This is a genomic window from Geomonas sp. Red32 (genome assembly GCF_023652955.1).
Lineage (GTDB): Bacteria > Desulfobacterota > Desulfuromonadia > Geobacterales > Geobacteraceae > Geomonas.
In genome coordinates, this window is the sequence record NZ_JAKLOY010000011.1 from 1 (window position 1) to 115,343 (window position 115,343).

A 115,343-nucleotide genomic window follows, 5' to 3' on the forward strand; every position below is an offset into this window, starting at 1 on the left:
TTTTGAATACATCGAGGTTGACTACAACCGTAACCGCCGTCATAGCGCCAATGGCAACATCAGCCCGGCAGCGTTTGAGGCCAGACAAGCCGCTTAATTTCGTGTCCGTTATTGCTGGGCAAGATCAGAAACTGTCTACACAAATTTGCTGTGGACTATACCCAGGTCTGACTCTTCTGCCATAGCGAAAAATCCCACGAGGCTGAACGCACCCCCCTTTAATATAGATCATATCGAAGTGAGGCGGAACGGCGACGTACTGGGGGCCAGCAGCAAGAGAAGCCGTTGCCATAAGGATAAAGAAGAAAAAGACAAGAAAAATTCGCATGGGGAACCACCTTCATACTACATGAATTTCTACGGGTTGAATGTTCATCGCTCCTTTCCCGTACAACATGTTATTGACCGGAAATTGTTGATATCTTCACGAGCGAGACGCTCGGGTAAAAGTGGGTGACGTCGACTGGTGACGTAACAGGCTGATATGCACACTCGTGAGATCGTGAAATGTTCCGTTTGGGGGGATGAGCGGAAAAACCGGTCATCCCTCCCATGGGGCATTTGCATGCAACTCCGGATTTTTCCGGGGACACATAGCGTCCCCCTCGCTTCCACCTCGCCCGCTCCTCAGGGACCGCTAACGTAGGTGGAAAGGACTATACAGATTATCATTATAGCTGTCAAAGTTTAAATTAATGAGATGGACCAAGGAAACGTGCAGGGGGGGGAGAAGGGATGTGAGAGGAAAATGCTGGGGACAGTTGGATTTGCCATAGTTAGCGATTTCGGCACGGTAGGAAATACCGCAGGTGAATTCAGTTCGTAAGTGCATGCACTTGTGACTTGAATTCACCTGGTCCATCAAGAAGAGGGAGTCCCCTTAACAGGGACTCCCACCGTTAAACCGGGAAGGTTGGCAAGCTCCATTCAGCGCAATGGAGCTTTTCTTCTTTCCAGGCGGGCACCCCTCCGGCGTTAGAACGGGTAGAGCAACACCGACTGCAGATCCTTCTGGGTCCCCATGGTTTCCCGGTTGACGATCCAGGCGAGGAGGGAATGGCCGCCCCCCGCGGCAAGGACGGGATTCACGAAACGCTCGGCATTTTCGGTAGGAGGACCGGAGATGGGGAAGATAAACCCGCCGGTGGCCAGGCTCACCGTTTGACCTTGGCCGCTGATCCGCGCACCGTAGATTCCCGCGGGCTGGGTATAGTCGCCGACCCTCCAGGCGACCAGGAAGTAGTCCCCCAAGGGAGCCACGGTGGGACTGTAGCAGGCGCTGTGGCTGGTATCGATGGGGATGCCACCCGGGTCCAGGACGGAGCCGTCGGCGCCTATCCTGGCGCCGTAGATAGCGGCCGTGCCGCTACGGTAGTCCTCCCAGACGACCAGGTACTCCCCGTCGTTGAATGAGATACGGGGGGAACCCTGAACGCCCGAGGCCGTAGCTATGGCGATACCTGCCGGGTCAAGGACGGTCCCGTCGCGCGCAACGCGGGTCCCGGTAATGTCGGTGTCGGCCGCCGGCCCGGAACCGGATCTGGTGTCACGCCAGGCCACCAAATAGTTGGTCCCGTCGAAGGCGACGGCGGGCTCGATCTGTTCGCCGGGTGCCGCGATGACCGGGAACTGTTTGAGCACCTGGCCCGCGGGCGACACCAGCGCCCCCCGGATATCGTACTGATCGGTGAACTGCTGCCATACGACGAGGAAATTGGTTCCGTCGAAAGCAACTACAGGGGCGAAGTTGGAAGTTGCCTGGGAGAACAAGGTGGGACGCCCATGCGTTCCATGCGTTTCTCGCCGCACGCGGTCCTCGTTCTCCTCTCGCGATCCTTTCATCCGGGAAACGCATGAATCGCATAGGCGTCCCCTCCGGTTTCTCCCTAAAAGCGGCCGAAACCGGTGAGGTGGGCACTTCCTCTAGCGAGGAAGCGCCCACCACGCCTTTCATCCTTGAAAAGCGTGGTGGGTGACGTTCATGAAATTATGCGTCGCTACCGTCTCGGGTGAGGAGAACCGCATAAAATCATAGGCGCCCCCTCTTGGGCAGGTTGAATAATTCGCGGAGATTGCAACATTGAAAGCCTGGCCCCAGCTTTTGCTCGGCTCTTCCGGCCATCGACCGGTCGTGCCGTTGGTTAGCGCTTCTCTGAGTTTAGTTGACATTGGAGCATTATTTTGCCAATGCGCCCCCGAACTCTGAAATCTACATGTAGAGTGCGCTTCATATGGATTTCATAGGGGTATGTTGTCCAATAGTCTGTTTTTTTGATTTCTATTTCATTCCATGAAACGAATAATGCGTGCCTCCGCAAACCGACTGGCAATAACCTCATCGGTTTCACATACATTCCTTCTTCTGTGAAAACATAGGTCAGGCAAGCAACAAAACGCGCGCCATCAATCAGAGCGCTTTGGAAACGCAAGGGCTTACCTGGGCTTTTGAGTTCTGTTCCGTAGGCAGACTGGAGGGGCACCCAAGGGTCAAATTCAGTCAAGATGTTCATTGTTTCTCATTTCTTTGAGAAGATCAGGGGGACGTAGGTAACTTATGTAACTTGTTAATCCTGCGACAACCATCTCGCCGCCCTCCGGCATTAATAAGTTACATAAGTTACCAGCGTCCCATCCGACTCTCCCCTATTTCTGTGTTACTCTGTTCTGGCTACTATTTATTTACAAATGATGTATCGAATTCTTTTGATATCTCAGAAATATCTGCAGAAGAAGCCCCTCTCTCAAATGCAGTTAATAACAACTCTCCCTTAATTTCGTTGAGCTTCTTGGCCTGCAGTTGATCGTCTCCAAGCTGAAGTTTGTTTATCAATGTGCCATAGCCTTTGAGTATCTTTTTTGCTGCTCCTTTGTGAGTTAAAGCAGTAACCTCCCAAAGTGAGATTTTTTCATAATGAGAATCTTTAACACAGTATGCCTTTGACTCTTCGAATGATACCTCAGCGTCTGCGCGCTGCCTGTAAACGGCCATATATCTCGTTAAGTAGAATTTTTTGGATTCAATTATAAACCTGCCATCAGTGGTTCGATCATTTGACAACCATTCTGGGTCGTTTGGTTTCGCCACTCTAGACAAAGATTCAATGCACTCGCTGACATAAAGCGTAAACATGGTGAAATTCCTTTGGGTGGGATGGGGAAATGGAGAATATACTTGTCCCTCTTATCTCTTTTCAGCTCAACGGTAGTAAGGCGCACCAGCTGCGCGGGGTTTTATCGGCGCCGACTGTATGCCGCCAGTTGTTGGGCTTGCCATTAATTATTTCGCCATTGCACCGTGAGGAATGGGGATGACTTTTTCGATATCGTCGATGTTTATCTGAAAAAAGTCATGTCCGTTCGGGGACTCAACGCCAAGTGCCCATAGAAATAGCTCAGCGCCAGTAAAATTCGGCTCCATATAGGCTCCGTCAGATTCTGCGTTTGGAAACCTCTGCTTTAAATGTGACGCTTCTCCATACGAATAAGTATTTATAAGCCCATGAGATGAGAGGCCGACTACACAGTGTGTCATTAACTTCCAGTAGTCTTTCAACTTCTCCGGCGGAAATAGATGAATTAGGAATTCATGTGGTAACAATAACCCAGCGTTGGGCAAGTCATTTCCGAGGCCCATGTTAAGTTGAGAGCTTTTATGGTGACGTAGCACTTCATAATAAAACGCAAAATGAAGCCGGATTTGATAAACTGACATTTGTTTCACTTTTGAAAGGTATGGCAAGCATTGATCATCCTTACCCGTCACCTCTCTCGAACCTGCCAGCATTCCCCCGTAATACTCTGCTGCTACCTCGTCCTCACAGAAACGAGCATCATCTAAGATGTGGCGTAACACTCTTGGGCTGACTGCACCAGGGTCATCCATACGCTTCCCCAACTTTCTCGCTGCCTTTGCAAAGACAGTGTCAAGATTGATATTGCACTTTTCAACTAGCCCTTTGGCTTCCGCTCCTAAATAGTCGGCAGTTGGGCCAAGTAACTTTGTCAATATATCCTTCGAACCAAGAAATGCTAAACCTGCACCTGCAATAGTTAAAGGTTCCGGCACAGTATTCTCCTTTTCTGTCCAACGGCGGTGGCTGACCGGCGGAGCGCCAAACTTTTATTAGCTTTTCCGGCTCTCTACTACCGCGAGTCCGGTCCAGCCCCTTGGTTGTCATCTGTCTACGCTTCCAACGCCTCGCCCCGCCTTCTTTCTGGCGTTTATCTCGGCCCGAACTTCACTTGGTCGGGGACAGCACTTATTCAATCGGTTTTCTTAATCCACCGCACTAGTCCAAACAACGCCCCTGCTAAAAAGCCAAAAGGACCTGTTAGGAAAATTCCAAGGAATGGACCCTGGTTAGCCGTTGGTCGGAAAATAATGGGGCCAAAGAAGCCCCCGACAAAGCCTACAGAACCAAATATCGCGCCCCACAGTGCCATATGAAGGAACACCCCGCGCTTTGCCATCGGTATGTCCTTTTCCCATTTCATCTCGTACAACGAACTTCCCATGGTCGGGGATGATTAAAGGCCAGAGTTGCTTGTAGCCTTTGGCTTCTGACACTTCCATGCCGGCCTACACTTCCATGCCGGCGCTGGCCGTTCTCCAAATCGCAGTTGGTGTTGCCTTGTTTGGTCTTGATTAGCTTTGGGGGTCCACTCTCATCGCTTACAATAAGTTATTGACCGGAAATTGTTGATATCCTCACGAGCGAGACGTTCGGGTAAAAGTGGGTGACGTCGACTGGTAACGTAACCGGCTGATATGCCACACTCGTGAGCTGGTGAAATGTTCCGTTTGGGGGGATGAGCGGAAAAACCGGTCATCCCTCCCATGGGAGAACAAGGTGGGACGCCCATGCGTTCCATGCGCCGCACGCGGTCCTCGTTCTCCTCTCGCGATCCTTTCATCCGGGAAACGCATGAATCGCATAGGCGTCCCCTCCGGTTTCCCGGTTTCCCTCCGGTTTCCCTACGCCCCCCCTGAGGGCTGCTGATTACCGTGCTTCCAGTGCTGAATCGGCAGCGATAATGAATTTTTCGTAGATACCACATCAGCGGGCATTTTGCATGTTTTTAATAAGATGTTCGGCTCTTTTGACTGAGTGAATAGGCGGGAAAGTCTATGGAGGGAACTATGCGCGAAGGGGAATGGAAGACTCAGAGAGAACTCTATTGGAGATGGGATCGGGGAAGTAAGTCTCTAAACAATGTCAAGCTGCTATCTTTGTCATAAAAAAAGCCTATAGTCACAGCCCAGGGCTGTTGCAAGCTTCTTCGCCGTTTCCTTTCCGATGGAACGCTTGCCGTTTTCCATCTCACTCAGGTGCCTTCGCGGAATCCCTGTCTTCTCTGCGAGCTGGACCTGGGTCAATTCTTCCTTCAAGCGTGACCCGCGCAAAATCATGGAGGGAAGGCCTTGGTCAGGCCGCACGTCGCCCAGCACCTCCCGCCAAGGGCGACTTTCGCCCTCTTCAAATCCTTCGAGCTTCTGCGCGTATTTCATGATCAGCTCCGCGTTAGACCGATGTACCTGAACGATGACAATACTTCAAGTCGCAACCTACACCGTCAAGGGGGGAAGACGCCAATAAAAAATCTCTTAGTTGAGGTTGATTCTAACGCTGGTGAGCCCGATGAGGTCTGATCCGGTGATATTGATCCTCGTCCCGTTGATGGTAACGAAACCCGAGCTATCCATGGTGATAGAGGACGCTCCACAAACAATCTCGACGCTGGCTCCAGCCTCAATCTTCAGGCTCTTGCCGACCACCACCGACGTGTCGTTGCCTACCGTCTCCACCTTGTCGTTTTTTACCAGTATGTTCCAGTCCCTTTCACTCTGTAGATAGAGCTCCTCACTTCCCTTCCTGTCGTCAAAGCGCAACTCATGGAAGTTGTCCAGGTCGCCATTGGGGTAGCTACGTGTTTTGATGGTGCTGACGGAGTACTTGTTCTGCGGATCGTAGAGAGGCAAGTTCTCGGCATTGTACAGGCTGCCGACGATGACCGGCCTGTCCGGATTGCCGTCGATGAAAGCTACCAGCACTTCGTCTCCCACCCTCGGAATGAACTGCATGCCCCATCCCGCGCCGCCCCACCCCTGAGCGTAGCGAAGCCAGCAGGAACTCCTCTCGTTCTTCTTTCCCTGCCGGTCCCAGTGAAACTGCACCTTCACTCTCCCGAGTTCGTCGTGATAGATCTCCTCACCGGCAGGACCGGTTACCATCGCCGTCTGCATCCCCGCGATGACCGGCTTCGGAGTTATCCGTGACGGCTTGAAATGGGCATCCTCAGGTATGGCAATGAAGCCGTTCCAGTATTGCGCACAGCCTCCGGTCGAGCCATCCAGCGCTTGAGGCTGGTCACCTACGTGCTCCATGGCCGCGACTACGTATCTTCCGACGAGCTCTCCGGAGAATGATTCGAGGTCGAATCGGTGCCCGGCGGAGAGACGGGGGCAGTTGCTCTCGCCCTTTGCTCGTTTCTCTAGCGCGGCATGCTCTCCCAGGCGTGCCTTAGCCAGCCTTTCCTCGCGCTTGTCGCTGACAAAGGAACCGGTGTACTCGTACATTTCTGCTCTCGGTTCCCGGCGAGAGCATTTTTCCGCTCCCGGACGATAGCTCGGATGCTCATAGCTGAAACTGCGGGTAGTTACGCAATCGGTCGCCAGCCGGCAAGAGAGGTTGAAGGCCGATACCGTCTCGGCGTCTTGGGCCATGCCATGGGAACCCTGGAGTTGAAGGGCGCAGTCCCCGTGGATGTCGGGGCAAAAGAAGCTGTCGTCGCAAATGGTCAGGACGTGTTTGTCCTCGTGGTGCTCGAAGAAATAGAGCAGTCCTTCTTCCTCCATCAGGCGCGATATGAAATTCAGGTCGGTTTCGTTGTACTGCACGCAGTAGCTGCAATTCAGTTCACTGTCTATCAGGGCGAAACTGAACATGTCGGACGTGATGCAGCTTTCCTCAAGTATGGTCTTGATTATCGACTGCACGGTGGTGTTCTGGAAGATGCGGCAATCCTGCTCCAGCGACAGCCGCCAGATGGCCGGTAGCAGCCGAACCCGATAAACGCAGCCATCGGGTGCCAGCTCCACCAATTTCAACTTCGAGATCATTCCGTGGAAATATCGATTGCCGCCATCGGCAGTGAGGTCTTTAGTGCGCACGGTCAGGACCGCCCCCATACCGGCGACTTTCTCGAAAGGGATGGCAGTCTCGCAAACGACGGTTACGTTAATCTGAAAAGGGGAGGAGATGGCTTCAATGGCTTCAAAGCTTGTTACGTGGAAGTCGAAGGGGGTGCCGTGAATTTTAAAGAAAAACATGGGCTTGTCCGCCGCGTCTGCAAACTCCATAAAGCCTCCTGTCGGTTAGGACAACTACGACCAGCGTTTGTGGTAGTGATACAGGTCAAGACCGGCTGGCTCCTCCTTCCAGGTGCGGTGGATGACACTGTCGCCCCCCTGGAAGAAGTCCTTGACGCGCTGCACGATGCCGTGTCCCTGGTTTTGCGGGCGGGCTTTGCTTTGCGAAATGCGGTGGGAGACCGCGTGCTGGTTTGGAGCGTTTCCGGGCTTGTGAGGCTTGCGGCCCGCATTCAGGGCGGTCTTCGTCCCTTTTGCCCTTTTTGCCGACACGGATTTTCTCTTCGCGTCGATCTCGCTTTGGTAGGCGGCAATCTGCTTTGCATGAACGGTGCGGGCTTGGGCCTCGGCCTTCAGTTCCTCCGCGGTTGGCGTCTCGTTGTCATAACGACCGAATTCCGCAGCTTCATGTTTGCGGCGGTTGTCGAGGCCGATGTCTCTTTTTGCATTCGAGCCGTACAGGATTTGATACTGGACTTCGGCTCGGTTTCCAACCCTTACGGCATTGACGAGGCCCGGACCGATTAGACCGGGCGCGTTGAAATCAAGGGACAGGAGGGCAACCATCTCTTTGGTATTTTGTAGATCTCTGTATAGCTTAACTCCCAGCTTCGTTCGTAGGTCCGCGTCGTACTGCGGTAACACTTTCCAGAAAAGTTGTTTTGCCTGCTCTTTATCTATGGTTAAATCAAAGGGATCTTTTAGGCTGCTGCCGTTTAAGGCGTTTTTTATGGTGCCGTCATTTAGCATTTTGCAGAGGTCAGATAGCCTTTCTTTATCCTTTGTGGACAGAGTCGCCCCAACCTCAGTCAAATCGGCTTCCAGACCCGAACGAATCCTATAGCTTTTGCCAACTCTTTCAAGCAGGGCGTACCCGACACCAATGGTCGGAACATTTTGGCTACAAACGTACACTCTATACCTTATATCCTCTTGGACTTTAATAAATTTAAAAAGTTCTTCCCTGAAAAGTCCTGTTTTTCTTGGATTCATTTTGCACCTACTCTACTTTAAAAAAATTTGTTGAAAGTATTAAATCACTTTCGGTTGTTCCATTATAATAGCTGGCATGTAGTGATTCCTTGTCAGACAACTCCAACTTTATCATAACCAAGTCATAACCACCCGAGTATACAGAACATTTTTTATTACTTGCAGAAGTAAAGACATATTGACCATCTTTGGCAGATGTCAATATAAACCTTGGCTTACAGGTTCCTACCAATAAAAAATTTGACATTACTGTCAAACTATACCTTCCACCTACATCTCGGCTTAAGTTCTCCCAGATTCCTTTAATCTCGGCAAGATTAGTAGCGGGATGAGGTTTTGACAAAGTACCGATACGTTCCTGATAAGTGGATGCCATACACCTCACGTCACTGCAGGCGTTTCTCTTTCCTCTCACCCATGCTCTCTGCTCATTTTTCAGGGCCTCCCGGTCAGGTGCGGCAACGAGGGCCTGGGCGTAGGCCATCGCCAGATCCTCGTCGAGCTTGGAAAGGGTGGCATTTGAGCAGATCATCTTCTCGGCCTTGCTTTTCGCGGCGTTGCAATCAAAACTCGCTGCGAGCGCTGGACAAGAAAAAATCTCCGCTACCATGATGAGGACGAGAAGACGGGCCATGCCGGTAGCCGCTAACTCGATGGTTCGGCGCGCGTATTTTTCATGCATGTTGCCAATCCTCCTGTCTCTTTTCCGTTTGCCGTTTGCAACAGATACCGAGCCGCTGTCACTTCACTTGCGTCTTTATAACAAAATTAATAGCTACCAATACTACTGCCTACAAAGGTGAAGTCAACAAGGGCATTCTACCTTGAGTGACAGAGAATCGGCGGGCAGTCCTGCCCCACCAGAAGGGGCCCACCAGAGGGGTCAGAAGGGGCTTGCAAGGGATCGCTGTGCGAAGGGGGATGGAGGCGGGCGAAAAAAAAGGGGGGGATCGAAATCCCCCCCGAGGGTGACCTTCTGTATGAAGGGCTGTTAGTTGTACGCGCTCTCGGAGTGCTGGGTCTGGTCGAGACCGATGATCTCGTCTTCCTTCTCGACCCGGAAGCCCATGGTCTTGGAGAGGACGAAGGAGATCACGAAGGTCACGATCACCGCGTAGGCTGCGGCGGCGCCGACGGCGATCAGCTGGGTGACGAACTGCTTCATGTTGCCGGAGCTGAGCCCGGTGGCGCCGACGGTGGCGAAGACACCGGTCAGGATGGCGCCGGTGGTGCCGCCCACGCCGTGGACGCCGAAGGCATCGAGGGAGTCGTCGTACTTGAGCTTGGCCTTCATCATGACGCCCATGTAGCAGACCAGGCCGCCGGCGATACCCATGATGATGGCGGCACCCGGCTGTACGAAACCGGCGGCGGGGGTGATGACGACGAGGCCTGCAACCACACCGGAGCCGAAGCCCAGGGCGGAAGGCTTGCCCGCGTGGATCCACTCGGCGATCATCCAGGTAAGGCCTGCTGCGGCCGGTGCGATGGTGGTGGTGGCCATGGCCAGACCGGCGAGCCCGCCGGCGGCGTCGGAGGTGTTGAGGCCGACGATGGCGGAGCCTGCGTTGAAGCCGAACCAGCCGAACCAGAGGATGCCAACACCGGCCAGGGTCAGCGGAAGGCTGTGGGGTGCCATACGCTCATGCGGGAAGCCGTGACGCTTGCCGAGGAAGTAGAGGACCACGAGTGCGGAGATACCGGAGGAGAGGTGGACGACGGTACCGCCTGCGAAGTCCAGGGCGCCCATCTTGCAGAGCCAGCCGTCGGCCATCCAGACCCAGTGGGCCAGCGGATCGTACACGAGGGTGGTCCAGAGGAGGACGAAGACGCAGTAGGTGGAGAACTTGATCCTCTCGGCCAGGGCACCGGAGATGAGGGCCACGGTGATCATGGCGAACATGCACTGGTACATGGCGAAGACGTACTCGGGGATGGAGCCCGGCTCGGTGGCGACGTTCTGGAAGAGCGCGAAGACCGGGGCGCCGTCCTTGAAGGTGATCAACCCGCTCAAGAGCGCCTTGCTGAAGTTACCGATCAGGCCATGCCCCATGTCCGGGCCGAAGGAGAGCGAGTAGCCGATGACGGCCCACTGCACGCCGACGATACCCATGGCGACGAAGGAGTGCATGAAGGTGGAGAGCACGTTCTTGGTGCGGACCATGCCGCCGTAGAAAAGGGCCAGGCCGGGGATCATGAAGAGGACCAGCGCCGACGAGACCAACATCCAGGCGGTGTCGCCGGTGTTGAGGACCGGGTCGACGTTTTTGGGAGCCGGTGCGGCGGCCGGAGCGGCCGGGGCAGCCGGGGCGGCAGCGGTGACGGTGGCAGCCGCCGGAGCAGCGGCGGCAGGTGCAGCCGGGGCTGCGGTGGCCGCGGCCGGGGCGGTAGCGGCTGCGGGGGTAGCCGGGGCGGTCTTCTCCTCGGCCTGGGCGGCCAGCGGAGCGGCGAGCAGGCCGGCAACCAGTGCCAGCTTGGAAAGGGTCATGAATGCTTTCTTGCAGGTTGAGATCCCTGCTGCTTCCTTAGCCGTCTTTAGGATACTTCCTCGTACCATGTCACTCTCCGTTGATCTTGATTTTGATAAAGCCGAAGCTGGGTCGTCGTTGATTCAAGCCACGTCGGATCTTTCTACCGGCCCTCTTAGATGGCCTCTTCCCCTTTCTCGCCGGTCCTGATACGGACCGCCTCGTCGAGGTTGATGATGAAGATCTTGCCGTCCCCGATCCTTCCGGTGCGGGCGGTTTCCTCGATGGCGGAGACCACTTTGGCCACCAGGTCGTCGGAGACCGCGATCTCGATCTTCACCTTGGGGATGAAATCGACTACGTACTCGGCGCCGCGGTACAGTTCGGTGTGCCCTTTCTGGCGGCCGAAACCTTTCACCTCGCTGACGGTGATACCCTCGATGCCCAGTTCGTTCAGGGCATCCTTTACCTCATCCAGTTTGAACGGTTTGATGATTGCCTCGATAAGCTTCATTGCTATCCCTCCTGATCTGTGGCTTGCGCTGCCGGTTGCCTATCAGTGTTGCAGCGGCCGTGCCAGCCGTGAAGAAATGCCTGTAATCGAGATGTTAGAAAAAAAAAGGGGTGCAAGAAGGGAGAAAGCTGCCCAAATAGGATGCAGCCCGCTTTCTAATTAGGCACGAACGGAGAGAGGCTCCCCCCCGGAACGGGGGGAGCATGGCTGGCGGATGGAGTCGACGGTTTCCGGGGGGGAGACGGTGGCGAAAGGCAGTTACACTAAAGGCAAATCCCCCCTGTCCCCCCTTCGCAAAGGGGGGGACCCTGTCACCGGCGGTGTGCCGGGTTTGCGTGTGCAGCGGCTACTGGCGCGGCTTTGAAGAGTAACCGCTGGAGAAGGGGAGCTGCCTCAGGTTGAATTCGGGATAGGCGGCCGCCGCCACTTCGTATTGATCCAGCCCCTCCCGTTCGATGTCGGAGGCGACCCGGATCCCCATGATGCGGTCCAAAATCTTGAAAAAGAGGTAGGCCGCACAAAAAACGAACAGAAGGTTGGTGACGCTCCCGGCCACCTGGGCCCCCAACTGGCCGCCGTCGCCGTAGAACAATCCTTTGACGCACCCTTTGACACCGTTGAAACCGTCCCCGTAGGTGCCGTCGGCAAAAAGCCCCAGCGAGATCACCCCCCACAGCCCGCAGACCCCGTGCACGGAAATGGCACCGACCGGGTCATCGACCTTCATCACGCGCTCGAAGAAGAAGACGCTCAGGCAGCACAACGCTCCGGCCAAGCCGCCGATGACTACCGCCGAGACGGAGGTGACGAAGGCGCAGGGGGCGGTGATGGCAACCAGACCGGCCAAGAGGCCATTGGCGCTCATGGTGAGGTCGGGCTTTCCGTACTTGAACCACATGAGGCTCATGGCGGCGAAGCCGCCTGCCGCGCTGGCAAGCATGGTGTTGACCGCCACCACGCCGATCCTGAGATCGGAGGCGGCCAAGGTCGATCCGGTGTTGAAGCCGAACCAGCCAAAGGCGAGCACGAGGGTGCCGACGATGGCCATCGGGATATGGTGGCCCGGGATCGGGTTGGGGGAGCCGTCCTTGTTGAACTTGCCGATGCGCGGCCCGAGCACCAGGGCCCCAGCAAGGGCGGCGACCCCGCCGGTCATGTGGACCACTGAGGAGCCGGCGAAATCGACGTGGCCGTGCCCCAGTCCGAAGTTGGTGCCCAGTTGGGAGAGCCACCCGCCGCCCCAGACCCAGTTGGCGTAGAGAGGATAGAGAAGGCCGCTCATCAAGAAGCCGTACACGACGAAGGCGGAGAACTTGAAGCGCTCGGCCATCGCCCCGGTAGGGATGGTGGCGGCGGTGTCCATGAAAACCATCTGGAAGAGAAAGATTGCGAAGACGACCGAGTCGTAGCAGTTACCGGAGAGAAAGAAGCCCCGGGTCCCGAAGAGGCCGAGATCCTTGCCGAAGAGGTGGAGGGTGAATTCGCCGTTGAGGACTCCCCCGCCGCCGAGAACCGCTACCGGCCCCACGCCCCCCATCTGGATGGCGAAGCCGCAGGCCCAGTAGGCCAAGAGGCCGATGCAGTAGATCATGATGTTCATCGCCATGGTGTGGCTGGCGTTCTTGGCGCGGCAGAAGCCGGTCTCCACCAGGGCGAAGCCGGTCTGCATGAACATGACGAGGAAGCCGCAGAGGAGGGTCCAGGCCATGTTGAGGGCCACCCGGTTATGCCCGGCGGCATCGGCGACCTTGGCGGCCAATGGCTCGGCGGCCGAGAGTTTCTTCAAGTCCTCGGCGGTGGGGGCGCCGCTGGAGGCACCGATCAAGTCGGCAGCTCCCCCGGTGCGCACCCCGGCCGGATCCCCTGAGGGAGCGGCGTGGGAAGCGGCGGCGGGCGTGCCCTCCGAAGCTTTAGCGGAGGCAGACGTGTCCGCCGGAGCTTTAGCGGAGGCGGAAGCCGGTTCGGGTTTGACCTCGGCCTGGCCCAGGCTGGCGGCGGCTCCCACCAGGAGCCCCGCAGCCATCAACAGACGAACCAGGCGTGCGTACTTTTTCATCATGATTGCCATCTCTGCCTCCTTACGATGCAGGCCGAAGCGCGCGGCGTCCTTGCCCTCCCCGCCTCCACAAGCCGGGTGACGCGCCTCTCTGATTGGTAAACTGCTAAATAAAAACGCCTCCTGCCCCAAAAGGGCGGGAGGCGTCGTTGCCTTTCCCGGTCGGACGGCCGCTTCGCCGTGACCATCCTGTATTTCTTGCTGCACGGGGCATGCCGAGTAACGGGGAATTCAGGGGATTGTCTCGCCATCCAGGAGAGGCAAATCCCCCCTGTCCCCCCTTCGCAAAGGGGGGGACGGGAGGCCCGGCTGCTCTTGCGGTTTTTAGAGGCTAAAATCCCCCCTGTCCCCCCTTCGCAAAGGGGGGGACGAGAGGCAGACATGGGGGGCGGGGCGGACGATGGCCGAGGTGGAGGCTTCCCCCACCCCCTCGCCCCCTCCCTCCAGGGGAGGGGAGAATGATCAGGTTCCTTTCTGCCCTCTCTCTTCGTATCTCATTTCACGAGCCCGGGGCCGAACTGGATGACGGCGCCGCCGGCGAGGATGATGAGGAGACCGAGCCAGGTGGAGGGGGGGATGGTTTCTTTGAAGACAAAACGGCCGGCGAGGATGCTGACCAGGGCAAAGACGGCGACATAGACGCCGAGGAGCTTGGAGAAGTCCCATTTGACGGTGTTGACGACGACGCCGTAACTTCCCAGCATGGCGAAACCGAAGGCGATGAAGAGGACGGAGCCGGAGACCAGGCCTCTTCTTACTACGGCGTCTCCTCCTACTTCCAGGGCGGCTGCGGCGATGAATATTATCCAGGCGAAGATGGTCATGCGATGGCTCCTTGCGATTTTTAAAGGCTAAAATCCCCCTGTCCCCCCTTCGCAAAGGGGGGGACGTGAGGCGGATGTTGGGGGACGGGGCGACGGTGTTCCGAAGGGGGGGCTTACCCCCTTGCCCCCTCTCCTTGAGGGAGGCTTACCCCACCCCCTGGCCCCCTCCCTCAAGGGGAGGGGGAAGGAGCAGGTTCCTTTGTTTCGGACATGGGGGCGGGGCGGACGGGGTCAGGTCGGGCCGCGCTTCATCATGAGGAGGATCAACAGGGCCAGTATAAGGAGAGCGGCGGCCACTCCCAAGGCGATCCAGAGGGCTTTGCCCTTCCCTCCCTGCTTCCAGGGGGAAGGCTTTTGCAGCCGGTCGCAACGGCCGGTGAGGGGGACGTCTTCGGGGGCATCGAGATCGACCTTCATCGCGGCGGCGGAGTGGTAGCGCTTGCGGGGATCGCGCTCCATGGCGTGCAGGACGATCTCCTCCACCTGCGGCGAGACCTTCGGATTCCTCTTCCTCGGCGCCTGCGGGTCGCCGGTCACCCGGGCGTTCATGATCACGAACATGTTCTCGTTCTCACTGGCGTACGGGGGCGCCCCGGCCACCATCTCGTAGAGGATGGCACCCAGGCTGTAGATGTCGGTCCGCTCGTCTCCCCGCTTCCCTTTCACCTGCTCGGGCGCCATGTAGTCGGGGGTCCCCACCGCCGGGGTGAAGCCTGCGAAGGTGAGCCTTCTCCCCTCGGCGGACTTGGCGATCCCGAAGTCGAGGATGCGTATCGTCCCGTCGGAGCAGATCATGATGTTCTGGGGCTTTAGGTCGCGGTGGATCACCCCGTGTTCGTGCATGTGGGCGAGCGCGGAGCAGATCCGGCTGGCGAGCTTGATGGCATCCTTCTCCGGCATGGGGCGGACGCTGTTCAAGAGATGGGCCAGCGTGTAGCCGCGCAGGTACTCGGTGACGATGTAGGGGCGGCTTTTGTGCTCGACCGGGTAGAACTTGAGGATGTAGGGGTGATCGAACATGAGCCCGATCTCCTCCTCGCGCTCGAAGCGGGAGTAGAAGCCGGGGTCGCTCTCGAACTCCATGAAGGGAACCTTCAGCGCCACCTCATTCTTCGTCTGCAGATCGGTCGCCTTGTAGATGGTGGCCATGCCGCTGCGGCTGATGGTCTCGGTGACGAAGAAGCGGTCGTCCAGGGTCTTGCCAGGCTGGATCTCGTAGCCGGCGTTCTCCTCCGCCACCGGTTCGTGGTAGACGGGAAGCCCGCGGTAATAGGATATCTTCTCCACCTCGGCGATATGCAGCACCTGGATGGAGAGGTTGTCGTCGGTGCCGCGGTTCTCAGCCAGGGCCACCAGCTGGCGGCAGGCCTGGGCGGGGGAGAAGCGGGAGACGATGTCGGCGATCTCGGAATCGGCGACGTGGGCGTAGAGGCCGTCCGAGCAGAGGACGATCCGGTCCCCCTTGAAGGCGTTCGTCTGCTCCACGTCGACCCGGATACCGGGCTCCTGCCCCACGCAGCGGGTCAACACCGAGCGGTGCTCGCTGGTCTTGGCGTCCAGCTCGCTGATCAGGCCGAACTTCTGCTGCATGCCGACGTAGGAGTGGTCGGTGGAGAGCTGCCTGATCTCCCCTTTCCTCACCAGGTAGACCCGCGAGTCCCCGACGTTCCCCACCACGATCTCGTCGTTTTTCAGGACAACCAGGCAGAGGGTGGTCCCCATCCGGTCACGGCCGTGGTTCCCCATCCCCCGCTCGAACACTGCCAGGTTGGCGGAGGAGAACATCTTGTTCAGCAACTGCTGCGAGGTGAAGTCCCCGCCGGTCTCCCGGAAAAGGGAAAGGGAGGTCTCCACGGCAAGCCTGCTGGCCACCTCGCCGTGGTTCATCCCCCCTACCCCGTCGGCCAGCGCGGCCACCGCCCCGCGGGAGCGTTTTTCCTCCACGGTCGCGGGCTGCCAGAAGCCGACGAAATCTTCGTTGTTCTCCCTCACCGGTCCCGGAGACGAGAGCTCTGCGTAAATAAGTTCCATGATGACAGCACCTTAGCACGGACACCGTGCGATGAAAAGCTTCGACACTGAAGAGGGGCGGTCAAACGCATTGACCGCCCCGGCGTTTCCATCCTGCCGCTATACCTTCCCCTCCGGCTCGGTCCTCCCCATCCTCACTCTCTCCCTCCCCTTGAAGGGGAGGGAGAGGTTGGTTGAGCCGAAGATTGCGGGGCGAGCGTTGTTAGGCGAGCGGTTTAAGCTCGGGCTTGGAGGTCAGGATTATCTCCTTGTTCTTCGACTTCGAGGCGGACATGAAGTAGATCAGTCCGTAGACACCCCAGGCGGCGCAGATGCCGAGGGCGATGAACGGCTCCTTCCAGCTCATGCCGGCCACGGTGAAGGGTCCGATCAGGTAGAAGAGCATGATGGCCAGGTTGGCGAGGAGACCCAGCACCGGGATGACTACGTGCTTGAAGCCGTTGAAGGTGTGGTGCTCCTTGAAGGCGACCATGGCGATCACGCAGGTGAACATGTAGAGGAGGAAGGTGCCGAAGTTGGAGACCAGGGTCATGATGAGCAGGGTATTCGGGAGCTTCGCGTAGGTCTCGGGGGCGAAGATGCCGAAGGAGTACCAGAAGTTGTGCTTGTCGAGCGCGGCCGGGGTGGTGCCCCCCTGGTAGATCACGCAGACCACCATGCCGATAATGGCGGAGATGACGGCCAGGGTCCAGATCGCCTTGTAGGGGGACATGGTCTTGCCGTGCAGAAGCCCGAAGTGGGAGCCGACCTCCTCGTCGCGCCCCATCGCGTAGGTGACGCGGGCGCCGGTGGAGAGGCAGGAAAGGGTGGTGCCGATCAGGGCGAGGAAGACGGTGAAGGCCTGGACCAGCATGAAGGCCTTGCCGGCGGCGGCGGAGCCGAAGAGCCAGGTGCCGGTGATGATCATCATGTCGCCCAAGGGAGCGCCGGAAGCGCCGGCCATCGGCATGGTGTAGCCGTTATTGAGCATGTAGTTGGCAGCGAAGTACTCGATCAGGTAGCAGACGGCACCCTGGATGACCAGCGAGAGGAGTACCGCGCGCGGCACGTCTTTTTTCGGGTTCTTGGCCTCGTCGGCCATGGCAGTGACCGTCTCGAAACCGACCAGGATCAGGATGGCGATGGCGGCCTGGATGAAGATGAAGTTGAAGCCGTGGGGAGAGACGACGGACTTGGCGGTGGCGTGATAGTTGAAGGTCTCCACACCCTTGTCGTCTTTCGTGACGGCACCGGCGGCCGAGTAGTCGATGGTGAAGGGAGCGGCCTGTTTGAGATCCTTGACCGGTTTGCCGTCCTTGTCGGCGCCGATCGGGTCGCCGGTTTTCTCGTCCTTCATGTCCTGCATCTGATAGACCGGCTTGCCGTCCTTGTCGAGGCTCGCCTTGCCGTCCACCATGACCGGTACCGGCTGCCCCTTGTCGTCCTTCACCACTTCCTGGGCGACCTGGTAGGTGACCGCCACGCCGTTGGAGAGGTGGTAGGCGGTGGCGCCCTGCGGATGCTGCACGCGGTAACCGATGGCGATCACCGAGAAGACCAAAAGGGCCGAGATCTGCACGATGTTGATCACCACGTTGACGGCGGTGGTGCCGGTAACCCCGCGGAAGGCGATGTAGGCGACGCCCAGCGAGAAGAGCGCGCAGAAGATCCACATGAAGATCTGGCTGTTGTAGGTCCCGGAGAAGGTGTCGGGGAAGAACTGGTTCAACAGGTAACCGGAAAGGATGGCGGTCACGCCGACCATGACGCCGGGATAGACCCAGTAGTAGAGGTGGCTCGCCCAGCCGGTGAAGAACTTGGCGATCCTGGCGAACTTGTAGGCCTTGGTCTTGGAGAGGAAGGCCTGCTCGGCGTAGAGGTAGGAGGAACCCGGGCCGGGGTAGAGTTTAGAGAGCTCGGCGTAGCTGTAGGCAGTGGCCAGGCAGAGCAAAAGCGCGAATAAGATGCCGAACCACATGGCGCAGCCGGCCATGGGGGCCCCGTACAGGGACTGCATCTGGAAGGTCAGCCAGAGAAAGGCTCCCGGTGCGATGAGGGCCATGGCGTTCATGGTAAGGCCGGTCAATCCCAGCGTCCCCCTGGTTACTGCTTGTTCATTGTTTCCCATTGTCACTCTCCTTTGTTAGGCTCGGTAAGGCTCCGATGCCCAAGTGCAATTTTCTTCCTCGTCGAATAAACCACCTGTGACAGAACAGCTGACTGCAAACTCCCCCTTTCCGGATGATTGAAATAAAAAAAAGGCGCCAATCCATCAGTCGATGGAAAGGCGCCTTTGCCTGTGAAACCGTCAGCGGTTTATGACACGTCATCGTGCCGTAGTTGTGACCGATCCTGAGCACGAGGTGTGCCAGCTCCTGCAGAGGGGCGATTTAATTGGTTAACGTGGGTATTGGAGCGAGGAAGAAAGGGGGCTGGCGCCATCTTGACGTTTCTTTTAGCAGCAGCCGTGATGAGAAATTAGGCATGAAGGAGGGACCGGAGGCGAGGCGAAGGAGCAGGAGATAGCCGGATGTGAGGCGGGAGAATAGCAGGGCCATGACCGGATGTAGGGCGGGAGAGGAAACGGATGGTGCCGCGGACGGGGAGCGGGAAAGACCGGGTCCCTCGCGATCAACGGCGGGGGAAGAAGCGGGGGACGTCCTCCGGGGGGACCGGGAGGCTGAAGAGGTACCCCTGGTAATGCTCGCAGCGGTGGCGGACCAGGAACTCGAGCTGCTCCGGGGTCTCCACCCCCTCGGCGATCACCTCGAGCTTCAGGGTGTGGGCCATCTCGATGGTGGCTAGCGTGATGGCGGCGTCGTCGGGGTCGGTGGTGATGTCCTTGATGAAGGTGCGGTCGATCTTCAGGACGTCGAGCGGGAAGCGCTTCAGGTAGGAAAGCGAGGAGAAGCCGGTGCCGAAGTCGTCGATGGCGAGCCGCACCCCCATCCTCTTGAGGGCGATCAGGGTCTTCACGGTCCGCTCGGTGTGGGCCATCAGCACCCCCTCGGTGAGCTCCAGCTCCAGGAGGCCGGGATCGATCCCCGTCTCGTCGAGGATGGCGGTGACGTGCTCGAGGAGCTCGTTCTTCATGAAGTGCTGGCCGGAGATGTTGACCGCCAGGGTGAAGGGGGGAATTCCCGCGTCCAGCCACGCCCTCAGCTGCCGGCAGGCCTGCCGCATCACCCACTGGTCGATCTGGATGATGAGCCCGATCTCCTCAGCCAGCGGAAGGAAGCGCCCCGGCTCCACCATCCCGAGCTCCTTGGAGTTCCAGCGGACCAGCGCCTCGATCCCCACCACGGTGCCGGTGTCGGAGGCGACCTGCGGCTGGTAGTAGACGATGAACTCCTCGTCCTTCAGGGCCTTGTGGAGCTGGCTTTCCAGGATGATCCGCTCCAGGGCCTTGGCGTTCATCGACTCGTCGTAGATCTGGTAGCCGTTGCGCCCCTGCTCCTTGGCCTGGTACATGGCGCCGTCGGCGTTCCTGATCAGGTCGCTCGCCGTGCAGGCATCGTAGGGGTAGAGCGAGATCCCGATGCTGGTGGAGACGAAGACCTCCTGCCCCTCCAGCGAGTACGGGTGGGAGACCGCCTCCAGGATCCTTCTCGCCACCTTGGCGACGTCCTGGAAGTGCTCGATGTCGCAGAGCATGATGGTGAATTCGTCCCCCCCCAGCCGCGAGACCAGGGAGACCGGCCCGTCCTGCTCGGCCCGGGACAGGCAGTCGTTCTTCCTGACGCACCCCAAAAGCCGGTCGGCCACGTCCTGCAGGAGCCGGTCCCCTACCCCGTGCCCCATGGTGTCGTTGACCAGCTTGAAGCGGTCGAGATCGAGGAAGAGGACCGCCAGCATCCGGTCGTTGCGGTTCGCGTAGACCAGCGCCTGCTCGAGCTGCTGCATGAAGAACCGGCGGTTGGGGAGCCCGGTCAGGGCGTCGTAGTAGGCCAGAAGCCGGATCTGCTCCTCGGCCCGTTTCCGTTCGGTGATGTCCTGGATGGTCCCGGTGAGGCAGACGGTGTCTCCCGCCTCGTCGAGCACGGTGGCCACCTCGGCGTGCAGGGTCCGTTCCACCGATTCCGACAGGAGGATCCGGTAGTCGAAGCTGACCGGGGAACGCTGGGCGATGGCCTGCTCGATGGAGTTCTCCACGAAGCCGCGGTCAAGATGGTGTACCGGGTCGAGGATCGGGTTGCCGAACTTCCCGCCGTCCAGGCAGCAAAGGTTGTAGACCTCCTCGGAACAGCGGATGTCGCCGGAGGAGAGGTCCCATTCCCAGCTCCCGATGTGGGCGAGGCTCTGGGCATGGGCGAGCCCCTCGCGGCTCTCCCTGAGCTGCTCGAGCATCCCGCTCGCCCTCAGCATGTAGCTCACCCGGTACGGGAGGATGTGCCAGTTGATCGGCTTGGTGATGAAATCGGTGGCACCGGCCTGGTAGGCGGAATCGATGGAGTCGAGATCGTCCAGCCCGGTCATCATGAGGACCGGGGTGTCGCGGCCGGTGATGGTCTTGCGGATGGCGCTGCAGACCGTGAAGCCGTCCAGCCCGGGCATCATGACGTCCAAAAGGACCAGGTCCGGGGAACGCTCCTCGAAGACCGTGAGGGCGTGCTCTCCCGACTCGGTGTCCCACACGGCGTATCCCGAGGTCTCCAGGGTCTCCCGGGCCAAAAGCCGCACCGCGTGGTCGTCGTCCACCACCATGACCAGCGGGGTGATTCTCTTGGTCTTCCTGGTCATCATATGCGGCCTCCCTGCAACGCTTCCCGGACTACCCGGTACTCCTCCTCGACCCGCACCAAGAGGGGAAGCGCCCCCTCGGTGGAACCCTGGCGCCCCAGGGCCTCCAGCTCCTTGCAGACGTCGGCGAGCCGCATGGCGCCAAGGTTGGCGCTCGAGGACTTGAAACTGTGGGCGGCGGCCTTGAGCTTCTCGGCATCCCCCCCCGACTCCGCTTCCTTCATGGTCTGCAACAGGGTGGGAGTGCTGGCCAGGTAGAGGTCGACCACCTTGCGGAGCACCTCTTTTCCCCGGTTACCCGGGAGGCTCCGGATCATCTCCAGCGCGCCGCTCATCTGGTCGTGGGCGATGGGTTGAGAGGCGTCCGCCGAAGGCGCGGACCCGGCGGTGGCGGCGGCCAGCGAGGCGGAGATCCGGGCCTGGGCGGCATCCACGGGAGAGCCGGGAGGAGAAGGGTGCCCGAGGGGGACCTGCCCCATGGCTGCCGGAGCCGGTTTTTGGGGGGCCGCTTCCGGGATGAGTTGGGAAGCCTGCTCTCCCGCCGCGGGACGCCCCGGGGAGCCCCCCTGCAGGGTACGGCCGATGACCCGGGAGAGCTCGTCGCGGGTGAAAGGCTTGGAGAGGTAGTCATCCGCCCCGGCATCCATGCAGGCCATCCGGTCCTGGGCCATGGCGCAGGCGGTCAGGGAGACGATCGGGATCCGTTTCCGGTCCCCCTCCAGGGTGGCTTCCCAATCCCGGATGGTCTTGATCGCCTCGAGTCCGTCCATGACCGGCATCTGGTAGTCCATCAGCACGAGATCGTAAGTGGAGCGCTGCACCGCCTCGACGGCCATGAGACCGTTGGCGACGATCTCCACGTTGCAGGCGAGGCTTTCCAGCATCCCGCGGCCGACCTCCTGGTTGACCGGGTTGTCCTCCACCAGCAGGACCTGCGGCGGGGTGCGCCGCGCCTCCACCCCCTCCGGCTCTCCGGCCGTCTGATCCATGCCGAGCGCCTTGACCAGCGCGGTGTAGAGCCGGTGGGGGCGAAGCTCGTTCTTGGGAAGCGCCACCAGCCCCCCCTCCTCCCCGTCCCGGATGAGCGAGGCCAGGTCCGGGTTGCCGATGAGCACGAGCCTCACCAGGCGCCCGGATGGGAGCGAGCGGAGAGTGGCGGCCAACCGGGTCCCGTCGGCGCCCGAGATCTGCTGGTCCAGGATGGCCAGGTCGAAGGGGGCGGAGACCACCCGGCATACCGCGCCCGGACCGTCGGCCGAGATCTCGTAATCCACCCCCCACCCCTTGAGCTGCGCTCCCAGAAACTCCGAGGTGCCCGGATCCGAACAGGCCACCAGCGCCCTCTTCCCGCGCAGGGCGGCCCGGCTGTGTTCCGGACGCACCCACCCTTTCTCCGGACCGGAATCGAGCCGGACGGTGAAGGAGAAGGTGGAGCCTTTCCCCGGTTCGCTGGCCACCCGGATCTCGCCCCCCATCAGCTCGGTGAGCTGCTTGGCGATGGCCAGACCCAGCCCGGTCCCGCCGTACTTGCGGGTCATGGATTGGTCCCCCTGGGAGAACTGGGTGAAGATCAGCTGCTGAGCCTCGGGGGCGATGCCGATCCCGGTGTCGGTGACGGAGATGCGGACGATGTCGGGGGCGCGCTCCATGAAGGCCAAGAGGGTAACCGACCCCTTGTGGGTGAACTTGAGGGCGTTGCCGAGCAGGTTCACGATGACCTGGCGCAGACGTCCGGGGTCCCCCTGGAAGTCGCGGGGGAGCTGCCCGGTGATCTCGCAGCGGAGGTCGAGCCCCTTCTTGGAGGCGTCCTCGGAGAAAAGCTCCACCGTCTCCATCACCAGCTCGTGGAGGTCGAAGGGGATGATCTCCAGCTCCATCCTCCCCGCCTCGATCTTGGAGAAGTCGAGGATGTTGTTGATGATGGACAAAAGCGCCTGGCCCGAGCGGCGGACCGTTTCCACGAAGCGGCTTTGCTCCTTGCTGAGATCGGTCCCCTGCAGGAGCTCGGTCATCCCCAGCACGCCGTACATGGGGGTCCGGATCTCGTGGCTCATCTGGGCCAGGAACTCCGATTTCGCCCTGCTGGCCGCCTGGGCGGTCTCCATGGCCCGCCGGACGTCGTCGAGGCTCGCGGCCAGTTGGCGGTTGACGTTGGAGAGCTCGCGGGTGCGCTCGGCGACCTCCAGTTGCAGCTCCTCGGAGTGCAGGGCCAGCCGCTCGTCCCGCACCTCGATCTCGGCCAGCATCTCGTTGAAGCAGGCGAAGAGGACGCCGAGCTCGTCATCCTTCAGCCCCTCCACGCGGACCTGGTAATCCTGCTGCTTGGAGACGATCTCCATCTTGCCGGTCAGCTCCCCTATGGGATCGGAGATCAGGGTCTTTACGCGGCGGGAAAGGGTGACCCCGAGTAAGGCGAGGGCCAGGAGGGCCAGGGCCAGCAGGACACCGGGGAAGGCCAAGTCGCGGAACAGGGGCTGGCGCCAGGTCAATACCAGGCGGCCGGCGGGGCGCCCGGCGCGCTCTACCGGCAGGGTGACCATCCTGATGGCGGAGAGCCGGGGCCGGGCGGTTTCCCTGCCTTGCGGGCGATGCTGGGCGAGCAGGCGGTCGTTGCGGCCGAAGAGTTCCGCCGAAATGAGGAAGGGATCGACGTCGGTCCAGGAGAGGATCTCGCGTACGGCATCGAGGTCACCCTCGGCGAGGGGCGAGGAGAGTTCACCGATCACCCGCTCCCCTAGGGTGGCCACCTCGCGGTAATGCTCCTGGCGGCCGCGGAAGGCCTGGTTGCCGACCGTGAGGACGGAAAAGGCGATGAGCAGCATGCTGTTGCCGGCTAAAAGCAGCCGCACCAGATTGCGCCTGATGGAGTTTTTCCCCGGCGTGCAAACGGTCACCGCGCCCCCCGTGCCGTCAAATGCGGCGAGAGTCGGTTGTCACCGCCCCCGATAAGGAGGCGGCTTTCTTGATCAGGGTGTCATTGGGATGAACATTAAAACTTTACAATGTTGTGTTTGGTTTTCAAGGGATGCGGGTCGCTAAGGCAAGTGAGATGAAGTTGGAGAGGATGGCGGTGGAGGAGGCGCGGAAAGCCTCTTCCTGGGACCGGAAGCCGGTCAGAAGGTCGCACGGCGGGGTGGAGATCCTCCCCCAGGAGGAGACGATGGCGTGGTCGACCTCGGGGTGGAACTGGACTCCGTAGGTGGTGGCGCCGAGCCGGAAGGCCTGGGCCGGGCAGACCGGGGAGGCTGCCAACAGCGCGGCGGCCGCGGGCGGGGTGAAACTGTCGTTATGAAGCTGGAAGGTGACGAATTCGCGGTCGACCCCGGAGAAGAGAGGATCGGCGGCACCGGCATCGTTCAGCAGCACCCGGCAGATCCCTTGTTCACCGTGGGGCGAAGGGGAGCTCACCACTCCTCCGGTGACCTTGGCGAGGAGTTGCCCGCCGAGGCAGATCCCGAGCAGCGGCGTGCCCGCCTCGTGGCTGCGGACCATGAAATCGCCGACGGTCTCGAGGTAGGGGAAGCGCACGGTATCGTGGGCCCCCATCTCGCCGCCAAGGACGATGACGCCGGTGAGCGAGGCGGGGTCGGGGAGGGGCTCCTGTGCGTAGGCGTGGGCGCAGCGGTAGGTCTGCCCGGCGGCCTCCAAAAGCGAGGTGATACTCCCCGGCGGACATTTGCGGTCGTTTTGGATGATCAGGAACATGACGACTCCTTGAGCGCTCTAGTTAACTCACCGGGGCCGCAGCTCGCCGGAATCCAGGAAATCCAGTTTGCCGTCAGGGAAATCTTCTGCGGTCAGCCTCTTCATCAGCCGCAGGGCCCGCTGCTTCGGGTCGAGATGGGGGCCGGTCTTTCGCCGCTGGAGAAAGGAGTGGATCTCTCCCCCCTTGAACGAGCCGTCCGCCGCCAGCTCTACGGAAAGCAGCGGAGCATACCCGTTCTCCCCGGCGACGTTGACGCCGCTAAAGGTGGCAAAGTTGCCCAAACTGTAAGCAATGAGTCTCCCCCGGTAGAGCTCCAGGGCGCGCGGGACGTGGGGTCCGTGCCCGACGACCAGGGCAACCCCGCGGTCGATGGCGTCGTGGGCGAAACGGATCAGGTCCCCGCGCGGCTCGTTCATGAAGTACTCCATCCCCCGGGACACATGCATGGCCGCCCGCCCCTCGGCACCGTTGTGAACGGAGAGGATCAGGACATCGTAGCGGCGGACCAGGGTTGCGATCTCGTCCAGCGCCTGCTGCCGGTAAATGATGGAACGCGGGGGGGAGCCGAACGAGAGGGAGACGATGCCTACCCGAAGGCCGCGGACGGTGAATTCCGCCACCTCCCCGCTCTTGCTGGAGAAGGCGACACCGGCCTCGCGGAGGGCCCTCTTGGTGGAGAGGCTCCCGGCCCTCCCGAAATCCTTGGCGTGGTTGTTGGCCAGGGAAACCATGGTAATACCGGCGGCCTTGAGGTTGGCGGCGAAGGAGGGGGGAGTCCGGAAGAGGTAGCTGCGTCCGGTGGAGGTGTCCTTGGCAGGCTCGTCCTCCGTTGTGAGCGGCCCCTCCAGGTTCCCCATGGAGATGTCGGCCTTTTTGAAGAAGGGGGCGGCCTCGGTGAAGAGCCATTTGCCGCCGTTACGGGGAAGGTCGGGTGACGGGTAATCGCTTCCCATCATGATGTCCCCCACCGCCGCCACGGTGATCCCTCCGTCGCCCATCGCCCCGGCGGGAAAAACGGCAACGGCCACCAGCAAGGATGCTGTGGCCGCCACCGTCTTCAGGATGTTCGTAAAGGGGAATCTCAAAGCGGGCGGAGTCCTTCCGCGACCACCTCGACCACGTCCCTCACCCGGACCTGTCCGGCCCCCTTGTCCTTCAAGCCGTCCTCCATCATGGTCATGCAGTAGGGGCAGGCAACACAGATGGTATCGGGGTTTTCGGCCAGCGCCTCTTCGACGCGGGCATGGTTGACGCGCTCGCCGGTGAACTCCTCCATCCACATCCGGCCGCCGCCGGCGCCGCAGCAGAAGGAGTTCTCCCGGTGGCGAGGGAGTTCCTGCACGGCGCTCCCGGTAGCCTTGGCGACCACCTCGCGGGGTGCGTCGTAGATCCCGTTGTGCCTGCCGAGGTAGCAGGGGTCGTGGTAGGAGATCTTGCCGAGCCCGAGCTCCTTGCGGGGGAGGTTCAGCTTGCCGTCGGCCAAAAGCTTCGCTACCAGCTCGCTCTGGTGAACCACTTCCAGTTCCAGGCCGAACTGGCGGTAGTCGTTTTTCAGGGTGGTCAGGCAGTGCGGACAGAGGGTGATCACCTTGGTGACCCCGCGCTCGCGGAAAAGCTCCACGTTTTCGCGGGCCATCTTGTCGAAGAGGTACTCGTTGCCGAGCCTGCGGAGGCTGTCCCCGCAGCACTTCTCGTCCTTGCCGAGGATCCCCCAGGAGACCCCGGCCGCGTTCAGTACGGTGGCCAGCGCCACGGTGACCTGCTTGGCGCGGGAGTCGAAGGAGCCAGCGCAGCCAACGTAGAGGAGGTATTCGGTCTCCCCCTTTTCGAAGGTCTTGACCTGCATGGTGGAGACCCACTTGCTCCGCTCGGCCGGGGCGATCCCCCAGGGGTTGGAGCGCTGCTCCATGTTCTCGAAGAGGTTCAGGAGCTCTTCGGGGAAGCGGGCCTCGTTCTCCACCAGGTGGCGGCGCATCTTGATGATCTTCGGCATCTGCTCGATCAGCACCGGGCAGGCCTGGAGGCAGGCGCCGCAGGTGGTGCAGGACCAGATGGCGTCCTCGGTATTGGTCCCCTCCCCTTCCGGGCCGATCAGCGGGACGGTAGGTGCCTTACCCTCCTTGATGGCGAGACCGTTTTCCAGGAGGTTGGTCTTGATGGCGTGTACGATCTGGCGCGGGTTCAAGGGCTTGCCGGTAGCGGTGGCCGGGCAGGCGGCCTGGCAGCGCCCGCACTCGGTGCAGCTGTAGGTGTCGAGGAGATCCTTCCAGCTGAAGCGGTCCACCCGCCCTACCCCGTAGACTTCCCCCTTGGCGAACTTCTCGCGCGGCTGGGTGTTCGGCCACTCCAGGCTCGCCAGGTAGCAGTTGGGGATGGCGGTCAGGATGTGCATGTGCTTCGAGTGCGGCAGGAAGCAGAGGAAGGCCAAAAGGACCAGCGCATGGAGCCACCAGAAGAAGCCAAAGATCGCGGAAAGGGTGGCGGGATCGCTCGGGAGCATCCCCGCCACGAAACTCGAGACCGGCATGGCGGCAGCGGCCGGATCGTTCCCCTGGGCGATCAGTCCGCCATGCATACCGAAGTAGGCGACCATCAGGAGCGCGATGAAGGAAAGGATGAGGAAGGCGTCCGCGCTTATCCCCTTGACGTAGGCGGTATCCAGGTAGGAAGGCCTGACAAAGAGCCTGCGGCCGACCGAGACGGCGATGGCCACCAGGGTCAGAAGGGAGACGATGTCGAAGGCGAGGAGAAGCGCGCGGTGAACCCCTTCCGGCAAAAGCCCAAAGTTCAGCGAAGGGATCACCCCGCTCACCATGAACTCGCCGTTGGCCAGCATCAGGATCAGGAACGACCAGAAAATGACCAGGTGGTTGAAGCCGAACGGCTTCTTGACGACCCGCATCTGGGCGAAGGCGTAGAGGAGCATCTCCTTCAGGCGGTCGAAGGGGCGGTCAAGCCGCTGTTCGGGCTGCCCCAGGGCCAAAAGCGAGAAGCGCCGGTAGACGCTCCAGCCGAAAAAGGCCAGCGAAGCGATGAGAAGCGGGGTAAAGAGTGTGTAATGCGGAATCATAAGGTTTCCTCGTGGATTATCCTGTATTCCTTCAAGGGAAGCTTTTTTATTTCCTTCTACTCCCCACCGCTGGAGGGGGAGGGCCAAGGTGGGAGGATGGCCGGCGTCCGGCACTTCCGTGGATGCTTCCCCCACCCCCTCACCCCATCCCTCCAGGGGAGGGGGAAAGGGAAAACTATTTACCGGGAGCGCGACGCCTTGAGCGCTTTGAGCTTTTCGGTCAGGGCCGGAATGATCTTGAAGATGTCACCCACGATGCCGTAGGTGGCCACCTGGAAGATCGGCGCCTCGGGGTCGCGGTTGATGGCGATGACGACGTCGGAATCCTGCATCCCGACCAGGTGCTGGATGGCACCGGAAATGCCGCAGGCGATGTAGACCTTGGGGCGCACCGTCTTGCCGGTCTGCCCCACCTGGCGGTCGGGGGGCATCCACCCGGCGTCCACCGCGCTTCGCGAGGCGCCCACCACGCCTCCCAAGACGCTGGCGAGATCCTGCAGCATGGAGAAGTTCTCCTTGGCCATCATGCCGCGGCCGCCGGAGACGATGAATTCGGCACCGGCGATATCGACGTCGCTGGAGCCTCCATCCATCATCACCTTGAGCACCTTGACCGGGATATCGTCCTCGGTCACCGCAGCCTGCTCCCGGACGATCTCGCCGGTGAGGGAGGCGTCGAAGTCGGGCATCGGCATCACGTGCGGGCGCACGGTCGCCATCTGCGGGCGGTACTTGTCGCAGATGATGGTGGCCATGATGTTCCCGCCGAAGGCCGGACGGGTCTGCATCAGGTTCCCCTTGGTGTCGATGGAGAGCCCGGTGCAGTCGGCGGTGAGGCCGGTGGAGAGCTCGGTCGCCACCACCCCCGCGAGATCGCGCCCGAGGCCGGTGGCCCCCATCAGGATCACCTCCGGCTTGTACTTCTCGACCAGCTTGCAGACACTGCGGGAGTACGCCTCGGTGCGGTAATCGCGAAGCACGGCCCCGTCCATCAGGTAGACCTTTTTGGCCCCGTAGCCGATCGCCTGGCGGCAGAGCTCTTCGACGTTCTCCCCCATCACCACGGCGGCCAGCTCGCAGTCGCGTGCCTCGGCCAGCTCCTTCCCTTTCCCCAAAAGCTCCCACGAGACCTTGGCGGCCTCGCCGCGGGTCTGCTCGACGAAGACCCAGACGCCGCGGTAGACGGAGAGTCTTTTCCTCAGGGCGGCCTCTTCGGGATCCTCCTCGGCCGCTTCCACGGCGGCCCCGGCCGAAGACTTGGCAAGCTCCTCCAGGATCCGCTTCTCCTCGGCGGTGAAGGCCATCTCGAGGGCCTGCACGGGGCAGACCTTCACGCACTTCACGCAGCCGATGCACTTGGAGGTGTCGACGATCGGCTCGCCGGCTTCATTCATGATTATGGCATCTACCGGGCAAACGCTCTGGCAGCGGGCGCCACAGGCGATGCATTTCCCCTCCAGCAGGGAGGCCTTGCCGCGCGGCTTCTTGGGCGGCTTGACGGCTTCAGTCATCCTTTCACCTATCCTTTCACCGGTACGGTGGTTACAGTGCCAACAGGTCTTTTTCCAGCATCTTGGAGATGAGGATCTCAGCCGCTGCTTCAGGGTCGCGGGCGCCGTCGCCCAGGATCTCGCCCTTGGCGCGCTCCGGAGAGAAGATCCGGCTCACCCAGGTCGGGGACCCCTTGAGACCGATCCCATTGGGATCGAGCTCGAGCACCTTGTTGTCCCAGACCTCGACGGCCGCCTCCTCGGAGGCAAGCCGCATGGGGACGCTCGGGTAGCGGGGGCGGTTGAGCTCGCGGACCACGGTGAGGAGCACCGGAAGCGGCGCCTCCACCTCCTCGTGCCTCCCTTCCAGCTTCCTCCTGACCCGGATCTTCCTGACGGAGGGGTCGAGATCCTCCACCCGGTCCACCAGGGTGAGCTGGGAGCAGTGAAGGCGGGTGGCGATGCCGGGCCCCACCTGGGCGGTGTCGCCGTCGATGGTCTGCTTGCCGCAGATCACCACCCCGACCTCCTCGTCCTTGGCCAGCCGCGCGATGGCGGCAGAGAGGACCTTGCTGGTGGCGAGGGTGTCGGCACCGCCGAAGGCGCGGTCGGAAAGGAGGATGGCGCGGTCGACGCCCAGGGAGAGCGCCTTTCTCAGGGTGGCCTCGGCGTTGGGGGGGCCCATGGAGAGGGCCACCACCTTGAAGCCGAAACGGTCCTTGAGCCTCAGCCCTTCCTCCACCGCGTGGGTGTCGTACGGGTTGACGATGAAGGGAACCCCTTCACGGATGAGAGTGTTGGTGACCGGGTCGATCTGGACCTGGGTGGTATCGGGAACCTGCTTGACGCACACGACTACCAGCATGGGAAAACCTCGGGTAATGTTGATGACTTCAGGCTACCTGAAGTACCGGCAAATATGTTGACGTAAGTCAAAGGACGGAAGATTGGGGGGGCAGCCGGGTGGCGGCCGTCCACAAAACTTCCTTATTTCGAAGACAAATCGAAGTTGCTTTTTGCAGGCCGGACCTCTAATATTATCCGGTATTTCACATCACGCACCCGTCGCCGGGTGGAGCTTCATGTCCAACAGATACATCGAAAAAACTTTTCTCTACCTGGTGGCCTTATCGGTCCTGCTCCATCTGGCCATCTTCCAGCTCGTCAGGATGATTCCCGAGGGTAAACCGAAGCCTCCCGAGCAGCCGACCATGGTGGACCTCACCGACCTCCCCCTTCCCAAGATGGATAAGCCCCACACCAAGGGGGACGAGATCTCCCCGCGGGAAACGGTCCGCGACCAGCGGCCGGCCACCCCGCCACCAGCCCCCCAGCGCCCGGCCCCACCGAAGCCCCGGGCAGTGCGCCCCGCGCCGCCGGTGGCGGCGCTCAAGCCGTCCCCCTCCCCCTTCCCGATCAGGCAGCAGCCGCAGCCGGCTCCCGCCGCCAAGAGCGAGACGGCCCAGATTCCGAGGAGCCCGGCCCCGCCCGCAGTCAGGGGGGAAGGGATCTTCAAGCCCAAAAGTTCCGACAGCTCCGGCCCCAAGGGGAGCCCGCTCTTCCCGAGCCCTACCCGGCTGGCCAAACTGGAGGAGGCCTACCGCCGGAAGTACGCCAACGAGATCGACGACGAGACCCGGTTCCTCAACAGCGACGACATCCGCTTCGGCTCCTTCCTGAGAAGGCTGGAGACGGCGGTGTACGGTGTCTGGCGCTATCCGCGCGAGGCTTTGGAGCGTGGGATCGAGGGGACAACCCCGGTGAGGATCACCTTCAACCGGAGCGGAGAGGTTGTGCAGGTGGACATCTTGGAGAGCTCGGGGAGCAAAATTCTGGACAGCGAGGTTCTGCGCACCCTCAAGGAGATCGGCCCCATCGGCTCCTTCCCCCGCGGGTACACCAGCGACACCTTCAAGGTCATCGCCTTCTTCCATTACGGCAACGGTGGCGGGCGGCTCCGCTAACACCCCAACCGGCTCCTGAGGTAGCTCTCCAGGGCGCCGTTGAACTCCTCCCTCTTCAGGGCCATGTCCACCGTGGCCTTCAGAAATCCCAGTTTATCGCCACAATCGTGATGGTCCCCGTCGAACTGGCAGCCGTAGATTGACTCGCTGCTCCCGAGCTTCTTGAGGGCGTCGGTCAGCTGGATCTCTCCCCCTCTCCCCGGCTCCTGCACCTCGAGGATCGGGAAGATACCGGGGGTGAGGATGTAGCGGCCGATGATGGCGAGGTCGGAAGGCGCCTCCTCACGGCGTGGCTTCTCCACCAGGTCCCGCACCTCCCAGGCACGCCCCCCGAGGTGCTCCGCCCTGACGCAGCCGTAGGCGGAGATGCTCTCCATGGGGACCCGTTTCAGGGCCACCACCGGGGCACGGTAACTCTCGTAGACCTCCAAAAGCTGGGCGAGGCAGGGCTCCTCGGCGTCGATGATGTCGTCCCCCAGCAGCACCGCGAAGGGGTCGTCGCCGACGAACTCCTTGGCGCAGAGGATCGCGTGGCCAAGCCCGAGGGCCTCCTTCTGGCGGACGAAGAAGATGTTGGCCATCTCCGCGAGTTCCCGCACCTGGTGAAGCTCCAGGTCTTTTCCCTTGTCATAGAGCATCGATTCCAGCTCGAAGGCGATGTCGAAGTGATCCTCGATGGCCCTCTTGCCGCGCCCGGTGACGAACAGGATCTGCTCGATCCCCGAGGCGACCGCCTCCTCGACCACGTACTGGACGAGCGGCTTGTCGATCAGGGGGAGCATTTCTTTAGGGGTCGATTTGGTGGCCGGGAGAAAGCGGGTCCCCAGGCCGGCTACCGGAAAGACTGCCTTCTTGACGCGCATGGTAGACCTCCCCGATTCAGGCTGTCCTCATTCCATCCGACTTCGAAGCATCATCTTGCCGCCCTTCCCGCCCTTGCCGCTCCGGGCCCCGGTCTCCCGTCCCCCGAACCCCGGCTACTTCACCCTGCGCTTGGCAGACTCCAGGGTGTTGTAGAGAAGCATGGTGATGGTCATCGGCCCGACCCCGCCGGGGACCGGGGTAATGGCGGAAGCGCGCTCGGCCGCGGCGGCGTACTCCACGTCGCCCACGAGCTTCTTCTCCCCCACCCGGTTCACGCCGACATCGATGACCACCGCCCCTTCCTTGATCCAGGAGCCCTTGATCATCTCGGGAACCCCGACGGCGGCGATAACCACGTCGGCCTGGGCCACCTTGCCGGCCAAGTCGCGGGTCTTCGAGTGGCAAAGGGTGACGGTGGCATTTTGCTGCAGGCACATGAAGGCGACCGGCTTGCCGACGATGTTGGAGCGCCCGACCACCACGACTTCCTTACCGGAGAGATCGACCCCCGCCTCCTTGAGCATCACCATGACGCCGTAGGGGGTGCAGGGCTGGAAGGTCGGCTTGCCGATCACCAGGCGGCCGACGTTGTACGGATGGAAGCCGTCGGCGTCCTTTGCCGGGGAGATGGCCTCCAGGATCTTGTCGGTGTTGATCTGCTTGGGGAGCGGAAGCTGCACGAGGATACCGTCGATCTTGTCGTCGGCGTTGAGCTTCTCGATCAGGGCGAGGAGCTCCGCCTCGCCGGTCTCCACCGGGAGCTTGTATTCGTCGGAGAAGATGCCGACGTCGGCGCAGGCCTTCTCCTTCATGGAAACGTACACCTTGCTGGCCGGGTCCTCCCCCACCAGCACGACCGCCAGGCCGGGGGTCACCCCTTTTTCCTTCAGACGTGCGGTTTCCGCCGCGATTTCACCGCGGATCTTCGCCGCGATGGCCTTCCCATCGATAATCGTTGCCATTGCATCTTCCTTTCCTGCGACGCCAACAGTTCGCCCTGAGGCCCCAGGAAAAGGGTCCCAAAAGGCGGTCCGCCACCATCCTCATGAGTAAGCCGGGATAGACCCGGCCGGCCGGGGGGAGGGAGCTGCCGGGGTTTTCCCGGCTGAAGACTTTAATGTATGGTCACTGGTGTGGTTTTAATTGAGAAATAATAAGTAAGAACAGGGAGTTTGTAAAGCGCTTTGCCGAAACGATTAAAAAAAAAGACCCCCGTTGCCGGGGGTCTCGGAGTCGTTTAGGCGGCCGAGGGGCACCCTGCGCAACCGCCGCCCGACGGGCAGGACGGGGGAGACTGCTGGGAGCCGCCGCTGTAGCCGTCGCCATACCAGCCGCCCCCCTTGAGGGCGAATCCGGACTGGGAGATCAGCTTCTCGACCTCGCCACCACACGAGGGGCAGACAGAGGCCGGCGCATCGGAGAATTTCTGACGGAGTTCGAAGGTGTTGTTGCAGCTTTTGCACTGATACTCGTAAAGTGGCATTGCTTGTTCTTCCTCCTGGTATTACGTAACTCATGAGAAGGCGAGTCTGGAGTAAGGGTACTATAAGGAGCCCCTCCGGCCTTGTCAAGGGGCGGGGGCGAACTCCAGGCTTTTGGTCATGGCGAAGAGAAGCCGCGAGCGGTAGATGATGCCGATCACCTTCTTCCCTTCCACCACCGGCACGCGCTGGAAGCGGTGCTTGATGAAGAGGTCGGCTATGTCGGTGATGTTGGCGTCCGGGGTGACCGAGATCGGCTGGTGCTCCATGATTTCGGAGATAGGGAGGTCCTTGATCCGCTGGCAGAGGGAGGCGAAAAACGGCTCGTCGATGCCCGGGGTCTTGACCCCCTCCATGAGCGCGGTGATGATGCTCAGGGGGGTAAGAATGCCAGCCAAGCCGCCCCGCTCGTTGAGCACGATGAGTCCCGGCGCGGCGTTCATGAAACTCTCGTCGCCGAAATTCGCCTTCATCATGCGGGACGCTTCCGCCACCGTGGTGCGCACCGAGATCGCAGGGACATCGGTCACCATTATGTCTCTTGCCTTCATTAGATCCTCTCTATTGAGTTAATAAGGAGAGGAGGTGATCCTTGTCCACCCCCTCTACCCTGACGACCTTGTGCCGGGACTTGGCGCCCGACTTGATGGTGACCCTGGACTTGGCGACCCCGAGGGTCTTGGCTAGAAGCTCCACGCACTGCTTGTTGGCGGCGTCGTCCACCGGGGGGGAGGTAAGCCTGAGCCTCAGCTCCCCTTCCTTGACACCGCAGATCTCGCAGCGCGAGGCACGGGGCTGGACGTGGACGGTGAAGACCACGGCGTCCGCATCCAGGGTCATCCGGAGTTCCTCACTCATCGGTGACCGAAAGCATCTTGTAGTAGGTATCGAGCAGGTGCTTGAAGCCCGCCTCGAAGCGCACCTTGTCCCTCTTCAGATCCTGGATCTGGTTGGAGAGCTCGATCACCTTCTTCTCGGCATCCGCCACGATCCGCTCCCCTTTGAGCTCCGCCTCGGAGAGAAGGAGCTGCGCCTCCTTCTGGGAGTTGGCCTTCATCTCCTCGGTGATCTTCTGGGCGGCCAGCATGGTCTCCCGCAGCTGCGACTCGCGCGCCTGCAGCTCGCTCATGGTGGCCGTGTGGCGGTTTAAGCGCTCCTTGAGCTCGTTGTTCTCGCGGATGAGCCCTTCCATCTCGGAGGCCACCGCCTGGAGGAAGGCGTCGACCTCGTCGGGGTCAAGGCCGCCGATCATCTTCCCCTTGAACTGCTGCTGCTGGATGTCCATCGGACTGATCTTCATAGACCACCTTTAAGCTGGGATGCGTACATCATGAGGTAGGAAAAGGCGGTATCGAAGACGACGATCTGCACCAGGTAGATGAGGGCGAACACCACCAGCGGAGAAAAGTCGATCGCCCCGGTGTCCGGCATGTAGCGGCGGACCTTGCGGAGGACGGGCTCGGTGGCGCGGTAGATGAAGTTGACGATGGGATTGTAGGGATCGGCGCTGATCCAGGAGATCACCACGCTGGCCAAAAGGATGTACTTATAGACGGTAAGGAGTCCGCTTGCCAGCTCGACTATCTTTGCCAGGGCGTACAGAATGTTGCCTAGCAGAATCATTGATCCCCCTTTGAGACTGGTGGTTCGACTGCAAAGATATACAGGAAAAGAGGCTCCCTTGTCAAGGCCGCCCCCGGCGACTATCCCCGCTTTTTACGCACTTTTCCAGACATTTTCCAATCCTTGCCCGATCCTCTCTCCCGCTATTCCAATCCCCCCGGTTGCCTTGAGTGAGAGAGCGCGACAAAGCGGCCGGAAAAGGGGGGGGCGAGGGCCGGCGGCGGAATTCCAGTTGACTATCCCGGCGCCATCATCTAAAAGTTCATGAACAAAACGGAAGCACGTCCGTCGCTGGTGGGCGGCCTGGTCTTCAAAACCAGTGTGGGGGGTGAGAAGCCTCCCGGGTGGGTTCGATTCCCATGTGCTTCCGCCATTTAAACCCCACTCTTGCAGAATCCCAATAACCCGCATTTTGCGGGTTTATCTATTTTAGGCATGCATTGGTAGCGGCAAGCTGGACCAGGAAGAAAGCAGAGGATGAAGGTGGACCGAAAGACAGTGGCCAAGAAGACAGATTCGATTTATGCCGCACCACTTCAGGAGATGGTCGATTTTCAGTTCGACGAACGGGTGGCGGCGGTCTTTCCCGACATGATACAGCGCTCGGTCCCCGGGTACGGGATGATCATTGCCAATATCGGCATTGTCGCCGCAAGGTACGCTCAACCGAAGAGCCGCTGCTACGATCTCGGCTGCTCGCTGGGTGCAGCTACCCTCTCCATGCGCCAGCGGATCACCCAGCCGGAGTGCGATATCGTCGCGGTCGATAACTCCCCGGCGATGGTCGAGCGTTGCCGCGAGATTTTGGCCCGCGACACGGTGCCGACCGTTCCCGTCACGCTGGTCTGTGCGGACATACAGGACGTCGCCATCGAGAACGCCTCGGTGGTGGTCCTCAACTTCACCCTGCAGTTCATCCCTCCCGCTGAGCGGCTGGCGCTGATCCGGCGGATCTACACCGGGCTCAGGCCGGGGGGAATCCTCATCCTCTCCGAAAAGATCGCCTTCCAGGACGAGGGGCGGCAAGAGTTCCATGTGGAGCTCCATCACGACTTCAAACGGGCCAACGGCTACAGCGATCTCGAGATCAGCCAGAAGCGGTCGGCGCTGGAGAACGTGATGATCCCCGAGCCCCTCTCCTGCCATCACGAGCGGCTTAAGGCCGCAGGCTTCTCCTTTTCCGAAGTCTGGTTCCAGTGCTTCAATTTCGCCTCCCTGGTCGCCATCAAATGAGCTTCTACGATAGCCTCTATCCACAACTGGCCGCCATGGGCCAGGAGCGTTGGGCGGAGCAACTGCAAGCGGCCCTGCCGGAGAGACTGCTCCTCGACCGTCACGGGAAGCTGGCGGGATGGCTCTCGGCCCTTGAGTCGCTGCCGGAGATCCGCCCGTCCCGCATCGAACTGCGGGACGGCGTTACCATCGGCTCGGCCGCCGATCTGGGCGGCATCGACCGCGACGGGCTGATCGCAAAGCTCAAGGCGTTTCTCCCTTGGCGCAAAGGCCCCTACAACTTCTTCGGCATCGAGATCGATACCGAGTGGCGGTCGGACTGGAAGTGGGAGCGCGTTTTGCCGCACATCCAGCCGCTCACCGGGCGAAAAGTCCTCGACGTCGGATGCGGCAACGGCTATCACGGCTGGCGGATGCGGGGCGCGGGCGCCGAGTTCGTCCTCGGCATCGAGCCCTTCCTCCTTTCGGTGCAGCAGTTCCTGGTGATGCAGCGCTACCTTCGCGATCCCCAGCATCACGTCATACCGATAGGGATCGAAGATCTCCCCGCCGGCCTCGCCTGCTTCGACAGCGTCTTCTCCATGGGCGTTCTCTACCATCGCCGGTCCCCGCTGGACCATCTTTACGAGCTGAAGGGTTGTCTGCGGCCGGGGGGAGAGTTGATCCTGGAGACGCTGATTGTGGAAGGGGATCGGGAGACGGTCTTCATGCCGGAGGGGCGTTACGCAAAGATGCGCAACGTCTGGTTCCTGCCGTCAATCGCCGCCATGACCTTGTGGCTTGAACGCTGCGGGTTCACCAACATCGCCTGCGTCGACAGCAACCGTACCAGCCGCGACGAGCAGCGCTCGACGGAGTGGATGCAGTTCGAATCGCTGGCGGATTTTCTCGACCCGGATTGTGCGGAGAGGACGATCGAAGGTCACCCCGCCCCGCTGAGAGCCATTTTCACAGCGACAAGGCCATGAGAAGGTAAACATTGGACGCCCCCGGAGACGGGGGCTTTTTTTGTTTGGCTACCAGATATCCGGGGAGAAGTCGCAGGAAATCATAATCTGTCTCTCATTCAGTGGGAGGCGAAGATCATCATCAGGGGAGGAGCGAGGAAGACGGCGGGGAGGAGGTTGCCGACCGGGAGCCTTTTGATCCCGAGCATGTCGAGGGCGATGGCAACGATGAGGAGGCCTCCCACCGCATTCATCTCCTGCACCACCGGCGGGGTCAGGATCTGCTGCGCGGCGGTGGCGCAGAGGGTGATGCCCCCTTGGTAGGCGAAGAGCGGTAAGGCCGAGAAGAGGACGCCGATGCCGAGGGTGGAGGCGAGCGCCACAGAGGCGATGCCGTCGAGGGCGGCCTTGGCGTAGAGGATCTCGGGACGGCCGCCGAGGCCATCCTGCAGGGAGCCCATGATGGCCATGGCACCGACGCAGTAGAGAAGGGTCGCGGTGACGAAGCCTTCTGCCACCTTGCCGCTCCCTTTGAAACGGCGGCCGAGGAGTTCGCCGATCGCCTCCAGGCGCGCCTCGATCCCCAGCAGCTCGCCGATGATCCCGCCGCCGATCAGGCTGCCGATGACGATCATCACCTGGCTGCTCTTGAGCGCCAGCTGCGCCCCGATCAGCAGCACGGCCAGCCCGAGACCGGCCATGATGGTGCCGCGCACCTTTTCCGAAAGGAGGTGCCCCCCCTTCACGCCCACCAGACTCCCGCAGACAATCGCGGCCGCATTTACCGTCGTTCCCGTCATAATCATCCCGCCAAAATAGTAAGCTTGCGCTTTAAAGGCAAGCACAAATACGCCACTGGTAAGTTCCTGCCGCTCAAGACTCATCTCCGGCCAACCCTTTCTCTCTTTGACGACTCCCGTAGACTTTAGGAAAAGATGGAATAGATATCTTTGGGCACCGTATTAAGGTTTGAACCGGGATGGCGGATTGTGTTATAGCCACAGCCGGATCGATCATCGTCAAGGAGGATGAATGAGAGACAACAGAAACCGGCAGCTACCCGGTAACGCGCCATGACAATCTGGTCGTCATTACTTGGCAAGCTCAAACAAACCGGAAGGTCCGGCGTTGAAGTGAGCCGCGAACGCTTCAACACCCTTCCCTATCGCTACGAGCAGTTCGACATGGCACTCGCCTGGGAACTCCGGCGGTCGGAAAACGAAACCGTGGTCGACGGGATCCTGAAGAACCTCCGTTACGCCTTCATGGAAGGAATCGAACTCTGGGTGGCCGCCGCCGGCCCCGACGGCAGCGTTCGGGCCCGCGCCGTCTGCTACATCACACCGCATCAGCTTCGCCAGGACGAGCTCGCCCCCTTTGCCGTTAAACTCCCCCTCCTCATCGAGCCCGGGGATATTCTGCAGTTTACCTATTGCTACTCGGGCAGTGACGGGGGAGACGGCGGCTCGAAGTGGACGCAGAGTTTCAATACGACCATCGCCTCCGAGGCGGTCGCGCCGCCGCAATAGCGCCGTCAGGCACCCCGGAAGCTCGGCCAGCCATAGCCCCACCTTCCCGGCGGCCACCTCTCCGGTAAGGGCGAAACGGCAAAGAGCGTCCCTAGGCGGAGCCCCTGCGGTCCCTCGCCTGCCGCCCAGCGTTCCTTGAGCTTTTTCGTTATCAGTTTCACATTTTTCCAGCCAACGGATGTTCTTTATAGCGCTTCAAATACGTCTGCCTGGCCCGCTCAGCACTCTCTGACCATTTTTTAATCAGTAAACGATAGTAAATTGTATTTGAATTCGCATTGCTGCTGTGCTATATGCAGATCCTGCAATATTGAAGAGACCGATAGATTCTATAAAATCCTACGTTCCAGAAGAAAATGCTCTTTGACTCCCTCCCCGCTTTACCCCTATTGAGTGACGATGCCCCGCCCGGCCCTCTCAACTTCAGTCGTTTGAGGTGTTCAACGGGCCCTGGTACCGGCTTGAGTCAGGTAGGGAAAGGTGCCATCCTGTTAGTTATGACCGCCCGCAGCGGTGACAGCTAAGGGGGCAACCTTCAAAACGACGCGGAGGACCCGTACCCGCGCCCCGTCAAGCGGGAGGTGCGGCCGGAGATGATGAAGGATTGACTGCTGGCTGTAGCGCAATGCAAGGAGATTTCCATGGCCCTCAAGGACGTACGCGTTTTGATTGTTGATGACGAGGCTTTCTTCCGCAGCTCCTTACGGCAAACCATCGATGCCATCGGGTTCACGGTAGTCGCCGAGGCGGCCGATGGGCGGGATGCCGTGCGGCAGTACCTCGCCCACCGCCCGCACATAACTATCATGGACCTCTACATGCCGGAGAAAAACGGCATCGACGCCACCAGGGAGATCATGGCCCTCGACAAAAACGCCAACATCATCACCAGCAGCGCCTCGGACTGCGCAAGCGACACCGATGCGGTGGTGAAGGTCGGCGCCAAGGCGGTCGTCAAAAAGCCCTTCGAAGCACGTGAAATCTACCAGGCAGTAAGGACGCTGCTCTCCCGAAGCTAAGCTTTGTCAGCTGGAAAGACCAGCACGGCCTTGAAAGTGGATGAACCAGTGATACCCTTGTCGCAATGACAGTCCGAGAGGGTTCATTGCGACGGCTTTGTCACAGTTGACGCACCGGCATAAGTCGTTATGACTGCGATTGTGTCATGCTCCGCGAGAACTCATCCATTGTACGACCTGAATTCCTTTCCTAACTCCTCGGCCTAATCCTCCTTTTACCATTTCATTACCTTCCTGAATACATCACGTACTGGCTCTACACCTCCAAAACTGACTGGCACTGCACCCGGCAGCACCATTTTCAAGGAGGTTCGTCCATGCGACAGCTGGCCGAAACACGCACGCGCAGGAAATCAGCAAGCCCCCGTCACCTCTTGCCGTTACTCGCCGCCGCCCTGGTGCTGCTCTGCCTCGGCCCCGGCGGGGGAACCGTCACCACGGCGGTGTCGGCTCCGCTGCCTATGTCCTACGTCAGGGTCACCTCGTTTTCGCTCCCCGCCTACTCCGGCTCCCTTACCGTCACCGGGATCGTGGTCACCGCCACCAGCAGGTACCGCGTCAACGGCTACATGCTGACCGAGAGTTCGCCGCGCCCCTCCGCAGGCGCCAGCGGCTGGAGGTCCACCGCCCCCACCACCTACACCTTCGCCACCGCCGGCAGCAAGGTCCTCTACGCGTGGGCGAGGGACACGGCGGGGAACGTCTCGAGCAGCAGGAGCGGCAGCGTCATCGTCGATCTCACGCCGCCGGTGATAACCTCCTTCACGGTCCCCTCAACCTCCGGCTCGCTCACCGTGACCGGCCTATCGCTCGTTGCCACCGACAACGTCAGGGTGACGGGATACCAGGTGAACGAAAGCTCCACGCCCCCCTCGCCAACCGCCACCGGGTGGAGCGCCAGCGCTCCGGCCAGCTACACCTTCGCCACCACGGGGAACAAGACCCTGTACGGCTGGGCCAAGGATGGAGCGGGGAACGTCTCCCTCGGCAAGAGCGCGCCGGTCGCCATCACCCAGATGGGATGGCAGCTCACCTTCAGTGACGAGTTCAACGGAAGCGCCCTCGACACCTCCACCTGGATGACCACCTACCCGGGAGGGATCCGCAACTATACCGACAGCGGCGAGCTCCAGGGGTATGCCGACGACGCCTTCGTGGAGGCCAACGGCCAGCTGAAGATCATCGCCGCCCGCGTGACCCGCACGCTCCCCGACGGCCGCACCTACAACTACACCTCCGGCGAGCTCAACAACTCGATGGTCTTCTCCCAGACCTACGGATACTTCGAGATGCGGGCGAGCCTGCCGAGCGGCAACGGTTTCTGGCCCGCCTTCTGGCTGCTGCCGGTCAACGGCCAGTGGCCGCCGGAGATCGATGTCATGGAGGTGCTCTCGTCGTCGCCGAGCACCCTGTACATGTCGCTGCACTACGGCACGAGCTCGAGCCCCGAGAGCGTAACGGAAACCTTCACGGGACCCGACCTCACGAGAACCGGCTTCCATGTCTATGCGGTTGACTGGGAGCCGGGCTCCATCGTCTGGTATCTCGACGGAGAGCCGGTCTACGGCATTACCGGCAATTCCAACGTTCCCGCCATCCCCATGTACCTGATCGCCAACCTCGCCATCGGCGGATACTGGGGCGGCCCTCCCGACGGCAACACCGTCTTCCCCAATTACATGTACCTCGACTACATCAGGGTATGGCAGCGGGTCCCCAACGGCCCGTACCAGCAGATCCCCGGCCCGAACGATCCCATTCCCACCAAGGACCACGCGCTGACGATCACCACCACCTCGCTCCCCTCGGGTTCGGTCGGCACCTCCTATCAGCAGACCCTGCTCGGCACCGGCGGGACATCCCCCTACAGCTGGTCGGTGACCACCGGCGCTCTCCCCGCCGGCCTGACCCTCACCCCCTCGACCGGCGTCATCTCGGGGGTCCCCTCCTCCCCCGGCACGGGCAACTTCACGGTCCAGCTGAAGGACGGGAAGGGGACCGTCATCGGCACCTCCCTCTCCATCACCGTGACCGCCTTGCCGAGCATTGCCATTGACGCCAGCGTATCGCAGGACCTGGGGACCACCGGCAGCACCATCACCTCGCCGGCACTGGCCACCTCTTCCGCGAACCAGTTGCTGACCGCTTTCGTCACCTCGAGCTCCACCGGCACCGGGGCCAACACGACGGTCACCGGTGTCAGCAACAGCGGGACTCCGCTAACCTGGACCCGCGCCGTCGTCACCAACGCGCAGTTCGGAACGGCCGAAATCTGGTGGGCCTACGCGGCCGGCACCTTCTCCGGGACGGTGACGGCCACCCTCAGCCAGAACGTCTCCTCGCGCTCGCTCACCGTGCTCTCCTTCACCGGCACCGCCCAGGGCTCCGACGCCATCGGGGCGGCCGCCAGCGGCAGCGCGTCCTCCGGGGGGCCGACCGCCACCTTGGTCACCACCCGCGCGAACTCCTGGGTCTTCGGTACCGGCAACGACTGGGCCGGTGCGGTCAGCAGGACACTGGGATCCGGACAGACGATGGTGCACCAGTTCGTCTCGGCCGCCACCCAGGATACCTACTGGGTGCAGCGCCAAAACGGCACTACCCCGGCGGCGGGTACCGCGGTGACTATCAACGACACCGCGCCTACCGGCCACATGTACAACCTGAGCATCGTGGAGATCCGTCCCCCCTCGTGGTGACGGCATGACGCACAGCCCTGAAACGGCAAAGGGGACATCGCCATCGATGTCCCCTTTTTCTTTGGTGCCGTACGGGTCGCCCTATCTGAACCGCTCCCTCGAATCAGCCCTGCCCATCCAGGGTGGAGGGTTCTTTTTCAGGACTGATTGCAACTGGCCGATGATCTCCTCCACCTGTACCGGAGAGCCGGTTCTCATCGGGTGGATCCCCCGGGCGGCCAGTTTGGCGGCAGCGGGGACGTTGATGTGCCTGCTGCAAACGATGGCGCAGCCGGCGAGGACGGTGGCCCTGGCGGCGAGCCTCCCCTCCTCGGTGGCCGCCTCCGGTTCAATGGTGACCTGGTTGACGAAATAGGCCTCGCGGGGCCCGATGTGCCAGACGGTGAAGCTGCGCGAATTCCTGAACTCCTCATCGACCAGGGTGCCGGTGGAGGTTGCAAACGCGACTTTCATGGCTTTCTCCTTTGAGATCGACAGTACTCTCTTGCCGGACCGGACGCCAAAGGCCCCGGTCTCGGCCACTTTGAGGACCGGCACCGCTGCCGGCCTGCTTCCTCAGATCAAAACGCGGCACTGCTTTCGAAAACAGTGCCCAAGACAATCTCCGTCCATCCCACACCGGCAACGCCGCCGGGCGGCACGCGATACGCTGTTTACCCATTTACATAACGCATGCCAAGGCGGATACGCGAGGGGGGATCACTCCGAAGCGATCGAAATGACAAGATTTTTATTTCGAGGTAAAGAGATGAAGTAGTCGCGGAACTCGCCAAGCTGAAGGCAGGTGCCAACGAAAGTGGCACCGTCGCCCAAGCTTTCGGAGAATCAGACGCGGCCGCCGGCCTCCTGCACCCGCCCGCGGTGACGGGACAGGGGCAGGAGGCCGGCGGCCGGTGAGAGGTCAGCGGTGATAGAGAACGACCAGGCCGTCGCTGAAGGCCGGGATGACGAGGTCGGGGCGGCCGTCTCCGTTGACATCGCCTATGGCGAGGTCCCGGGGGGCATAGGGCAAGGGATAGAGCTCCTCGGTCCCGAGGGCTCCGGCAGCGTTTTGGAGGTAGACCCCGGCCTTGATCCACCCGGTATGAATGACGGCGATATCGTTTCTTCCGTCGGCGTTGAGATCGGCAATCGCCATGGCATCCGGGGAGTCATAACTGGGATAGACGATGACGGTATCCGAGTTCTGCGGGAAGACGGCAAGCCGCCCGGCGTTTCCTCCGTAGACGAGTACGATGTCCTGCAAGGAATCGCCGGTGACGTCGCCGACGGCGACCCCGCTGGTGAGTTGATTCCCCTCCACCGAATGGTAGACAGCCGGGGCGAACGTGCCGTCGGTTCGCTGGATAAGGACGCCGACGCTCGGGAGGAGCAACTGCCCGCTCATCACCACGATGTCGGTCATCCCGTCGCCGTTGACATCCCCCACCGCGAGCTTGTCCCACCCTCCGTGCGATACCGTGTAGGTGACCGGGGTGTTGAGGGTCCCGCCGCTATTTTGGAGGTAGACGTCGACGTCCTGGGACTGGGTCCCCCAATCGATTGAGACGACGTCGGTCCTGCCGTCATGGTTGAAGTCGCCGGTCTTGAGCTTATAGGCATTGCTGAAGCTTTGGTGATTGGAGGCGTAGAAGACCATCGGATCGAGGGTGCCGGCCGCGTTCTGGTACATGACCCCGATCCCGTTGTCGGTGGTGAAGACGACATCCTGCCTGCCGTCGTTGTTCAGGTCCGCCACGGCAATGGAGTTCCCGTTGCCGCCCGGATATTTGACCGGCGCGTCGAACCCGCCTGCCGAATTCTGCAGGAAGACGAAAATCCTATAGTCGTTGTCGGGATCGAAATAGGAGCCCGTTGCTAGCACCACGTCGTTTCTGCCGTCGCCGTTGAGGTCGCCGATGGCGATGGAGCGGGGATCCGAGCCGACCGGGAACTTGACGTAGGGCCTGAAGAGGTTGGAGTTGGGAGGACCGGAGGCGGTGATGACCACTTGGTCGGGAGCCCCGTCGACGAGCCCGTTGTTAACGACGAGGGTAACGGTATAGGTCCCCGGGAGGTCTACGAAAAACGACGGGGTCGCGGAGGCCGGATTCTCCAGGGCGGCCGTGCTTCCCGCCGGCTTGGAGGCGATGGTCCAGTTGAAGGTGATCGGGTACGCGAGGAGGTCGCTGCTCCCTCCCCCATCAAGGGTAACGGTGTCACCGGTTCCCGCCTGGAGGTCCGGCCCCGCACTGGCAACCGGGGGAGCGGTCACCGGGCCGCCATCGAGATCGTTCCAGACATAGGAGTATTTCGATTCGTAGGTATCGTTGCCGTCGGCATCGACTTCGAGCTTCATGAAGGTTGTGGAAAGCGGCGTGATCCTGGCGCTGGAATTCTGTGCCCCGCGCATCACTAGCGGCCCCCCGGAAGTGGGATAGGATCTGACGCCGGAATAGCTGTAGGCGACGGGGGTGCTGACCTCCACGTACCCGAAGGTGGAGAGATAGCACCGTCCCTGCATCGTTTCCGAGATTACCCCCGGATTCCACCAGTTATCGGCGGTATCGGCCTGGATGAAATTCTCGAACTTGAACCCTTCCTGTGAGAGATTGTCCTGACCGCTCAGATTGAGGGTCAACGTTTGTGTGCTGCTCAACTGGTCGGCCTGCATCCTGAGCGTCCCGCTGATGGAGATATCGGTGGTGTCCGACCTGGCTCTCAGCAGATTGGTGGTGAGGGTGCCGTCGCTGATCGCTCCGAGGGCGGGGTTATAGGCAGCGATCACGACCACGGTAACGCCGTCGTAGGTGTAACCGTCGCCGTCGTTGAACTGGCGGTAGGACATCGAAAGGCGGCCGGTCCCCGTGCTGTCGTCGAGGCTGCCGGTGATCTGCAAGGTACCGCTCACCGTCCCCGGAATCGTCTCGTTGATGGGTACCGCATTCCTGATGCTGTGCCAGCTGGCGGGGATCGCCTTGGCGGCGCGCCACTGCTGCCGGACACTTTTCCCTGCCAGGGAGGAGATCGCCTCCCGCTCTTTGCCTGCGGGGGCCGCACCATTGGCAGCCTTGGCTTGGGCCGGTCCCTGGGCGGAAGCGCCGCCGTTCCAGATGATGGCGAAGAAGTGGCCGGCGTTGGCGGCATTCACCGCGGCGGGTGTGGTGAGCCCCGAGTAGGTGATGGCCGGTGCCTCGGTGGCGGCGCCTCCGCCTCCCCCGCCGCCGCATCCTGCCACGAGAACTGCTGTCACGAAGAGCAAGCAAACCTCATACGCTAACCGTCTCATCTCGCACCTCCGCTCCTAGCTGCCGGTACTCACGTTCGAAGCGAAGCCATGCCCGGCCACTGCAGTCACCGGCAGGCTGGTGAAGGCACAGCGAACCTTACCGAAACGTGGTGCCAGTCACACTGAATAGATTGGGTCTGGAAATGGTGAATGAGGTGGAAACGCTGCGATGAATGAAAGGGAGGGCGTGAACCCTATGACAGAGGACTTTGAGACGCTGTCCGCAGTAAGTAGCGCCTGAGCCAATCCGGTGCGGCGAGGAGAATGCATTAATACAGAGACCGTTTGACTCAAGGTTAACTCCGCCAAATGCTATGTCAATACTCGTTCACGGAACGGGATAGCGGGAAGAAACTTCCCCACCAAAAAAAACGGGTTGACAACCGCCCCGCGGAGAGATAGTTTTATATCAAACGATATGACGTCAAGCAAAGAGGCTGACGATGACCAAGCAGAGTTCAACATACCGCGCCCTTAATACCTACACCAAGCTGATGAGGGCAGCCGAATCGGTCACCGCCCGGACCAGCCGGGTGATGACGGGAGCCAACCTCACGGTGAGCCAGTTCGGGGTACTGGAGGCGCTGTTTCACAAAGGGCCGCTCTGCCAGCGGGACATCGCCGCCAAGATACTGAAGAGCACCGGCAACATGACGCTGGTCATCGACAACCTGGAAAAAAGCGGCCTGGTCCGCCGGGTACGCGACACCGAAGACCGCCGTTTCCTGACCATCCACCTCACCGAGGCGGGTACCGGCCTCATCACCAGGGTCTTTGCCGACGTCGAGGCGGCCATCGTCGCCGAGATGTCCATCCTGAGCGAAGAGGAGCAGGAAACGCTGGGAGAACTATGCAAGAAGCTGGGACTGAAAGGAGGAGTACCGGAAGCAAGCTAACAGCAGCGTATTTTTTGCCCAATTACTTCGACATTAAACCATCAAACCTTAAAAAGAAAGGAGCCTAACAATGAAACGCACCATCGCATCCATCGCCACTCTGATCGCTCTCTCCATCCCGGGCCTCGCCCTCGCCTCCACCTGGAGCCTTGACCCCGACCACTCCAACGTCGGCTTCAAGGTCCGCCACCTGATGGTCTCCAACGTGAAAGGGAACTTCGAGAAGTTCACCGGTACCATCGACATCAACGACAAGGACGTCACCAAGTCGAGCGTGCAGGTGAGCATCGACACCAACTCGATCAACACCAACGTCCAAAAGCGTGACGCCCACCTGAGAAGCGCGGACTTCTTCGACGTCGCCAAGTACCCGACCATGACCTTCGTCTCCAAGAAGGTGGCCAAGGCTGGGAAGAACAAGCTGAAAGTAACCGGCTACCTGACCCTGCACGGCATCACCAAGGAAGTCGTCCTGGACGTGGAAGGTCCGTCGGCAGAGAGCAAGGACCCGTGGGGTAACATCCGCAAAGGCGCCACCGCCACCGCCAAGATCAACCGCAAGGATTTCGGCCTGGTCTGGAATGCCGCCCTCGAGACCGGCGGGGTAGCGGTCGGCGACGAAGTCACCATCACCCTGGAAGCGGAAATGATCAGGAAGTAAGCAAACGGGAGGTGGCCGGGGGGAGCGATCCTCCCGGCCCCTGCGGTGCAGGAGAAAGCCATGGGACAGCTTCGGCAGATACAAAAGGCGCTCGATATCCACCCCTACCGGACCATCGAACCGGGGGAACGCACCCACGCAGCGGTTGCCCTGGTGCTGGAGGAGACGGCAAAGGGGTTGAACCTCCTTTTGATCGAACGTGCCACCAACGAAAACGACTATTGGTCGGGGCAGATTGCCTTCCCCGGGGGAAGAAGAGAAACGGTCGACGATTGCCCCCAGCAGACCGCGCGGCGGGAAACCCGCGAAGAAACCGGCCTCGACCTGGGAGCGGCCTCCTACCTTGGACGCCTGAGCGACTTCGCTCCAGCCGGGATGAAGATCGTGGTCTCCGGTTTCGTGTATGCCATTGGCCACCGGTCGGAATTGACTCCCGATCCCGAGGAAATCGCCGACGCCTTCTGGTTTCCCATCGATGAGATCCGCAATCCTGCACGCCTGACGGAAGTGCGTTGCGTCTTCCGTGAACGGTTGAGGACATTCCCGGCGGTCGATGTCGGCAAACGGCAACCACTGTGGGGAATCTCCTATCACCTGCTGCGCAGCCTGGAGAAGAGAGTCACCCGGAACAGCAATCAAAGAGTTTCCCTTACCGTTCCGTCTAGCGGGCAGCTCGCATAGAGAGCGGAAGAGGAGTCGAAAGTCAGAAACAGAGGAGGAAGTTACCATGAACGCCCTGTACTGGGATGCCATTCGCAATAGAAGAAGTCACTACGCAATCAGCAACGAGCAGGTCACCAGAGATGAGAGAATCGAGGAGATCGTCAACGAGGCAGTGAAGCACGTTCCTTCCTCGTTCAACTCGCAAAGCGCCCGGGTGGTGGTTCTCCTGGGTGAACAGCACCGGAGGCTTTGGGACCTGACCAAGGAGGAGTTGAGGAAGATCGTCCCCGCCGAGGGTTTCCAGGCTACCGAGGAAAAGATCGACGGAGCATTCAGAAGCGGCTACGGCTCCATCCTCTACTTCGAGGACTGCACGGTGGTCGAAGGGCTCCAGCAGCGCTTCCCCCTCTACCGGGATAACTTCCCGGTCTGGTCCCAGCAGTCGTCGGGGATGTTGCAGTACGCCGTCTGGACCGCCCTCGAAGCGGAAGGATGGGGCGCCTCGCTCCAGCACTACAACCCGGTCATCGACGACGCGGTCAAGGCCGCATGGGGGATCGATCCCACGTGGAAACTGATCGCCCAGATGCCGTTCGGCAAACCGGTCGACGCGCCCAGCCAGAAAGAGTACCTCCCCCTGGCGCCGCGGGTGCATCTGTTCGGGTAGGAAAAGCTCCCGTGGAGAAAACGGGACGAGGAGGAACACATGTCGGGGAAAATGCCAGCCATCTTTATTTCGCACGGCGCACCGAGCCTGATCATCGAGGATTGCCCGACCCGCGACTTTTTGCGCGGACTCGGGAAAGAGATCGGCCGCCCCAAAGGGATCGTGTCGGTGTCGGCCCATTGGACCACCACCGAACCACGGGTCACCATCAACCCGCACCCGGGCACCATCTACGACTTCGGCGGCTTCGCGGATGAACTCTATACCCTCGTCTATCCGGCACCAGGGGACCCGCTGCTGGCCGGTAAGGTTCTTTCCCTGCTGGGCCAGGAGGGGATCGCCGGAGGCAAGGACAGCTCGCGAGGCTACGACCACGGGGCATGGGCGCCGCTCATGCTGATGTACCCCGAGGCGGACATCCCGGTGATCCAGCTCTCGGTCCAGCCGCACCTCGCGCCGGATCACCATCTCGCCATGGGGAAGGCGCTGGCACCTTTACGGGAGGAAGGGATTCTCATCCTGGCCAGCGGGGCAGCCACCCACAACCTGCGGGATTTCTTCGGCAGGGCCCTCGACGAGCCCCCCCTCCCCTACGCCAGCGAGTTCACGGAATGGCTGAAAGATGCGGTGATAAACAACCGGCGGGACGAGCTCCTCGACTACCAGCTGCGGGCACCGCAGGCCATCCGCAACCACCCCACCCCGGAGCACTTTCTGCCGATCTTCGTCGCCATGGGTGCCGGGGAAAAAGGAGAGCTCCTTCACGACGGTTACACCTACGGCGCCCTCTCCATGGCCGCCTTCAAGTGGTAGCCCCGGCCTCGGGGCCACACCGAAGAGAGCTGGTGCCGGCCCCGGGGCTGCGGCGTTACAATAAGGCTGGAGTAGCGGCGAGTCTCGGAGGTGATCGAAAATGCCCCGGCAGAGCGCGACGAAAAACGGCGAGGCAGCGGCCAGGCAGGGCTCGGGACTGGTGGTCTATACGGTGGGACACTCGACGATGGATCTCGACTCCTTTCTCGATCTGCTGAAAACGACGGGGATCGACATGGTTGCCGACGTGAGGGCTATCCCGCGCTCCCTGCACAACCCGCAGTTCAACAAGGAGACCCTCAGCCCGTACCTGAGGGTTCGCCGGATAAAATACCGGCACCTGAAGGATCTGGGCGGGCTCCGCCGCCACATGAAGGACGATCCCCGCAATGCAGGATGGCACAACGCCTCCTTCCGCGGCTTCGCCGATTACATGCAGACTCCCGAGTTCGCGGCAGGGCTCGAGGAGCTCATCGCCTGGGCCGGGAAGCGGACAGTGGCCATCATGTGCGCGGAGGCGGTTCCCTGGCGCTGCCACCGCTCGCTGATCGGAGACGCCCTCCTCGTCCGCGGTATCGAGGTGCTCGACGTTTTCCCATCGGGAACCATCAAACCGCACCACCTCTCCCCCCTCGCCGCCGTCGACGGCCACCGCATAACCTACCCCGCACCACCGGAAGAAGAGAACGGCGAACGGCTGGCAGAGTGAGCGCCCTGGCAGAGGCGTCAACTGGCAGAGGCGTTGACCGGCCAGAGCCGTTGACTGGCAGTGTGAACGAGGTGCGCCGGGCCGCACTGACAACTCTCCTTGACATTCAGTGTTAATAAACGTAATTTAGCCATACTTAATTATCCGGCACACAAACAACTGGATCTTGCTATGTAATGCGAGCCTTCTATGCACATGTTTCAACGCCGTACTACCTTCTTCATTCTCTTCACACTCTCCGGCTTCTCCGGCCTCATCTACGAATCGATCTGGACTCATTACCTCAAGCTGTTCCTCGGGCACGCCGCCTACGCCCAGACCTTGGTGCTCGCCATCTTCATGGGAGGGATGGCCATCGGCTCCTGGCTCTGCAGCAGGAACTCCGGCCGCCTGAAGAACCTGCTAAGAGGGTACGCCGTCGCGGAAGGAGCCATTGGGCTTGGCGCCCTCATCTTCCACGAGCTCTTCACATCGGTCATCGACCTTTCCTACCGCTCCATCATCCCCGGCCTGGGAAGCGCCACCGCGATCACCATCTACAAATGGGGGATCTCCGGCCTGCTGATCCTTCCCCAGTCGATCCTTTTAGGGATGACCTTTCCGCTGATGAGCGCGGGACTTCTCCGCCGCTTCCCCGAAAATCCCGGCAAATCGGTCGCCCTCCTCTACTTCACCAACAGCCTTGGGGCGGTGGCCGGGGTGCTGGCCAGCGGATTCTTCATGATCCGGACTATGGGGCTCCCCGGGACGGTGCGGAGTGCCGGGTGCGTCAACGTCCTGCTGGCCATTGCCGTCTGGCTCCTCGCCTCGCGGCAGGAACCGGCCGCCCCCGGGAAGGAAGCGGGAATCGACCGGCCGGCCTCCCGCCTCTTTCCCCGCTACCTGCTGGCCGCCTCCGCCATCACCGGCGCGGCCTCCTTCATCTACGAGATCGGCTGGATCAGGATGCTGAGCATGGTGCTGGGGACCTCCACCCACGCCTTCGAGCTGATGCTGAGCGCCTTCATCTTCGGGCTCGCCTGCGGAGGGCTCTGCATCCACCGCTTCATCGACCGCATCTCCTCTCCTCCCCGTTTCCTGGCCCAGGTCCAGATCGTGATGGGATTTTTCGCCCTCTCCACGCTGGTCGTGTACGGGGAGACCTTCCCGGTCATGAAATGGCTGGTGGACAACCTGGCTAAAAACGACACCGGCTACGCCCTCTTCAACCTCTCCAGCAGCGCCATCGCCATCGCCATCATGCTTCCCGCCACCTTCTTCGCCGGAATGACGCTTCCGCTCATTACCCTGGTCCTGCTCCGCGACGGGCACGGGGAAGGATCGATCGGAGCGGTCTACGCGGCCAACACCGTGGGAGCCATCGCCGGGGTCTTCTTCGCCATCCACGTCGGGCTGCCGCTTCTGGGGCTCAAAGGTGTCATCACCAGCGGGGCCGCCCTCGACATGGGACTGGGGATCGCCCTGCTCTGGAGCCCGGGGCGTGAGGGTGCCGGATGGCTCCCGCGCGGGGCGGCGACGGTCTGTGCCCTGGCTGCCATCGCCGCGGCGGTCTTCTTCGTCCGCCTGGACCTCTTCAAGATGGGATCCGGAGTCTACCGGCACGGGATTCTGCTGTCCCCGGCCGGATTCCGGCACCTCTATCACCTGGACGGCAAGACCGCCACCGTCGACGTCTTCCTCGACGGCCTGGGATCGATGCGGATCAACACCAACGGCAAGACCGACGCCACCATCATGACCGACCCCGAACGCGCCGCCGGTATGGACGAAGCCACCATGACCCTGCTGGGAGCCATCCCCATGGCCATCCATCCCAAGGCGGCCACGGTGGCCTCCATCGGGCTGGGATCCGGGTTCACCACCCAGGTGCTGCTGGAGAATCCCGCCATCCGGAGGGTGGATACGGTGGAGATCGAGCAGGGGATGGTGGAGGGGGCGAGGATGTTCGGCCCCCGCGTGGAGAAGGTCTACACCGACCCGCGCAGCCGCATCCACATCGACGATGCCAAGACCTTCTTCTCCAGCCGCCATGCCAGGTACGACATCATCATCTCCGAGCCCTCCAATCCCTGGGTCAGCGGGGTCTCCGGCCTCTTTTCCGAAGAATTCTACCGGCTCATCGGCAACCACATCGCCGACGACGGCCTCTTCGTCCAGTGGGTGCAACTCTACGAGATCGATACCGAGCTGGTCTGCTCGGTGCTCAAGGGGCTCTCCCGGAACTTCTCCGACTACGTCATCTACGCCCCCGACCAGGGGGACATCATGATCGTCGCCAAAAAGAGCGGACGGGTGCCTCCCCCCAGTGCCTGGCTTTTCGGCAACCCCGCCCTGGCGGCGGAACTGAAGAGAATCAATGTGGAAAACCTGCAGGATATCGAAGTGAGGAAGGTGGGGGATAAGAAACTTTTGGAGAAACTGCTGGCATCGATGGCAGTGAGGGCCAACTCAGACTATTACCCGGTCCTGGATCAAAATGCCTCCCGGACGCGCTTTTTGAACGCCTCGGCGGCGAACCTGCTTTACTTCGCCCAACTCCCGGTTCCCGCGGCCCAGCTCCTTTCGGATCGCGGCCCCGGTGAGAGCGTCACCGAGGTTACTCCTACCGCCGCCTTCCCCAAGTCCGAGGCGGCCCACCATGCCGTGGTATTGCGGAATTTCCTCGTCACCGGACGCTTCGGCCCCGGTAGCGAGTCGCTGGGAGAGGACGACCGGCAGCAGGCGGTTATCGTGAGAAATGTATTCTTTCCGGCGGGGAAGATAACCGGTCCCCGCCAGCGACTGGAAGCTCTTTTCGTCACCGCCGAAAACATCCTCCCCTACCTCACCCCCTACGAGCTGGAGGCCATCTGGAGAAGATTGGAGCCGGGAGGGGCCGCGGCCGGGGTCACCCCGCTCGAGAGGGAGTGCCTGGAGCTGTTCAAGGCGATAGGGAGAAGAGACGGAGCCGGGATGGCCACGCGGGCCACCGCTCTCCTGCGCTACGGTCGTGGTCTTGATGGGGGGATGGTCAGGTACGTGGCCGCCTCGGGGATGCTCGGCCAGCTCATGCAGGGGAATAAACCGGAGGCGCGGGCAATCTGGTCGCAGTACCGCCCCGCCCTCTTCGGTAACGGCAAGCCCGACCTTCTTTTCCGCCTCCTCTCCGCGGAAAGCAGCTCCTAGCCCGCCACCTCGTTACGGCGTTCCCGCCCGCCGCACTTACTCAGTCCATGTGCAAAAGCGGATAGCGCGCCAACTCCTCCCGCGTCCAGAGCGAGAAACCCGCGCGGGGGCCGATGGTCTCCACCGCAATGATGGCGTCGGGATCGTCGAAGGTGATGCTCCCGGGGTTTCCCGACATCTCGAGGGCCTCCAGCAGATAACTGTCGAGGAAGCGCTCCTCCTCCATGGTGGAGAGTCTCCCCTTGAAGCCCCGCCGGTGCATCCGGACATGGAAAGATTTCCCCTCCAGGCCGGCCAGCCACGCCCCGACCGCCTGGCGCGCCTTCCCCTCGAACTCGTGGGGATCCTGGAAAGAGAAGGTCTCGTAGACCGGCATCACCCGCGACAGGGGCGCCAGCAGGTCCTCGTCCCGCTCGCCGTCGCGGTGGAGTCGATCGAGCATCCAGCGGGGATCGGCGACCCTCATGACCAGGATGTTGAAGAACTCGGTCGCGCTAACTGTGCCGTAATGCTCGAGGATCCTCTGCGCCTTGCCATATCCTTCGTCGTGAACGGTTACCACCACGTTCCAGTCGTGCATGACGTTCTCCTTGCGCTCCCGCTACGGCAGGAGCACCTGCCGCCTCCCCCCCGGCTCATCCTCTCCCCTGCCCCTACCAGCCGAAAAGCGCCTCCACCTTGGCCGCGCAGATGAAGACGTTTTCGGAGAGCCCGCCGATGGCGTGGGTGACATAGCTCACCCGGCAGCGACGATAGGAGACCTCCAGGTCGGGATGATGCCCCTGGCTGTTGGCGATCCAAGCCACTGCGTTGACGAAGGAGATGGTCTGGTAGTAGTTCTTGAAGTCGAACTCCTTGCTGATGGCCGCCCCCCGCAGCTCCCACCCCGGGAGCTCCCCTAGCAGCCCGGCCACCCGGTCGCCCTCAAGCGGCGGCGTCCCCCCCTCACACGGTTGGCACTGCCTCGTTGACAGGTTGCTGATCTCTTCAGTCATCGCCACCTCCGGTTGTTTCCCGCCCCGGCCCCCCGGCACTTTTCCGCCGGACCAAAATTCCTCCCGCGGAAACCGCGATCCATCGCCACGTTCTCCCCAGGGAGCTGGGGATGCCGCATGGGCCCAGACAGGGAAACTCCTTGCATAGAAAACGGTTTTGAAATGCTGAGTTTTTGACGGAACCAATTGCACAAATTTTAGGCAAAAAGTTAAAATGTCACCTGATTGGGACAGATAGGGGCCTGGAACGGAAAGTTATCCACAGGTTTTTCCACCTAAATGTGGATTGCGGAGCCGCATGGATGACCGCGATGGTTCGTAGCGGTTTTTTTTATGCACTTTTCGGGCTGGTTCGCCATATTCGACATTATTTTGACAGTTTTGGAAAATTTTCCGACGGCCGGAGAAAAAGTCCACACACCGCAAGACCGCCGGAACCGGTGCCGCCTGTGCCTTGTTACCGGACCTATCGATGGTACCCTTGCAGGAGCACACTTCGTTTGGGTCAACCAAACGGCCGCTTCATCCATCCTCAAGGAGACACCCATGAAAACCATGCTTGCGTTCCTGGCCCTGGTACCGTTGATGGCGGTCCAGCCGTCCGAAGTATCCGCCGAGGATTACCTGGAGTGCCGGGCACGCTGCGCCCAGGAGAGCTATGACTGCATGAACGCCACCCAGGGCGACGACCCCGCCGCCCAGAAAGCCCGCGACGTCGACTGCATCCAGAGGACCGATGGCTGCAACTCTTTTTGCGAAACCCTCCGTCCGCTCCCGGAAGAGCCTCCTCCCCAGGAGAACCAGGGTGTGGAGAAGCAGTAGGAGCAGCCGGGGATCAGCGATGATCCCCTTGACTCTCCCCCGGCAGCGGGTGCGACCGCTCGTAGCGGTCCAAAAGTTCCTCGAGGATGTTCTCACCCGCCTCCGCCGACCGCGCCACCAGCTCCTGACTGACGTAGTCGAGTGCCTGAGCGCAACGCTGCTCGGGCCACTGTTCCCTGATGATCCGGATGTTCCCCTCTCCCCAGGCGATGTGCGGGCGGGCCACCTCCTGGAGTCCCACCTCGAGAAGCTCCACGCAGCGGTGAAGTTGCGCCTCGGTCGGCTAGGCACCCTTCAGCAGGTGGTCGATCATAGTCTCAGCGGCCCTCATGGCGATTTCGCAGTTAAGCATCCGGTTCCTCCCGTACGCGTCCGCCTCCCCATAGCATGTCGTCCATGAACTGGCGGCGCAGACGCTCGTCAGCGTTCTGTTCGTAGAATTCCTGCTCGGAAAACGAGAAACGGTACGACTGGAGGTACTCCATCAGCACCTGGTAGGCGGTGTTTATCTTGCGGATCTGGGCGGGGTCGTCCTCACCTTGACCGGTGTCGGGATGGTACCGCTTCACCAGTTCCCGGTGGCGGCTCTTGATGTCGGCCAGCGTGGCCCGCTCCTCGAGGCCGAAGACGGCCAGCGCCGCTTTGAGCTCCCGGTAGGTCATGATCTTTGATTACCCTCTCTTGAGCCGGTCCCGCCTGGCGTACCGGCGGCGGTGGGGGGACTGCTCAGTTGGCGGGCGGCATCCCGGTCGACCAGCCAGCGCACCGCTCCCTTGCCGGGGTGAACCCTGCTCGCCGGAAGCGGAGGAACCCCGTCCCCGGGAGCCAGCACCCGATGAAGGATGGCGGCCTTGTCGCCGCCGGAAACCAGGAAAACGGCCAGCACCGCCTCGTTCAACAGGGGCAGCGTGACGGTAACGCGGAAGAGTTCCTGCTCCGGCAGAAAGAGCGAGGTGACCAGGCGGGAGCTCTCCTCCACCGCGGGGCTTCCCGGGAAAAGGGAGGCGGTGTGGCCGTCGGCCCCCAGCCCCAGGAAAACGAGGTCAAAGGCGGGCCTTGCGCCGCCGAACTCTCCTCTCAGCTCCTCCTCGTAGGCAAGGGCGGAGGCCTCGGCGGAATCCCGGAAGGGAACCGGGTGGAGCTGGCGATCGCCTACCGGCCAATAATCCTGCACGGTGCGCTGGAAGGTCCCAAAGTTGCTCCGCGGATCGGCGTACGGCACATAGCGCTCGTCCCCCCAGAAGATCTGTACCGCCTCCCACGGGACCGATCCCCGCCATGGCTCCTCCCCCAACAGCCGGTAGCAGCGAAGCGGCGTCTCGCCTCCGGAAAGGAGCACGTTGAAACGCCCCTTCCTGCGCGCCGCCAAGCGGGCGGCTTCGCCAAAGATGGCGGCCGCGGCCCGGCTCAGGGCCTCTTTGTCGCGATAAACCGTCAGCATCGATTCACCTTCCGGCGGGGGGACAGACGGCCGGCTCCACCCGCGCGGGGTTGTACCAGCTGCCGTCCTGGGCGATGACCTGGTCGGCTTCGGCAGGCCCCCAGCTTCCCTGGTCGTAGAAATAAAGAGGAGTAACGTTACCGAGGATGGGGTCGACGATGCGCCACTGTGCCTCGACCGATCCTTCCGAGGCGAAGAGGGAGGTGTCCCCCCGCATGGCGTCTCCCAAAAGCCGCTCGTAGGGGGGCATGGCGTCCCCCTCGCTCTGGGCGGCCACCAGCTCGACGTCCTCCCCGACCCTCCGCTCGCCGGGGACCTTCACCCGGATGCCGAGGCCGATCAGCACGTCCGGGCTCAGCCGGAAACGGAGGTGATTGGAGAAGGCGGGGACGATCTCCCCGAAGGTCTCCCGCGGGGGCCTCTTGAAGGAGACGGTCACCGTGGTGGAGGTGACGGGGAGGCATTTGCCGGCCCTGATGTAGAAGGGAACCCCGGCCCAGCGCCAGGTGTCGATGAAGAGCCGGACGGCGACGAAGGTCTCCACGGAGGAATCGGGGGCGACGCCAGGCTCGGAGCGGTACCCCCGGAACTGTCCCCGCACCACGTGGGCAGGGTCCAGGGGCTTGACGGCGCTCAAAAGGCGGGCGCTCTCCTCGCGGATGGCGTCGGGATGATCCCCCGCCGAGGGGTCCATCGCCAGGTAGGCAACGATCTCCAGGAGGTGGTTCTGCAGAACGTCGCGCACGGCCCCCGCCTCCTCGTAGAATTTCCCCCGCCCGTTCACCCCGAACTCCTCGGCCATGGTGATCTGGACCGAGGAGATGTAGTTGCGGTTCCAAAGCGGCTCCAGGATCGAATTGGCGAAGCGGGTGTAGTAGATGTTCTGCACCGGCTCCTTGCCGAGGAAATGGTCGATCCGGAAGACGGCGGAGTCGGGGAAGGCGGAGAGGAGGACACAGTTGAGCTCCCGGGCGGAGGCGAGATCGCGGCCGAACGGCTTCTCGACCACCACCCGCGGCTCACGCAGGCAGTCGGTCCCGGCGAGTCCTTCGACCACGGTGGCGAACATGCTGGGAGGAATGGCGAGGTAGTAGAGGGGACGGACGCTCTCCCCGAGGGCGGTGCAGAGCTTCTGGTAGGTGGCGGGATCCCCGTAGTCGCCGTCGACGTAGGAGAGGCGGGCGACCATTTTCTGGTAGGCCTCCTCGTTGACTCCCCCGCGGTGTACGAGACTATCTCTTATCCGCTCCTTGAGCCGCTCGACGTTCCACCCGGAGCGGGCGACGCAGATGAGCGGCACGTCGAAGTGTCCCCTGACCACCAGCCCCTGGAGAGCGGGGAAGATCTGTTTGTAGGCGAGGTCGCCGGTGGAGCCGAAAAAGACGAAGGCGTCGGAAGCGGTGAGGGTCATGGCGCATCTCCATCGGCGGGGGCGGATTTCCCGCCATGGCCGCCGAAGCCGGCCCGCATGGCGGAGAGGAGGCGGTCGGCGAAGTCGCCCTGGCCGCGGGAGACGAAGCGGTTGAACACCGCCGCGCTCAGCACGTGGGCCGGCGCCCCTTCGTCGATAGCGGCGGTCAGCGTCCAGCGTCCTTCACCGGAATCGGCCACGCTCCCGGTGAATTGGGCCAGGTCGGGGCTCTGCAAAAGAGATGAGGCGCAGAGGTCGAGGAGCCAGGAGGAGATGACGCTTCCCCGGCGCCAGAGTTCGGAGATGGCGGGAAGGTCGAACTGGTACCGGTAGTACTCGGGATGACGAAGGGGCGTCGTCTCGGCGTCGGCCGCCCGCGGCCTGGTCCCGGCATCGGCCTGCTCGAGGATGTTGAACCCCTCGGCCAGCGAAGCCATCATCCCGTACTCGATCCCGTTGTGGATCATCTTCACGAAGTGGCCGGCGCCGGAGGGGCCGCAGTGGAGGTATCCCTTTTCGCCGGCGGCAGGCTCCCCTTCCCTTCCCGGGGTGCGCGGAGCCGCCGACTCGCCCGGGGCGAGGGTGGCGAAGAGCGGCTCCAGTCTGACCACTGCCTCGGCATCGCCGCCGATCATCAGGCAGTATCCCCGCTCCCGGCCCCAGATGCCGCCGCTGGTCCCGACGTCCAGGTAGTGGATCCCCCGCTCCCTGAGCCGGGCCGAGCGACTAAGGTCGTCATGGAAGTGGGAGTTCCCCCCGTCGACCACCACGTCCCCGGGTTCTAACAGCGGGATCAGGGAGGCCAGGGTCTCCTCCACCACCGCGGCGGGGAGCATCAGCCAGAGGGCCCGGGGCTTCTCGAGCCTCTTGACGAGGTCGGCCAGGGTGGTGACACCGGTGGCACCGGCCTGGACCAGGGCCTCCACCGAGGCGGGGTAGAGGTCGAAGACCACCACCCGGTGACCGCCCGCCATCAGGCGCCGCGCCATCTCGCTTCCCATCCTCCCAAGACCGACCATTCCGAGTTGCATCCGTCCCTCCCCGTTCTCCGTGTCTCTTCAGGTCCCGGCGCGGTGCCGGCACCCTTCCCTAGCGAGGAACCGGCACCTGGCGGAGCCGGTCCCTTCCCCTACTTCAAGGCGGCCTGGCGCTTCTCCTCCAGCACCGCGGCGAGGGATTCGAAGGGGTGCCTGAATTTCTCCACCCCCTCATCCTCGAGTTGCCTGGTGACCGCATCGAGATCGATCCCCAGCTCGGGGAGCCGCTCCAAAACCTGCATCGCCTCCGGCACCCCCTGGTCGAGCCGCGGCGAGGGATCGCCGTGGTCCCGGTAGGCGGCCAGGGTCTCCATCGGCATGGTGTTGATGGTGTCGGGGCCGATCAGCGGCTCGACGTACTTGACGTCCGAGAACGAGGGATCCTTCGCTCCCGTGCTCGCCCAGAGGACCCGCTGGGGACGCGCGCCGCGGCCGGCCAGGGCGAGGTAACGATCGTCGGAGAGGGTCTCGCGGTAGATCTGGTGGGCGAGCTTGGCGCAGGCGATGGCGGTCTGCCCCCTAAGGGAGAGCGCGATCTCGCCCCGGCGCCCCCCCTCCTCGATCAACCGGTCCAGCAGGGGGTCCACCACCACGTCGATACGGCTCAGGAAGAAGCTCGCCACCGAGGATACCTTCTCCAGCGGGAGGCTGTGGGCGGCGCGGGCCGAAAGCCCGTCGAGGTACGACTCCACCACCGCCCGGTAGCGCTCAAGCCCGAACAGCAGCGTCACGTTGACGTTGATTCCCTCGCGGATCAGTTCGCCGATGGCGATGAGCCCCTCCCCGGTCCCGGGGACCTTGATGTAGAGGTTGGGACGGTCCACCCGCTGCCAGAGCCGGCGCGCCTCCTCGATGGTCTTGCCGGAGTCGTGGGCCAAAAGAGGGGAGACCTCGAGGCTCACGAAGCCGTCTCTCCCCTCGAGCCGCTGGTAGAGCGGCAGGAGGAGGTCGGCGGTCATGCGGATATCTTCCACCACCAGGGTTTCGTAGATCTCCGCGGCCGATTTCCCCTCGCGGGCGAGCTCGGTGATGGCGCGGTCGTAGTCCGAGCCGTGGGCGATGGCCTTTTCGAAGATGGCCGGATTGGAGGTCACCCCGCTCACCCCGTCCTGCTGGATGAGGGAGACGAGCTCTCCCGAGACCAAAAGTCCACGGCTCAGGAAGTCCAGCCAGACACTCTGGCCGAAGCCCTGCAATTTGAGAAGAGGATTCTGTTTCATGGCGATGACACCTCCCTCTCGAGTGCGGCCACCTTGGCGAGACGGCGGCGGTGCCGTTCGGCACCGCTGAAGCGGGCGGCCAGGAAAAGGGAGACCAGGGCGAGGGCGCGTCTTTCGTCCACCACCCGGCTCCCGAGGCAAATCACATTGAGATCGTCATCCTCGACCCCTTGGGCGGCCGAGAAGTCGTCGTGGATGAGGGCGGCGCGGACCCCGGGGACCTTGTTGGCGGCGATGGAGGCCCCTACCCCGCTCGAGCAGATGGCGATCCCCCGTTCAATCTCCCCGGAGGCCACGGCGCGGGCCAGCGGGATGACGAAGTCGGGGTAGTCGTCGCCGGGATCGAGAGCGAAGGCGCCGAAGTCGGTCATCTGGTGCCCCTGGGCGCGAAGCTCGCCGCAAAGGGCCTCCTTCAGCGAAAAACCGCCATGGTCGGTAGCCACCCCGATACGCACGATCACCCTCCCTGCTGCTGCAGGAGCTCACGGGCCCGGGCGGCCACGTTGTCGACGGTGAAGCCGTACTCCCGCATCACCACCTCGCCCGGAGCCGAGGCGCCGAAGCGCTCGATCCCGAGTACCGCGCCGGCGAGCCCCACGTAGCGGTGCCATCCCTGCGGGGATCCCGCCTCGATGGCGAGCCGCGCGGTGACGGCCGGCGGGAGGACGGCGTCCTGGTACTCCCGGGGCTGCTCGTCGAAGAGCTCCCACGACGGAAGCGACACCACCCGAACCGGGATACCCTCTTCCTGCAGGCGCTCCGCGGCGGCGACCGCGAGGTGGAGCTCGGAGCCGGTGGCGATCAGGATGAGCCGCGGGCTTCCTCCCTGGGCCTCGGCGAGCACGTACCCCCCCTTCAGCACCCCCTCGGCCCCGGCCAGCTTGCCGCGGTCCAGGGTGGGAACCCCCTGGCGGGAGAGGACCAGCGCAACCGGGCGGCGCTTGACGGCAAGGGCCGCCTGCCAGGCGAAGGCGCACTCGTTGGCGTCGCCCGGCCTCAGCGTCACCAGGTGCGGGATCGCCCTGAGGCTCGCCAGGTGCTCGATCGGCTGGTGGGTCGGCCCGTCCTCCCCGAGCCCGATGCTGTCGTGGGTAAAGACCTGGACCACCTTGAGCCGGGCCAGGGCGGCGAGCCGCAGGGTCGGTCTCAGGTAATCGGAGAAGGTGAGGAAGGTGGCGCCGAAGGGGATCACGCCGCCGTGGGCGGCCATGCCGTTTGCCGCCGCCCCCATGGCATGCTCGCGCACCCCGAAGTGGAGGTTGGCCCCGGCGGGTCCCCACTCTCCCCCGACGGCTCCTTGGCGGTCGGCGGATGTGAGGCCCGCGCTCTCGAAGTCCCCCCTCCCCTTCATGGCGGTGAAGGTGGAGGGATTGAGGTCGGCCGAGCCACCCACGATCTCGGGGAGGGTTCCGGCCAGGGCGTTCAGCACCTTGCCGGCGGCGACCCGGGTGGCCATCCCCTTACCGTCGGGGGGAAACACCGGGAGGGACGCCTCCCATCCGGCCGGGAGCCCGCCGCTCATCACCCGGGCAAACTCGGAGGCGAGCTCCGGATGCGCGTCGCGGTAGCGGGAGAAGGTCTCCTCCCACTTCCCTTGGGCATCCCCCCCCTTGGCCAGCGCCTCCCGGTAACGGGCGAGGGCGAGCTCCGGGATGAGGAAGTTGGGCTCGACCGGCCACCCCAGCGCCTCCTTAGTGCGCCGCACTTCCTCGACACCGAGCGGGGAGCCGTGGGCCTCGAAGGAGTCCTGCTTGCCGGGAGAGCCGTAGCCCAGGTGGGTGCGGACCAGGATCAGGGAGGGGTGTTCGCGGTCGTCGCGGGCCGTATCGAGGGCGGCAGCGATGGAGTCAAGGTCGTTGCCGTCGGCAACCTCGATGACCTGCCAGCCGTAGGCACGGAAGCGGGCGCCGCGGTCCTCGGTAAAGCAGAGGTCCGTGGAGGCGGCCAGCGAGACCCGGTTGTCGTCGTAGAGGCAGATCAGCTTGCCAAGCTTCAGGTGGCCAGCCAACGAAGCCGCCTCCGAAGCCACCCCCTCCATCAGATCCCCGTCGCTCGCCAGCACGTAGCAGTAGTGATCGATGACCGGAAAGCCGGGACGGTTGTAGCGGGCGGCCAGGTGGGCCTCGGCGATGGCCATGCCGACTGCGTTGCCGAACCCCTGCCCCAAGGGGCCGGTGGTCACCTCCACCCCCGGGGTCACCCCCCGCTCGGGATGCCCTGGTGTCTGGCTTCCCCACTGGCGGAACCGCTTGATCTCCTCGAGGGAGAGGTCGTAACCGGCCAGGTGCAGCAGGCCGTAGAGCAGCATCGAGCCGTGGCCTGCCGAGAGGATGAAGCGGTCACGGTCCCACCACTCGGGGCCGGCGGGGTTGTGCTTGAGGTAGCGGCTCCAGAGGAGGTAGGCCATGGGGGCCGCCCCGAGCGGAAGGCCGGGATGGCCGCTGTTGGCCTGCTGGACGGCGTCTACGGCTAAAAAACGAAGGGTATCGATACAGAGGCGGTCGATGCTCTCTTGGCTGGTGGGCGAGGTCATTCAAAACTCCTTCCTGCAAGGTGCGGGGCGGTGATCATTCGGTAGTGTCGATGTACTGCATGGCCTCATCGGGGTAACGCTCCCCGGCCACCCGGAAGGAGGCGGCGGCCTTGTCGATGGCAGCCCAGGCGTCGCCGGGGAGGAGGATCCCGACCGAGTCGGCGTTCTCCTCGAGGTACCGGACCCTCTTGGTGCCGGGGATGGGGACGATGTCGCTCCCTTTCCTGAGCACCCAGGCGAGCGCCACTTGGGCGGGGGTGGCCGCGTGGGAGGCGGCGGCCTCCCGGATCACCGACACGAGTTCCAGATTGTGGCGGAGGTTCTCCGGCTGGAAGCGGGGGTTCTTCCGGCGCCAGTCGTCCCCCTCGAGGTCGTTGACACTCTGGATCTTGCCGGTGAGAAAGCCGCGCCCCATCGGGCTATAGGCGACGAAGCCGATACCCAGCTCCCGCAGGACCGGCAAGAGGGTGGTCTCGACGCCCCGCTCCCAGAGGGAAAACTCCGACTGGACCGCGGTCAGGGGGTGGACCGCATGGGCGCGGCGCACGACCCCCGGCCCCACTTCGGACAGCCCGATATAGCGTACCTTCCCCTCTTTGACCAGCTCGCCGAGCGCCCCCACCGTCTCCTCGATGGGGACCTTGGGGTCGAGCCGGTGCTGATAGTAGAGATCGATGTAATCGGTGCCGAGCCTTTTGAGCGACCCTTCGAGGGAGCGGCGGATGTGGGCCGGGCTGCTGTCGAGCTCCAACGGTTCGCCGCGGGGGCCGAAGCGCCAGGCGAACTTGGTGGCCACGATGACCCGCTGGCGGGGAAATTCCTTGAGCACCCGTCCCAGGAGCTCCTCGTTGGTGAAGGGACCGTACATCTCGGCGGTATCCCAGAAGTTGATCCCCAGCTCCAGCGCCCTGCGGAGCACCTTCACCGAGGCGGCATCGTCGGGATGGCCGTAGGCGTACGACATCCCCATGCACCCAAGACCCAGGGCGGAGACTTCCAGTCCCTGCTGACCGAGCTTACGTTTTAGCATCCGGTATCCTCCCAAACCTAAAGACGATGTAGACCGCGCCAGCCCCCGCTACCTCTGCTTCGGGATGCGGTGCGAGAGCACCATGCGGCCGAGCGGGATGGTGCTCACCACCCCGGCCAGAAACAGCATCCACCCGGCCATCTTCCGCTCCCGGTCGGTGAGCCGGTGGGCCACCAGCAGGCCGAGCCCCCCTCCCAAGACGGCCCTGGTGGCGGCGATCAGCGATAACTGCGGCAAGGTCAACCTGGTCTCCTTCATCTGTCCCTCCTCGTGTGCCGGCCGGCCCGGGGGCCAATCAAGGGCCCGCGGAACGGAAGCGGCATTGGTAATGAGAGGCTCATGGCTAGTATATCAGGATAATGAGAACGAGGACGGGCCCCTCCCAATACGGGTAAAAAAATGGCCCATATCGCTATGGGCCGCTGTTTGGCAACCTGGCCGGTTGGCCACCGGCTCATTAAGGAGGTGGAGGGGGGGCTGCCCCCTCCACCTTGCCGACCGGATCACCCCACCTGATGACCCGGCCGGACTACCTCTTGATCACGCAGTCGATGACGGCGTTGATCCTGCGGTTGGCGGCTCTCCCTTCGGTGGTGTTGTTGTAGGAGATGCGGCGGGTGGCGCCGTAACCTTTGGCGGAGAGGCGGGAGCGCTCGATGCCGAAGTTGTCGACGAGGTAGTTGACCACGTTCTCGGCCCGCTCCTGGGAGAGTTTCATGTTCTCGTCCGGGTTCCCGACGTTGTCGGTGTGACCTTCGATGACGGCGGTGGTGGCCGGGTACTGCTTCATGTACTGGGCGACCTTGGCGATCTCGTTACGGTACTCGGGTTTCACATCGGCCTTGCCGGTGTCGAAATCCATCACCAGGGTCATGCAGAGCTTCTCGGGGGGCTCGAGCTTGTTGACGTCAAAGGCGCAGTCGATGACCGCCTCGATGCGGCGGTTTTTCTGCTTCCCTTCGTCGGTGGCGTTATCGGCGACCGGCCGCGAGAAGCCGTAGCCGCGGGCGGTCAGGCGGGAGCGGTCGATGCCGAAGTTGGTGACCATGTAGTCCACCACCGCCTGGGCGCGGCGCTGGGAGAGATCCATGTTGTGCTCGTAGGTGCCGACGTTGTCGGTGTGCCCTTCGATGACGGCGGTGGTGGAGGGGTATTTCCTCATGAAGTCGCCGACCTTGGCGACCTCGTCACGGTATTCGGGGCGGATGAGGGCGCGGTCGATGTCGAACTCGATGTGGAGCGTCACGCAGTACTTGTAATGGCCCGGGGTCGGCTCGGCGGCCGGGACCGGTGCCAGCGGGGCCTCGCCGGCCGGAGGCGCCGGCGGCGGAGGAGTCGGCTGGGCCGGCGCGGCGGCAGGCTGGGTGACTTCTTCGGCGGCCGACTTGTTGCCGCCGAAGACGAAGGTCATGCCGGCGGAGTATTCCCAGTTGTCCAGACGTTTGTAGCTGAAGTCGACGATGTAGCGGCCGTCGATCCTGAGGGCGAGGTCGTCGGTGAAGAAGAACTTGAAGCCGAGGCCGCCGTTGACGGCGCCGTCCGTCCCTTGATCGTGGGGATGCGGGTACTCGAGCGTGATCCCGCCGCCGCCGACCGCCAGGTAGGGAACCACCGTCGAATGGGGCATCATGTTGTAGAGAAGGTCGAGGTGGTAGGTCCAGACGTTGAAGTGACGGTCGTCGAAGGCGCGCTCGGCACGGGTATAGCTCCCGACCAGCTCGGCCTCGAAGTTATCGGTGAGGTCGTAGCCTAACCGGACACCGTAGGTCGGACGGTTGCGCCGGAGCCATTGCTGGCCGTTGTGGTCGTCGTCGTCGAATACGTACCCGCCGACATACGGTGAGACGGAGACCGCTCCCGCCCGTTCGCCGGCGTGCGCGCCCCCTGCCAGCGCCAGCATAAAGAGTACCGCCAACATCCACGTGGTCTTTTTCATGTCCCTTTTCCCTCCTTGATGGTAGAGCCTCCTGGAAGGCTCCCCGGTGATTTTGAGCCGCCCGCCGGGCGGTGGGCTCTTCCGGTTTTGCGGAAGGTGACCGGCTGCGGCCACCGCTTGGCTAGGAGTTACTCATTGGCCTCAAATTAATCACGCTTAATGGTAGCGATTTTCCATCTGCTGTCAACCTCGTGACCGGCATGGTGTCCGGCGCCCCGGCTCAGTAGCCCCGCAGCCGGGTCATGTTCCTCCCCTCGCCGATCTCCTCGACCGGGAGTCCTGCGCTCAGGTACGCCTTGAAGCCCCCCCTAAGCAGCCGGGGCCGCACACTCCCCGCCCCCGCCAGCAGATCCACCAGCTGCTCGGCAGGGGTGTCGCAGGGAGCGGTGGTATAGACCACGACCGTCCGGTCCTTGGGAATCTCCTCCAGGCGGGAGGTCAACTCGGCGCTGTCCATCCGGAGCGCCCCCTTCGCCTTCATGACCGCCAGATCGAGGTCACCGGCGTGCCGGACCTCGACCAGGCAGAACGGCGTATCCCCCTTGAACTGATCGCGCACCCAATCCGCATTTACCGTGAGCTCCCTGTCCATGCTCTGTCTCCCGTAGCGCTCCCCTTCCGGCAGCTAATCCTCCCCCTCGTCCCCCGCCTTGCTGTCGACATGGGGCGGTTTCCCCCTCTTGCGGGTGAAGAGGTAGACGACCAAGAAGATCAACGCGATGACAAGCAGCACGATCGCCCAACTGACTGCCCCGAACGAATGGGTATAGGTCGCCTGTGGCATGATGTCCTCCTTTGGTTGTGGCTCAGGAAACCGCTGGCAGCCGTTCGGCCACCACCTCTGCCAGGTCCCTGGCCCTCACTCTCCCTTCGAATCCGCCGGTCTTGATGCCGTCCTCGAACAGCGTGAGGCAGAACGGACAGTTGGCTACCAGGACCGGCTCTCCGGTAGCCGCGGCCATCGAAATACGTGTTTCGCCGATGCGGGCACCTACCCTCTCCTCGGCCAGCACCCGCCCTCCTCCCCCTCCGCAGCAGAAGGTCTCCCGGCCGCTTTGCGCCATCTCGGTAATGCGGGCTCCGGAACGGGCGAGAACCGCCCTGGGCTCGGTGGCGATGTCACGGTAGCGGGCGAGGTAGCAGGAGTCGTGGTAGGTGCAGGCGAATTCTTCCGGCTGCAGGTCAAGCCGCCCCTCGTCCAAAAGCCGTAGCAGGAAGGTCGTGTGGTGCTCGACCTCGGCGGTAAAGCCGAGATCGCGGTAGTCGCGCACCAGGGTGTTGTAACAGTGGGGGCAGGTGGCCACTACCTTGGTGACGCCGTGCGCCTGCATCTTCTCTATGTTCGCGCGGGCCATCTGCTGGTACAGGCACTCGTTGCCAAGCTTGCGGGGAGGCTCGCCGCAGCAGGTTTCCTCCTTCCCCAGGATGGCCAGCCGGATGCCCGCCGCCGAGCAGATGCGGGCGAAGGCGCGGGCGACCGCCTGGTTGCGCCGGTCGAAGGAGGCGTAGCAGCCGCCAAAATAGAGGACGTCGGCCCGCTCCCCCTCCCCCAGCACCGCCACATCGATCCCCTCGGCCCAGTCCCCCCGCCGGGCATAGGCCATGCCGAAGGGGTTGCCGTTCACCTCGTAGTTCGCCAGCGCCCCACGCACCTCGTCGCCGGGGAACTCGCCCCTCATGAGGGAGAGGTTGCGCCGCATCTCGAGGATCTTGTTAACGTGCTCGATGTTGGCCGGGCAGATCTCTTGGCAGGCCCGGCAGGTGGTGCAGTCCCAGAGGACCTCGCGGCTCACCACTTCCACCAGGTCGTCCCGCGGGCGGGCGAAGGCCACCTCCCCCACCTGCTGGATGACGATCATGGGGGAGAGCGGCTTGGCGGTCACCCAGGCCGGACAGCGGTCCTGGCAGCGCTTGCAGGCGGTGCATGCGTCGGCGTCGTAGATGTCCTTCCAGCTGAAATCCTCGACCCGGGTGACGCCGCAGCTCTCCCGGCTCTCGTCCTCGAGGTCGATGGTCTCGATGGCCCCCTTGGGACGCACGTCGGTGAAGAGGTAATTCACCCCGGTCAGGAAGAGGTGGCGAAGCTTGGTGACCGGGATCAGGGCGATGAAGGCCATGGAGACGCCGAGATGGAACCACCAGAGGGCGCGGTGCAGAAAGCGGAGGCGGGGAACGTCCCACCCGTCCAGGAGCCTGGCGACCGCGAGCCCGCCGTAGGAGAAGGGGGCGATGGCGGGGTTGCTCCTGAGCTCGGTGGCGGCCATGCGCGCACCTTCCAGCCAGAAACCGGTGATCAGGATGGAGAAGAGGAGCAGGTGGCTCAGGTAGTCATCCTTCCCGGTCTGCAGGTTCATGGGGGTGAAAAGGTACCGCCTGATCGCGAAGCCGAGCAAGGAGGCGATGGCGGCGATCCCGGCGGTGTTGAGGACCACCTTGAACACCAGGTAGAAGGGGCCCTTGAGAAAGCGCACCAAGAAGAGTGGGTCGGTGAAGTCCGCCTGCAGCATGACGAGCAGGGTCCCGATGAACAGGAGCAGGAATCCCCAGAAGAAAAGCGCGTGCAGGGTGCCCGGACGCCTGACCAGCAGGACCCGGGTCTGGGCGAAGGAGGCCTTCAGCCAGAACCCGATCCGCTCCGGGAGACGGTCCAGCCGGTTGAGGGGCCTCCCCAGCCGGTACACCGGGACGCGCCGCCAGATCCCCCAACCGCAAAGGGCCAGGGAGACGGCCGCCAGGCAGTACATCGGGCCGGTTGCGCCATGCCCGACGTTCCAGTAGATCTCTCTGGTAGCTTCCATGTAGTCCCGGTGTGGGTATGATGTTGTCAGCAAAGGGTTTCTCAAAAAATAACTTAGTTATCTTTAATGTCAATCATTCAATCGGATTCCAATGTGAAAGGTGCCGGGATGGGACGGGGAACGCGAACCCGCGTCCGGCGGGGCTTGAGAGGAAACGGCAGGGGCGCGAAGGTGAAGCGGACGACGCACGGGGAGAGGGGCGATGAGACAAAAATCACTGTAATATTGAGTAGAAAACGTCTACCATGAGACAGGTAAACTCCTTCCATTAATCGAGAGGTTTCGATGAAGATAACAAACGATGCCCCGCAAACCGCACCGGTCCAGCAGGTGAATCAGCCTACGGCCACCGCGCCCGCCCGGAAGAAGCCCCACACCGGTAAACCGGCCGGCGATACGGTGGAGATCTCCGGCCAGGTCGACGCCGAGGTGCAGGCCCGCCAGGCCGAACAGGCCCAGCGGGTGGCCGCCATTAAGGAGCAGGTGAAAGCCGGCAACTACGAGGTGGACTCCCGCAAGGTGGCCGAGAAGATGCTCGCCCGCTCCAACGAAAAGTAACCCCTCAGAAGTCGAGCACGCCTACCAGCTTCTGCAGGATAACCGTGACGTCTCCTACGTCTATCCTGCCGTCCGGAGCCGGGACCCCGCCGGCCAAGGGGGCGACGTCCCCCCGGCCGAGGGCCTGTGGGGCCGCCGGGTCGAGCCCCAGGGCGATCCTCATGGCGGCCAGCACATCGGCCAGGTCGACCACCCCGTCCCCGTTGACGTCCCCCTTGATCACCAGCGGCCGCAGTACATTCCGGAAGGTCCGGCTGACGCCACCAGCGGCATCGGTTGCGGTGGCGGTAATGCGGGTCACCCCGTCCGGTGCCAGGGGGAGCCGCTGCTGGAATCCGCCGTCCGCCCCGACGGTAGGGAGCAAGAGGCTCCCTCCCGCCTCGATCGCAACCGTCACCCCCCCGGCCTCGCTCCCCGCCCGCCCCTTCACCACCACAAAATCGCCCTCCTCCTGGAGATCCTCGGCGGGATCGGTGATGGCGATCCGCGGCCGCCCGGGGGAGAGGATCACTGTCCGCTTGAGGCGGGAGCTCTTCCCGGCCAGCGTCGCCGCTACCTCCACCGTATTAATCCCCTCCTGCAGTATTCCGCTTCCCTCCAAGCTGTCGCCGCTTACCACGAGAGCAACCCGCGAGCCGTTAACCGTCATGGTGGCGCTGGCCCCGAGGACGACCGTCCCGGTAACCTGGACCTTCTCCTGGCCGGTCACGGCGTTGTCGGAAGGCTCCCTCAGGGAGAGGACGGGAGCGCCAGGGTCGAGCGTCACCGACAGCGTCCTGGTGGCGCGGTTTCCTTCTCCGTCGGTGGCCGCCACCGTCACCCCGTTTTCGCCCCGGACAAGGGGGAGCGCCGCGCTGTAGATCCCGTCCCGGCCGGTTACCCCGCTGCCGTTGACCGTGACTGAGGAGACCTCGGAGCAATCGCCGACGCTCGCGGTCACGTTGAGGGTCGGGTCGGTGGTGACGGAACCGCTGGTGAGCGCGGAAATCGCCACCGCCGGCGGGTTACCCTCCTGGGCAACCACCAGCGGCTGCGAGACCGGAAGCGCCGCCTCGTAGTTGGCATCCCCCGTCTGAGTGGCAGTGATCACCGCGATACCTCCCCCGGCCGGGGTTGCCCGGTCCCCGCTGACGGTGGCCACCGCGGGGTCCGAGCTCCGGTAGCTGATGGGCAGGGAGCTCGACGCGGTGGCCGCCAGCTCGACCGGGAGCCCGCCGGCCACCGCCTCCGGCAGGGGGCCCCACATTATCCGCTGCCCCTTCTTGTGGACAACCAGCGGCTGGGAGACGTCGGTGGCTTTCTCGAGGCTGTCGCTCCCCCCCTGGGAGGCGGTGATCACCACGCTCCCGGCGCCGTTGATGGTTACTACGTTCCCGTCGACCCGCGCGAGGCCCGGATCCGAGCTGGTGAATACCAGGGTCAGCCCGCTGCAGGCGGCTGCAGTCACCGTGAAGGGGGGATCACCGTAAGTCCGCTCGGGGAGCGGCGGGAAGAAGATCTCTTGGCACGACCTGAAGACGGTGAGCGTCCCGCTGGCGCCCACGAAACGGTAGTTGGCCGCCGAGAGCGGAGTGACGTCGACGGTGACCGGGTACCCCCCCGCCGGGCTGGCCAAGGTGGCGGAGGTGGCGAGCAGCGGGGCGCCGGAGATGACCGCCATGCTGTCGCTTCCCACCAGGCGGCCGAAGCGGGCGGTCAGCGGTGGGTTGGGTGTCTGGTAGGCCCGGCCGCAGTCGGCCGCGGTGACGGTGATGACCGCCTTGGCCACCGTGAAGGGAATCGTTACCGGAGGGGCCGGGTTGTAGGTCCCGCTTCCCCCCTGGCTCGCCGTGATCAGGGTGGTACCCGCCCCGGTGATGACGATCTCCCCTTCGACCACAATGGCCACCGAGGGATCCGAGCTGGTATAGCCTAACGGGAGCCCGCTGGTGGCGGTTCCACCAGGAGAAAAGGATGTATCGCCGTAGCTTTTTGGCGGCAGCGGGGGAATCGAAATAGTCTGGTCGATCCGGGGCGCCCGCATGGCGACGTCGTTGCCATAGGTGATCCCCATCGTGTTGATGCCGAAGCTCCTGACGTGGTAATCGGAGCCGGGGACGAGGCCGGTGAGGGTGGCGGTGAAGGGGGTGGCGGCCTCCGTGAGATGGAGGCAGCGGCCGGCCAGGCCGGGATAGGGCGCACTCCCCCAGCAGAGGCCGGCGTCGGTGGCCGGGTAGTAGTTGGGGAAGATGGTCCCTCCCCCGGTGGCCGAGGTGGCGGTGATCCCGGTCAGGGGGGTGCTGTCCAAAAGCGGCAGGAAGGCGTCCGAGCGGATCCAGTTCGAATGCGGACCGGATAAGGCAAAACCCTGGAGAGTGCCGTCGCCGCCGTAGGAGGTCCGGTCCGGCAGGGTCAGGAAGGCCCGGTTGTCGAGCCCGGCGTCCCCCTCGTCGAAATGGTAGTAGGCGGCCAGGTGCTGGTCGCCGGCTGGATCGATGATCTGCGACGCCTCACCCCTTAGCCGGTCGATCCCCAGGGGGAGGTCCCAGATCCTCACCTCGTCCATGGCCCCCTTGAAGAAGATGCTCCCGGTCCGGTCCACCCCGAGCAGGAGATCGTCCGGATTGTCCGGCACGATCCCCAGGACCGCCCCGGGGAGTTCCGCCTCCACCCTGCCGTCGAGATAGAGGGCCGCATCGCCGGTCCCGGTATCCACCGAGAGGGCGACATGGTGCCAGATCCCGTCGTTGAGGCTGGTGCTCCCGGCCAGCCCGGCCGACGGCCCCACCGAGCGGCCGCCATCCCAGACTTCCGCCGCAATCCGGTCCCCATCCAAAAGCAGCTGGAACCCCGCCCCACCCTGCCCGCTCCCCGTACTCCCCTTGGAAATGAGCGCCGCTCCGCTGGATTGGGCGCCATCGAGGTAGATCCAGCTCTCCAGGGTGAACCCTTCCTTGCCGCCGAATGAAAGCTGCGGGGCATCCTTGATCCTCACCAGGTCGTCGATGCCGTCGAAGTCGAGGGCGTTTCCGGGTGGGGGATTGACCACCAGAGCCCTGGTGACGGGGGCCGCCGCCTGGTAGCGGTCGTCCCCTGGCTGCATCGCCGTGATATCGGCGGTCCCCGGCGCCAGTACCCGCAGGCGGGAGCCGGAGACGGCGGCCACCGCCGGGTTGGAGCTTAGATAGCTGACCGTGAGGCCGCTGGAGGCGAAGGCGCCGGGGTCGAAATCGGCGTCGCCGTAGGTCTTGGGGCGCATGGGGGGGAAGGTGATCGCCTGCGCAAGCGTGCCGGTGACGGTGAGGGTGCCGTTTTGGAACGAATACCTGTAGTTGGGCGAACAGAGGGTACCCTGGACGACCACGATGGGATAACCGCCGGCCAAGCTCGACTCATCGGCCGCCGAGGCGACCGACGGGGCCCCTCCCAGCGAGGAGGGGGTGTCGAAGGGGGCCAGGCCGAGGTAGTGGACGGTCAAAGGGGGATTGGAGGTTCCGGCCGACCGCGAGACGTCGTCGGCCACCACCACCAGGGGCGCCGCGGCAATGGCGAGCGGGGCGGGAGCGAAGGTGATCCGGTAATTGGAGCCCAGGGTGAGGGTCCCCGGCAGGATGGCGTAGGGACTTCCCGGCACCGTCTCTCCCGGTTGCCGGGTGAGGGCTCCGGTGAAGGTATCGCCTGCCTCGGGCGGTGGGGTGCAGCTCCAGGTAAGCGGCGGATCGGCGGCTCCGTAGACCTTCGTCTGCGGATCGGCGGCGACGGTCACCGGCTTTGGGGTCACCGAGAGTGACGCTCCCACATAGGTGATGCTGTAGTCGGAGTTAGCCAGCGTTCCCTGCAGTATGGCATAAGGTCCTTCGGCAACGTTTTCTCCGGCAATCCTGGTGAGCCCTCCTCCCAGGGTGTCGCCATTTAGCAGAGGGGGAACCACCGTGTAAGTGAGCGGCGAATCGGCAGTGCCGTAGACCTTGCTCTTGGCATCGGCGGTCACCGTGATGGGCTGGGGATTGATGGTGAAGGGGGCTCCCAGGTAGGTGATACGGTAGTCGGGGTTGGCCAGGGTCCCCTGGAGGATGGCGTACGGCCCCCCCGCGACGGTCTCGCCGGGACTCCTGGTCAGCCCTCCGGTCAGGGTGTCGCCCGGCTGCAGGGAAGGGTTCACCGTGTAGGTCAGGGGGGGATCGGCCCCCCGGTACGGCTTGCTTTTCGCCTGCGCGGTGACGGTGACGGGGCGGGGCTTCACGGCCAGCACGGCGCCTGAAAAGGTTATGGTGTAGTTCGGGTTGGCAAGGGTTCCCTGCAGTATCGCATAAGGGCTTCCGGCCACCCGATCCCCCGCCGTCCGGGTGAGGGATCCGGTGAAGGCATCGCCGGCCAATAGCGGCGGGGAGACGGTATGGATAAAGCCCGGATCGGGGTCGCCGTAGGTCTTGGAAGCCGCCTGCACCGTGACGGTAACCGGCCGCGGCTTGATGGTCAGGCTGTCCCCGACGAAGTTGATGCTGTAACCGCCGCTCAGCGCCAGGGTCCCCTGGGTGATGGCGTAGGGCCCCCCGTTCACGTTCCCCCCTGAGGCGCGGGTGAGGGCTCCGCTGAAGGTCACCCCGGACGGCGGCTCCGGCTGGCAGCTGTAGGTGAGCGGGGGATCGTCGTCGCCGTAGAACTTGCTCTGGGGCCGGGCGGTGACGGTAATCACCCCACCGCCGGGGTTCAGGATGAGGGACCCGTCCGCTCCGGAGAAGCGGTACATCCAGGAGGAGAAGTTGGAGAGGTCGACAGTCACCGGGTAGTTTCCCGGGCCGCTGGCGGCAGTGGCCAAGGTGGAGAAGAGCGGAGCACCGCGCAGCGAAGTGGCGACCGGCACCAGGGGGAGGCCGGAGCCGTCCGCGTAGCCGTACTGGGGAGTAAAGACGGGGATGGTCCCCACGGTCGAGCTCACCGACGCAGGCTGAACCGTTACCGGAGCTTTCAGATAGTAAGCCCGCACCGTTTCCAGGAATTGCCCGCCGCCGTTATCGCCCGCCATGAGCCCCCGGGCGCGCACGTAACGGGTCACGTTCCACCCTTTGTCTTTTCCCAGGTGGAGTCCGGAAAGCTCCCACTTCTCCGCCGACACCCGGCTCCCCTCCCCCAGCAGCGTCCAGTTCGCGCCGTCCTCCGAATAATAGAAGAGCGCCCGCTTCAATTCCGGCGACGCTCCCCCGCGAACCCAACGGACGGCGCCCCCGTCGGCAGCCACCGTCAATTCCTGCGTCGCCCATCCGCCGGAGAAGCGGACCAGGGCGGTCTTGGAGCTATCCCCCCCGATACTGGTGAATTCGCCTATCACGACGATCTTGCCGTCCGGGTCGAGGCTCGCTCCGTAGACCGCGTTCGCCTCCCGGCCGTCCATCGAGGGCTGGAAGGCCCCCAACACAAGCGATTGATCGAGCTTGCCGCCGGCGCCGATCCGGGCAACGTCGGCCACCTCGAACGGGGCACCATCGGCGCCGGTGACGCTGTCGAAGAACCCTGCCACCACCATGCTGCCGTCGGTCCGCAGGGCCACCGTCTTGATCTCGTTCGGGCTGAATCCGCGGTAGTCGTCGTACAGGGAAGAGAGGGTGGTGGCTACCGTGAACGTGTCGTCCAGCGTGCCGTCCTGGTAGCCGGGGCGGTTGCGGTTGAGCCGTACCAGGTTCCGGTTCCAGGTGGTGCCGTTATTGGTGATGGGGAAGGAGAAGCTTCCTCCGGCGACGATCTGGCCGTCCCGGTCGAAGGATAGCGAGTTTACGTGCTGCTCGAAAGGTTCCCAGGTCGCCCCCAGTTCCGGAAACCAGGGAGGGGGGATGGAATCGTAGCGGGGGTCAGCCTTGAGCACCTTGAAGGTAGTGTCCAGCGTGCCGTCGTTGTTGAGCCGGAAGATGTTCCCGTACTTGGTCCCCACGATCAGCTTGTACTGGTCCTTGGTGGGGCCCGGCTCGAGAAGGAGAGCGGTGATGGCCGGATTGAGGTAGTCGGCCAGGGAAGGGTCCATGTTCGGGGAAAGGTCGGGCAGCATCAGAGCGTCCGGGACCGTGAACGTCTCGTCCCATACGCCATCGGCTCCTATCTTGGCGAGGTATACCGGAGCCCCCCACTGGGATCGGGCGAAGGATGCCGCGTGGGGGTAGAGTACGCCGGCGAGATAGATGGTACCGTCGGGGGCCTCCACGGAGGCGCTGGTGACATCGGCGCTCACTATGATGCCGCTGGACGCGGTCCCCCAGTTGCGGGCAAAGGGGGTCTGGTCGTCGACCGAGCCGTCCATGGCGATGGTGAGGCCCGGTTCCAGAGAATAGTCGCGGTACACCCCGAGGCCGGTCACCAGGATGTGCCGGTCGTCGAGGAGCGGCGTCCAGGAGTACACGCCGCCGGTGGTCCCCGCCCCGGCGACCGGGTACGGGTCGTTGAAGGGCGCCCCGGCCGCGAAGCCCCAATCGGGATTCAGCATGACGAAGTCGGTTTCCGCCTCGCCCCAGATCTGATCGAACATCCCCTGGAGGATCCGCGTGCCGTCCGCGTTCCTCAGCATGTTCGCCCCCCCTACGTAGGCACTGCCGGAATCGTTGATCAGGGTGGCACCGGCGTTGGCGGCATCGTCGTCAAGGGTGCCGTACCCGTAGAAGCGGGCCAGCATGCTGCGTGCCCTTCCCGCAGCGGAGGTGAACGTTCCGCCGGCCAGGATCTTCCCGTCGGGTTGCAGTGCGAGGGCCTCGACAAGGTCGTCGGGGTCGGGGGCCAACAGCGGGTCGATTGCCCCGCCAAGGGTGATCCTGGCCAATCGCCAGCGTTCCACCTGCTGCCGGTCGGGGGCGTGCAGACGGGTGAAGCTGCCGCCACAGACGACCTTGCCGTCCGGCTGTACCACGACCGCGCTCACCGGGGCGTCGGGAGCGGGATCCCACGACTCGAGGAGGCCGTCGTTGCTCACCCGGGCAAGATAGCTCCGTGCCGCCCCCCCCGGTCGGTCAGCCGTTACCAGCGAGGTAAACTCCCCGCCGAGGACGATGCTCCAGTCGGCCTGGATGCCGAGCGCCCGTACCGCCGCGTCAGGGGTGACCGTGAAGGACCCGTCGACGGTCCCGTCCGGTTGGAAACGGAGAAGGAAAGCCCGCGGAGAGTGGAACTTCCCTGCCACGAGGATCTTGCCGTCCTCCTGCACCGCCACGTCCGTGACCTCGTTGACCCCGGCGCCGGCCACCCCGCCCGAGAAGCCGTTGAGAAAGGCGCCGTCGGTTGCCGCGATGCGGGCAAGGTTGGAGCAGGTCTGCGGTGGGATCATTCCCGTCATCGACGTGAAGGTCCCGCCGACCAGGATTCCGCCCGAAACGGTGTCCACCCGGATGACGTTGACGACGGCGCCGGCCTCCGAAGGGTCGAAGGAGGGGTCAAGGGACCCGTTGGTGGCAAGCCTGGCAAGACCGTGTCTGGTCAAGGTTCCATCGGCGGCCGTGGTAACCGTGCTGAATGAGCCGCCGACCAGGATGCCGGCCGGCTGGGGCGGCGCCCCCTGGTCCAACTGGAGCGTGACGGCGTTGACCGGGCCGTCGGTGGAAACGTCGAAGCCGGGGTCGATGGTTCCGTCGGTGTTGAGCCTGGCGAGGTTGCGGAACGTCTTGGCGGGAGAGCCGCCGGTAGCGACGAAGGAGCCGCCGATGATGACCTTGCCGTCCCACGGCTGGACCGCTATCGCGCGTACCGTCCCCGAGGAGCCGTTGGGAGTGAGGTTGACCGTCCCCGAGCTGTAGATGCGGAAGCCGTCGAGGTAGAGGCTGGCCCCTTCCCCCGAAGCCGGAAGCAGCATGCATGCCGCGATCAAGAAGGCCACCACCCACCGTCCCATACTCCCCCCCGCCAACTCCGCCGCCGCTAACTTGCGCCCCGGCAACTCCGCCTGCCTCCGCCCCCAAGCCGGAAACTTCGTCCCTCTCCCTTCTCCCATTGGCCGTCCACTTCGTCCACGCCGTCCACCTAAAGGGCCCCCCCTACCTCTCCTTCATATGCAGAATCCTCTTAACCGGTCGTAACCCGCTGTTGGAGACGATCTTCACGCCGCCGGGGATGCCGGTCATCTTCGCCCCGCGCCGTGTCCCCCCGGCGAAGCCGGCCAGTTCGGCTGTCCCCACCGCCCCGGTGGAGAGCTGCACCATCGCCTTCCCCTTGAGCGAGCCGTCCGGGACCGGCCCCCCGGTGGCGTAGTGGACCCCCCAGAGGTAGGCGTCCCCGTTCTGGCAGACATCGGTATTGGGCTGGAAGGTCGCAAAGAAGAGCGACCCGCTCCTGGTCGCCACCGGAGCGGTCAGCACCCGTTCGCCCCCGAGCCCGCCCGCCGCCGGGTAGAGATCGATCCGCCAGCCGGGGTCGGTCGCCTCCATCGTTTTCACCGTACCGCTCTGGTCCACCAGGCCTCCCAGGTTGGCCGCGTCCGCGCAATCGCCGTCGAGCTTGTCGTACTTCGCCACCGCGCCGTCCACCCGCAGGTTGTAGCAGGGCTCCTTAACGGCGAAGAGGCTTCCGCGGCCGGAAAGATCGTCCTGGTTAAAGAAGTAGCGCCCGCTCCCGAAGTACAGCCAGAGGTTATGGTTCCTGCGGTCCTGGACCCTCCCGATCCCGCCGGTCACCGGGCCGGTCCCCTCGGCGACCTTGCTGAGCCGCCACTTGTTGGGATCCTGGTTCTCCCGGGTCATGAGCCTCAGCACCCCGCCGGTCCACCCTCCCCCGGAATCCGCCTGGCTGTAGCCGACGTAGAGGCCGTCGTCCTGGTATCTTCCAGGCTCGTTAGGATTCCAGCGGTCGGCGTCGATACCGGCCCCCACCAGGGAACCGGCGAAGGCCTGGGTGAGCCCGCTCGGGAAAGCCGCCAGGAGCTGTCCGCTTCGCAGGTCGACGACGAAAAGCTTCAGTTGCTGGGTCGAGGTCCCGAGGAAGCGGTGGCTCGCGTCGAGGGAGCCGTCGGGCCCCGAGCCGAAAACGGCGAACCAGCGGCCGTTGGTTCCCGCCGGACCCACCCGGAGGATGGCGGGTCCGGTGGTGGAGAAGCCGAGGGAGGGGTCGGAAAACTCCCACAGGAGTATCGGGTGGGCGGGATCGGTGACGTCGAGCGCGGAATAGGAGGAATAGCCGGCCATCTTCCCGATGGTGTACGGGTCGGCGGCCGGCGGCGCCACGCAGCCGCTCCCGCTGCTGCACCCTGCCCCGCCGAGTCTCATCCCGACGATGAGCACGCTGCGCCAGGTGCTGCCGGAGGCGTCGCGCGGACAGGTCCAGTAGGTGGCCGGCGAGCAGATCCCCGCCGTCTCCCCGATGCTCGCGTCGACCAGGGCGACCTTGCCGTCCAGATGGTAGAGGTGCCGGTAGTCGGGATGGGTGAGGTACTTGAGGTAGGGGAGGACGCTGGTCGGGACGAAAGCCCACTCCTCCTTTCCCGGCTCACCTCCGGTCAGGGCCGCCTTGGCCTCGCCGGCGGAAAAGACGTTGAGGGTCCCCATCCTGAAGGCGTGCAGCATCCCGTCGTTGGCGCCGAGGAACACCATGCCGCGCCCCCGGTAACTGCCGGAGCCGACGAAGGCGGCGTAACTCGTATCGCCGTACCCGGCCGGCGGCGCCAGGTGATACCCCCCCAGCGGTACCGGGGTCTCCGCCTGCGGGGTGGAGGAGACGATGTCCCCGAGCTTCCAGACCCCGCTCCCCCGGGCCGGAGTTCCCCCCGCTCCGCGGATGGAGAGCGACCTCGACCGCACCGCCGCATCCTCGGGAAAATCGAACCCCTGGACGAAGTTGATGACGGTCGAGGCGGAGGGGTCGCCGGAGACGAGGTTCAGGTACGGTGAGATGGCAGCTGACGAACCGGTCGAGAAGCTCATCATCCCGCTGGCGTCCACCGCGCTCCCCCCCCTGAGGAGCGGCGTATAGATCGTCCGCGGCGTGGCGACCAGGTCCCTCGCCCACAGAAGCTCCCCCGCCCGCCAAAGCGCCTTCACCTGGTCGAGCTCCATCTTCACTTCGGTTCCGTCTCCCACGCCGTCCCCGTCGGTATCCGCGGTGAGATAGGCCCAGGTCTGGCCGCTGCCGGGCTCGTAGCCGAAGTTGACGATCCGGTCGCCTTGGAGGGTGAGCTTCCGGTTGCTGTCGGTGTCCTCCCGGGTGCCGGTAGCCGCGCCGCTCGAGCCGCCGAGGTAGCTATCGATGTAGTACCAAAGCCCCAGCATCTCGCCCCCCCACGTGGCGGAGGTGAGGCCGCCGTCGAAACTCTTCTGGGGGGTGAACTCCTCCCGCAGGAAAAGGGCGGCGTTTCCGTCCGGTGTGGCGAGAATGGCGGGGTCGGTGCCGGAAGCGGAGGCCAGCCCGCCGAGGATGGCCTGGAAGGCCTTGGCGACCTCGCCGGGGCTGCGGGCGTTGACCATCCGCCCTCCTCCATTGGCCGCCGTAAGTTGCATAAGCTTCTCCGGATACGCCTCATCGGTGTCGCAGCTTCCATCGCTTTGGTAGGTACCGCATGGGAGGCCGGTATAGATGACGTGGGTGGTGAGGAAGTCGCGGTTGGCGGTGACCGGCTTGGTGAAGTCGGCGAGATTCTTGTGGCGGCCGATCCAGGCCAGGTCGTCGACGTTGTAACTCCCCTTGAAGGACGGGGCGGGGTCGCCGGCGGCAGTGGTCATGCTGGAGGGCATTCCCCCGGTGGAGTTCGCCCAGTTGGTGACGGCAGTCGCCACCAGCGACGTCACCGCCGGATGGCGGTCCGCAGTGGAGATCCCATCGGTGACCAGCACAAGGTGGTTTCCCTGGCACGGGACCGATACCGGACCGGTGTCGAAATCGCTCGGCTGGATCCTCAGGTCGCTGCGGCTGCCGAAATAGCCGATGGCGGTGTAAAGCGCCTCGGCCAGAGGCGACCAGTTCGTGGCGGTGATGGTGTCGATGGCATAGACGACGGAGGTCCCCCCTCCCGCCGGGGGGGAATGATCCCCTACCGGGGAGCCTACCGGCGCGAGCACCTTCGCCCCGTCGAGGGAGGTTACCTTCTGGCAGGTATAACCGGGTAGGTCCGAGCAATCGGCGTTGGCATAGCAGATCCGGCCGCTGTCGGCCAACAGTTTCTTGCAGTGCCTTGGCCAGGGGATCTCCGAGCCCATTACCTCCCCGTTTCGTACGGACACGTTCTCGTCTTTTGCTTCCGACGCCGCGCCGTTGTCGTTGAAGACCATGACGCCGAGCCTGAGGTCGCCGCTGTATTGCTGCACGATTCCGATCGGGGGAGCGGCAACGGCTACCTTAACCGACAGGGAGGTGGCACCCGTACTGGTGGCGGCCGGGGCGCCGAGGGCGTCGATCCCCAGATCGAGAAGAAAGGCGGGGACATTGGAGCCGCTGTTGGGCGCGCTGACCGACGGGTCCGTCCAAAAGGGATGGACGAGGTCGGCGCAGTAGTCGGTAAGCTCGGCAGACGAGGTGACCTGGTGCTGGATATAGCTGGTGCCGAGAAACCCGTCGTTGTTGCTGGTCTTGATGTGGGTATAGCCACTGCCGCAGACAGCATCCCCTGCCCCCTTGGGAATGGAGGCGGGATTGTCGTTTCTGAAGGACTGGACATGAAGGCCACAGTCGGTCAACAGGGTCTCGGGATCCTTGAGCGTGTAACAAAAGCTCATGGCGTCGGCGAAGATCCACCGCTCGTCGCCTGCGTTGCGGAGGCCGTTCGGGGTGTTTACTTCCACCGTAGTTGCCCGGAGGCACTTCTGCATGTCGTCGCGAAACGGCTGGGGAGAGGTGGTGCCCGCCTCCCAATCGCGGATGACGGCGGTGCAGGGCCCCTTGTTGTAGGCGGTTGGGTAGATTTCGATGGAGCTCCCTCCGCCGGGAGAGGCGAGGAATTCCAGGTTGCTGCTGCAGGTGGTGGCCTTGTTCGCCGTGCAGTTCCACGACGGCTTGGGGGGGATGGGACCGGTCACTGCGAAGGTCAGGCCGGGAACATCCGGAGCGGCTTTCACGAACCTCTTCCCCTGGCACCCGCGACTTTCGCCGGCCAGCACCCCGCCGTTTCCGGCCCCGTCGGGAATGAACTTCCCCCCGGTGAGGGCCTGTTTCTCCAGGTCGAGCTTGGAGGCGGTGAGCCAGTTGAGGAAGTTGCCGCGCGCCTGGAAGGTAGTTACCGCCGGTGGCGAGGCGCTGTTCATTCCTACGTAGAGGTAGCTGGTGGAGGCCGCCGAAACGGCATCGGTAAAGGGAGTGGAGAACGCGGCCAAGGACACGAAGCGGGCCGCGTCGAGGTCATAGCCGTAGACGGTGTTGACGTCGAAGTACCCGGCGTAGCTCTTGCTGTCGCTGTAGCTCGCGTCGTAGCAGAGATTGCGCAAAACACAGCTCTCGCCGGATGGGCAGTCGGCGGCGCTCGAACAGGATTGTGCGCTGGTGAGCGAGCAAGAGAGGGTGCTGTCGCTGTAGGCGAGGTCCCACATGCTGGCGGAATTGTCGAGCATGAGGAGCACGTTGGGCTTCACCCCCACCCCCGGAAGCGGCGGGAGGTTGCAGTAGTTCATGCCGGGAAAGAGCGTGGCTGCCACCGCCGGCTGCGATGCGAAAAGGAGGCACCCGAGCATGATAGGGAGCACGGCAGCTGACACCTTGACCGTCCACGACCAGCGCTCCGGCACCATCACCACGCCCCTCCTCAGCCCCGCTGCAATCCCAACGTCCGCCGGCCAAAAAACATTATGCAATTCTAATCTATAAGCCGAAGCTCGCAAGCTAATTTGGGAAGAGTCGGCGCGGAGACAGGATTGAGAGGAGGGAAAGGTTGCGGTAAAATTAATTAGTTCGAAAGAAAAGGTGACGCCATGAGAACGACAGTGAAGTTATTGACCCTGCTGATGCTGGTACTGCTCCCGGCACCGGCGGCAATTTCCAAGGAGAAGATCTCCTCGCTGTGCGACCTCCACTACCCGAGCGATGCGCGGATCGAGTGGCGCTGCGTCAAGCTCCGCTGGACCGACACCGCCGAGAAGATGTTCGGGGCTCACTGGCTGGACGTCCTGCGCTTCAACCGGATGGACCGGCGCCACTTCCACGGCGGGATCTCGATCAAGGTTCCCAAGCATCCCCAGCAGTTGAACAGCTTCACCCCGCTTCCGGCCGAGTATCCGCAGGAGGCCGGGGAGCCCAAGCTCATCGTGGTGGACCAGACCGAGATGTTCCTCGGGGCCTACGAGTACGGCAAGCTTGTATACTCATTCCCGGTCGCCCTCGGCATCGAGGGGTACCGGGTCCCCAACGGGGAATACCGGGTGGATGCCGCCGACCGTCGCCACCGGTCGAACCTCTACACCGTGGAGGAGATCGGCCGCCCGTACCCGATGCACTTCGGGCTGAGGTTCTGGGTAGACAAGAGCAAGGAAAGCTGGCCCTCCTACTGGATCCACGGCCGCGACCTCCCCGGCTACCCCGCCTCCCACGGCTGCATCGGCCTCTACGACGAGGAGATGCAGCGGGAGTACTACAGTGCCTACGATAAGAAGGTCAACAAGCAGTACTACCATCCGCTGACCAAGCCGTTTTTGCAGGACGCCAAGGTGCTCTACACCTGGGCCGTCGACCAAGCCACCGATCCGGGCAAATTCCACAAGATCAAAAACGGCCCCAAGGTGCTCATCGTCGGGACTCCCCCCGCCATCCAGACGGCCTCCCCCTCGGCGCCTCCTCCGGCAAGCGACAAGGCTCCGGCTCCGGCAAGTGAAAAGGCTCCGGCGGCGGAGAAGAGCCCGGCCAAGGAAAAGGCCCTGACACCGCCGATCTTCCCGTCCCGGTCCTCAACTTCCCACTCCTGACGATCCCATCGGGCTCCCATCCGGCATCCTCGACGAGTTATCCCACACCCCGTCACCCGCGCATCACCGCCGGGCTCCCCACCTTTTCGAAAGTGGCAGAAATATCGATATCACCATATAAATTATTCTTAACATGCGATGGCTAATGTGGTATCTATACCGCTCCGTCGGCAACATCTGATGAGGAGGAGACTCATGAACCGCACCATCCATCGCTTCCTGCTGGCCGTCACCGCCTTCACCGCCCTGGCTACCCCGGCGCTTGCCGAAACGGTCTGCCGGGTCACCGCCGCCGAGATCAACCTGAGAAAGACCGCCAGCATGAGGGGCCGGGTCCTCCAGGTCCTGAAAAAGGGGACCGAGGTGACCGCCGACAGCTGCAGCGGCGGCTGGGTCAAGGTCACCGCCGCCAAGGGAGGTATCTCCGGGTACGTCGGGGGATGGGCGCTCTCCGGCAACCAGACGGAGGCAACCCCGGCGGCGCACGCAGCGGCCGTCCCCGCCCTTCCTGTGCGCCAGGTGGCCATCGCCGAATCCCCCTCCCCGATCGTCACCGAGGAGATCCCGACCAACGAGCAGCTGGCCGTGCAGATCACCGAGCTTCGCCTCAGCATCCTCGGCCTCTCCCGCGACCTGAAGTCGATCAAGAGGGACATCAGGCGGATGAAAGTGGGCAAGAGTTCCTGATTGGCCGATCCGGCTAACCTAACCGCTCCTACGAAAAAAGGCCGCCCCCACTTCCGGGGACGGCCTTTCGTCTTTCCACACCACTTCCGGGCTGGTCATCTCCAGTGGATGCAGGAGACCGGGCAGACGTCGATGGCATTGTTCTGGATCTCCTCTTCGGAGGCTCCGCCCGAGTCGTAGCACTCCGCCTTGCCGTTGTCGGCGAAACGGAACGCCTCGGGAATGTTGTCCACACAAAGCCCGCAGCTGATGCAGACGTCCTGGTCCACCCAAGCTTCTTTTGCCATGGTAGTTCCTCCTGCGATTTTGGTTTGGGGATCTGTTGCGAGATGTGATCGGCGGGCCCAAGGACCTTGGCCAAACGTTACCCAACTCTAACATCACCCTTTCGCCAGTCAACCGCCCCGTTTTAGACAAAACCCGACCCCGCCCGTATACTTTCCTCATGGCTCCCCGAACGATCAGAATACTCACCGCGGTGGCCGCTTTCGACGGCCACGACGCCTCCGTGCTGGCACTCAACCGGGCACTTCTGGCTGCCGGCGTCCCGCTGGAGGTGATCTACCTCGGCTTCAACATGACCGGCGAAAAGATCGCCCAAGCGGCGCTCCAGGAAGGGGCCGACGCGGTGGCGGTCAGCTCCTACAACGGCGGGCATCTCCAGTTTTTCCCCCACCTGGCCCGCCGCCTCCGCGAGCTCGGCCTCGCCAACACCCTTCTCTTCGGCGGCGGCGGGGGAACCATCCTTCCCGGTGATGCCGCCACCCTGGAAAAAGAAGGGGTCGAGAAGATCTACGGCCCGGGGTGGCCCCTCTCCGAAATCGCCCGCGACCTGATCGGGCGGACCGTAAAGCACCGCGAGGCCGCGGAGAAAGAGATCACGGAAGATGGATTGAAGCGGCTGGCCGGTGACCCTGTCCTCCTCACCACCTGGCTTACCCGTGCGGAGACTCTCCCCGCGGAGGCGCCGGTCGGCAATCTCCTCTCCCCTTCTTTGCGAAGGAGGGGCGCCGGATCCGCAAAGGTCCTCGCCATCTGCGGCGACGGCGGAAGCGGCAAGAGCACCCTGATCGACGAGCTGGTGCGAAGCTTCCTGGCCACCTACCCCGAACTGCGGGTGGCCGTCCTGGCCAACGACCCCTCCCTCCAGGTCGGCTCCGCCACCACCGCGTTCCTGGCCGACCGGGTCAGGATGAACGCCATCTATCACGAGCGGGTCTGGCTTCGCAGCGTCGCCACGGGAAGCGCCTACGCGCCCATCTCCCCCCGGCTCCCCCAGCTCACCGCCCTCTTCCGGGCGGCCGGCTTCGGCCTCATCATCATCGAGACACCGGGAACCGGCCAGACCGGGCTCGATCTCTCCGGCCTCGACGCCGACCTCGTTCTCTACGTGAAGACCCGCGAGTACGGCAGCGCCTTCCAGCTCCAAAAGGACCAGCTCTTGAGGGACGCGGGGGCGGTGGTGCTCAACAAGGTCGACCTGGAGGGGGCCGAGGCGGGATACGCGGAGCTCGCCGGGGTGCTCTCCGAGCTCGGCAAGAAGGATCTCCTCTTCCCGACCACCTCCAAGGCGGTCAACGATCCCGGCACCGCCCGCCTCTTCGCCTGGCTCTGCGAGCGCCTCGGCTGGCCTCCGCCCGCTATCCCCCCCGCCGGCGACATATTCCGCTACGCCAAGAGGAGCACCCTGGTCCCCCACCGCCGCCGCGCCTACCTCGCCGAGATCGCAGGCAAGGTGCGGGCCTACGACCAGATGGTGGCGGGCGAGCTCCGGGAGATCCGGACCAACCCGTCGGGAGAGGGACTCTCCGCCGAGACGAGACGCCTCCTCGATGAGTGGCCGTCGAGGTGGAACGAGCTCTCGCTGGCCGCCGCGGCCCGGATGGGGAGCGAGCCGTCGGTGCAGACCCCCAACGGCTTCCAGCTCATGAGGGTCGCCCTTCCCGACCCGGATGACCGCGCCGAGACGCTCCGTTTCCTCCTCGAAGAGGGGCTTCCGGGCGAGTTCCCCTTCGTCACCGGCATCTACCCCTACCGCACGCTCTCGGCCGGGGAGACCACCCGGCAGTTCGCCGGGCTGCGGGGAGCGGAGGAGACCAACCGGCGGCTGCATTTCCTGGCCCGCGGGGTGGCCAAGCCCCGGCTCTCCATCGCCTTCGACGGCATCACCCTCTACGGCGGCGACAGCGACGACGACCCCGGCTCGGTGGGCAAGATCGGCGAAGGGGGAGTGGCCATCGACAGCTGGGAGGACATGAAGCTCGTCCTGGCCGGATTCCGCATCCCCGAGATCAGCACCTCGATGACCATCAACGGCCCGGCCGCCATCGTGCTCGCCATGTACTTCGTGGCCGCCTGCGAGATCGAGCGGGAACGGGCCGAAGCGGAGCGGGGTGCCCCCCTTCCGGCGAGCGAGGCGGAAGAGCTGCGGCGGCAGACGGTGAAAAACCTCCGCGGCACCGTGCAGGCCGACGTCCTCAAGGAGATCCAGGCGCAGAACGAGAACATCTTCCAGACCGACTTCGCCATCAGGCTCTTGGGCGACGTGCAGCAGTGGTTCATCGAGAACGGGGTCGACAAGTTCTACTCCCTCTCCATCTCCGGCTACCACATCGGGGAGGCGGGGGCCCGGCCGGTGCAGGAGATAGCCTTCACCCTCTCCAACGGCTTCACCTACGTGGAAAATTTCCTCGCCCGCGGCCTCCCCGTCGACAGCTTCGCCCCCAACCTCTCCTTCTTCTTCCGGGTCTCCCACGAGGCCGAGTGGCTCGCCTACGGGGCGGTCTGCCGGAAGATCTGGGCCATCGCCATGCGCGACGTCTACGGGGCCGACGCCCGCTCCCAGCGCTTCAAGTTCCACTCCCAGACCTCCGGGCGCGCGCTGCAGTCCGAGGAGTGGGATACCCTGAACCCGGTCCGCCAGACCATCCATGCCTACCTCGGGCTTTTGAACAACACCAACTCGCTGCACGTCGATTCCGCCGACGAGCCGATGACCACCCCCGCCGAGAAGTGGGTCCGCCAGGCGACCATGATCCCCAATTACCTCAGGGAGGAGGCGGAAGCCTTCGTGATCCAGAACCTCCTCTCCGGCTCCTACGCCTTCCGGACGCTCCTTAGGGAAGTCCAGGCACAGGTGCTGGAGGAGTTCGACCGCCTCGACCAGCTGGGAGGGGTCGGGCCCGCCACCGAGCTCGGCTACCAGCGCCGGGCCATCGCCGAGCAAAGCGCCCGCTACGAACAGCAGCGGCGCCGCCCACGCCCGGAGCAGCCGGAGCCTCCCCTCCGCAAGATCATCGGCTACAACGTCTTCGAGCTCCCCGAAGGGGATCCCGGCACGTATCCCGCCGCCTCCGAGGTGGTCCGCCCCGGCCCCGAGGACTGGGAACGGCAGCTCGCCCGGGTGAAAGGCTTCAAGGAGCGCCACCGGGACGAGGCGCCCCTCTACCTGGAGAGGCTGAAGCAGGTGGCCCGGGAGGGGGGAAACGTCTTCGGCGAGCTCATGGAGACCGTCCGCCACGCCACGCTGGGACAGATCACCGCCGCCTTGACCGAGGTCGGTGGGGAATACCGCAAAATGGTTTAGGATTTTGTCTTAGAGGTTTCAAATTGTCTTTGACATTGCCCCTTCTCTCTATTAATCTTCTCCATGGGTTCTGCTGAAGGAAACAATTCCTCCCTTCTACTGGCATAAGCCGGAGCTCCCACTGACAGAGACAATTCTTGTTCTAGCAAGTCCACCTTTGCAAAAGGGGGATTCAGTAGGATTTGCCTCTCGATCCGTGAAGTCAAATCCCACCTGTCCCCCCTTTGACAAGGGGGGGACCCGGTTTCACCACTAAAATAGGTAGCGGCGGTTGCCGCTGTAATGAAACAAAGGAGTGCCCATGTATTCGAATGTCGGTAGAAACACAATTGCGATGGTGCTTGCCGGTGGCAAAGGCGAACGCCTGAGTCCCCTCACCCTGAGAAGAGCCAAACCGAGCGTCGCCTTCGGGGGCAAATACAAGATCATCGACTTCGTTCTCAGTAACCTCTTCAACTCCGGTATCAAGAAGGTCTACATCCTCACCCAGTACCGGGCCTATTCCCTCACCAAGCACATCCGCGAATCGTGGGGCAAGTGGACCGGCCTGGGGGAATTCTTCGTGGCCATCTCCCCGGAAACGAGCAGCGAGAGCGAGTCCTGGTTCAAGGGGACCGGCGACGCCATCCTCCAGTACCTGCGCTTCGTGGAATCCTCCGACGCCGACTACGTGGCGGTCTTCGGCGGCGACCACATCTACAAGATGGACATCAACCAGATGATTTCCTTCCACCGGATGAACCGCGCCGACCTGACCATCGCCGCCCTCGAGGTCCCGGTGGCCGAGGCCTCCCGCTTCGGGGTCTTCACGGTGGACGAGGACTCCCAGGTGACCGCCTTCACCGAGAAGCCGAAGAACCCGGAGCCGGTCCCCGGCCGCGACGTCTGCTTCGCCTCGATGGGGAACTACATCTTCCCGACCAAGAAGCTGATCGAGGTGCTGCAAGAAGGGAAGAAGATCTACGAGGACCTCGACTTCGGCAAGCACATCATCCCGATGATGCTGGAGAAAGGGGACCGGATCTTCGCGTACAACTTCAACGACAACGTGATCCCCGGCATGAAGGCGGAGGAGCGCGGCTACTGGAAGGACGTGGGGACGCTCGACTCATACTACGAGGCCAACATGGACCTCATCAACGTCTCCCCGCAGTTGAACCTCTACAACTACAAGTGGCCGATCCTCACCAACCAGGGGAACCTCCCCCCGGCCAAGACGGTCTTCGACGAAGACGACCGCCGCGGGGTCAACATCGATTCCTACGTCTGCGCGGGGTGCATCACCAGCGGGAGCACGGTACGCGGCACCATCATGGGCCCGCGCTGCCGGGTGAACAGCTACAGCCTGGTGGAGGACTCCATCCTCTTCGAGAATGTGAACGTGGGGAGGCATGTGAAGATCAAGAAGGCCATCATCGACAAGAACGTGGTCATCCCGGACGGGACGGTGATCGGGTACGATCACGAGGAGGACAAGCGGCGGGGATACACGATAACCGAATCGGGAATCGTGGTGGTCCCCCAGAGCGGCCAGGTGAAGAAGTAGCCCGGGGAACCGGCGGGGAGGGTTATCTCCCCGCGAAGACCACGGCGGTGACGAGCAACGGGAAGAGAGTCACCCCGGCGAAGACCACCCGCTCCCGGGAGTTGACGAGGGCCACCGCCAGCGGGACGAAGAGGACGAGCGACCAGGGATCGGCACGGCCGGAGACGATATCGAAGGCGGGGAGCATCATGGCCGCCGCGATCATGGCGAAGATCCAGACGAGGCAGAGCACCCTCCCCCCCTGGCGGGACGGCGGAAGGAAAATGGGGAAGCCGGCCCGGCGGTAGTCGTCGGCGTAGCGCCGCTGGAGGAGCCAGAAGTGGGGGACCTGCCACAGGAAGAGAATGAGCGCCAGCAGCAGTATCGGGAAGTCGGTCGCCGCCCCGCCCGCCGCACACCAGCCGATCACCGGCGGGGTCGCTCCGCAGAGGGCCCCTAACAGCAGGGCGAACGGGGTCCGCCGCTTGAGCGGCGTGTAGATGCCCAGGTACCAGGCGAGGGCGGCAGCCCCCAGGAGAGCGGCCTCGATCCCTCCCGAGAAGCCGAGGATGGCGAGGCCGTCGGCGGTCATCACCGCACCGAGGACCAGCGCCTCCGAGGGGATCATGTCGCCGCTGACCAAGGGGCGGCCCCAGGTGCGGCTCATCACCGCATCGCTTTTCCGCTCCATCACCTGGTTGAAGGCCGAACCGGCCGAGGCCAGCATGGTTACCCCCATCACCAGCGACAGGGCAACCGTGGTGTCCACCGTTCCCGGCCAGAGCAGGTACCCCGCAAGCGCCGCCATCCCGTTGACCAACGCCAGCCGCCACCTGAAAAGTTTCCGCAGTCCCCTCACAAACCCTCCGATAGGTCCAACAGGACCCATGCGTCCAATAGGACTATTTCAAGCCTTTGATAAACTCCACCACCGCCTTGACCTGGGCGTCGGTAATCCCCTCCGGGGCCGGCATGATCGGGGGGAAGCCCTCCACGATGGCGGCGGCCGGGGTCTTGATGGACTCGGTCAGGTAGCCGTCGTCGGCAGTCACCGTCTCCTTCTTTCCACCCCGGGTCACGTTCACCTTGCTCCCGTAGAGCCCCTTGAAGGTCGGCCCCACCTTTTGGCTCCCGTCGGTGGAGTGGCAGCCGAGGCAGCCGAACTTCTCGAAGACCTCGTGGGCCATCCCCTCGTCCCCTTCCTTCTCCTCTTTCGCCTCGTTCAGCCAGGCGGTGAACTGCGCCTCGGGCACCGCCTCCACCTTGCCGATCATGGCGGAGTGCCCGGTCCCGCAGTACTGGGAGCAGTAGATGTCGTAGCTCCCCGGCCTGCTCGCCACGAACCAGACATGGTTCTTCATCCCCGGGACCACGTCCCGCTTGATCCGGAAGGCGGGGACGAAGAAGCCGTGGATGACGTCCTTCGACTCGAGGTTCACCTGCACCGGTTTCCCCACCGGAACGTACAGCTTGTCGGAGGTCTTGCCGTTTTCGTACTGGAAGCTCCAGGCCCACATCCTCGCCACCGCCTTCGTTTGCAGCGCCCCCTTGGGGACCGTGCGCAGGGTCAGGTAGCCGGACCAGCCGTAGTAGAACATGGCCAGCACCAGCAGGGTGGGAAGGAGGGTCCAGACGATCTCCAGCCACAGGCTTCCGTCCCGGTCGGAGGTAGGCTCGGGAGAGCGGGAACGCCGGTAGCGGACCACGAAGAGGATCATGGCCGCGGTGATGCCGAGAAGCATCACCAGGCAGGCGCCGAAGATGAAGATGAAGACCGGGTCAACTGCCTGGGTCGTCGATATCAGTTGGTTGTCCACGTTCACCTCTAGCGGTAGAGCACGTCGAAGAAGGTAAGGCCGATGAAGACCGCCAGCGTCACCAGCGCCACGAAGAAGATGATCCGGAACAGCCGGGCCTCGTACTTCATGTGCATGAAGAAGGCGATCACCAGCCCGGACTTGACGCAGGCGATGGCCAGCGCCGCCCAGACTTTCCCCGCCCCGAGGTCCACCCGGGTCACCGCCACGGTGGTCACCGTCAAAAGAAGCAGCGACACCCAGACGGCCACCAGTTGGCCATAGCTTACGATATGAACCGAGCCCTCTTTATGGGCATCGTGATCGGACATGACCGAACTCCTACAGAATCAGGTAGTACAGCGGGAAAATGAAGATCCAGACCAGGTCCACCAGGTGCCAGTAGAGGGTCCCGTTCTCCAGCATCACATTGTTTTCGGCGGTGAGGCTCCCCTTGCCGACTTTGGTGCCGATCCAGGTCAGGAGCGCCCCGCCCACGACGACGTGGATCCCGTGGAGGCCGGTGGTCAGGAAGTAGAGGCTGAAGAAGACCGATTCTCCCGGAGGCCCGTGCACAAGCCGCGGCGAGCCGGGATAGATCCCGTGGGCGAACTTGGCGCTCCACTCGAAATACTTGATGACGAGGAAGATCCCGGCGCAGCCGATCGTTCCCAAAAGAAGGGCCACGGTGCTCTTGGGTTTGCCGGTCTTGATGGCGGTAACCGCCATGGCCGCCAAGAGGCTCGAAGTCAGAAGCACCACCGTGTTGGTGGTTCCCATCACCACGTTGAGCTCGTGCCCCCCCGCCGAGAACTCGTGCGGATAGCGGGCGAGGTAGACCGCATAGAGGATGAAGAGCCCGCCGAAGAGGAGAAGCTCGGTGAAAAGGAAGAGCCACATCCCCAGCTTGGCCCCGACGTCGTCCCGCGGCAGAAGATGGCTCATGGTTCCCCCGCCCTCTTGAAGTCGTAGGGACCGTGGGTGACGACCGGGTCCTCCTCGAAATTTTCCGTCGGCGGCGGCGTGGCGGTAATCCACTCCAGAGAGGCCCCTCCCCACGGATTCCCCTCGAACGGCTCACCCTTCAAAAGCCCGCGCCAGAGATTCACCAGCATGATGATGAGACCGGTGACCAGGATCCAGCTCCCCACGGTGGCGACGAAGTTCAGCCTCGCGAACTCGGGGAGGTAGTCGAAGTAGCGCCGCGGCATCCCCTTCATCCCCAGGACCTGCATGGTGAAGTACATGACGTTGAAGCCGACGAACATGAGCGCCCAGGCGACGATGGCCGGTTTCTCCTTGTAGCGGCGCCCGTAGAACTTGGGAAGCCAGTAATGGGCGGCGGCGAAGAAGGCAAAGCCGGTGCCGCCGAACATCACGTAGTGGAAGTGCCCCACCACGAAGTGGGTGTCGTGCACGTGGATGTCGGTGGCCGCCGCGCCGAGGATCAGCCCGCTCAAGCCACCGATGGAGAAGAGGAGGATGAAGGAGAGCGCGAAGAGCATCGGCGCCTCCAGCGAGATCGATCCCCGGTAGAGGGTGGAGACCCAGTTGAAGACCTTGATGGCGGAGGGGATGGCGACGACGAAGGTCAGGAAGGAGAAGACCATCACCGCGGTGTCGCTCATCCCGGAGGTGAACATGTGGTGCCCCCAGACCACCGATCCGGCCGCCGCGATGGCCACCGAGGAGACGGCGATCATCTTGTAGCCGAAGATCGGCTTCCTCGAGAAGACCGGGATCACCTCGGAGATCACCCCCATGGCCGGCAGGATCATGATGTAGACCGCCGGGTGGGAATAGATCCAGAAGAGGTGCTGGTACATGACCGGATCGCCGCCGCGGGAGGGATCGAAGAGCCCCACCCCGAGGGTCCGCTCGGCGATCACCATGAGAAGCGTGATGGCCACGATGGGGGTGGCGAGGATCTGGACCCAGGCGGTGGCGTAGAGCGACCAGACGAAGAGTGGGAGTCTCCCCCAGTTCATCCCCTCGGCTCTCAGCCGGTGGATGGTGGTGACGAAGTTGACCCCGGTGAGGATGGAGGAGAAGCCGAGCACGAAGACGCCGAAGACGGCGAGCGACACGTTGGTGCCGGTGCGGGCGGAGAAGGGGACGTAGAAGGTCCAGCCGGTGTCCGGAGCGCCGCCGCCGGTAAAGAGCGAGGTGAGGACGATAACCGCCCCGATGGCGTAGAGCCACCAGGAGAGGAGGTTCAGCCGGGGAAAGGCGACGTCCCGGGCGCCGATCTGGATCGGCATCACCAGGTTACCGAACGAGGCCGGGATTCCCGGGATGATGAAGAGGAAGATCATCACCACCCCGTGTACGGTGAAGACCGCATTGTAGGTCTTGGCGGTCATGATGGTCGGCCCGGGAGCCATCAGCTCCAGCCGGATCAGCACCCCGAGGAACACCCCGACCAGGAAGAATCCGAGCACCGAGTAGAGGTAGAGAAGACCGATCCTCTTGTGGTCGGTGGAGAAAATCCAGGAGGCGATACCCCGTTTCCCGGTATCCTCCCAGAAGCCGCCCGTAACGGGCGTAACCGTAGCATCCGAACTCATTTACCCCCCGCCTGATGTCGTTTGACCTGCCGTCCCCCGAGGATCAGGTAGGCCAGAAAAGACCCGCAGCAGACGATGATCACCGTGGCGGTCACCCTGAGCAGGTTGAATTGGTAGCTCCTTTTGGCCGGATCGAAGGTGAAGCAGTAGCCGACCATCTTCTTGATGCCGTAGCCGATCTTCCCCTCCCCCGCCTCCACCAGCGCCAGGGTGAGGTCCTTGGCGAGGAAGGTGGTCCCGTAGAGGTAGCGGACGATGGTCCCGTCGCCGGAGACGATGAAGCAGGCAACCGGGTGCATGAACTCCACCCCCTGCCGCTTGAAATGGAACCCCGCCGCATCGGTCACCCCTTTGATGGAGGCGAGCTCGCCGGTCAGGAAGTGCCACCCCTCCTTGGGGAAGCGGTCCTGCATGGCCGCGAGGTACATCCTTTGGTTGCTGGCGGCGAGCTGCGGGGTTTCGGTCTCGTCGATACTCAAGGAGAGGACCCGGTAATCGCTGCCTGCCTTGAGCTTGAGGGCCGGGAGCACGCGGGTCAGATCGGATTGGAGAAAGCTGCAGACGTTCGAGCAGCGGTAGTAGACCGGGACGATGATGGTGGGGCCGGTGATAAGCTCCCTCAGTTTGCGCGGCGTTCCGTTCTCGTCCTTAAACACCAGGTCGAGCGGGACCTTGGCCCCCAGCTTCTCGTCCAGCCCGACGAAGGCATCTGCTGGCGCGCCAGCCCCCCCTCCCCCGCCACCCGGAGTGGAATGCACGTGGGCCCGCGCCATCACCGGAGTGAGGAGAAAGAGAGCAACCAAAAGTGGCATATAACGGAGGAAAACGTTTCGGGTAGGTGGCATGCGTTCTCCAATGAGATTCAAAAAACTCAGTGGTTAATTATAAAGGAAACAATCCCGCTGTCTACTGCCCGGAGCGAAAAAACGCTAACGATTTCAAGTTGCTGAGGGGAATCGAGTCGAAAACCACTCGTTTCTATGGCATTTGGCAAAGCCGGTCTGGATTTAGATCGGTAAAGGGAAGAATAAACTTGAGGGAGAAACTGTCATAAGGCAGGCTATTTCTTGCATAGCCAGAGAAGAAATGGCCTATGAGAGAGCGGCAAGGCTGACCGCGAGGCAGGTATGTACTGGGGAAAGGGGGGAGTTCCCGCTCCTTCATAGAGAGGATGCGAGTGAGGATCTGGTCCCGCGCCATGCATTCCGAACGGTTAGCCCCCGCACCTCACGGCCAGATCCACTGGACTGCGCCGTGACAAAAGCGAGTCCGAATTCCGGAGGTGTCAGTACACTCCGGCCACGAGCTTGTTGAGCAACTGTTTCAACTGCTTGTACTCACCGGGGGTGAGCTTTTCGGTGATTCTCCGGCGGACGCGGTAAGCTGCCTGAGACAGCTCCTCTTCGAAGAGGGCCCTCCCCTTTTCGCTCAGCCGTACCCGATTGGCGCGCGGGTCCTCCGCCGACGGCTCACGCTCGACCAGACCAATCCTTTCCATCCGCTCGACAATTCCTCCCAGGGTGCTCCTGTCGATCCTGCTTCTCTTGGCAAGCTCGGCCTGGGAGATGTTGTCCGCCTTCCAGAGGAGGGCGATCAGAATATACTGCGGCGGGGTTAGGGCGTAGTCCTGGAACTCATCCCGGAACACGGCCCAGATCCTCTGGGTGGCCTTCGAGAGCACAAAAACGACGCTTTGCTCGATGTCGAACATGGCCCTTTTCCCTCATGCACCCTGAGCGGAGGCGGCCGGCCGGGGATCCTCCGCACCATCATCCGCTGCCGCGGCACAGCTGGCGGCCGGAATCGACGCCGCAAACGCCTTTTCAACCCCCTTGGCATTCTTGACCAATTGACCGTGGACCTCCTGCGACATGGGGTCGGGGAAGATATCCTCGTTACCGTTTTCGAGCCCGGCCATGATTTCCGCGGCCACCAGCTCCGCCGCGGCCTTGGGGAGGTCCTGGCCCGCAGTCATCCTGGTATCGACCGGGCCGGGATAAACCCCGACCACGCGCACCCCACGGAGTGCAAGCTCTCCCCTCACCCCCTGTATAAGGGAATGCACCGCGGCCTTGGAGGCGGAGTAGGTCCCGTTGGCGGGGAGGTTCACCAGCCCGAGGATGGAACATACGTTCACCAGCACCCCGCCGCGGGAGGCGAGTACCGGCGCGAATGCGCGGCACATGGCCAGGGTGCCGAAGAAGTTCGCCTTCATCTCCTCCTCGGCGCCGGTCATGCCGGTTGGCTCCAGCAGGCCGGTACAACGGTTGACCCCGGCATTGTTGATCAGCACGTCCACGTCCTGGCAGATCTCATGGGCCGACGCCACGCTGGCGGGATGGGTGATATCCAGCCGCAGCGGGACCACCCTGTCGCTCTTGCGATTGGACAACGTCATCACCCCGGTGATGGTTCGGGCTGCCGCATAGACCTTGGCAGCCCCTTTGTCGAGAACGGCATTCACTAAAGCCCCGCCGATGCCTCCGTTGGCGCCGGTGATCAGCACTGTTTTACCTTTGAGGTCCATGATGATTCCTTTCCTGTTGGTTAGCTCCAGACGAGTCTGAAGAGTTACTTCGATTCGAATCCCGGTAGCCAGCTTATCTCTTTCAGCGGCTCCCCTTCCTTGTAGTACAGCGATGGAGACAGCGGCACGAAGAAGATATGGACATCCTCGTAGCCAAAATGGACGAAGAGGTCGTTGAGAGTTTCCGCGATCCGGTCGTGTGTTTGCTGCGGTCTCGGAAACATGAATATCTCCAGCGAGCGTGGACTGGGCGTGAGTTGGATGACGGGCAAAAGCTCGGCCTTGACGACTTCCTCCGGCACGGCGGCAACCCGGGCAAACTCCATGACCAACACGGGGATTTGCTGGCACAACAACCCCTCGTCGAAGCCCTTGAATCTCAGATAGGACATTGCAGTGTCCCTCCCTTCCAGCACTCACTTGGCGTGACCGGCATACCGCTTTTATCCCGTGGAACCGGCACCGATGCAGGCTCCGAAATCTCGTAGAGGGCAGCGGCGGCCTCTTCCAGAACCTTGGAAACGTCTCCGGGGGCCAGCACGGACAGGGCGCCGCGGAGGGCAAAGACAAGGTGCGGCCGCTGGTGGATCATGAGCCGGCAAAGCCGGTGATCCATCATTGTTTGCTCCGCTGGTGTACCGTGCTGACCGTAGTTTCCAGCCGTTCGATGAACCCGGCCATCTGCGAAAATTCCGTCTTGCTGAAGGTGCTCAGTAACTCGCTTTCGAGATCCATGGTGGTGCCATGGATGCTCGCCACTACCTCATGCCCCGGAGTGGTGAGACAGAGGAGTTTGGCCCGGCGATCCGTGGAGTCTTCCGACCGCTCGACCAGCCCCTTCGCGATCAGGGTGTCGAGCAGACGGACCAGGGAGGGCCCTTCGATACCGATGGATGCCGCGAGGTCCTTCTGGCGGATACCCTTACCAAGAAGATGAAGATGCAGGAGAGGACGCCAGGTAGCCGCGGTCAGTCCGGCATCCTGAAACTCTTTGTCCAGGATCTGGCACCACCGGCGCGTCAGAACGGCTAGACGGAAAAGCAGGTTGCTGCGGTCAATCTTGGTAGCAGAGAGAGTCATGGCAATTTAGTTAGCACGCTATTTATTTCTTTGCAATCTTTTTCTGAGGGGTGCAGCGGGCAGAGGATTCTGGGCGGCAGGTGTTGCGTGTTGCCCGTCGAGTGGTCAGGTGAGGTTTGCAAGGGAGCGGGAGGTCTGAGTGAGGGACACCCCATGTACTACCTCGGGGCGACAAGAAGCAGAGGGTGCAATTTGCATCTAGAATAGAAGCAAGATGATGCGAGCGTTGGCTGACAAAAGCGTCACCTTCAAAGGGAAACTTCGATTGCGGAGAGCGGCTATGAGCAAGGAAGAGGTGGCGCCTGAGACGAAAGGCGTTTCGGTCAAGTTACTGGCGGCGGTCGACCTTGGCCCCGAGATCGAGGGGCTGGCTGGACGCCAGTTGAGAATGAGAATGGTGACTATCGAACCGGGAGGGGTCTTCGGCCCGGTTCACAATCACGTGGATCGCCCGGGGCTGGTCTACATTCTTCAGGGGACCATCACTGACCACCGGAACGGGGTGGCTACCGAGTACGGGCCGGGAGTGGGCTGGCCCGAGGATAGGAATACCCTGCACTGGCTCGAGAATAAAGGAGACGTTCCCGCCGTAGAGATCTCGGTCGATATAGTCAGGCAAGAGTAAGCTCGTGCCTGCTACAGCGCAGACGTACGCACACGCAGTATCTTCGGCGGATCGGGCAGCGCCCCCGGACTCACCCCATGGTCAGGCGGTTCTTTCCGCCGGCCTTGCTCTTGTACATCAGCGCATCGGCACGCTGCATCAGCGAGACGATGCTATCGTCCGGGTTGGCCAGGGTTGCCCCGATGGAAACGGTCACCCTGAGCCGCTCCTCGTTCATCGGGATGAACGATTCGCTGACCAGGTTCAAGAGCCGGGTCCCCATCTGCATCAGATCGTGGGCATTGACGTTCCGCACGATCCCCACAAACTCCTCCCCTCCCCAGCGGCCGTACACGTCGAAGGGGCGCGAGTTGGCGGTCAGGGTGTCGGCGACGAAGCGGAGCACACTGTCGCCGGCATCGTGTCCGAAACGGTCGTTGACCACCTTGAAGTCGTCCAGGTCCATGAAGAGAATCCCGAAGGTGTGGCCGTAGCGGTCCCTCTCCTCGAAGAAAGCCTCCAGTTCCTTCTCCACGAAATAACGGTTGGCCAACCGGGTCAGCCTGTCCACCATGGCCATCTTTTCCAGCTCCTTGACCCGCTGCTCGCTGGCGAGCTTGTTGCTCAAGTCGGAAAAGATCTCCACCGCGCCGATGATCTCGCCGAAGTCGTCGGTCAGAGGGGAGACCCGGACCGAGACCGGCACCCGATGCCCGTTCTTGTGGCGCACGAAAATGTCCGCCTTGTGGCTGCAGCCGTCTCTGAGGGCGGCGGTGACCGGGCAGCCGTGGAGGCAGAGGTTTCTCCCCTCCTCGTCCACGTGGCACAAAAGGTTTTCCGAACAGCGGTGACAGACGACGTCCTCGGCCTGGTAGCCGGAGATTTCCTCCGCCGCCTGGTTCCAATAGACGATGCTTCGGTTCTTGTCCAGGATGTAGAGGCCGTCGCTCAGGCTGTGAATGATCTGTCGATAGGAGGTTTTGCTGAGATCCATGGCTGATACCTCGAAAGTGCTGCGACGCTGGTCGAAGCGGTATTGAGCGCCCAGCCGGTTAGAACCGGTAGGTGACCGCGCCCTTGATACGGTAATCGGGAACGAGTTGCAAGGCGGTGTTGTCGTTGACCAGCGGGAATTCGGCTCCGAATTCCGCGCTCAGTTTCTCCTTCCAGGTGTAGGAGATCTCCGGCCCGGCAAAAAGCGTGGTCATCCCGGTATCCTCGGCTACCACGCCGTTGAGATCGTCCTTCCCCTTGTCCTCGCCGCTCACGGCAAGCTGGAGAGAAAAGGCGGCCTTGTCGGTCAGCCAGAGGTACCCCCCGGGCTTGACGTGCCAGCCGAGATCGTTGGCGTAACGGTAGTTGAAATCCCCCCGGCTCCGGATGCTGTACTGCACCGCCCCGTTGACGAACAGCCGCTGCCAGCTGGCAAAAACCGCGGCCCCCACCACGCCGTCCCAGGAGCCGCTTCCCAGCGCCAGGTCGTGCCCGTGGATCCCCGACTCCGGCACCCCGGGAGCGGGAGCGGTCTCGTTCAGTTCCTCGCCGATCCGGCTGGAGTCACCGGTCGGGAATTTCACCCCGCCCATAAGATCCAGGACCAGGATGGCGTCCTCACCCGTCAGCTGCCAGCCGCGGTAGTGGCCGATGAGGGAGACGTCCCCCACGCCGGAGACCGTGCCGGTGTCGATGGTGCCGTCCGGTTTGGGACGGCGGTAGGAGCGGTTGATGTAGGGGATGTTCATCTGGACGCCGAAGTTGTCGTCGAAACGGTAGCCGGCGATGAACTGGGTGATGCTGCTGTCGAGCCGCTGCCCGGCGGGGTTATCGACCTTCTGCCCGTCCTGCTGCATGGTGCCGAAGTGGGTGAACTGTTCGAACACGCCGAAGTTGGGGCCAGGGTTGCCGGTCCTGGCCTCGAGCGAGCGGTAGATGGCGCAGAGATCGCACGCGCTGGCGGGGGCAGCAGCCATGGCCAGCACGACTAATCCAGCGAAAACCCGGCACCAGGATCGTTTCATTTTTCCCTCCAAAGACGACAGCTGTCTCATTTTTCGCAGGGGGAGACGAATTCCCCCGATTGCATTTCATCCAAGTTACCCACTACTTAGCGGCCGGCCGGAGAATTTGTAGGTAGTTGCAATACAAGATCGGTGCCCGTTTTGGCCAGCCCGCCAAATCACGCTGTAAAACGGCCCGAGTGGCGCGTTTCAAAACCGCCGCCATGTCTGCGATTCGCGGGGGCACCGGGTGCCACTCTAGGGTACTTTCGGGGCGCGGGGAGGCTAGTCCGGGGAGAAGAAGAGAAGAACGGGTGAAGGGGTGAAGAGGTTAAGAGCTTCAGCGGAAAGAAAAAAAATGCCGCGACAAGGGAGGGTACCTGTCGCGGCAAAGGATGTCGGCGGAGGGGAGAAAGCGGGACCCCCCTGCACCGATGTATCCGGCAGTGGGAAGACCATATGCCCCAATTGCGGAGGAAATGTGGAAATAATGTGAATTTTGGTCAATCGTGGGCGGCGGCGGTGACTTCTTCGGCGCGCCGGCGGTCCTTGGCGTGGTCCTTGGCGATCAGCATGTAGATGGACGGCACGACGAAAAGCGTGAACATGGTGCCGATGAACATCCCCCCTACCAGCACGAGACCGATCGAGTTTCGCGCCGCGGCGCCCGGGCCGGTCACCAGGGTGAGCGGGAAGTGGCCGGCGATGGTGGCGGCGGCAACCATCAAAATCGGCCGCAGACGGGTCATGGCGGCCTGGTGGACGGCGTCCAGCTTGCTCAGCCCCTGGATCTGCAGCTGGTTGGCGAATTCGACGATCAGGATCCCGTTCTTGGAGACCAGGCCGACCAGGGTCACCAATCCCACCTCGGAATAGATGTTGAGGGTGGTGGTCCATCCCCTGGTCCAGAAATGGACGTTGGGGTCCGGGATCTTCAGGAAGGTGAAGATGAGCGCGCCGAATATGGCCAGCGGGACCGAGCCCGCCAGGATGACGAAGGGGTCGCGGAAGCTGTTGAACTGCGCGGCCAGCACCAGGAAGATCAGCACGATGGCGAGCCCGAAGGCCGGGAGGAACTTGTTCCCCTCGGTCCTTAACTGCCGCGATTCCCCGGTGTAATCGAACCGGTACCCCTGGGGGAGGATCTTGGCCGCCTCGGTCTCCATGAACGTCAGCGCCTCGTCCAGCGGCCGGATGGCGACCCCGCTGATCTTCACCGCGTTCTTTTGCTGGAAGCGGTTGAGGGAACGGGGGACCACGGTGTCGCGCCGGGTGGCGATGGTGGAAAGCTTGATGACCGAGTTGTTGGGGCCGCTCACGTAGGCGTTCTCGAGCTGGCCGGGGTTCAGCCGGTCGGTCCGCTGGACCTGCGGGATGACCTTGTAGCTGCGGCCGGAGATGTCGAAGCGGTTGACATAGTCCCCCCCTACCAGCGAGCCCAGGTCCCCGGAGATCTGGGAGAGGTTCAGCCCGAGCGATGCCACCTTGTCGCGGTCGATGATGAACTCGGTCTGCGGCTGGTCGATCTTGACGTCGATGAGCGGCGGGAAGGCGAACATGCCGCTGGCGGCCGCCTTGGCCTGCAGCTGCTGGGCGAACTGGAGGATCTGGGGAGCCTCGGCGGTCGAGGTGATCAGGAATTCGACCGGGAAGTCGCCGCCGCCGGGAAGTGCCGGCGGGAGGACCGGGAAGATCCGCACCCCGGGGAGCTCCTGCATCTTCTTCTGCACGTCCGGCATGATCTGGTAGATGTTCCGCTTACGCTCCTCCCACGGCTTTACGACGAGGCCGCTGAAGCCGGAGTTGGGGGAGGTCAGCTGGAAGGTGAACTGCGCTTCCGGCACTCCCATCATTATGTTGTTGACCGCGGTGGCGAAGACGCGGTTCTGGTCCACCGTCGAGTTGGCAGCCGAGTCCATGATGCCGAAGATGACCCCCTGGTCCTCGGTGGGGGCGAGCTCCTTGGCGCTCATGGTGAACATCGGGATGCTCAGCACGGAGATGGCCAGCCAGATCGTATAGACGGCGGGGCGCACCGCCAGCGTGGTGGAGAGCATCCGGCCGTAGAGCTTCTTAAGCCGTTCGAAATCGCGGGAGATCCGCCCCGCCAGGCCGTGCTCGGCGGCGCCGGGCTTCAGGAGGGTGGCGGACATGACCGGCGACAGGGTGAGCGCCACGATGCCGGAGATGGTGACCGCACCCGCCAGGGTGAAGGCGAATTCGCGGAAGAGCGAGCCGGTGAGACCGCCCTGCAGGCCGATCGGGAGGTAGACGGCGGCCAGGGTGATGGTCATGGCGATGATGGGGCCGACCAGCTCGCGGGCACCGGCCAGCGCCGCCTCCAGCGGGGTCTTCCCTTCCCGCATGTGACGCTCGACGTTCTCCACCACGACGATGGCGTCGTCCACCACGAGACCGACGGAGAGGACGATGGCCAGCAGGGTGAGGAGGTTGACGGTGAAGCCGAAGGCCTGCATGAGGAAGACGCCGCCGATCAGGGAGACGGGAATCGCGACGATGGGGATCAGCACCGACCGGAAGGATCCGAGGAAGAGGAAGATCACCACCATGACGATCAGCAGGGTATCGGAGAGGGTCTTCAGTACCTCGTGGATGGCGCTCTGGATGTAGCTCGTGCCGTCGTAGGCGATGTTCGCCTTGAGCCCGGTCGGGAGGTCGCGCTGGATGTTCTCCATTTCCGCGCGGACCGCCTTGATGACGTCGAGCGAGTTGGCGTTGGGAAGCGCCCAGATCCCCATGAAGACGGCGGTCTGCCCGGAGAAGTGGACCTCGGAGTCGTAGTCCTCTGCCCCGAGGACGACGTCGGCCACGTCGCCCAGCCGGACGATAGTGGCGCCGTTTTGCTTGAGGGCGAGCTTCTTGAATTCGTCGATTGTGGTGAGGTTGGTGTCCGCGGTCAGGTTGACCTGGATGTAGGTCCCCTTGCTGTGCCCGAGGGCCGAGAGGACGTTGTTGGCGGCCAGCGCCTGGCGCACCTGGGCGGGGGTGATCGCGAGCGCGGCCATCCGGTCGGGCTTGAGCCAGATCCGCATGGCGAAGGTGCGCCCCCCGAGGATGTCGGCCCGCTGCACGCCGGCCACGGCGGAGAGGCGCGGCTGCACCACCCTGACGAGGTAGTCGGTGATCTCGTTCTGCTTGAGAACGTCCGAGGTGAAGCTCAGATAGGCCGAGGCGAACTGGCTGTCGGCCGACTCGATGTTGATGGTAGGGACTTCCGCCTCGGGAGGAAGGTCGCGGCGCACCTGGTCCACCTTGGAGGAGATCTCCGCGAGCGCCTTGGTGGAATCGTAGTTGAGCTTCAGGCGGACCGAGATGGTGGAAAGCCCCATGGTGCTCTGGCTGGAGATGTACTCGATCCCGTCGGCGGCCGCGATGACCCGCTCGAGAGGGGTGGTGATGAAGCCGCGGACGAGCTCGGCGCTTGCGCCCACGTAGACGGTGGTGACCGTGATGGTGGCGTTCTCCGAGTGCGGGTACTGGCGCACCTGGAGGGTCTTGATCGCCTGGAGCCCGGCGATGATGATAACCAGGCTCACCACCGCGGCGAGCACCGGCCTGCGTATGAAAAGGTCGGTGATCTTCACGGTCAGTTATTCTCCGGTTTGGGAGCCAGTTGGAAGGGGGGAGCGAGCCGGTTGTCGACGATGGCGGACTGGCCGTTACGGAGCTTGAAGACCCCGGTGCTGACGATGGTATCGCCTTCCTTGACCCCGCTCGTTACCGCCACCAGATCGCCGCGCTTTTCCCCGAGACGAACGAACTGCTGGCTGAGCACCAGCCCGGTATCGGCCTGCTTGGGGGCCGGGGCGGCTCCCTTCTGCCCCTTCGTGGGGGGAGCCTCCTTCTGCGGCGGCGCCTTCACGATCAGGAAGACGGAGTCGCCGTAGGGGTTGTAGAGGACGGCGGTGGCGGGGATGACCAGCACCTTCTGGCGGGCGGGAAGCCCTACCGCCACGTTGACGAACATCCCCGGGCGCAGCCGCTCCGCGCTGTTTTCCAGGGTGGCTTCCACCTTCACGTTACGGGTGTCGGCATCGACCAGCGGATTGATGGCGGTGACCCGGCCGGGGGTGGTAATCCCCGGCAGCGCGTCGCAGGTGATCCGCACCTGCTGACCGGTGCGGAGAGTCCCGACCTGCTGCTGCGGGAGGGCGAAATCGGCGAAGATGGGGTTCATGCTCTGCAGGGTGACAATCGGGTCTCCCTCCTTGAGCATCTGCCCGAGGTTGACCTGGCGGATGCCGAGCCGGCCGGAGAAGGGGGCGCGGACGGTCTTCTTGGCGATGGTGGCGCGGATGCTGTCGGCCTGCGCGACGGCCTGGTCGCGGGCGGCCTTGGCCTGGTCGAAATCGGCTTGGGACATGATGCGCTCGGCCAGGAGCTTCTTGTCGCGCTCGAGGGCGGTGCGGGTCAGCTCCACCTGGGCCAGGGCGCTCTGCAGCTGCGCCTGCTCGGCGGTGGTGTCCTGGCTGATCAGGAGATCGCCCTTTTTGACGAAGCCGCCGGGCTGGAAGGAGATGTTGGTCACCTTCCCGGCGATCTCGCAGGCGACGGTCACGCCCTGGACCGCGTTGAGGGTACCGACGGCGGGAAGGCTCGAGTCCCAGGTCTCCGAACGCACAACCGTGGAGGTGACCGTCTCCGCCGGCATGACGAACTTCTTGCCGTTATCGATCATCGCCTTGATCTGCAAGGCCTTGATCCCTGCCAGCACCGCCACCACCACGATCACCAGGATGACGGCGTATAAAATCCGCTTCTTCATGAGTTACGGCTCCATTGCATCTAAAAGTTTCCCTCCCCTTCAAAGGGTGGGAACGTGATTCCCTCGGTAGGTGCTACCGCCGATCGTTTTGCCTCCTCCCTCCCCTTCAAGGGGAGGGCGGGGGTGAGGATGGGGGTGCGTTTCCGGCCGTCCGGTTCCACCACCCGCCGCCCAGCGCCTGGAAAAGGGCGGCGCTGTCGGCTAAACGCGCGGCCTGCGCCTGGGCCAGTGTGATCCTTGCCTGCAGGTACAGCCTTTCGGCGTCCAAGAGCAGGAGATAGTTGACGGCCCCGGCATCGTACTGCTTCCGGGTCAAATCGAAACTTGCCTTGGCTGCCTGCTCGGCGTCGGACTGAGCCCTGAGCGCCTTGGCGTCGAGCTCCAGCGCCCTGAGCACGTCGGCGACGTTCTGGAAGGCCTGCAGCACGGTGGCCCGGTACTGGGCCGCCGCCTGTTCGTAAGCCGCCTCGGCCGCCCGCTTCCTGGCCCGCAGCTCCCCGCCGTGAAAGAGCGGCTGCACGATTCCGGCGCCGATCGACCAGACCGAGCCGCTCGTGAAGAGGTCGGCGAAGGTGGTGCTCTGGGGACCGAAGCTCCCGCTCAGGGTGATCTTGGGAAAAAGGTTCGACTCGGCCACCCCGACCTGGGCGGAGGCCTGGTGGAGGATCTCCTCGGCAGCCAGGACGTCGGGGCGCTGGCGCACCAACTCGGAGGGGAGCGAAAGCGGCAACTCCTGGGGAAGCTGGAGACCGGCCAGGTCGAACTCGGGGAGCGCACCCGATTCGGAGGGGAATCTCCCGGCCAAGACCGCCATCTGGTGACGCGACTGGGCCAGCTCTTTCTCGAGCGGCGGGAGCGAGGTCTTGGTCTGCGCCAGCTGGGCCTGCTGGGCCAAAAGTTCCGGCCTGGTCCCGGCCCCCAGCTCCAGGCGCCGCTCCATGAGCCTCACCTCCTCATCCTGGGCGGCGATCATCGCTCCCACCTCCCGGATGCGGGCCTTGAGGGAGGCCTGCTGCACCGCGGTGGTGACCAGGTTGGAGCTCAGCGTGAGGTGGGATCCTTCCAGGAGATAGCGCTGGTAGTCGAGCTGGGCCTGGGAGGCCTCCAGGGCGCGGCGCTCGCCGCCGGCCAGGTCGAGGTTGTAGGAGACCTGCACGGAGGCGTTGTAAAGGGTGAAGGTGGAGCTCGGTGCGTTGGGCTGACCGAAGGCGGCGCTGGAGAATTTCTGACGCTGGACGGCAAAGTTGGCGTCGGCAGTAGGTAGCAGCGTCCCGAACTGGGCGCGCCGGTTCTCCTCGGCTTCCCGCAGGGCGGCCTGCGCCGCCGCCAGGTTGGGGCTGTTCTTCACCGCCAGCGCAATCAGGTCGTTGAGCGGCTGGTTACGGAACAGCGTCCACCACTCGGCGGGAATCTCGCGGCCGCTCACGATTTTCTGCTCTCCCCCCTGCGGCACTGGTGCGCTGGCGGTGGTAGCAGGAAGCGGCTGTCCGGTAAAAGTGGAAACGGTGGGCGCGGGGGGACGATGGAAATCGGGGCCTACCGCACAGCCGGAAAGAACCAGGACGAGGGCGGCCAGCAAGGTTGCCACGCCCTTTCTTCCTATCCAGTGACTGGGGTTGGTTTCTATCAGCGGGAGAGTACTGTCTGAAAGATATCGTGTGAGAAAGGTTTCTGTCATCGGGCTACCAGAGGGCTTCCTTTTATTCAGTGTCGGGTCCCGTTGACAGCTTGCCGGGGAATAAGGCGTAATGATAACAAAGTCTCAGCTAAAGGCAATCATTCAGGCTGCCCTCAGCCAGGACTGACCTGTCTGACCTGTCTGACCTGTCTGACCTGTCTGACCTGTCTGACCTGTCTGACCTGTCTGACAGTCGGCAGCAGTCAGTCAGACAGCCAGCCGGCAGTGCGTCAGGCAGTACGTCAGGCGGGGCGTTCCTGGCCGGTGCCGTCCAGAAGCACCTGGATCCCGCGCCAGGCGCCGGTGCGAAACCGGAGCGACCAGATGACCGCGGTGACCAGCACGTAGAAGGTGGCGAGCCCCCATTCGGCTTCCAGGCTCGGGGCGAGATGCCCTATCGCCCAGAGGGCGGCGAGGAAAAAGGAGGAGCTGACCAGGAAACTGCGGGCGGTCCAGTGGGTGTCCCCGGCGGAGGCCAGGATACAGCCCAATATAACGTTGGCGGCGTCGAACAGACAGTAGAAGGCGACGAACTTCATGATCACGGCCCCCGTCTCGACGATGGCTGCGCCTTCCGCCCCACTTCCGGCAAAGAAGGAGAAAAGCGGAGCCGAAAGGGTGGCGAAAACGACTGCCATGCTCGCCATCCACCCCTCGCAGACCACCAGCGCCTGCAGGGCGATCTCCGGGACCTCCTCGTCGCGTCCCGCCCCGCGCGCGTGCCCCACCAGGATGCCCGCGGCCTGGCCAAGCCCGAGGGCCGGGAAGAAGGCGGCGCCGTTGATCCGGAAGGCGATGCTGGAGGCGGCAAGCTCGGCGGTTCCCAGCCTCCCGACCACCACCAGAAAGAGGGTCCAGGCGATCAGTTCTCCGCTGATGCGAAGCCCCATGGGGGCGGCCAAGGAGAGGAAGTGCCGGTACTCCACCCAGTTGAAGGCGCGCGCCTTTCTGTCCGAGAAGCCCCCGGCGCGGACGAAGATGAGGGTGTAGAGAAGGGCGGAGACCGCCTGGGCGGCGACGGTGGCTATGGCGGCGCCGGAGATCCCCAGGCGCGGGCAGCCCCATTCGCCGAGCACCAGCCCCCAGGCGAGCAGCGCATTGACGGCAAAGGAGACGAAGGTGACGGCGGTGACCACCACGGGGCGGCCGATGCCCGAGAGCCATCCGGCCAGCGCGGAACAGATGACCGGGAAGAAGGAGCCCACCATGCAGATCCAGAAGTAGGCGATCTCGTCCCGGGCCACCTCCGGCTGGTGGCCGGTCAGAAGGAATAGCTGCGCGATGGGCCAGGCCAGCAAAAGGGCGGCGATGCCGGAGAGAAGCGCGGTGTGGATGCCGAGCCAGGCCGAGGCGCGGACCCCTTCGGCATCGGCGCTTCCGTGGTTGTGGGCGACAAAAGTCCCCGCGTAGCCGGCGGTGCCGAACAGAAAGCCCTGGAAGAGGATGACCGCCATCCCCGCCGGACCGATCGCCGCCACCGCCTGGCTGGAGTGCCGGGAAAGGACGATGGCGTCGATGATCTGCATGAGGGTGATGGTCGAGGTGGAAAGTATCATGGGGCCTGCCAGCTTGAGCAGGCGCGGGACGTGCTTGAACATGGAAACCTTTACGGGAGGTAGCAGATTTTCACAACCGCCGCAGAGTACCACTCGGAGAGAAGAGAATCGAGAGAATCTTTCAGCCTGAAGAAGCGATTACCCCTCGATCTGCAGGCGCTCGAAGCGGCGGCGCTGGACGACGGCCAGACGGAGGATGATACGGTCGGATTCGTAGTTGGGACCGATGCAGACCATGTCGTAGATCCCGCCGAAACGGACGTCCCCCCCTGCCAGTGCACGCAGCTTGCCGTCGCTCCCCAGCATGTAGCCGTCGAAGTGGGTCCAGATCTCCTGGCTCCCCCACCCGCGCTCTCTGCCGATCCGGGTGTGGAGATCGGAGGGGATGCAGACCAGCCGGAAGCGGGCCGGATCCAGCCCGAGGAGATCCTTCACACACGTTCCTCCCCGCTCGGCGAGTACCGCCTCGATCTGCTGGCGGGTCAGCGAGTCGCGCCGCTTCAGGCCGAGCGCCTCCAGAAGCGGCGTCACCGGCAGGGTGCTCCCCGCCGCCGGTTCCTCGAAATCCTCGACCAGCCCGTCCTCCTCGGCAATGCAGGGGAGGTAGCGGATCCCGCAGGAGTTGACCAGCGGGTGCAGCACGAAGAGCTCGACCCGGCTCCTGAGCGCCTGGGGGACGTCGGCAGGGAGCGGCAGCGAGGAGAGCCGCAGCGCCCTCCCCTGCTCGCTCTCCTCCCCGGCGAAGGTCGGGCTCCAGATGTGCGGAAGGAGCTTCAGGTACTGCTGGGTGTGGGATTCGACGTGGAAACGGGCAAAGCCCAGCTCCTGGGCCCGCCTGAGCACTTGGGCGGGAAAGTCGTAGCGGTAGGCCTCGCTGCGGACCTTGCCGGTTTCGCCGCCGCCGGCCGCGGCGCCTGTGCTCGTCCCGCCGCCGGAGAGGGAGCCGGCCAGCTCGGTCAGCTTGTCGAAATTCCCCTTCTCGAGCGCTTCGTGAGCCTCCTGGCGGAGGAGTTCCGGTGAGGCCGCCGCTTTGAAGACCGAAGCAGGCCGGATCACCGCCGTCGAGCTCTCCTCGGCGAAAGCGAGCCGCCTCTCGAAGTAGAAATCCCTGCACTCGGGGTCGTTTTTCGCGAGCGTTTCCAGATCCGCCATTCCCCGCTCCCGCAGGGCTGGGAGCTCCTTCAGGGCCCTTCCCGCCAAGGCCGCCATCCCCTGCGAGAAGGGGTCGAGGGGAAACCAGTTTTCCCGGTAGACGCTTTTCGCCAGGGCCAGCAGCGGGGCGTCGCTCTCCACCTCCTGCTTCATGGTCTGCAGCTCCCGGCTCATCTCCTGCACCGAGCTCCAGTTTCCCTGCATCATGGCGTTCTCGATCCTGTTGGGGAGGAGGTTCAGCTCGTTCTCCATCCGGAACAGTCCGCGATACCTCTCCGGGGTCATCGCCCGGGAAAGGAGCTCGCGGGCCCGGTCCAGGTAAAGGTCGCGGAAAAGGGTGTCGATCTCTCCCAGCGACAAAAGGGTTGCGATCACGCTCTTCGGGTCACTTCCGTTGGCCGCCACCTCGTTCATCTCCATGGTCCCCTCCCCTTCTGGATACCTGGAAACTATACCATCACTTTCAGTGTCCTCCCCCCCCTCGCCTTTCCCTCGCCGCTCCTTCATTGAACAAGCGGCAACGGAACATTTTATACTGGACAAAATCCGGGGGTACCGGGCATTTTACTCAAGCCGAGAAAGGTTTTTACCGAAACGTAGATAGAAAAAGGAGGCACTCCGAGTGAGATCATCCCTAAAAGATAACAATGCGGTCCAGCCGCTTTCCCTGGAAATGAAGGTAGTGCTCGACCGTTGTGAAAGGATCGAAACTACCTGTGCCGAAATCTACCGGGTCTTTGCCCACATGCATGCGGAATATCCCAAGCTGCAGGCGCTTTGGTTCAGTACGGCGGAAGACGAGGTACAGCACGCCTCCCAATTCAACCTCCTCTCCCGCATGAAGGGGGGGAGCATCGCCGGGATCACCGTCGAGGTAGGGGATGCCGACTCCGTGCTGGGGGACCTGGAGCTCCTCCTCGCCCGGGTAAGGAACGAGTTCGTACCGCCTGACCTGGCCCTCCAGATAGCGGTCAGGGTCGAAAACCACCTGACGAGCTTTCACTCCACCTCGGTCGTCCTTTGCAAGGATGAAGCGCTCCAGCGGCTTTTGCAGGCGATGATGTCCAACGACGACCGGCATATCGAGAGGCTGGAGCAGGCGCTCAAGGAGTTCCAGGCAGCCAGGGATGCCTTCAATACCGTGCTCAGAAAGGTGGAAGGGCTCTTCGAGGAGATCGGCGAGGTGAGCCTCTCCCGGGTGCAGACCCTCAAGGTGGCCATCAAGTTCGAGTCGCTGCTGGCGCGTTACCGCCGGGGGGTCCTCCAGTCCGGCAACGATCCGGGATTGGAGCCGGTACTGAGGAGGCTGATCGAGAACAACGAGGGTGAGGTGGGAATGATCGAAGAGGCGCTCGAGGAGCTGCTGGCCGCCCAGCCCCAGGCTTAGGAGGGGGGGCATCCAGGCCCCCCCGTTAACGCCCAGCCGGGGTCAGACGGTCTCCCGGATGACCTTTTTCAGATCGGAGAGCTTGTACGGTTTCTGGATGAAGCCGGCGAGCCCCTTGCCGACGAATTTCTGGGTGACGTCCTGCTCGTTGTAGCCGCTGGACATGATCACCTTTACCCCCGGGTCGAGCGCCTTCAGCTCACGGAAGCAGCGTTCGCCGTCCATGTGCGGCATGGTCAGGTCGAGGACCACCAGCGTTACGTTTCCGGCCAGGCGGAAGCGTTCCAGCGCCTCGCGGCCGTCGCAGGCGGTGGCCACCTCGAACCCGAGCTCCCGCAGCATCTTCCCGCCGGTCGCCCGCACCGTCTCCTCGTCGTCCACCAGGAGCACCGTCCCGCTCCCCCGCCACCCGTCCTCTTCCGGGCCCTCGGTTAAGAGCTCGGCCGGCTTGCCGCTCGCCGGGAAGAGGAGCTTGAAGGTGGTCCCCTTCCCCAGCTCGCTGTAGACCCTGATGGAGCCTTTGTGCCCGCGCACGATCCCCTGCACGGCGGCCATCCCGAGCCCGCGGCCGGTGAACTTGGTGGTGAAGAAGGGGTCGAAGACCTTGGCCTTGGTCGCCTCGTCCATCCCGCAGCCGGTGTCGCAGATCTCGAGGAAGACGTAGCTCCCCTCGGCGATCCCCTCGTCCATCCAGTTGTTCACCAGGTAGTCCCGGTCGCACTCCATCCAGCCGGTATTGATGGCAACCACCCCGCTCCGCTCCCCGATCGCTTCCGAGGCATTGATGATCAGGTTCATGATGACCTGGCGGATCTGGGTGGCGTCCGCCTCCATGGTGGGGAGACCGGCGCCGGGGTTGAAGCGGAGCACCGCCATCTTGGAGATGGAGACCTTCAGCATGTGGAGCATCTCGTCGACCAGTCGGTTGAGATCGATGCTCTCCACCACGAACTTCCCCTTCCCCGAGTAGGCGAGCATCTGGCGGGCGAGGTCGGCGGCCCGCCCGGCCGAGCGGTTGATCTCCGCCAGGTTGTCGCAGACCGGCGACTCCTTGGGGACCTTCCTGAGTGCCAAGTCGGCGTTGCCGATGATGGCCATCAGTATGTTGTTGAAATCGTGGGCGATGCCGCCGGCGAGAATCCCCAGGCTCTCCAGCTTCTGGGCCTGCATGAGCTGCTTCTCCAGCTGGACGTTGGCCAACTGCTCGGCCTCGGCGCGCTTGCGGTCGGTGATGTCCCGCACGATGGAGCAGTAGTGCTCTTCTCCCTCGTAGCAGATGTAGTTGCCGGAGATCTCCACGTCGATGAGCCTGCCGTCGCTCGTCAGGTGCTTCCCCTCGCGCCGCAGCGACCCGTTCGCCTTCAGCTCGTCCCAGAAATGGGGCCAGCTCTCCAGGGAAAGGTCGGGGTTGAGATCGGTCACCGTCATCTGCAGCACCTTCTCGAGGGGGTATCCCAGGAACTCCGAAGCCGCCTGGTTGGCGTGCAGGATGCGGCCGTCGGAGGCGAACCAGTAAACCGGGGTGAAGACCCGCTCCAGGGAGAAGGTCGCCATCTGGAGCTTGGCGTTGGTGGCCGAGAGCTCCTCGTTGAGGGCCTTGACCTCCTCCATGGTGGCGAGGATGCTCGGGAAGGAGATCGCCTGGGGGATGCGGGGGATGAAGGCGATGGCGGTAACCGCCGAAATGCCTGCGGTGAGCGCCTTGAGCACCCCCTCGATCCAGTAGTCGGGGCGGTAGATGGTGTAGGCCCCCATCAGGTGGGTGGTCCCACAGGAGAGGATGAAGGCGGCAAACATCAGAAAGATGCCGTAGAAGGGAAGATCGCGCCGCCGATAGGCGAAGTAGAACATGGCGAGCGGGATCGAATAGTAGGCGATGCCGGTGACGATGTCGGAACCGACGTGCAGGGCGAGCAGTCCCGGCTCCCAGTTCAGGCAGTAGCCGTGCTCCATGTAGTTACCGGTCATATGGCCGGAGTGCATCCACAACCTCCTTGAGGGGCGGCCTTTTCTCTAGCGCTGCCGGAACGGCCACTGCCAGAAAATGGCGGTTTCACGGAGCGGAATGCTAGCAGTTTAGTGCCTAAAAAGCAAAGTGTTATCGGTCATCCAGCACCTCCCGCACCTTCTTGGTGAGGAGGGTGGCGGTGAACGGTTTGGAGAGGAAGCCGGCCCCCTCGCGGATCACCCCGCGGCCGGCGACGATGTCGGCGGTGTAGCCGGACATGAAGAGGGTGCGGATAGCCGGCCTGATCTCCTCGACGCGGGCCTGGAGCTCGCGGCCGTTCATGGTCGGCATCACCACGTCGGCCAGAAGGAGATGAATCTCGTCCGGGTGGCTGCGGCAACACTCCATGGCCTCCTCCGCGGAGAGGGCGGTCAGCACCGTGTAGCCGTGGCTCTCCAGGATGGTGCCGATGAGGGAGACGACCTGCTCCTCGTCCTCCACGACCAGCACCGTCTCGGTCCCCCTGAGCGGGACGCCGGCGGTCACCCCTTCCAGGGGGATCTCCTCCTCCAGGCAGCGGGGGAAATGGACGATGAAGGTGGTTCCCCGCCCGGGCACGCTCTCCACCGAGATCCCCCCCTCGTTCTGCTTGACGATGCCGTAGACGGTGGAAAGCCCGAGGCCGGTCCCCTTCCCCTTTCCCTTGGTGGTGAAAAACGGTTCGAAGATCCGCTCCAGCACCACCTTGTCGATTCCGCTCCCGGTGTCGCTGATGGCGAGCCTCACGTACTCCCCGCCGCTAAGCCCGAGGATCCTGGCCGCTTCCCCGTCGATGGTGGCGTTGCCGGTGGCCAGCGTGATGGACCCCACCCCGCCGATGGCGTCGCGGGCGTTGACGGCGAGGTTGGTGAGGATCTGGTCCATCTGGGAGGGGTCGATCTTGATGTTCCAGAGGGAGGGGGCCGGCTGGAAGACGATGCGGATCTCCTCCCCGATCAGGCGGGAGAGCATGCTGCGCTGGTAGTCGATCACCCGGTTGAGGTTGACCACCTCCGGCTGCCGCCCCTGCTTGCGGGAGAAGGCCAAAAGCTGGCGGGTGAGGTCGGCGGAGCGCTGGCCGGCCCGCTCGATCTGCAAAAGCTCGCGGTAGAGGGGATCCTGCGGGGTGAGCCGCTCCAGGGCCAGGTTGCTCACCCCGAGGATCACGCTCAGCATGTTGTTGAAGTCGTGGGCGATGCCGCCGGCCAACTGCCCGATGGCATCCATCTTCTGCGCCTGGCGAAGCTCCGCCTCGAAGCGGTCCCGCTCGGCCTGCACGGTCTGCATGGCCTGCGCCTGGTCGAAGGTGTAAAGGGCGAAGGCGACGTCGCTCGCCAGCTCGCCGAAGAGCGCCACCTCCTCCTGGTCGCACCCCTGCCCGTCGTCGAGCACCACCGCCATGAAACCGTAGAGGATGGCATTGTGGGTGAGCCGGACGCACATGGTCTCGCACGTATTTTCCGGGGAGGAGATCGGACAGCCGTCGCAGAGCCCGGCCACCCGGGGCGCCAGCAGCGGCTCCCCCTCCTCCATGGCCCTGCAGCAGCAGGGGGGGAGCTTCCCCTCCTCGATCAGCCGGGCCAAAGGGGTGAAGTCCTCGCGGAACCCCGCCTGGGCGTAGGCGGACGGACGGCCGTCCCGGCCGGTGAGGATGATCATCCCCCCCCGGAAGCCGCGGTGCTCGACCAAAAGCTCGCAGGTCTCGGCGATGAAGCGGCCGGCGTCCCGCTCCCTGACGATCAGCTGGTCCACCGTGCGCACCGCGCGCAGCACCCGGTTCAGGTGCTCGATCCGCTCCTCGCTCCGCTTTCTCTGGGTGATGTCGTGGATGAAGCAGAGGAAGATCCCCTGGTTGGGGAGATGGACGGTGCTCACCTCGACCTCGATCTCGCTTCCGTCGCGGCAGCGGTGCCGGCTCTCGAAGCGGTCGCACCCCTCCGCCACCACGCTCGCCACGTGCCTTTGCACCTCCTCGCCCGACTCGCTGCAGTCGAGGTCGGCGATGGACATGGCGAGGATTTCGTCGCGGGAGTAGCCGGCCATGGCACAGTAGGCGTCGTTCACCTCCAGGATCCTCCCCTCCTGGTTCACGGAGCAGAACCCTTCGATAGCGGTGTTGATGAGGGTCTGGTAGCGCTCCTCGTTCTCCCGGAGGCGCTCCTCGGCCCTCTTCAGGTCGGTGACGTCGCTTCCCACCGCCAGGATCTCGGTGAGCTCCCCCTTTTGGTCCAGGATCGGGGTGTTGGTCCAGGTCATCCAGACCCGGCGCCCGTCCCGGCGGACGTTCTCGTTGACGTTGTTCGCGTAGCGGTCGGGATGGGCGAGGATGTCGCCGATCAACCCCGAGAGCTCCCCTCCCCCGCCGCAATCCCCCGCCGGGACCAGCATGGCGACCGGCTGCCCCACCGCCTCCTCGGCCCGGTAGCCGAAGAACCTCTCCGCGAACTCGTTGAAGAAGGTGATGGAGCCGTCACGGCTCCACCTGACGATGGCGCTGTTGGCGTTTTGCACGAGGTCGCGGTAGATCTCCTCCCGGGCCCGGAGCTCCTCCTCCGCCCGCTTCCTTTCCGTGACGTCGGAGATCATCGCCAAAAGGCAGACGTCCTTGCCGATCACGATCATCTCGGTAGAACAGAGGGTGTCGATCACCTCTCCCGACTTTCTCCTGAGCTTCACCTCGCGGTTTCGTACCCGGCCGGTCCTCCTGAGCTCCCGGATCGCCCCCTCCCGGTCGCGGCCGTTGACGTAGATGGCGAGCTCGGAGGAGCTGCGGCCGATCACCTCCTCCCGTAGGTAGCCGAGCATCTCCAGCCAAGTCGGGTTGACGTCCAACAGGCGGCCGTCCTCGGCGATGCTGATGCCGATGGCGATCGGGCTTCCCCGGAAGATGGTGGAGAAGCGGTCGTCGCTTAGGGAAGATTCCCGGTGGCTCTCCTCCCGGTCGCGGAGGTGGTTGAGGATGAGGTGGTACAGGAGAAAGGAGGTGAGGGCGACGAACAGCCACCCCTTGAGGATGGAGAGCCGGACCATGGCCTGCTCGCTGCCGGCGATCAGGGCGACCAGGTTGTCCGAGGAAAGTATCCACCCGGCGGAGAGGAGCGCGTACGCCAGCACGATGTTGCGTGCGGCCTGCTTCGGGGAGGAGTGTGTGCGCTTTGGTTCGCCGGGCATGGAAAACGATTCCTGTACTATCTAGGAACGGGAAGTACTGTCTCAGCGGTTAGCGTAGCTGGACGAGCCTAGTTAACTTGTACAAAAATCGGCCGGAGGATTCTGTCGGGAAAGTTTGATTTCTCGGCAATGTTTCGGCCCGGGCGGCATTAGCCGCAAGAAAGAGGGATGGGAGCCGGCCGGAGGGCGAACCGCGGCGGGGCGCATCTCGCTCA

General features: G+C 63.3%; 92 protein-coding genes and 1 tRNA gene (1 of these 93 running past the window's edge). 22 read left to right on the forward strand and 71 right to left on the reverse strand.

Annotation, left to right across the window (positions count from 1 at the left end):
* Positions 1-975: 975 nt before the first annotated feature.
* The 22 genes from L4X63_RS21205 to L4X63_RS21310 all read right to left on the reverse strand — a co-directional run bounded on the left by L4X63_RS21205 (position 976) and on the right by L4X63_RS21310 (position 30,105).
* Entirely contained in the window at positions 976-1,842 is an 867-nt protein-coding gene (locus L4X63_RS21205) for a hypothetical protein (RefSeq protein WP_250680665.1), read from the reverse strand.
* A 299-nt stretch (positions 1,843-2,141) separates the two neighbouring features.
* Positions 2,142-2,510, reverse strand: a complete 369-nt coding sequence (locus tag L4X63_RS21210) for a hypothetical protein (protein ID WP_250680666.1) — start codon at positions 2,508-2,510, stop codon at positions 2,142-2,144.
* A 161-nt stretch (positions 2,511-2,671) separates the two neighbouring features.
* Complete coding sequence (locus tag L4X63_RS21215; protein WP_250680667.1) at positions 2,672-3,130, reverse strand: hypothetical protein; 459 nt, start codon at positions 3,128-3,130, stop codon at positions 2,672-2,674.
* 147 nt (positions 3,131-3,277) lie between these two features.
* Positions 3,278-4,066, reverse strand: coding sequence for a hypothetical protein (locus tag L4X63_RS21220; RefSeq protein ID WP_250680668.1), 789 nt, complete (start codon positions 4,064-4,066; stop codon positions 3,278-3,280).
* A gap of 197 nt (positions 4,067-4,263) precedes the next feature.
* Complete coding sequence (locus L4X63_RS21225) at positions 4,264-4,503, reverse strand: hypothetical protein (RefSeq protein ID WP_250680669.1); 240 nt, start codon at positions 4,501-4,503, stop codon at positions 4,264-4,266.
* 730 nt (positions 4,504-5,233) lie between these two features.
* Entirely contained in the window at positions 5,234-5,509 is a 276-nt protein-coding gene (locus L4X63_RS21230; RefSeq protein ID WP_250680670.1) for a helix-turn-helix domain-containing protein, read from the reverse strand.
* A 96-nt stretch (positions 5,510-5,605) separates the two neighbouring features.
* Positions 5,606-7,360 (reverse strand): type VI secretion system Vgr family protein, encoded by a 1,755-nt coding sequence (locus L4X63_RS21235; protein ID WP_250680671.1) that lies wholly within the window; start codon positions 7,358-7,360, stop codon positions 5,606-5,608.
* Positions 7,361-7,384: 24 nt separating this feature from the next.
* The gene (locus tag L4X63_RS21240) at positions 7,385-8,362 is read right to left on the reverse strand and encodes a lysozyme family protein (protein ID WP_250680672.1); all 978 of its coding nucleotides are present in this window, start codon (positions 8,360-8,362) and stop codon (positions 7,385-7,387) included.
* A gap of 7 nt (positions 8,363-8,369) precedes the next feature.
* Positions 8,370-9,044, reverse strand: coding sequence for a lysozyme inhibitor LprI family protein (locus tag L4X63_RS21245; RefSeq protein ID WP_250680673.1), 675 nt, complete (start codon positions 9,042-9,044; stop codon positions 8,370-8,372).
* A 309-nt stretch (positions 9,045-9,353) separates the two neighbouring features.
* Positions 9,354-10,850, reverse strand: coding sequence for an ammonium transporter (locus L4X63_RS21250; protein WP_502799934.1), 1,497 nt, complete (start codon positions 10,848-10,850; stop codon positions 9,354-9,356).
* 155 nt (positions 10,851-11,005) lie between these two features.
* Positions 11,006-11,344 carry a P-II family nitrogen regulator gene (locus L4X63_RS21255; protein WP_250680675.1) on the reverse strand — a complete coding sequence of 113 codons (339 nt, stop codon included), beginning with the start codon at positions 11,342-11,344 and terminating at the stop codon, positions 11,006-11,008.
* A 346-nt stretch (positions 11,345-11,690) separates the two neighbouring features.
* The gene (locus L4X63_RS21260) at positions 11,691-13,412 is read right to left on the reverse strand and encodes an ammonium transporter (protein ID WP_250680676.1); all 1,722 of its coding nucleotides are present in this window, start codon (positions 13,410-13,412) and stop codon (positions 11,691-11,693) included.
* A gap of 482 nt (positions 13,413-13,894) precedes the next feature.
* Positions 13,895-14,224 (reverse strand): hypothetical protein, encoded by a 330-nt coding sequence (locus L4X63_RS21265; RefSeq protein WP_250680677.1) that lies wholly within the window; start codon positions 14,222-14,224, stop codon positions 13,895-13,897.
* Positions 14,225-14,455: 231 nt separating this feature from the next.
* Complete coding sequence (locus L4X63_RS21270; RefSeq protein WP_250680678.1) at positions 14,456-16,255, reverse strand: bifunctional protein-serine/threonine kinase/phosphatase; 1,800 nt, start codon at positions 16,253-16,255, stop codon at positions 14,456-14,458.
* 202 nt (positions 16,256-16,457) lie between these two features.
* A complete protein-coding gene (locus L4X63_RS21275; protein ID WP_250680679.1) occupies positions 16,458-18,362 on the reverse strand; it encodes an APC family permease in 1,905 nt (634 codons plus the stop codon).
* Positions 18,363-18,865: 503 nt separating this feature from the next.
* Positions 18,866-20,977, reverse strand: coding sequence for a two-component system response regulator (locus L4X63_RS21280; protein ID WP_250680680.1), 2,112 nt, complete (start codon positions 20,975-20,977; stop codon positions 18,866-18,868).
* Positions 20,974-23,868, reverse strand: a complete 2,895-nt coding sequence (locus L4X63_RS21285; RefSeq protein ID WP_250680681.1) for a hybrid sensor histidine kinase/response regulator — start codon at positions 23,866-23,868, stop codon at positions 20,974-20,976. Before L4X63_RS21285 ends, L4X63_RS21280 begins: the two co-directional genes overlap by 4 nt.
* Before the next feature lie 124 nt (positions 23,869-23,992).
* Positions 23,993-24,679, reverse strand: a complete 687-nt coding sequence (locus L4X63_RS21290) for a type 1 glutamine amidotransferase (RefSeq protein WP_250680682.1) — start codon at positions 24,677-24,679, stop codon at positions 23,993-23,995.
* 27 nt (positions 24,680-24,706) lie between these two features.
* Positions 24,707-25,765 (reverse strand): CapA family protein, encoded by a 1,059-nt coding sequence (locus L4X63_RS21295; protein ID WP_250680683.1) that lies wholly within the window; start codon positions 25,763-25,765, stop codon positions 24,707-24,709.
* Positions 25,762-27,750: a (Fe-S)-binding protein gene (locus L4X63_RS21300; RefSeq protein WP_250680684.1), complete on the reverse strand. Its 1,989-nt coding sequence runs from the start codon at positions 27,748-27,750 to the stop codon at positions 25,762-25,764. Before L4X63_RS21300 ends, L4X63_RS21295 begins: the two co-directional genes overlap by 4 nt.
* 179 nt (positions 27,751-27,929) lie before the next feature.
* Complete coding sequence (locus L4X63_RS21305; protein WP_250680685.1) at positions 27,930-29,261, reverse strand: electron transfer flavoprotein subunit alpha; 1,332 nt, start codon at positions 29,259-29,261, stop codon at positions 27,930-27,932.
* Between the two features lie 31 nt (positions 29,262-29,292).
* Positions 29,293-30,105: an electron transfer flavoprotein subunit beta/FixA family protein gene (locus L4X63_RS21310; protein WP_250680686.1), complete on the reverse strand. Its 813-nt coding sequence runs from the start codon at positions 30,103-30,105 to the stop codon at positions 29,293-29,295.
* A gap of 217 nt (positions 30,106-30,322) precedes the next feature.
* Between L4X63_RS21310 and L4X63_RS21315 the strand changes: the two genes are divergently transcribed.
* Entirely contained in the window at positions 30,323-31,204 is an 882-nt protein-coding gene (locus L4X63_RS21315) for an energy transducer TonB (protein WP_250680687.1), read from the forward strand.
* On the opposite strand, the gene galU is transcribed toward L4X63_RS21315, so the two are convergent.
* From galU to L4X63_RS21350, 7 genes are all read right to left on the reverse strand, one after another.
* The gene (gene galU, locus L4X63_RS21320; RefSeq protein WP_250680688.1) at positions 31,201-32,067 is read right to left on the reverse strand and encodes a UTP--glucose-1-phosphate uridylyltransferase GalU; all 867 of its coding nucleotides are present in this window, start codon (positions 32,065-32,067) and stop codon (positions 31,201-31,203) included. The genes L4X63_RS21315 and galU overlap by 4 nt on opposite strands.
* Before the next feature lie 114 nt (positions 32,068-32,181).
* Positions 32,182-33,030 carry a bifunctional methylenetetrahydrofolate dehydrogenase/methenyltetrahydrofolate cyclohydrolase FolD gene (gene folD, locus L4X63_RS21325; protein ID WP_250680689.1) on the reverse strand — a complete coding sequence of 283 codons (849 nt, stop codon included), beginning with the start codon at positions 33,028-33,030 and terminating at the stop codon, positions 32,182-32,184.
* A gap of 275 nt (positions 33,031-33,305) precedes the next feature.
* Positions 33,306-33,551 carry an FmdB family zinc ribbon protein gene (locus L4X63_RS21330; protein ID WP_250680690.1) on the reverse strand — a complete coding sequence of 82 codons (246 nt, stop codon included), beginning with the start codon at positions 33,549-33,551 and terminating at the stop codon, positions 33,306-33,308.
* 84 nt (positions 33,552-33,635) lie between these two features.
* Positions 33,636-34,082, reverse strand: coding sequence for a CBS domain-containing protein (locus L4X63_RS21335; RefSeq protein ID WP_250680691.1), 447 nt, complete (start codon positions 34,080-34,082; stop codon positions 33,636-33,638).
* Positions 34,083-34,110: 28 nt separating this feature from the next.
* On the reverse strand, positions 34,111-34,407 hold the full coding sequence (locus L4X63_RS21340; RefSeq protein ID WP_250680692.1) for a DUF167 domain-containing protein: 297 nt from the start codon (positions 34,405-34,407) through the stop codon (positions 34,111-34,113).
* Positions 34,400-34,849 carry a DivIVA domain-containing protein gene (locus L4X63_RS21345; protein WP_250680693.1) on the reverse strand — a complete coding sequence of 150 codons (450 nt, stop codon included), beginning with the start codon at positions 34,847-34,849 and terminating at the stop codon, positions 34,400-34,402. Before L4X63_RS21345 ends, L4X63_RS21340 begins: the two co-directional genes overlap by 8 nt.
* Positions 34,846-35,172: a YggT family protein gene (locus L4X63_RS21350; RefSeq protein WP_250680694.1), complete on the reverse strand. Its 327-nt coding sequence runs from the start codon at positions 35,170-35,172 to the stop codon at positions 34,846-34,848. Before L4X63_RS21350 ends, L4X63_RS21345 begins: the two co-directional genes overlap by 4 nt.
* A 275-nt stretch (positions 35,173-35,447) precedes the next feature.
* Here L4X63_RS21350 and L4X63_RS21355 point away from each other — a divergent pair.
* The 3 genes from L4X63_RS21355 (at position 35,448) to cmoB (ending at position 37,373) form a co-directional block, all read left to right on the forward strand.
* A tRNA-Sec gene (locus L4X63_RS21355) sits at positions 35,448-35,545 on the forward strand.
* Positions 35,546-35,670: 125 nt separating this feature from the next.
* The gene (gene cmoA / locus L4X63_RS21360) at positions 35,671-36,405 is read left to right on the forward strand and encodes a carboxy-S-adenosyl-L-methionine synthase CmoA (RefSeq protein WP_250680800.1); all 735 of its coding nucleotides are present in this window, start codon (positions 35,671-35,673) and stop codon (positions 36,403-36,405) included.
* A complete protein-coding gene (cmoB, locus tag L4X63_RS21365; RefSeq protein WP_250680695.1) occupies positions 36,402-37,373 on the forward strand; it encodes a tRNA 5-methoxyuridine(34)/uridine 5-oxyacetic acid(34) synthase CmoB in 972 nt (323 codons plus the stop codon). Before cmoA ends, cmoB begins: the two co-directional genes overlap by 4 nt.
* 98 nt (positions 37,374-37,471) lie before the next feature.
* Here cmoB and L4X63_RS21370 read toward each other — a convergent pair whose 3' ends face one another.
* Positions 37,472-38,152, reverse strand: coding sequence for a DUF554 domain-containing protein (locus L4X63_RS21370; RefSeq protein ID WP_250680696.1), 681 nt, complete (start codon positions 38,150-38,152; stop codon positions 37,472-37,474).
* Positions 38,153-38,485: 333 nt separating this feature from the next.
* On the opposite strand from L4X63_RS21370, the gene L4X63_RS21375 reads away from it, so the two are divergent.
* The 3 genes from L4X63_RS21375 (at position 38,486) to L4X63_RS21385 (ending at position 42,599) form a co-directional block, all read left to right on the forward strand.
* Positions 38,486-38,881 (forward strand): hypothetical protein, encoded by a 396-nt coding sequence (locus L4X63_RS21375; RefSeq protein ID WP_250680697.1) that lies wholly within the window; start codon positions 38,486-38,488, stop codon positions 38,879-38,881.
* 641 nt (positions 38,882-39,522) lie between these two features.
* On the forward strand, positions 39,523-39,900 hold the full coding sequence (locus L4X63_RS21380) for a response regulator (RefSeq protein ID WP_250680698.1): 378 nt from the start codon (positions 39,523-39,525) through the stop codon (positions 39,898-39,900).
* A 374-nt stretch (positions 39,901-40,274) separates the two neighbouring features.
* Positions 40,275-42,599, forward strand: a complete 2,325-nt coding sequence (locus L4X63_RS21385; protein ID WP_250680699.1) for a family 16 glycosylhydrolase — start codon at positions 40,275-40,277, stop codon at positions 42,597-42,599.
* A gap of 81 nt (positions 42,600-42,680) precedes the next feature.
* On the opposite strand, the gene L4X63_RS21390 is transcribed toward L4X63_RS21385, so the two are convergent.
* Both L4X63_RS21390 and L4X63_RS23975 read right to left on the reverse strand, forming a co-directional pair.
* Positions 42,681-43,052 carry a NifB/NifX family molybdenum-iron cluster-binding protein gene (locus L4X63_RS21390; protein ID WP_250680700.1) on the reverse strand — a complete coding sequence of 124 codons (372 nt, stop codon included), beginning with the start codon at positions 43,050-43,052 and terminating at the stop codon, positions 42,681-42,683.
* A gap of 448 nt (positions 43,053-43,500) precedes the next feature.
* A complete protein-coding gene (locus L4X63_RS23975) occupies positions 43,501-45,831 on the reverse strand; it encodes an FG-GAP repeat domain-containing protein (RefSeq protein WP_250680701.1) in 2,331 nt (776 codons plus the stop codon).
* Positions 45,832-46,310: 479 nt separating this feature from the next.
* On the opposite strand from L4X63_RS23975, the gene L4X63_RS21400 reads away from it, so the two are divergent.
* The 7 genes from L4X63_RS21400 (at position 46,311) to L4X63_RS21430 (ending at position 53,441) form a co-directional block, all read left to right on the forward strand.
* A complete protein-coding gene (locus L4X63_RS21400; protein WP_250680702.1) occupies positions 46,311-46,763 on the forward strand; it encodes a MarR family winged helix-turn-helix transcriptional regulator in 453 nt (150 codons plus the stop codon).
* A gap of 70 nt (positions 46,764-46,833) precedes the next feature.
* Complete coding sequence (locus L4X63_RS21405) at positions 46,834-47,424, forward strand: YceI family protein (RefSeq protein ID WP_250680703.1); 591 nt, start codon at positions 46,834-46,836, stop codon at positions 47,422-47,424.
* Between the two features lie 60 nt (positions 47,425-47,484).
* Positions 47,485-48,105: an NUDIX hydrolase gene (locus L4X63_RS21410; protein ID WP_250680704.1), complete on the forward strand. Its 621-nt coding sequence runs from the start codon at positions 47,485-47,487 to the stop codon at positions 48,103-48,105.
* 46 nt (positions 48,106-48,151) lie between these two features.
* Positions 48,152-48,754, forward strand: a complete 603-nt coding sequence (locus L4X63_RS21415) for a nitroreductase family protein (protein ID WP_250680705.1) — start codon at positions 48,152-48,154, stop codon at positions 48,752-48,754.
* Between the two features lie 39 nt (positions 48,755-48,793).
* Positions 48,794-49,567 (forward strand): DODA-type extradiol aromatic ring-opening family dioxygenase, encoded by a 774-nt coding sequence (locus tag L4X63_RS21420; protein ID WP_250680706.1) that lies wholly within the window; start codon positions 48,794-48,796, stop codon positions 49,565-49,567.
* Between the two features lie 100 nt (positions 49,568-49,667).
* Entirely contained in the window at positions 49,668-50,276 is a 609-nt protein-coding gene (locus L4X63_RS21425) for a DUF488 domain-containing protein (protein ID WP_250680707.1), read from the forward strand.
* A 189-nt stretch (positions 50,277-50,465) separates the two neighbouring features.
* The gene (locus L4X63_RS21430) at positions 50,466-53,441 is read left to right on the forward strand and encodes a spermine/spermidine synthase domain-containing protein (RefSeq protein WP_250680708.1); all 2,976 of its coding nucleotides are present in this window, start codon (positions 50,466-50,468) and stop codon (positions 53,439-53,441) included.
* Between the two features lie 40 nt (positions 53,442-53,481).
* On the opposite strand, the gene L4X63_RS21435 is transcribed toward L4X63_RS21430, so the two are convergent.
* A complete protein-coding gene (locus L4X63_RS21435; protein WP_250680709.1) occupies positions 53,482-54,021 on the reverse strand; it encodes a THUMP domain-containing protein in 540 nt (179 codons plus the stop codon).
* Positions 54,022-54,094: 73 nt separating this feature from the next.
* A complete protein-coding gene (locus tag L4X63_RS21440; protein WP_250680710.1) occupies positions 54,095-54,436 on the reverse strand; it encodes a 4a-hydroxytetrahydrobiopterin dehydratase in 342 nt (113 codons plus the stop codon).
* A 546-nt stretch (positions 54,437-54,982) separates the two neighbouring features.
* Between L4X63_RS21440 and L4X63_RS21445 the strand changes: the two genes are divergently transcribed.
* The gene (locus L4X63_RS21445; protein WP_250680711.1) at positions 54,983-55,258 is read left to right on the forward strand and encodes a hypothetical protein; all 276 of its coding nucleotides are present in this window, start codon (positions 54,983-54,985) and stop codon (positions 55,256-55,258) included.
* Positions 55,259-55,271: 13 nt separating this feature from the next.
* Here L4X63_RS21445 and L4X63_RS21450 read toward each other — a convergent pair whose 3' ends face one another.
* From L4X63_RS21450 to L4X63_RS21515, 14 genes are all read right to left on the reverse strand, one after another.
* Entirely contained in the window at positions 55,272-55,514 is a 243-nt protein-coding gene (locus L4X63_RS21450; RefSeq protein ID WP_250680712.1) for a hypothetical protein, read from the reverse strand.
* A gap of 88 nt (positions 55,515-55,602) precedes the next feature.
* Entirely contained in the window at positions 55,603-55,920 is a 318-nt protein-coding gene (locus L4X63_RS21455) for a J domain-containing protein (protein WP_250680713.1), read from the reverse strand.
* Positions 55,917-56,699 carry a 6-phosphogluconolactonase gene (gene pgl, locus L4X63_RS21460; RefSeq protein WP_250680714.1) on the reverse strand — a complete coding sequence of 261 codons (783 nt, stop codon included), beginning with the start codon at positions 56,697-56,699 and terminating at the stop codon, positions 55,917-55,919. The genes L4X63_RS21455 and pgl overlap by 4 nt, the downstream gene beginning before the upstream one ends.
* A gap of 4 nt (positions 56,700-56,703) precedes the next feature.
* Positions 56,704-58,110, reverse strand: coding sequence for a glucose-6-phosphate dehydrogenase (gene zwf / locus L4X63_RS21465; RefSeq protein WP_250680715.1), 1,407 nt, complete (start codon positions 58,108-58,110; stop codon positions 56,704-56,706).
* Positions 58,107-59,141 carry a phosphogluconate dehydrogenase (NAD(+)-dependent, decarboxylating) gene (gnd, locus tag L4X63_RS21470; RefSeq protein ID WP_250680716.1) on the reverse strand — a complete coding sequence of 345 codons (1,035 nt, stop codon included), beginning with the start codon at positions 59,139-59,141 and terminating at the stop codon, positions 58,107-58,109. The genes zwf and gnd overlap by 4 nt, the downstream gene beginning before the upstream one ends.
* Before the next feature lie 98 nt (positions 59,142-59,239).
* Positions 59,240-60,367 carry a transaldolase gene (tal, locus tag L4X63_RS21475; RefSeq protein ID WP_250680717.1) on the reverse strand — a complete coding sequence of 376 codons (1,128 nt, stop codon included), beginning with the start codon at positions 60,365-60,367 and terminating at the stop codon, positions 59,240-59,242.
* Positions 60,364-60,822 carry an RpiB/LacA/LacB family sugar-phosphate isomerase gene (locus L4X63_RS21480; RefSeq protein ID WP_250680718.1) on the reverse strand — a complete coding sequence of 153 codons (459 nt, stop codon included), beginning with the start codon at positions 60,820-60,822 and terminating at the stop codon, positions 60,364-60,366. Before L4X63_RS21480 ends, tal begins: the two co-directional genes overlap by 4 nt.
* A gap of 2 nt (positions 60,823-60,824) precedes the next feature.
* Positions 60,825-62,900, reverse strand: a complete 2,076-nt coding sequence (tkt, locus tag L4X63_RS21485) for a transketolase (RefSeq protein ID WP_250680719.1) — start codon at positions 62,898-62,900, stop codon at positions 60,825-60,827.
* 34 nt (positions 62,901-62,934) lie between these two features.
* On the reverse strand, positions 62,935-63,930 hold the full coding sequence (locus tag L4X63_RS21490) for an aldo/keto reductase (protein ID WP_250680720.1): 996 nt from the start codon (positions 63,928-63,930) through the stop codon (positions 62,935-62,937).
* A gap of 48 nt (positions 63,931-63,978) precedes the next feature.
* A complete protein-coding gene (locus L4X63_RS21495; protein WP_250680721.1) occupies positions 63,979-64,188 on the reverse strand; it encodes a hypothetical protein in 210 nt (69 codons plus the stop codon).
* A 271-nt stretch (positions 64,189-64,459) separates the two neighbouring features.
* A complete protein-coding gene (locus tag L4X63_RS21500; protein WP_250680722.1) occupies positions 64,460-65,866 on the reverse strand; it encodes an OmpA family protein in 1,407 nt (468 codons plus the stop codon).
* Between the two features lie 220 nt (positions 65,867-66,086).
* On the reverse strand, positions 66,087-66,458 hold the full coding sequence (locus L4X63_RS21505; RefSeq protein WP_250680723.1) for a rhodanese-like domain-containing protein: 372 nt from the start codon (positions 66,456-66,458) through the stop codon (positions 66,087-66,089).
* 33 nt (positions 66,459-66,491) lie between these two features.
* Entirely contained in the window at positions 66,492-66,650 is a 159-nt protein-coding gene (locus tag L4X63_RS21510; RefSeq protein ID WP_250680724.1) for a hypothetical protein, read from the reverse strand.
* 22 nt (positions 66,651-66,672) lie between these two features.
* Positions 66,673-68,664, reverse strand: coding sequence for a heterodisulfide reductase-related iron-sulfur binding cluster (locus L4X63_RS21515; protein WP_250680725.1), 1,992 nt, complete (start codon positions 68,662-68,664; stop codon positions 66,673-66,675).
* Between the two features lie 267 nt (positions 68,665-68,931).
* Here L4X63_RS21515 and flgM point away from each other — a divergent pair, with 267 nt between their 5' ends.
* Positions 68,932-69,222 carry a flagellar biosynthesis anti-sigma factor FlgM gene (gene flgM / locus L4X63_RS21520; RefSeq protein WP_350339210.1) on the forward strand — a complete coding sequence of 97 codons (291 nt, stop codon included), beginning with the start codon at positions 68,932-68,934 and terminating at the stop codon, positions 69,220-69,222.
* 4 nt (positions 69,223-69,226) lie between these two features.
* Here the strand turns inward: flgM and L4X63_RS21525 are convergent, their stop codons facing one another.
* Both L4X63_RS21525 and L4X63_RS21530 read right to left on the reverse strand, forming a co-directional pair.
* Positions 69,227-77,065: an MBG domain-containing protein gene (locus L4X63_RS21525; RefSeq protein WP_250680727.1), complete on the reverse strand. Its 7,839-nt coding sequence runs from the start codon at positions 77,063-77,065 to the stop codon at positions 69,227-69,229.
* A gap of 142 nt (positions 77,066-77,207) precedes the next feature.
* Positions 77,208-81,875 carry a pilus assembly protein gene (locus tag L4X63_RS21530; protein ID WP_502799936.1) on the reverse strand — a complete coding sequence of 1,556 codons (4,668 nt, stop codon included), beginning with the start codon at positions 81,873-81,875 and terminating at the stop codon, positions 77,208-77,210.
* Positions 81,876-82,055: 180 nt separating this feature from the next.
* Here L4X63_RS21530 and L4X63_RS21535 point away from each other — a divergent pair, with 180 nt between their 5' ends.
* Together L4X63_RS21535 and L4X63_RS21540 are read left to right on the forward strand one after the other, a co-directional pair.
* On the forward strand, positions 82,056-83,042 hold the full coding sequence (locus L4X63_RS21535; RefSeq protein ID WP_250680729.1) for a L,D-transpeptidase: 987 nt from the start codon (positions 82,056-82,058) through the stop codon (positions 83,040-83,042).
* 195 nt (positions 83,043-83,237) lie between these two features.
* The gene (locus L4X63_RS21540) at positions 83,238-83,729 is read left to right on the forward strand and encodes an SH3 domain-containing protein (RefSeq protein ID WP_250680730.1); all 492 of its coding nucleotides are present in this window, start codon (positions 83,238-83,240) and stop codon (positions 83,727-83,729) included.
* 95 nt (positions 83,730-83,824) lie between these two features.
* Here the strand turns inward: L4X63_RS21540 and L4X63_RS21545 are convergent, their stop codons facing one another.
* Positions 83,825-84,016, reverse strand: a complete 192-nt coding sequence (locus L4X63_RS21545) for a ferredoxin (protein WP_250680731.1) — start codon at positions 84,014-84,016, stop codon at positions 83,825-83,827.
* A 158-nt stretch (positions 84,017-84,174) separates the two neighbouring features.
* On the opposite strand from L4X63_RS21545, the gene L4X63_RS21550 reads away from it, so the two are divergent.
* Positions 84,175-87,315 carry a methylmalonyl-CoA mutase family protein gene (locus L4X63_RS21550; protein WP_250680732.1) on the forward strand — a complete coding sequence of 1,047 codons (3,141 nt, stop codon included), beginning with the start codon at positions 84,175-84,177 and terminating at the stop codon, positions 87,313-87,315.
* 301 nt (positions 87,316-87,616) lie between these two features.
* A complete protein-coding gene (gene glgC, locus L4X63_RS21555) occupies positions 87,617-88,861 on the forward strand; it encodes a glucose-1-phosphate adenylyltransferase (protein WP_250680733.1) in 1,245 nt (414 codons plus the stop codon).
* 22 nt (positions 88,862-88,883) lie between these two features.
* On the opposite strand, the gene L4X63_RS21560 is transcribed toward glgC, so the two are convergent.
* The 10 genes from L4X63_RS21560 to L4X63_RS21605 form a co-directional block, all read right to left on the reverse strand.
* On the reverse strand, positions 88,884-89,699 hold the full coding sequence (locus L4X63_RS21560) for a protoheme IX farnesyltransferase (protein ID WP_250680734.1): 816 nt from the start codon (positions 89,697-89,699) through the stop codon (positions 88,884-88,886).
* A gap of 43 nt (positions 89,700-89,742) precedes the next feature.
* Positions 89,743-90,657: a cytochrome c oxidase subunit II gene (coxB, locus tag L4X63_RS21565; RefSeq protein ID WP_250680735.1), complete on the reverse strand. Its 915-nt coding sequence runs from the start codon at positions 90,655-90,657 to the stop codon at positions 89,743-89,745.
* A gap of 8 nt (positions 90,658-90,665) precedes the next feature.
* On the reverse strand, positions 90,666-90,968 hold the full coding sequence (locus L4X63_RS21570) for a cytochrome C oxidase subunit IV family protein (RefSeq protein WP_250680736.1): 303 nt from the start codon (positions 90,966-90,968) through the stop codon (positions 90,666-90,668).
* A 10-nt stretch (positions 90,969-90,978) separates the two neighbouring features.
* Entirely contained in the window at positions 90,979-91,581 is a 603-nt protein-coding gene (locus tag L4X63_RS21575) for a cytochrome c oxidase subunit 3 family protein (protein ID WP_250680737.1), read from the reverse strand.
* Entirely contained in the window at positions 91,578-93,203 is a 1,626-nt protein-coding gene (gene ctaD / locus L4X63_RS21580; protein WP_250680738.1) for a cytochrome c oxidase subunit I, read from the reverse strand. Before ctaD ends, L4X63_RS21575 begins: the two co-directional genes overlap by 4 nt.
* Positions 93,200-94,015, reverse strand: coding sequence for an SCO family protein (locus L4X63_RS21585; RefSeq protein ID WP_250680739.1), 816 nt, complete (start codon positions 94,013-94,015; stop codon positions 93,200-93,202). Before L4X63_RS21585 ends, ctaD begins: the two co-directional genes overlap by 4 nt.
* Before the next feature lie 473 nt (positions 94,016-94,488).
* The gene (locus L4X63_RS21590; RefSeq protein WP_250680740.1) at positions 94,489-94,914 is read right to left on the reverse strand and encodes a MarR family winged helix-turn-helix transcriptional regulator; all 426 of its coding nucleotides are present in this window, start codon (positions 94,912-94,914) and stop codon (positions 94,489-94,491) included.
* 12 nt (positions 94,915-94,926) lie between these two features.
* On the reverse strand, positions 94,927-95,730 hold the full coding sequence (locus L4X63_RS21595; protein WP_250680741.1) for an SDR family oxidoreductase: 804 nt from the start codon (positions 95,728-95,730) through the stop codon (positions 94,927-94,929).
* 44 nt (positions 95,731-95,774) lie between these two features.
* Positions 95,775-96,122 (reverse strand): DUF1904 family protein, encoded by a 348-nt coding sequence (locus tag L4X63_RS21600; RefSeq protein ID WP_250680742.1) that lies wholly within the window; start codon positions 96,120-96,122, stop codon positions 95,775-95,777.
* Positions 96,123-96,345: 223 nt separating this feature from the next.
* Entirely contained in the window at positions 96,346-96,810 is a 465-nt protein-coding gene (locus L4X63_RS21605) for a MarR family winged helix-turn-helix transcriptional regulator (protein WP_250680743.1), read from the reverse strand.
* A gap of 280 nt (positions 96,811-97,090) precedes the next feature.
* On the opposite strand from L4X63_RS21605, the gene L4X63_RS21610 reads away from it, so the two are divergent.
* A complete protein-coding gene (locus tag L4X63_RS21610) occupies positions 97,091-97,435 on the forward strand; it encodes a cupin domain-containing protein (RefSeq protein ID WP_250680744.1) in 345 nt (114 codons plus the stop codon).
* Between the two features lie 70 nt (positions 97,436-97,505).
* Here the strand turns inward: L4X63_RS21610 and L4X63_RS21615 are convergent, their stop codons facing one another.
* The 7 genes from L4X63_RS21615 to L4X63_RS21645 form a co-directional block, all read right to left on the reverse strand.
* Positions 97,506-98,408, reverse strand: a complete 903-nt coding sequence (locus L4X63_RS21615) for a sensor domain-containing diguanylate cyclase (RefSeq protein WP_250680745.1) — start codon at positions 98,406-98,408, stop codon at positions 97,506-97,508.
* A 58-nt stretch (positions 98,409-98,466) separates the two neighbouring features.
* The gene (locus L4X63_RS21620) at positions 98,467-99,432 is read right to left on the reverse strand and encodes a hypothetical protein (protein WP_250680746.1); all 966 of its coding nucleotides are present in this window, start codon (positions 99,430-99,432) and stop codon (positions 98,467-98,469) included.
* 482 nt (positions 99,433-99,914) lie between these two features.
* Positions 99,915-103,016: an efflux RND transporter permease subunit gene (locus L4X63_RS21625; protein ID WP_250680747.1), complete on the reverse strand. Its 3,102-nt coding sequence runs from the start codon at positions 103,014-103,016 to the stop codon at positions 99,915-99,917.
* 2 nt (positions 103,017-103,018) lie between these two features.
* A complete protein-coding gene (locus tag L4X63_RS21630; protein ID WP_250680748.1) occupies positions 103,019-104,197 on the reverse strand; it encodes an efflux RND transporter periplasmic adaptor subunit in 1,179 nt (392 codons plus the stop codon).
* A gap of 106 nt (positions 104,198-104,303) precedes the next feature.
* Positions 104,304-105,785, reverse strand: coding sequence for an efflux transporter outer membrane subunit (locus tag L4X63_RS21635; RefSeq protein ID WP_250680749.1), 1,482 nt, complete (start codon positions 105,783-105,785; stop codon positions 104,304-104,306).
* Between the two features lie 332 nt (positions 105,786-106,117).
* Positions 106,118-107,473: an MATE family efflux transporter gene (locus L4X63_RS21640; RefSeq protein ID WP_250680750.1), complete on the reverse strand. Its 1,356-nt coding sequence runs from the start codon at positions 107,471-107,473 to the stop codon at positions 106,118-106,120.
* A gap of 96 nt (positions 107,474-107,569) precedes the next feature.
* Positions 107,570-109,003: a hypothetical protein gene (locus L4X63_RS21645; protein WP_250680751.1), complete on the reverse strand. Its 1,434-nt coding sequence runs from the start codon at positions 109,001-109,003 to the stop codon at positions 107,570-107,572.
* Positions 109,004-109,205: 202 nt separating this feature from the next.
* On the opposite strand from L4X63_RS21645, the gene L4X63_RS21650 reads away from it, so the two are divergent.
* Entirely contained in the window at positions 109,206-109,970 is a 765-nt protein-coding gene (locus L4X63_RS21650; RefSeq protein WP_250680752.1) for a hypothetical protein, read from the forward strand.
* A 42-nt stretch (positions 109,971-110,012) separates the two neighbouring features.
* On the opposite strand, the gene L4X63_RS21655 is transcribed toward L4X63_RS21650, so the two are convergent.
* The 3 genes from L4X63_RS21655 to L4X63_RS21665 all read right to left on the reverse strand — a co-directional run.
* Entirely contained in the window at positions 110,013-111,953 is a 1,941-nt protein-coding gene (locus tag L4X63_RS21655; RefSeq protein ID WP_250680753.1) for a hybrid sensor histidine kinase/response regulator, read from the reverse strand.
* Positions 111,954-112,068: 115 nt separating this feature from the next.
* On the reverse strand, positions 112,069-115,128 hold the full coding sequence (locus tag L4X63_RS21660; protein ID WP_250680754.1) for a PAS domain S-box protein: 3,060 nt from the start codon (positions 115,126-115,128) through the stop codon (positions 112,069-112,071).
* A gap of 212 nt (positions 115,129-115,340) precedes the next feature.
* Positions 115,341-115,343, reverse strand: the final stretch of a protein-coding gene (locus L4X63_RS21665) for a response regulator (RefSeq protein ID WP_250680755.1). It continues 615 nt past the right edge of the window; 3 of the gene's 618 nt are visible here — the last part of the coding sequence; its start codon lies off the right edge, out of view — the gene reads right to left on this strand; its stop codon occupies positions 115,341-115,343.

What these genes read in the sequence shown, in the direction of transcription:
- pgl (WP_250680714.1), bottom strand. Translation starts at nt 56,699, where the DNA reads ATGCTGACGGTTTATCGCGACAAAGAGGCCCTGAGCCGGGCCGCGGCC.
- galU (WP_250680688.1), bottom strand. Translation starts at nt 32,067, where the DNA reads ATGCGCGTCAAGAAGGCAGTCTTTCCGGTAGCCGGCCTGGGGACCCGC.
- L4X63_RS21345 (WP_250680693.1), bottom strand. Translation starts at nt 34,849, where the DNA reads ATGAAGATCAGTCCGATGGACATCCAGCAGCAGCAGTTCAAGGGGAAG.
- folD (WP_250680689.1), bottom strand. Translation starts at nt 33,030, where the DNA reads ATGGCAACGATTATCGATGGGAAGGCCATCGCGGCGAAGATCCGCGGT.
- L4X63_RS21405 (WP_250680703.1), top strand. Translation starts at nt 46,834, where the DNA reads ATGAAACGCACCATCGCATCCATCGCCACTCTGATCGCTCTCTCCATC.
- tkt (WP_250680719.1), bottom strand. Translation starts at nt 62,900, where the DNA reads ATGACCTCGCCCACCAGCCAAGAGAGCATCGACCGCCTCTGTATCGAT.
- L4X63_RS21590 (WP_250680740.1), bottom strand. Translation starts at nt 94,914, where the DNA reads ATGTTCGACATCGAGCAAAGCGTCGTTTTTGTGCTCTCGAAGGCCACC.
- L4X63_RS21265 (WP_250680677.1), bottom strand. Translation starts at nt 14,224, where the DNA reads ATGACCATCTTCGCCTGGATAATATTCATCGCCGCAGCCGCCCTGGAA.
- L4X63_RS21435 (WP_250680709.1), bottom strand. Translation starts at nt 54,021, where the DNA reads ATGCACGACTGGAACGTGGTGGTAACCGTTCACGACGAAGGATATGGC.
- L4X63_RS21445 (WP_250680711.1), top strand. Translation starts at nt 54,983, where the DNA reads ATGAAAACCATGCTTGCGTTCCTGGCCCTGGTACCGTTGATGGCGGTC.
- L4X63_RS21335 (WP_250680691.1), bottom strand. Translation starts at nt 34,082, where the DNA reads ATGGTGACCGATGTCCCTGCGATCTCGGTGCGCACCACGGTGGCGGAA.
- L4X63_RS21440 (WP_250680710.1), bottom strand. Translation starts at nt 54,436, where the DNA reads ATGACTGAAGAGATCAGCAACCTGTCAACGAGGCAGTGCCAACCGTGT.
- L4X63_RS21240 (WP_250680672.1), bottom strand. Translation starts at nt 8,362, where the DNA reads ATGAATCCAAGAAAAACAGGACTTTTCAGGGAAGAACTTTTTAAATTT.
- L4X63_RS21260 (WP_250680676.1), bottom strand. Translation starts at nt 13,412, where the DNA reads ATGGCAATCATGATGAAAAAGTACGCACGCCTGGTTCGTCTGTTGATG.
- L4X63_RS21280 (WP_250680680.1), bottom strand. Translation starts at nt 20,977, where the DNA reads ATGATGACCAGGAAGACCAAGAGAATCACCCCGCTGGTCATGGTGGTG.
- L4X63_RS21615 (WP_250680745.1), bottom strand. Translation starts at nt 98,408, where the DNA reads ATGGATCTCAGCAAAACCTCCTATCGACAGATCATTCACAGCCTGAGC.
- L4X63_RS21245 (WP_250680673.1), bottom strand. Translation starts at nt 9,044, where the DNA reads ATGCATGAAAAATACGCGCGCCGAACCATCGAGTTAGCGGCTACCGGC.
- L4X63_RS21645 (WP_250680751.1), bottom strand. Translation starts at nt 109,003, where the DNA reads ATGGAGATGAACGAGGTGGCGGCCAACGGAAGTGACCCGAAGAGCGTG.
- L4X63_RS21290 (WP_250680682.1), bottom strand. Translation starts at nt 24,679, where the DNA reads ATGTTCCTGATCATCCAAAACGACCGCAAATGTCCGCCGGGGAGTATC.
- L4X63_RS21235 (WP_250680671.1), bottom strand. Translation starts at nt 7,360, where the DNA reads ATGGAGTTTGCAGACGCGGCGGACAAGCCCATGTTTTTCTTTAAAATT.
- L4X63_RS21545 (WP_250680731.1), bottom strand. Translation starts at nt 84,016, where the DNA reads ATGGCAAAAGAAGCTTGGGTGGACCAGGACGTCTGCATCAGCTGCGGG.
- L4X63_RS21400 (WP_250680702.1), top strand. Translation starts at nt 46,311, where the DNA reads ATGACCAAGCAGAGTTCAACATACCGCGCCCTTAATACCTACACCAAG.
- L4X63_RS21215 (WP_250680667.1), bottom strand. Translation starts at nt 3,130, where the DNA reads ATGTTTACGCTTTATGTCAGCGAGTGCATTGAATCTTTGTCTAGAGTG.
- L4X63_RS21390 (WP_250680700.1), bottom strand. Translation starts at nt 43,052, where the DNA reads ATGAAAGTCGCGTTTGCAACCTCCACCGGCACCCTGGTCGATGAGGAG.
- L4X63_RS21315 (WP_250680687.1), top strand. Translation starts at nt 30,323, where the DNA reads ATGTCCAACAGATACATCGAAAAAACTTTTCTCTACCTGGTGGCCTTA.
- L4X63_RS21655 (WP_250680753.1), bottom strand. Translation starts at nt 111,953, where the DNA reads ATGCACTCCGGCCATATGACCGGTAACTACATGGAGCACGGCTACTGC.
- L4X63_RS21300 (WP_250680684.1), bottom strand. Translation starts at nt 27,750, where the DNA reads ATGATTCCGCATTACACACTCTTTACCCCGCTTCTCATCGCTTCGCTG.
- L4X63_RS21570 (WP_250680736.1), bottom strand. Translation starts at nt 90,968, where the DNA reads ATGTCCGATCACGATGCCCATAAAGAGGGCTCGGTTCATATCGTAAGC.
- L4X63_RS21255 (WP_250680675.1), bottom strand. Translation starts at nt 11,344, where the DNA reads ATGAAGCTTATCGAGGCAATCATCAAACCGTTCAAACTGGATGAGGTA.
- L4X63_RS21430 (WP_250680708.1), top strand. Translation starts at nt 50,466, where the DNA reads ATGCACATGTTTCAACGCCGTACTACCTTCTTCATTCTCTTCACACTC.
- L4X63_RS21490 (WP_250680720.1), bottom strand. Translation starts at nt 63,930, where the DNA reads ATGCTAAAACGTAAGCTCGGTCAGCAGGGACTGGAAGTCTCCGCCCTG.
- L4X63_RS21630 (WP_250680748.1), bottom strand. Translation starts at nt 104,197, where the DNA reads ATGAAGAAGCGGATTTTATACGCCGTCATCCTGGTGATCGTGGTGGTG.
- L4X63_RS21275 (WP_250680679.1), bottom strand. Translation starts at nt 18,362, where the DNA reads ATGGGAAACAATGAACAAGCAGTAACCAGGGGGACGCTGGGATTGACC.
- L4X63_RS21415 (WP_250680705.1), top strand. Translation starts at nt 48,152, where the DNA reads ATGAACGCCCTGTACTGGGATGCCATTCGCAATAGAAGAAGTCACTAC.
- L4X63_RS21550 (WP_250680732.1), top strand. Translation starts at nt 84,175, where the DNA reads ATGGCTCCCCGAACGATCAGAATACTCACCGCGGTGGCCGCTTTCGAC.
- L4X63_RS21575 (WP_250680737.1), bottom strand. Translation starts at nt 91,581, where the DNA reads ATGAGCCATCTTCTGCCGCGGGACGACGTCGGGGCCAAGCTGGGGATG.
- L4X63_RS21495 (WP_250680721.1), bottom strand. Translation starts at nt 64,188, where the DNA reads ATGAAGGAGACCAGGTTGACCTTGCCGCAGTTATCGCTGATCGCCGCC.
- L4X63_RS21610 (WP_250680744.1), top strand. Translation starts at nt 97,091, where the DNA reads ATGAGCAAGGAAGAGGTGGCGCCTGAGACGAAAGGCGTTTCGGTCAAG.
- L4X63_RS21380 (WP_250680698.1), top strand. Translation starts at nt 39,523, where the DNA reads ATGGCCCTCAAGGACGTACGCGTTTTGATTGTTGATGACGAGGCTTTC.
- L4X63_RS21270 (WP_250680678.1), bottom strand. Translation starts at nt 16,255, where the DNA reads ATGGAACTTATTTACGCAGAGCTCTCGTCTCCGGGACCGGTGAGGGAG.
- glgC (WP_250680733.1), top strand. Translation starts at nt 87,617, where the DNA reads ATGTATTCGAATGTCGGTAGAAACACAATTGCGATGGTGCTTGCCGGT.
- L4X63_RS21600 (WP_250680742.1), bottom strand. Translation starts at nt 96,122, where the DNA reads ATGTCCTATCTGAGATTCAAGGGCTTCGACGAGGGGTTGTTGTGCCAG.
- L4X63_RS21210 (WP_250680666.1), bottom strand. Translation starts at nt 2,510, where the DNA reads ATGAACATCTTGACTGAATTTGACCCTTGGGTGCCCCTCCAGTCTGCC.
- L4X63_RS21305 (WP_250680685.1), bottom strand. Translation starts at nt 29,261, where the DNA reads ATGACTGAAGCCGTCAAGCCGCCCAAGAAGCCGCGCGGCAAGGCCTCC.
- L4X63_RS21205 (WP_250680665.1), bottom strand. Translation starts at nt 1,842, where the DNA reads ATGAAAGGATCGCGAGAGGAGAACGAGGACCGCGTGCGGCGAGAAACG.
- zwf (WP_250680715.1), bottom strand. Translation starts at nt 58,110, where the DNA reads ATGACCCTCACCGCTTCCGACGCCTTCGTCTTTTTCGGCTCCACCGGC.
- L4X63_RS21585 (WP_250680739.1), bottom strand. Translation starts at nt 94,015, where the DNA reads ATGCCACTTTTGGTTGCTCTCTTTCTCCTCACTCCGGTGATGGCGCGG.
- gnd (WP_250680716.1), bottom strand. Translation starts at nt 59,141, where the DNA reads ATGCAACTCGGAATGGTCGGTCTTGGGAGGATGGGAAGCGAGATGGCG.
- L4X63_RS21505 (WP_250680723.1), bottom strand. Translation starts at nt 66,458, where the DNA reads ATGGACAGGGAGCTCACGGTAAATGCGGATTGGGTGCGCGATCAGTTC.
- L4X63_RS21330 (WP_250680690.1), bottom strand. Translation starts at nt 33,551, where the DNA reads ATGCCACTTTACGAGTATCAGTGCAAAAGCTGCAACAACACCTTCGAA.
- L4X63_RS21370 (WP_250680696.1), bottom strand. Translation starts at nt 38,152, where the DNA reads ATGACGGGAACGACGGTAAATGCGGCCGCGATTGTCTGCGGGAGTCTG.
- L4X63_RS21525 (WP_250680727.1), bottom strand. Translation starts at nt 77,065, where the DNA reads ATGGGACGGTGGGTGGTGGCCTTCTTGATCGCGGCATGCATGCTGCTT.
- L4X63_RS21640 (WP_250680750.1), bottom strand. Translation starts at nt 107,473, where the DNA reads ATGTTCAAGCACGTCCCGCGCCTGCTCAAGCTGGCAGGCCCCATGATA.
- L4X63_RS21515 (WP_250680725.1), bottom strand. Translation starts at nt 68,664, where the DNA reads ATGGAAGCTACCAGAGAGATCTACTGGAACGTCGGGCATGGCGCAACC.
- L4X63_RS21660 (WP_250680754.1), bottom strand. Translation starts at nt 115,128, where the DNA reads ATGCCCGGCGAACCAAAGCGCACACACTCCTCCCCGAAGCAGGCCGCA.
- L4X63_RS21530 (WP_502799936.1), bottom strand. Translation starts at nt 81,875, where the DNA reads ATGGTGCCGGAGCGCTGGTCGTGGACGGTCAAGGTGTCAGCTGCCGTG.
- L4X63_RS21510 (WP_250680724.1), bottom strand. Translation starts at nt 66,650, where the DNA reads ATGCCACAGGCGACCTATACCCATTCGTTCGGGGCAGTCAGTTGGGCG.
- L4X63_RS21455 (WP_250680713.1), bottom strand. Translation starts at nt 55,920, where the DNA reads ATGACCTACCGGGAGCTCAAAGCGGCGCTGGCCGTCTTCGGCCTCGAG.
- L4X63_RS21620 (WP_250680746.1), bottom strand. Translation starts at nt 99,432, where the DNA reads ATGAAACGATCCTGGTGCCGGGTTTTCGCTGGATTAGTCGTGCTGGCC.
- L4X63_RS21340 (WP_250680692.1), bottom strand. Translation starts at nt 34,407, where the DNA reads ATGAGTGAGGAACTCCGGATGACCCTGGATGCGGACGCCGTGGTCTTC.
- L4X63_RS21535 (WP_250680729.1), top strand. Translation starts at nt 82,056, where the DNA reads ATGAGAACGACAGTGAAGTTATTGACCCTGCTGATGCTGGTACTGCTC.
- tal (WP_250680717.1), bottom strand. Translation starts at nt 60,367, where the DNA reads ATGAAACAGAATCCTCTTCTCAAATTGCAGGGCTTCGGCCAGAGTGTC.
- L4X63_RS21420 (WP_250680706.1), top strand. Translation starts at nt 48,794, where the DNA reads ATGTCGGGGAAAATGCCAGCCATCTTTATTTCGCACGGCGCACCGAGC.
- L4X63_RS21540 (WP_250680730.1), top strand. Translation starts at nt 83,238, where the DNA reads ATGAACCGCACCATCCATCGCTTCCTGCTGGCCGTCACCGCCTTCACC.
- L4X63_RS21250 (WP_502799934.1), bottom strand. Translation starts at nt 10,850, where the DNA reads ATGACCCTTTCCAAGCTGGCACTGGTTGCCGGCCTGCTCGCCGCTCCG.
- L4X63_RS21230 (WP_250680670.1), bottom strand. Translation starts at nt 5,509, where the DNA reads ATGAAATACGCGCAGAAGCTCGAAGGATTTGAAGAGGGCGAAAGTCGC.
- ctaD (WP_250680738.1), bottom strand. Translation starts at nt 93,203, where the DNA reads ATGAGTTCGGATGCTACGGTTACGCCCGTTACGGGCGGCTTCTGGGAG.
- L4X63_RS21410 (WP_250680704.1), top strand. Translation starts at nt 47,485, where the DNA reads ATGGGACAGCTTCGGCAGATACAAAAGGCGCTCGATATCCACCCCTAC.
- cmoB (WP_250680695.1), top strand. Translation starts at nt 36,402, where the DNA reads ATGAGCTTCTACGATAGCCTCTATCCACAACTGGCCGCCATGGGCCAG.
- L4X63_RS21500 (WP_250680722.1), bottom strand. Translation starts at nt 65,866, where the DNA reads ATGAAAAAGACCACGTGGATGTTGGCGGTACTCTTTATGCTGGCGCTG.
- L4X63_RS21425 (WP_250680707.1), top strand. Translation starts at nt 49,668, where the DNA reads ATGCCCCGGCAGAGCGCGACGAAAAACGGCGAGGCAGCGGCCAGGCAG.
- L4X63_RS21350 (WP_250680694.1), bottom strand. Translation starts at nt 35,172, where the DNA reads ATGATTCTGCTAGGCAACATTCTGTACGCCCTGGCAAAGATAGTCGAG.
- L4X63_RS21595 (WP_250680741.1), bottom strand. Translation starts at nt 95,730, where the DNA reads ATGGACCTCAAAGGTAAAACAGTGCTGATCACCGGCGCCAACGGAGGC.
- L4X63_RS21605 (WP_250680743.1), bottom strand. Translation starts at nt 96,810, where the DNA reads ATGACTCTCTCTGCTACCAAGATTGACCGCAGCAACCTGCTTTTCCGT.
- L4X63_RS21310 (WP_250680686.1), bottom strand. Translation starts at nt 30,105, where the DNA reads ATGCTGGTAGTCGTGTGCGTCAAGCAGGTTCCCGATACCACCCAGGTC.